This window comes from Stenotrophomonas sp. YJH_SMC_40 (assembly GCF_059368615.1).
Window position 1 is genome coordinate 1 of the sequence record NZ_JCAFRX010000008.1, and the last position, 112,662, is coordinate 112,662.

A 112,662-nucleotide genomic window follows, 5' to 3' on the forward strand; every position below is an offset into this window, starting at 1 on the left:
CGGCGACCGAGCTTACATGGGTGAGGGCGCTTTGCTTGCGAAGCACTGCTTCGCAAGCGCCCGAACGCACAGCCGCCAGCGGCTGGGCCGGGCCCCGGAGGGGGACTTGCAGCGCCCCCCGCAACCGGACCCACCCCGCCAACCCACAGGAACCCAGCTTTTGACGTTGCTGTTGAGGTTGCCGGCCAGCGGCCGGCACTACCGCAGGTGCAGGGTGCAATCCTGCAAAACAAGCACCACCCTACGCCAGCGTCGGTTGTGCATTCGGCCCCCGCGCACTACGATCCTGCGGTTCGCGCGCGCAGGCGCGCACCCGTATTCCTGCTGAGCGCCCCGTGCGCCGCATCTGCCAACCCGAGGTATCCATGGTCATCAAACCGCGCGTCCGCGGCTTCATCTGCGTCACCACCCACCCGACCGGCTGCGAAGCCGCGGTCAAGCAGCAGATCGACTACATCCGCGCGCGTCCGCCGATCCAGAACGGCCCCAAGCGCGTGCTGGTGATCGGCGCCTCCACCGGCTACGGCCTGGCCGCGCGCATCACCGCTGCCTTCGGCAGCGGCGCCGCGACCCTGGGCATCTTCTTCGAGCGCCCGGGTACCGAATCCAAGCCGGGCACCGCGGGCTGGTACAACTCGGCCGCGTTCCACAAGTACGCCGACGAAGCCGGCCTGTACGCCAAGAGCATCAACGGCGATGCCTTCTCCGATGAAGTGAAGGCGAAGACCATCGAAATGATCAAGGCCGATCTCGGCCAGGTCGACCAGGTCGTCTACAGCTTGGCGGCGCCGCGTCGCAAGCACCCCAAGACCGGTGAAGTCATCAGCTCCACGCTGAAGCCGATCGGCGAGCCGATCACCCTGCGCGGCCTGGATACCGACAAGGAAGTAATCACGGAAACCACCCTGCAGCCGGCTACCCCGGAAGAGATCGCTGGCACCGTCGCGGTGATGGGTGGCGAAGACTGGCAGATGTGGATCGACGCGCTGGCCGACGCCGGCGTGCTGGCCAACGGCTGCACCACCACGGCCTTCACCTACGTGGGCGAAGAGATCACCCAGGCGATCTACTGGAACGGCTCGATCGGCGCCGCCAAGAAGGACCTGGACACCAAGGTGCTGGGCCTGCGCGAAAAGCTGGCGAAAATCGGCGGCGACGCGCGCGTGTCGGTGCTGAAGGCCGTGGTTACACAGGCCAGCTCGGCCATTCCGACCATGCCGCTCTACCTGTCGCTGCTGTTCAAGGTGATGAAGGAAAAGGGCACCCACGAAGGCTGCATCGAGCAGCTGGACGTGCTGTACGACATCCTCTACGGCGGCAAGGCCGACGGCGTGGCGATCGATCGCCTGCGCCACGATCTGGTCGATGGCGATGGCCATACCGTCGCGCTGGTCGACGAGGAAGGCCGCCTGCGTGCCGACTACAAGGAAATGGCGGCAGACGTGCAGGGCAAGGTGGTCGCGCTGTGGCCGCAGGTCACCAATGAGAACCTGTACGAGATCAGCGACCTGGCCGGCTACAAGGCCGACTTCCTGCGCCTGTTCGGTTTTGGCGTGGAGGGTGTCGACTACGAGGCCGACGTCAATCCGGACGTGAAGATCGACAATCTGGTCGACATGACCTGATCAATGAAAAGGCCGGCGAAAGCCGGCCTTCTCTTTTGGTGGGGCCGGCCGCTGGCCGGCAACCCTGGGGACCAAGGACGCCGGCCAGCGGCCGGCACTACCGCGGTCACCCGAACTCGAACCCCATCTCCGGCAGCGCCGGGCCGACGAAGTCGCCCTGCACGTAATCCACGCCGGCACTGAACAGCAGGGTCATCGAATTGGCGTCGCTGACGAACTCGGCGATGGTGCGGATGCCGGCCTCCTGCGCGCGTGCGGTGATCTGGCTGATGCGGTCGATGTTCTCGCGGGTGGCCGCCAGATCGCTGGTGAAACCGCGGTCCAGCTTGAGGAACTGCGGCTGGAAGTGGGCGAGCAGCTGGAACGAGTCCAATCCCGAACCGAACTGCTCCAGCCCGATGCGGCAGCCCAGTGGCGCCACTTCGGCAAGGAACTGCTGCGCACTGCGCAGGTGGGTGAACACCTTCGCTTCCGGCGCATGCAGCCACAGCCGTTCGCCGGGCACGCCCTGCGCCTGCAGCTCGCGCCGCAGGGTGGCGATCATCTCTGGGTCGTCGAACGATTCCGGCGTCACCTTCACCAGTACCTGGGTGGCGTGGCCCTGGCGTGCGCGCTGACCCAGTACGGCGATGGCCTGCGAAACCACCCAGCGGTTGATCTCCGCCAGCAGGCCGTACTCCTCGGCGATGCCCAGGAACGCGGTCGGGCTCAGCAGTTCGCCGTTGTGCTCCAGGCGCAGGTAGGCCTCGTACAGCTCCAGCGGCTCGCCCTGCAGGTTCAGCACCGGCTGGTAGTGCAGCTGGAAGCCGTCGCCGGCCAGTGCTTCACGGATACGGGTGACCCAGCGCAGCACGCGTTCTTCCTCGACGCGGTCGGCCGCAGCCGGGTCGAAGATGCGGCAGGTATTGCCCAGTTCGGCGGCGGCATGCGTGCACTCGCTGGCGCGTGCGAGCACCTGGCCGATGCTGGCGATCTTCTCGCCCACCTGCACGCCACCGATGCTGACCGTCACCGTAGCCGAGCGCGCGCCGATGCTGAACACATGCGCTGCATACGCTTCGCGGATGCGCTCGGCCAGTGCCACGGTCTGCGCGTAGGGCCCGGCCTGCAGCACGGCGAAATTGTGTTCGCCGAAGCGGGCCAGCTGCGCGTCCTCGCCAACGACCTCGGCCAGCAGGCCGGCAAGGGCGCCGATCAGCGCGTCGGCCGAGGCCAGGCCGATGTCCGGGAGCAGGCGCGCGTAGTGGTCCGGCTCGATCAGCAGCAGGCCGAACTGGCCTTCGCTGCGCCCGGCCTGTGCCACTGCGCTTTCCAGCTGCAGCATGAAGGTCGGGCGGTTGAGCAGGCCCGTGACCTGATCGCGCTGGCGCAGGTCCTCGACCTCGCGGGCCAGCTCCGGATCGAACTCCATGCGGCGGCGAAGCACCACCTGCAGGCAGGATTCGCCTTCGTAGGTGGCAGCGGTGAATTCCATGGTTGCCGCGAACGTACTGCCATCCTCGTGGCGGGCATCGAGCTGGTACTGCGGCGGCGGCGCCTCGCCACGGCTCAGGCCCTTCAGCAGCTGCTTGAAGCCTTCCACATGCTGCGCGGCGACCATGTCCAGCAGCGAGATGCCTTCGATGTCGTCGAACTGCTCGTAGCCGAACATTTCCAGGTAGGCATCGTTGGCACGGATGTGCATGCCTTCGTGCACGTAGGCGATGGGATCGCGCGAAGAGGCGATCAGCGCATCGCAGCGGCGCTCGGTCTCGCGCATCTGCGCCTCGATGCGGCGCAGGCCGCGACGGGCCTGCAGGTCCACCCATTGGTCGCGGACCACGGCCAACAGATGCTCGGAGCGCTGGCGCAGGGCGAGGGCACGGATGCCGTGGCTGCTGGCCTGCACCAGCTCGTCCTCGTCGATGCGATCGGCCAGCAGCACCAGCGGAATGTCCTTGCCGCTGGCGGCGATGTGCTGGGCCACCAGCGGCAGCGGGATGCCCTGCGAGGGGGACGCCAGCACCAGGTCGATGGCCTGGCTGGACAGCACCTGGGACAGCTCGGCCGCATCCTGTGGACGCCAAGGGCGCACCGCGATGCCGCTGTTGCGCAGCGTGCTGACAATGGCTTCGGCATTCTCGCCGCTGTCATCGACGATCAGCAGGCGGATGGTGATGTCGTTCGCGTTCTGCATGCACTGCTCCCCAATCTGCGAATCTAGATACACGATGCGCGGCGAACCGTCCATGCGCGCGCCCCTTGCACGCATCGAACGGCGATCTGGTTCACACCACGCCACCGGCCGCGTGGCCGCTGGCCCAGGCCCACTGGAAGTTGTAGCCGCCCAGCCAGCCGGTCACATCCAGCACCTCGCCGACGAAATGCAGGCCGGGTACGCGCTTGGATTCCATCGTCGAGGACGACACCTCAGCGGTATCCACGCCGCCCAGGGTGACTTCGGCGGTGCGATAGCCCTCGGTGCCGCTGGCCACCAGCGGGAACGCGCCCAGCAGCTGCGCGGCCTGGCGCAGCACCGGCTCGTCCAGCTGGCGCACGGGCCGGTCGGGCAGCCAGTGCTCGCACAGGCGCTGCGCCAGCCGCTTCGGCAGTACCTCGGCCAGCACCGTGCGCAGCTCGGCGGCCGGGCGCTCGCGCTTCATCTGGCGCAGCCACTCGCCGGCATCCTGGCCGGGCAGCAGGTCCAGCTCCAGCGCATCGCCGGGTTGCCAGAACGAGGAGATCTGCAGGATCGCCGGGCCGCTCACGCCGCGATGGGTCAGCAGCATGAAGTTCTGGAAGCTCTTGCCGTTGCAGCGCGCCTCGATCGGCAGGGCGACACCACTCAGATCAGCCAGCCGTTCCTGGTGCTTGCCGCTGAGTGTCAGCGGCACCAGCCCGGCGCGGGTCGGCAGCACCTGATGGCCGAACTGGCGGGCAATCTCGTAGCCAAAGCCGGTGGCGCCCATGCTCGGAATCGACAGGCCGCCGGTGGCCACCACCAGCGAGGCGCTGTGGAACAGGCCATGGGTGGTGTGCACGCGGAAACCGTCGCTGCCGTGCTCGATGCGCTGCACGCTGCACCCGGTGCGGATCTGCGCGCCGGCCGCCTGGCATTCGTCCACCAGCATCTTCACGATCTGCTTGGACGAGATGTCGCAGAACAGCTGGCCCAGCTCCTTTTCGTGATAGGCGATGCCGTGCTTGCTGACCAGCTCGATGAAGTGCCAGGGCGTGTAGCGCGCCAGCGCCGATTTGCAGAAGTGCGGGTTGGCCGACAGGAAGTTGGCCGGGGTGGTGCCGGTGTTGGTGAAGTTGCAGCGGCCACCGCCGGACATCAGGATCTTCTTGCCGACCTTGTTGGCATGGTCGATCACCTGCACCTGGCGGCCGCGCTGGCCAGCCGTGATCGCGGTCATCAGCCCGGCCGCGCCGGCGCCGATGACCACCACGTCGCAACGGATCGTGCTCATGCCTTGGCGCGCTTGCGCCAGTTCGGGACCACGTCGAGCTGCATCTGATCGTTGAGCAGCTGCACTTCACCGTCCTGGATCAGCACGCTCCAGCGCATCGCGCGCTGGATCTGCTGGCCCCACAGTTCGACGAAGGCACCATCGAGGTCAACCACCGACAGGTTGTCGAAGCGCGCCAGGCCCTTGCCCTGCTTGCCCCACCAGATCTCCGAGGCGTTGCCGCCGTAATTGACCACCTGCACCTGTCGGCTGCGGTTGCTGGCCTTGCGGATGCGGGATTCGTCGGGATGGCCCAGGTCGATCCATTGCAGGATGTCGCCGGTGTAGTCGTGTTCCCACAGGTCCGGCTCATCGTCGGTACTCAGGCCGCGGCCGAATTCCAGGCGGTCGCCGGCGTTCAGCGCGAAGGCGAGCAGGCGCACCATCAGTCGTTCGTCGGTCTCGGACGGGTGCTGGGCCAAGGTCAGGTTGTGGGTCGCGTAGTAGCCGCGATCCATGTCGCTGATCTGCAGTTCGGCCTTGCGGATGGTGGCGGTAAGAGCCATGGGGGATCCGTGGACTAAAGACGTCAATGATAGAGGTTTGCTCCAAGGGTGTCCGTTGCCGGGCTGTCTGCGCAGCGTCAACGGTGGCACTCTTGGCGCTCTTTCCCGTGGCCGGAATGGACGCCATGACCCTGCCCAGCCACCTGCAGCTGCCCCCCGGCCACTGGCCCAGCCTGCTCGATGGCCTGTGCGCGCGTTTCCCGCGCATCGGTCGCGCGCAATGGCAGGACCGCTTCGCCCGAGGCCGTGTGCAGGATGCGCAGGGCAGGGCACTGGCGCCGGACATGCCCTGGCAGGTGGGGCTGGAAATCCAGTACTTCCGCGAGGTTGCCGACGAGCCGGTGATTCCCTTCGCCGAGACCATCCTGCATCTGGATGCGCACCTGCTGGTGGCCGACAAGCCGCACTTCCTGCCGGTAACGCCGGCCGGTGGGTATGTGCGCGAAACCCTGCTGTCGCGCCTGGTCGCACGCACCGGCAACACCGAACTGGCGCCGTTGCACCGCTTGGATCGGCTGACCGCCGGCCTGGTGCTGTTCTCGACCCAGGCGGCCACGCGCGATGCCTATCAGCGGCTGTTCCGCGAGCGGCGCATCGAGAAGACCTATGAGGCGCTGGCACCGGCGCTGCCCGGGCTGGCGTTTCCGTTGCAGCGGGACAGCCGTCTGGTGCCGGGGGAGCCGTTCTTCCGCATGGCCGAAGTGCCGGGCGAGCCCAATGCGCGCAGCCTGATCGAGCCGATCGAGGCCGAAGGGCCGGTCTGGCGCTACCGGCTGAAGCCGGAAACCGGTCGCAAGCACCAGCTGCGCGTGCATATGGCCGCGCTGGGCGCACCGATCGAGGGCGACGACCTTTACCCGCAGCTGCAGTCGCGGCCGGAGGGCAGCGCCGAGCCTGCACTGCAGCTGCTGGCACAGGTGCTGGCCTTCGATGATCCGCTGACCGGGGAACCGCGGCGGTTCAGCAGCCAGCGCCGCCTGTGCCGAATGGAGCAGGGCGGCTAGCGCGGGTCAGCGAGCCGGGCGTCGGGCCAGCCAGCGGTCCAGCTCGGCCGCGAACAGCTGCCGGTCGCGCGGGCCCAGCGGTGGCGGGCCCCCGGTCTGCACCCCGGCGCCGCGCAGTTCTTCCATGAAATTGCGCATCGACAGCCGCTCGGCCATGTTGTTCGGGGTGTACAGCTGGCCGCGCGGGTTCAGCGCCACGGCCTTCTTCTCCAGCACCAGCGCGGCCAGCGGGATGTCCTGGGTGACGACCAGGTCTCCGGCGGCGACCCGTTCGACGATGGCGCTGTCGGCCACGTCCAGGCCCTGGGGCACCTGGATCGAGCGCAGCCAGCGTGAGGGCGGGGTCCGGATCCACTGGTTGGCAACCAAGGTCAGCTCGATCCCAACGCGTTCAGCGGCACGGAACAGGATGTCGCGAATGACGGTGGGGCAGGCGTCCGCGTCCACCCAGATACGGGGGAGGGCGGGTTCAGCTTGGGTTTCAGCTTCAGTCATTTACCCAGTGTAGGGTAGGAAAATCCTGAATGGGGACTCGGGGTTAGCCTCGATCGGCTGCCAGCCCTTGTCACGTCTAGCGGGCGGGGCCAGCCGATGAACGTCCGGGCTATCGCTTTTTGCAGAAAACACGCGTATCGTTCGTCCCACTGTGTTTGCTAGGGTCACCGTGAATCGTGGCCTGGTGCAGTTGATCTCACGATCCGCTCATCGATCCGCTTTACCAACGCCTGCAACTCAGTCTCGGCCCCGATACCCGGTGGCTGCGATTTTTTCAACATGTGTTTCAGGAGTTAGTCAAATGTCTGATCGTCAGACCGGCACCGTCAAGTGGTTCAACGACGCCAAGGGCTTCGGCTTCATCACCCCGGAAAGCGGCCCGGACCTGTTTGTGCACTTCCGTGCCATCCAGGGCACCGGCTTCAAGACCCTGCAGGAAGGCCAGAAGGTTACCTTCATCGCCGTCCAGGGTCAGAAGGGTATGCAGGCTGACCAGGTGCAGGCGGTCTAATCCGTCTGCTACCGTTTGGTAGCCAGAACGCCGGAAGCGAAAGCTTCCGGCGTTTTTTATTGCCTGCCGTTTTGTAGAGTCGAGCTTGCTCGACTGATTTCAACGACAGTCGCGCAAGCTCGACTCTACAAGCGGCATGCACTCTGCGCGGTAGGATGAAATTCCTCCCCAAGGATCACCCCCATGCGTATCGTCCATCACCTGGAAAACTCCCGTTCCCTGCGTGTGCTGTGGATGCTGGAGGAGCTGGGGCTGGACTACGAACTGCGCCGTTATCCGCGTGACCCGAAGACGCTGCTGGCACCGCCGGAACTGCGCAACGTGCATCCGCTGGGCAAGTCGCCGGTACTGCAGGATGGCGAGCTGGTACTGGCCGAGTCCGGCGCGATCCTCGACTACCTCGCGGACCGCTACGACACCCAGCGCCAGCTGTCGCCGTCGCCGATGCCGGCCGATGGTGCCGAGCGCATCGCCTACCGCTACTGGCTGCACTACGCCGAAGGTTCGGCGATGCCGCCGCTGCTGCTGACTCTGGTGATGGGCCGCATCCGCAACGCGTCGATGCCGTTCTTCGCCCGCCCGATCGCGCGCAGCATTGCCGACAAGGCCGAGCACGGCTTCATCGGCCCGCAGCGACGACTGCACCTGGACTGGATGGAGCGCCGTCTGGCCGAAAGCCCGTGGTTCGCTGGCGAGCGCTTCAGTGCGGCCGACATCCAGATGAGCTTCCCGATCCAGGCGGCCGCCGCGCGCGGCGGTGGCCTCGACGACAAGCCGGCGCTGCGTGGCTTCCTCAAGCGTATCGGCGAGCGCCCGGCCTACCAGCGTGCCGAGGCCCACGGCGGTCATCTGCAGGCGCTCAGCGGCAATTGAGGCGGGCGGCGGTCATCCCCATCTTCAGCACCATGGATACCGACAGCCCCCGTTTCGACAACCGCCTGCTGCACACCCTGCCGGGCGACCCCGAATCCGGCCCGCGCCGCCGCGAAGTGCTGGGCGCGGCCTGGTCGCCGGTGATGCCGACTCCAGTGACGGCGCCTACGCTGCTGGCTTGGGCGCCGGACGTCGCCGCGATGCTCGGCTTCGATACCGCTGAAGTCGAAAGCGAAGGCTTCGCGCGGGTGTTCGGCGGCAATGCGCTGTACGCCGGCATGCAGCCGTGGGCGGCCAATTACGGTGGCCATCAGTTCGGCCACTGGGCGGGCCAGCTCGGCGACGGCCGCGCGATCTCGCTGGGCGAACTGGTCGCACCGGATGGCCGTCATTGGGAACTGCAGCTGAAGGGTGCCGGTCCCACGCCGTATTCGCGGGGTGCTGATGGCCGCGCAGTGCTGCGCTCATCCATCCGTGAATTCCTGTGCAGCGAAGCGATGCATCACCTGAGCGTACCGACCACGCGCGCGCTGTCGCTGGTCGGCACCGGCGAAGACGTGGTACGCGACATGTTCTACGACGGCCACCCGCGTGCCGAGCCCGGCGCCATCGTGTGCCGGGTATCGCCCTCGTTCCTGCGCTTTGGTTCATTCGAACTGCCAGCGTCACGCGGCGAAACTGCCTTGTTGCGGCAGCTGGTCGACGCGTGCATCGCCCGCGACTTTCCGGAGCTCGAAGGGCAGGGTGAGGCGCTGTACGGCGACTGGTTCGCGCAGATCGCGGTGCGCACTGCCGAGATGATCGCGCACTGGATGCGCGTCGGTTTCGTGCATGGCGTGATGAACACCGACAACCTGTCCGTGCTCGGCCTCACGCTCGATTACGGTCCTTACGGCTGGGTCGAGGACTTCGACCCGGACTGGACGCCGAACACCACCGACGCGCAGGGCCGCCGTTATCGTTTCGGTACCCAGCCGCAGGTGGCGTACTGGAACCTGAGCCGGTTGGCGCAGGCGCTGTCGCCGTTGTTTGCCGATGTGGCGCAGCTGCAGGCCGGTCTGGCGGCCTACCAGTCCACCTTCGTGGCCTGCACCCGACGCGATGCCGCAGCCAAGCTGGGCCTGGCCGCCGCCGACGATGACGACCTGGGGCTCTACCAGCGCTGGCAGCAGCTGATGCAGGACGGCGGCATGGATATGACCCTGGCCTGGCGTGCGCTGATGCGGGTTGATCCAGCGGCGCCAGGCGTGGGCGTGCTGGATGCGGTGTACTACGACGAGTCGCGCCAGCAGGCGGTGCAGGCGCCGTTGCAGCAGTGGCTGCAGGACTACGCGGCGCGGTTGCAGGCCGATCCACTTTCGGCCAGTGAGCGCGCGGCGAAGATGGCCAAAGCCAATCCGCTGTATGTGCTGCGCAACTGGCTGGCCCAGGAGGCGATCGACCGCGCAGAGCAGGGTGACCTCGGCGGTGTTCACGCACTGCAGGACGTGCTGCGCGATCCATACACCGAGCGTGCGGGGCTGGAACACTTCGCCGGCAAGCGCCCGGCGTGGGCAGACAACCGCGCTGGCTGCTCGATGCTGTCCTGCAGTTCCTGAGGGTGGGTTTCGGCAGGGCTGCGCCCTGCACCTGCAGAGGCCACCGCGCAAGCAACGGCCAAAGCCAAAGCGGCTCTGGATTGCTGATGGTCTGGCGGGACGGTGTGGGGCTGCAGGACACGCCGTAAACCCGTCCATGGGGGCTCGATGGCGCCATCCATGGCGCCAACGGTCCTGCAGCCCCACACCGCCCCACCTCCGACAGATTCCCGCGGCTGTGGGTAGGTGTCGACCTTGGTCGACACGGTAGATCCACGCCATGCGTGGATGCTCTTCGTTCAATTCTCGAAATGTTCGATTTCGATAGAGATTCATCCACGCATGGCGTGGATCTACGACAGATCGCAGGAAACTGTCGAAGGCGGGGTGGGTCCGGTTGCGGGAGTGTCCGCGGCATGGGCCCGAGGCATGCCTCGGGCGGGTTGGGCAGGACGCCCAACCCCGGTCTTGCCGTGTGCGCAGGACAGCGCACACGAGCAAGCCGCGGCCAAGCCCCCATGGATGGGTCTACGGCGTCTCCCGCAACCGGACCCACCCCGCCATCCCACAGGAAACCCGCTGTTGCCTTTGCTGTTGCTGTTGCCGTTGAGGTTGCCGGCCAGCGGCCGGCACTACCGCAGGCGCTGGGCGCAGCCCGGCCGAACACCCCCAACAGGCAGGCGGCGCCCGGAACAGGTACCCTATGCCGCCATCAGATAGCCAATGTGACATGACCGACGCCCTCGTCGCTCCGCAGTGGGCCTCCCGACTGCGCGACATCGCCGACTTCCCCAAGCCCGGCATCCTCTTCAAGGACATCATGCCGCTGCTCGCCCATGGCGAGGACTTCCGCGGTGCCATCACCGCGATGGCCGACCGTTGGCGCGACCAGAAGCTGGACGCGGTGATCGGTATCGAATCGCGTGGCTTCATCCTCGGCGCCGCGATGGCGCTGGAACTGGGCGTGGGCTTCGTGCCGGTGCGCAAGCCGGGCAAGCTGCCGGGACAGGTGCTGCGCGAGGAATACACGCTGGAATACCGCAGTGACTGCATCGAAGTGCACGCCGACGCGCTGCCGGCCGGGGCCCGCGTGGCGATCATCGACGACGTGCTGGCCACCGGCGGCACGCTGGTCGCTGCGCTGTCGCTGGTGCGCCGCCTGGGCGTTGACGTGGTCGGTGCCGGCGTACTGGTCGAACTGGACGGCCTGGGTGGTCGCGCCCGCTGGGAATCGGATCTGCCGCTGCACACCGAACTGGTGTTCTGATCGAAGGGCAGGTGCCAACCAAGGTTGGCATCTACCAGAGCGAATGGCCGGGAACCGGTAGTTGCCAACCTTGGTTGGCAGCGCTTTTCGCGATTGACGCCACGGATGGGCCAACCAAGGTTGGCCACTACCAGGTCAGATCATTGCCAACCGTGGTTGGCAACGCTGCTTCAATCACATCATCCGCACGCGGAAACGACGGCCCTTGATCTTGCCGGCTTCCAGTTTCGCCACGGCCTTGTTGGCCTGCTGGCGCGCGATCGCCACGTAGGAGCGGGTCGGGAAGATCGCGATCTTGCCGATGAACTTGCTCGACAGGCCGGCATCACCGGTCAGCGCACCGAGGATGTCGCCTGGGCGCAGCTTGTCGGTCTTGCCACCGTCGATCCGCAGCGTGCGCATCGCGGCCTGCGGCAGTTCGGCCGGGCGCGAGGTTGCCAGCGGCGTCTTCTGCCAGTCCAGCGGCTGCCCCATCTGCGCTTCGATGGCTTCGGCGCGGGTCTTCTCGCGGCCGGCCACCAGGCTGATCGCCAGGCCACTGGCACCGGCACGGCCGGTACGGCCGACGCGGTGCTGGTAGCTTTCCACGTCGGTCGGAAGCTCGTAATTGATCACTGCCGCCAGCTCTTCCACGTCCAAGCCACGTGCGGCCACGTCGCTGGCCACCAGTACGTTGCAGCTGCGGTTGGCCAGCAGCAACAACACTTCCTCGCGGTCGCGCTGCTCCATGTCGCCATGCAGGGCCAGTGCGGAGAAGCCGAACTGCTGTAGCGAGTTGGCCACTTCGTCCACATCCTTGCGGGTGTTGCAGAACACCACCGCCGATTCCGGCGTGTACTTCAGCAACAGGCCGGCCAGCGCCTTCTGGCGATGCGCCGGTTCCACCTCGCAGAACAGGTGGCGGATGGCTGGTGCCTGGTCGGCGCCTTCCACGGTCACTTCCACCGCATCGCGCAGCAGGTCACGCGCCATGGCGCGGATGCTGTCGGGGAAGGTGGCCGAGAACAGCAGGCTCTGGCGGTCCCTGTGGGTGCGGCCGGCGATCTCGCGGATCGGCTCCTCGAAGCCCATGTCGAGCATGCGGTCGGCCTCGTCCAGCACCAGCGTGCGCACCGCGCCAAGATTCAGCGCGCGCTTGCGTGCCAGCTCCTGCACGCGGCCGGGCGTGCCGACCACCACGTGCGGGTCATGGCCTTCCAGCGAGGCCAGCTGCGGGCCCAGCGGCACGCCGCCGACCAGCAGCAACAGCTTCAGGTTGGGGATGCCGGTGGCCAGCTTGCGGATCTGCTTGCCGACCTGGTCGGCCAGTTCGCGGGTCGGGCACAGCACCAGCGCCTGCACGCGGATCAGGCTGGGGTCGATGGCCTGCAGCAGGCCCAGGCCGAAGGCGGCGGTCTTGCCGCTGCCGGTCGGCGCCTGTGCGATCACATCGCGGCCATCCAGGATGGCCGGCAGGCTCTGCGCCTGCACGGGGGTGAGGGTGGTATAGCCGAGGGCATCCAGGCCGGGCTGCAGGGCCGGGCTCAGCGGCAGGGTCGAGAAGTCAGTCATGGCACATTGTACCTGCCTGCACGGCCGGTCCCGCCCAGTGGGGTGGGGACGGATCCCTTTCCGCAAGAAAGGGCTTTGACCCCGTCGGAGTCGTCATCCACGGATGGCGTGAATACACCGGGGGGCATCCACGCATGGCGTGGATCTACTGGCAGGTGCCGACCCTGGTCGGCACGCTCCTGATCAGCCCAGCACCGCCAGCACACCCTGGTGGATTGCCAGGCCACCGAACAGCAGCCAAGCGAACAGGATCAGCGCCAGCAGCAGCGGCTTCAGGCCTGCCTGGCGCAGCGCCGAGACGTGGGTGGTCAGGCCCAGCGCGGCCATCGCCATCGCCAACAGCACCGTGTCCAGCTGCACCAGCCCGGCCTGCAGGCCGGCCGGCAGCAGATGCAGCGAGTTGAAACCGGCCACGGCCACGAAACCGAACGCGAACCACGGCACCACGATGCGCGCCTTGCTGCCATCGGCGCTGGCCTTGCCGCCACGGGCCAGCCACAGTGACAGCGCGATCAGGAACGGCGCCAGCAGCATCACCCGGACCATCTTGGTGATCACCGCCGTGTCAGCTGCCGCTTCGTTGACCGCACGGCCGGCCGCCACCACCTGTGCCACTTCGTGCACCGTGGCACCGGTAAACAGGCCGTACTGCCGCGCGTCCATTGCCAGCCAGCCGTGCGACTGCACCAGTGCATACAGCGCCGGGTACAGGAACATCGCCAGCGTGCCGAACACCACCACCGTCGAGACCGCGACGGTGACATGCGCAGCGCGGCCACGCACCACCGGCTCGGCGGCCATCACCGCTGCCGCACCGCAGATCGCGCTGCCAGCGCCGATCAGCATGGCTGCCTCGCGCTCCATCTTGAACACGCGCACGCCCAGCCAGCAAGCCAGGCCGAAGGTGCTGGCAACCACCAGCACGTCCATCAGCACGCCAGTGACGCCGACATGGCCGATGTCCTGGAAGGTCAGGCGCAACCCGTACAGCACGATGCCGGCGCGCAGCAGCCAGTGCTTGGAAAAGCCGACACCGGCCGCGCTGCCCGGTGCCAGCCGCGGGTAGAAGGTGTTGCCGACCACGATGCCGGCGACGATCGCCACGGTCAGCGCGCTCAAGCCGTGCGCCTGGAGCCACGGAAGCTCGGCCAGATACAGCGACGCCGCCGCGATCAGGCCTACCAGCACAAGGCCGGGCAGACGCGGCTGCCAGCGTTGGCGCAGGGCGGGCAGGGACCAGGGGGAGAGAGCAGGGGCATTCATGGCAGGGGCAGGGCTGGAGTGATGGGGCAAGCGTGCGCCCGGGACGATGACCTGTAAAACGAATAATATGGGTGAAACCTACCCATCAAGAAGGTAAGTGCCATGCGCCTGACCTTGCGCCAGCTACAGGTTTTCGTCGCCATCGCCGACCATGGCAGCACCACCGCTGCCGGCCAGGCCATTGCGCTCTCGCAGTCGGCCAGCAGCGCCGCCCTGCAGGAGCTGGAGGCGCACTTCGGCACCCCGCTGTTCGACCGCATCGGCCGCCGCCTGGCGCTGAACGGGCACGGCCGCGCACTGCTGGAGCCGGCGCGCACCTTGCTGGTCAACGCCGCCGACCTGGAGCGTCAGCTGGCCGCCGGCGGCGACCCGTCGCAGGGGGCACCGCTGCGGCTGGTGCTGGCTGCCAGTACCACCATCGGCAATTACCTGCTGCCGCCACGCATCGCCGAACTGCTGCGGCAGGCGCCGCAGGCCGAGGTCGACCTGCGCATCGACAACAGTGCCGGCGTGGTCGCTGCCGTGCAGCGCCTGGACGTGGACGCCGGCTTGATCGAAGGCCCGTGCCACGAACGCGGCCTGCAGGTGACCGCCTGGCAGCAGGACCCGCTGGTGATCGTGGCTGCCGCCGATGCCCCCGCCCGCTGGTCGCTGGACGAACTGCGCCGCGCACGCTGGCTGCTGCGCGAGCCGGGTTCCGGCACCCGTGAAGCCGTCGAACAGGCGCTGCTGCCGCATCTGCGCGGTTTCGCCCAGACCCTGCAACTGGGCAATACCGAAGCAATCAAGCAGGCCGCCATCGCCGGCCTGGGGCTGGCCTGCCTGTCACGCCATGCGCTGGAAGAGCCGCTGGCGCTGGGCCGGCTGCGCGTGCTCGAAACCCCGCTGCCGGCCCTGCAGCGCACGCTGTGGCTGGTACGGCATCCCGGCAAGCAGTGGCTGCCGGGGTTGCAGGCGTTGCTGGGGGACGTGGAGTAGCAGGGATCGGTCTTGCACTGCGCGAATTCCACGAAGGGGTCAGAGCCCGTTGCGCAGCAACGGGATCCGACCCCGACAGATCGACAGGCCTTGCAGCGCTCATCCACGCATGGCCTGGATCTGCCGTGTCGACCAGGGTCGACACCCACCAGCGCAGAATGCCGCCCCGCCATCCCACAGGAAACCAGCTTTTGACGTTGCCGTTGACGTTGCCGGCCAGCGGCCGGCACTACTGCGGGTGCCGGGTGCAACCCGGCCGACGCCCCCAACCCGTACAATATCCGGATGCCTCTGATTACTCTGCAGAACGTCGACTTCAGCGTCGGCGGCCCGTTGTTGCTGGAAAAGGCCGAACTGTCGATCGAGCCGGGCGAACGCATCGCCCTGATCGGCCGCAACGGCGCCGGCAAATCCACCCTGCTCAAGCTGCTGTCCGGCGACCACAAGCCCGATGACGGCGAAGTCCGCGTGCAGCAGGGCGTGCGTGTCACCCGCCTGGAGCAGGAAGTGCCGCACGGCGCGGCCGGCTCGGTGTTCGACGTCGTCGCCGACGGCCTTGGCGAGCTGGGCCAGTGGCTGGCCGAATTCCACCACCTCAGCCATGCCGAAGTCTTCGATGGCGAAGCCCTCGGCAACGTGCAGGCCAAGATCGATGCCGCCAACGGCTGGGGCCTGGACCAGCGCGTCAGCGAAACCCTGACCAAGCTCGACCTGGATGGCGAGGCCGAGTTCGGCCGCCTGTCCGGCGGCATGAAGCGCCGCGTGCTGCTCGCCCGCGCGCTGGTGTCCAGCCCCGATGTGCTGCTGCTGGACGAACCGACCAACCACCTGGACATCGAAGCCATCGACTGGCTCGAAGCGTTCCTGAAGGGCTGGAGCGGCAGCGTGGTGTTCGTCACCCATGACCGTCGCTTCCTGCGTGCCCTGGCCACCCGCATCGTCGAGATCGACCGCGGCCAGGTCACCAGCTGGCCAGGCGACTGGGCCAACTACGAGCGCCGCCGCGAGGAACGCCTCAATGCGCAGGCGCAGGAGAACGCCCGCTTCGACAAGCTGCTGGCGCAGGAAGAAGTCTGGATCCGGCAGGGCATCAAGGCCCGTCGCACCCGCGATGAAGGCCGCGTGCGCCGCCTGAAGGCGATGCGCGTGGAGCGTTCGCAGCGCCGCGACCTCAGCGGCAACGTCAAGATGGAAGCCGCACAGGGCGTCAGTTCCGGCAAGAAGGTCATCGACGTCAAGGACATTTCGTTCGCCTTCGGCGAGCGCACCATGGTCCGCGATTTCACCACCACCATCATGCGCGGCGACCGCATCGGTCTGATCGGTCCCAACGGCAGCGGCAAGACCACGCTGCTCAAGCTGCTGCTGGGCGAACTGCAGCCGGCCAAGGGCGAAGTCAACGCCGGCACCAACCTGCAGATCGCGTATTTCGACCAGTACCGCGCGGTGCTGCGCGAAGACTGGAGCGCGATCGAGAACGTCGCCGAAGGCCGCGATTTCCTCGAGTTCAACGGCAAGCGCAAGCATGTGCATGCCTATCTGCAGGACTTCATGTTCACCCCGGAACGCGCGCGTGCGCCGATTACCCGCCTGTCCGGTGGCGAGCGCAACCGCCTGCTGCTGGCCAAGCTGTTCGCGCAGCCGTCCAACCTGCTGGTGATGGACGAACCGACCAACGACCTGGACGTGGAAACCCTGGAGCTGCTGGAAGAGCTGCTGGGCGAATACACCGGCACCCTGCTGCTGGTCAGCCACGACCGTGACTTCATCGACAACGTGGTCACCTCCACGCTGGTGATGGAAGGCGATGGCGTGATCGGTGAGTACGTCGGCGGCTACAGCGACTGGCAGCGCTATGCGGCCAGCGTGGCGACGCCTGCCGCGGCTCCGGCAGCCAAACCGGCGGCCGCCGCACCGGCTGCAGCTGCGGCACCTGCCGCACCCAAGCGCAAGCTGGCCTACAAGGAAGCGCGCGAACTGGAGCAGCTGCCGAAGACCATCGAGAAGCTGGAAGGCGATGTCGAAGGCCTGACCTCGGCGATGAACGACCCGTCGTTCTACACCCGCAGCAGCGCCGAAGTGACCGCGCACACCCAGCAGCTGGCCAAGGTGCAGGCCGAGCTGGATGCCGCTTACGCGCGCTGGGAAGAGCTGGAAGGCTGAGTATCGGTCGGCGCCAGCAGTGCGCCGATTGATTGATCGAGTCGAGAATCAGTAGATCCACGTCATGCGTGGATGGTGGCATCAGTGCGGACCAAGGTCCGCACCCACCGAAGCCGGTTACACCTCCGTACGGACCAACGGTCCGCACGTACCAATCAACGATCCGCACCCACCGGGGGCCTGCGGTCATTTGACCCCGTGCAGATCCCGCAGCTGGCTCGGCCGGCTGCCGAAATACGCCGCCAGATCGGCGATGTCCTGATCACTCAGGTCCTTCGCCTGTGGCGTCATCAACATGTGCTGGCGGTCACCGGCGCGGTAGGCCTGCAGCGCATGCGCCAGGTAGTCACCGTACTGCCCACCCAGCTTCGGATAGGTCGGATCGATCGGCGCATTGCCATCGGCCCCGTGGCAGTCGATGCAGCTCTGGTTGGTGGCCTTGCCCTTCACCTTGGCGCGGGCTTCACCGGCGGCCTCGCGACCTGCAGGCAGGCCAGCCGAAGAAGAAGAGCCGTGTTCGCCACTGGCATGGCCCGGATCGGCGGCGGATTTCTCGCTGTTTTCCACCTGCGACTGTGAACAGGCCGCCAGCAGCAGGGCAACGGACAGGGCGATGGCGTGACGCAGCGGATGCGCGGCTTTCGACATGGGCGGGCCTTACTTGACGGTGGACAGGTAAACAGAGAGATCGGCGATCTCCTGTTCGCTGAAACTCATCGACTGCGCCTGCATCGTCGGATGCCGGCGCTTGCCCTGGCGGTACTCGGTCAGGGCCTGGGCCAGGTACTGCTGGGTCTGGCCGCCGATCTTCGGCACCCGGTAGCTGGGGTAGGCGTTCTTGTAGCCGGTTATGCCGTGGCACCCCTGGCAGGTGTAGGCCAGCACGCGGCCATTGTCGAAGTTGCCGGTGGGCGCGGCAGGCGCCGGCGCGGCGGCAGGAGCCGGGGCCGGAGCGGGTGTGGCAGGAGCAGGAGCGGGCTGTGCGGCGGCCCCAAGGGGCAGGAGGACGGCCAGAGCGAGACAAGCGGCGAGCGGCTGCGGGCGCATGGTGTCGTTTCCGGGGATTCGGGTCTGGTCGTTCCGGCGTGGGGTACGGAACGCCCCGAGTATAGCCCCAGGTTTCATCTAGCTGAAATGGGGTCGGGCCGACCAGCGGCGTGAAGACACCATGACCTTTGGGATATGGTGTTGCCGTGAAGTGGTGCATTACTTTGCTACCACACCTGTCCACGCATCCTCCAGGGACCTGACGATGTCGCACCCAACCTTCCTGTCCGGCCGTCGCAGCGGAATCTGCGCTGCCGCACTGCTGATCTCCACCTCCCTGCTGCTGGGCGGTTGCGCCGCAGGGCCCAATTCCGAAGCCAAGGCCGCCGAGACCAAGGAGGAGAAGAAGGTCGATACGGTCCCGGTCGAAGTGGCCGTGGCCAGCCATCGCGCGGTCGCGGCCAGTTACACAGGCACCGCCGCGCTGGAACCACGCGCCGAGTCGCAGGTGGTGGCCAAGACCTCCGGTGTGGCGCTGGCGGTGCTGGTCGAGGAAGGCCAGCGGGTCACCGCCGGCCAGCCGCTGGTGCGCCTGGACCCGGACCGCGCACGCTTGGCCGTAGCCCAGAGCGAAGCGCAGATGCGCAAGCTGGAAAACAACTACCAGCGTGCACAGAAACTGGTTGGTCAGCAGATGGTCAGTGCTGCCGATGTCGACCAGCTGCGCTTTGATCTGGAAAACGTCCGTGCGCAGTACCGTCTGGCGACGCTGGAGCTGTCCTACACCACCGTCGTGGCGCCGATTTCCGGTGTGATCGCATCGCGCTCGATCAAGACCGGCAACTTCGTGCAGATCAACACCCCGATCTTCCGCATCGTCGACAACTCGCGCCTGGAAGCCACCCTCAACGTGCCCGAACGCGAGCTGGCCACGCTGCGTGCCGGCCAGCCGGTGACGTTGGCCGCCGATGCGCTGCCGGGCCAGAGCTTCACCGGCACCGTCGATCGCATTGCGCCGGTGGTGGATTCGGGCAGCGGCACGTTTCGCGTGGTCAGCGCCTTCGATGGCGCCGCGCACGCGCTGCAGCCCGGCATGTTCGGGCGCATCCGCATCGATTACGACCAGCGTGCCGATGCGCTCGTGGTGCCGCGCCTGGCGCTGCTCGACGATGGTGAGCCGGCGGTGTTCCGGGTGCGCGAAGGCAAGGTCGCACGCGTTCCGGTCAAGCTGGGTTACGCCGAGGGCCCGTGGGTGGAGATCCGTGATGGCCTGGCGGCCGGTGATCAGGTGGTCACCGCCGGCAAGGTCGCGCTGCGCGACGGTACCGCGGTGCAGGTGATCGCCGATCCGAAGGCAAAGGCGAAGACGGTCGCAGCGGCCGCCAAGCCGGCAGACAAGGCCGGGAGCAAGCAATGACCGCCCCGGGCCACGACCACGGTGCCTCGCCGGCGAGCGATGGCGCCGCCGCCGGCATGCGCGGCGGCCTGGTGGAATTCGCCACCCGCCGCCGCGTGACCATCGCCATGTGCACGGTCACCCTGCTGCTGTTCGGCCTGATCGCGCTGGGCAACCTCAAGGTCAACCTGTTGCCCGACCTGAGCTACCCGACGCTGACCGTGCGCACCGAGTACACCGGTTCGGCGCCGACCGAAATCGAAACCCTGATCACCCAGCCGGTCGAAGAGGCCGTCGGCGTGGTCAAGAACCTGCGCAAGCTGAAGTCGGTTTCGCGAACCGGCCAGAGCGACGTGGTGCTGGAGTTCGCCTGGGGCACCAACATGGACCAGGCCAGCCTGGAGGTGCGTGACAAGATGGAAGCGCTGAACCTGCCACTGGAGGCCAAGGCCCCGGTGCTGCTGCGCTTCAATCCGTCCACCGAGCCGATCATGCGCCTGGTGCTGTCGAACAAGGTGGCGCCGACCAGCGATGCCGATGCGGTCCGCGAGCTGACCGGCCTGCGCCGCTATGCCGATGAAGACCTGAAGAAGAAGCTGGAGCCGGTGGCCGGCGTGGCAGCGGTCAAGGTCGGTGGCGGCCTGGAAGATGAGATCCAGGTCGACATCGACCAGCAGAAGCTGGCCCAGCTGAACCTGCCGATCGACACCGTCATCAAGCGCCTGAAGGACGAGAACATCAACATCTCCGGCGGTCGCCTGGAGGAGGGGTCGCAGCGCTTCCTGGTGCGCACCGTCAACCAGTTCGCCGACCTGGAGGAGATCCGCAACCTGCTGGTCACCACCCAGGGCTCGAACGGAAGTGCAGCCGACTCGGCATTGCAGCAGATGTTCAACATCGCCGCGTCGACCGGTTCGGCGGCAGCCATCGCGGCGGCTTCGGCGGCGCAGAGCGCATCGTCCGGTGGTGGCTCCAGCGTGGTCGCCAACGGTGTGCCGGTGCGCCTGAAGGACGTGGCCACCGTGCGCCAGGGCTACAAGGAGCGCGAAGCGGTGATCCGCCTGGGCGGCAAGGAATCGGTTGAACTGGCCATCTACAAGGAAGGCGACGCCAATACCGTGTCCACCGCCGAAGCGCTGCGCAAGCGCCTGGAGCAGATCAAGGGCACGTTCCCGTCCGATGTCGAGATGACCACCATCGAGGACCAGTCGCGCTTCATCGAGCACGCCATCGCCGACGTCAAGAAGGATGCGGTGATCGGTGGCCTGCTGGCGATCCTGATCATCTTCCTGTTCCTGCGCGATGGCTGGAGCACGTTCGTGATCAGCCTGTCGCTGCCGGTCTCGATCATCGCCACGTTCTTCTTCATGGGCCAGCTCGGCTTGAGCTTGAACGTGATGTCGCTGGGCGGCCTGGCACTGGCCACCGGCCTGGTGGTGGACGACTCGATCGTGGTGCTGGAGAGCATTGCCAAGGCCCGCGAGCGTGGCCTGGGCATCCTGCAGGCAGCGATCGTCGGTACCCGCGAAGTGAGCATGGCGGTGGTCGCCTCGACCCTGACCACCATCGCCGTGTTCCTGCCGCTGGTGTTCGTCGATGGCATCGCCGGCCAGCTGTTCCGCGACCAGGCATTGACCGTGGCGATCGCCATCGCGATCTCGCTGCTGGTGTCGATGACGCTGATTCCGATGCTGAGCTCGCTGAAGGGTCGGCCGCCGCTGGCATTCCCGGAAGAGGCGCCGAACGAACCGTGGCAGCCGCAGAACCGCTGGCAGAAGCCGGTGGCGCTGGGCCGTCGTGGTGCCGTCGCAACCGCGCGCTGGAGCTTCTATGCGCTGGCCTGGCTGGTCGTACGTGCGTGGCGGGGCGTCGTGGCAGTGGTTGGCCCGGTGATGCGCAAGGCCAGCGATCTGGCAATGAAGCCCTACGCCGGTGCCGAGCGCGGCTATCTGCGCCTGTTGCCGAGCGCGCTGGCCCATCCGGGCAAGGTGCTCGGCGTGGCCACGATCATCTTCGTGGCGACCATGGCGCTGGTGCCGATGCTCGGTGCCGACCTGATCCCGCAGCTGGCGCAGGACCGTTTCGAGATGACGGTGAAGCTGCCGGCCGGCACACCGCTGAAGCAGACCGATGCGCTGGTGCGTGAGCTGCAGCTGGCCCACGGCAACGGCGAGGGCGTGGCCTCGCTGTACGGTGTCAGTGGCAGCGGCACCCGCCTGGATGCCAGCCCGACCGAGAGCGGCGAGAACATCGGCAAGCTGACCGTGGTGATGGAAGGCGGTGGCAATGCACGCACTGAAGCCGAGATCACCGAGCGCCTGCGCGACAGCATGGGCCAGCATCCGGGGGCACAGGTCGACTTCGCGCGGCCGGCGTTGTTCAGCTTCTCCACGCCGCTGGAAATCGAGCTGCGCGGGCAGGACATGGCGACATTGGAAGTAGCTGGCCAGCGCCTGGCGGCGATGCTGCGTGGCAATGCGCACTACGCCGACGTGAAGTCCACGGTGGAAGAGGGCTTCCCGGAAATCCAGATCCGCTTCGACCAGGAACGTGCCGGTGCGCTGGGCCTGACCACCCGCCAGATCGCCGACGTGGTGGTGAAGAAGGTGCGCGGCGACGTGGCCACCCGCTACAGCTTCCGCGACCGCAAGATCGACGTGCTGGTGCGTGCTCAGGAAGGCGACCGCGCCAGCGTGGAGAGCATCCGCCGGTTGATCGTCAATCCGGGCAGCACCCGGCCGGTCACGCTGGATGCGGTGGCCGACGTGGTTGCCACCACCGGCCCCAGCGAGATCCATCGCGCCGACCAGACCCGCGTTGCGGTGGTCTCGGCCAACCTGCGCGACATCGACCTCGGCGCGGCCATGCGCGAAGTGCAGCAGATGGTGGCCGAACAGCCGCTCGGCGCGGGTGTCGGCCTGCACATCGGTGGCCAGGGCGAGGAACTGGCGCAGGCGGCGAAGTCGCTGATCTTCGCCTTCGGCCTGGCGATCTTCCTGGTCTACCTGGTGATGGCCTCGCAGTTCGAATCGCTGCTGCATCCGTTCGTGATCCTGTTCACCATCCCGCTGGCGCTGGTCGGCGCGATCCTGGCACTGATGCTGACCGGCAAGCCCATCTCGGTGGTGGTGTTCATCGGCCTGATCCTGCTGGTCGGCCTGGTCACCAAGAACGCGATCATCCTGATCGACAAGGTCAACCAGCTGCGCGAGGCCGGCGTGGCCAAGCACGAGGCGCTGGTGGAAGGTGCACGCTCGCGCCTGCGGCCGATCATCATGACCACGCTGTGCACGCTGTTCGGCTTCCTGCCGCTGGCGGTGGCGATGGGCGAGGGCGCCGAAGTACGCGCGCCGATGGCGATCACCGTGATCGGTGGCCTGCTGGTGTCGACCCTGCTGACCCTGCTGGTGATCCCGGTGGTCTACGACCTGATGGACCGCCGTGGTGACGCCTACTACCGCGAGCGTGGCCGCAAGCACGCCGGCGAGATCGAGCCGGGCGCAGCAGGCAGCGCGGCGGGTGCGGAGGAGCCGGCATGAGTGTTGCCGAGTTCTCCATCCGCCGCCCGGTCACCACCATCATGTGCTTCGTGTCACTGGTGGTGATCGGCCTGATCGCCTCGTTCCGGTTGCCGCTGGAAGCGTTGCCGGACATTTCCGCGCCCTTCCTGTTCGTGCAGATTCCGTACACCGGTTCAACCCCGGAGGAAGTGGAGCGGACCATCATCCGCCCGGTGGAGGAATCGCTGGCGACGATGACCGGCATCAAGCGCATGCGCTCGTCGGCCACCTCCGAGGCGGCGCTGATCTTCATCGAGTTCAGCGACTGGGACCGCGACATCGCCATCGCCGCCTCCGATGCACGCGAACGCATCGACGCGATCCGCAGCGATCTGCCCGACGACCTGCAGCGCTACAACGTGTTCAAGTGGTCCAGCAGCGACCAGCCGGTGCTGAAGGTGCGCCTGGCCAGCACCACCGACCTGACCACGGCTTACGACATGCTCGACCGCGAGTTCAAGCGGCGCATCGAGCGTATCCCCGGCGTGGCCCGCGTCGACATCACCGGCGCGCCGCCGAACGAGGTGGAGATCGCCATTGATCCGAACCGGCTCAACGCGCATGGGCTGAGCATCAACGAGCTGAGTGACCGCCTGCGCACGCTGAACTTCTCGATCTCGGCTGGGCAGATCGACGACAACGGCCAGCGCGTGCGCGTGCAGCCGGTGGGCGAGATCACCGACCTGCAGGAAATGCGCGACCTGGTGATCAACGCCAAGGGCCTGCGCCTGGGGGACATCGCCGACGTGCGCCTGAAGCCGGCGCGGATGAACTACGGGCGCCGCCTGGACGGCAACCCGGCGGTCGGGCTGGATATCTTCAAGGAGCGCAGTGCCAACCTGGTGGAGGTGTCGCGCGCGGCGCTGGCCGAGGTTGAAGCGATCCGTGCCGAAGCGTCGATGCGCGACGTGCAGATCAAGGTGATCGACAACCAGGGCAAGGCGGTGACCTCCTCGCTGCTGGAACTGGCCGAGGCCGGTGCGGTCGGCCTGATCCTGTCGATCACGGTGCTGTTCTTCTTCCTGCGCCATTGGCCGTCCACGCTGATGGTGACCCTGGCCATTCCGATCTGCTTCACCATCACCCTGGGTTTCATGTACTTCGTCGGGGTGACGCTGAACATCCTGACCATGATGGGCCTGCTGTTGGCGGTGGGCATGCTGGTCGACAACGCCGTGGTGGTGGTGGAGAGCATCTACCAGGAGCGCGAGCGCATGCCGGGACAGCCGCGCCTGGCCTCGATCATCGGCACCCGCAACGTGGCCATCGCGCTCAGTGCTGGCACCTTGTGCCACTGCATCGTGTTCGTGCCGAACCTGTTTGGCGAGACCAACAACATCAGCATCTTCATGGCGCAGATCGCGATCACCATCTCGGTCTCGCTGCTGGCCTCCTGGCTGGTCGCGGTCAGCCTGATCCCGATGCTGTCCGCGCGCATGGCCACGCCCAAGCTGGTGCACTCGCAGACCGGACTGATCGCGCGGCTGCAGCGCCGCTACGCCAGGCTGCTGGACTGGTCGCTGCACCATCGCGGCTGGAGCCTGCTCGGCATCGTGCTGGTGGTGCTGGTCAGCCTGGTGCCGATGAAGCTGACCAAGGTCGACATGTTCGGTGGGGATGGCGGCAAGGACATCTTCATCGGCTACATGTGGAAGGGCGCCTACACCTATCGGCAGATGTCCGAGGAGGTGGCGCGCGTGGAGAACTGGATCGACGCCAACCGCGAGCGCCTGCACGTCAAGCAGGTGTACTCCTGGTACAGCGAGCAGGAAGGCAGCTCGACCGTGGTCACCCTGGACGAGAAGTACGCCAAGGACATCAAGGCGCTGCAGGAAGAGCTGCGCAAGGGCCTGCCGAAGTCGGCCCGCACCGACTACTTCGTTGGCAACCAGGGCGGTGATGGCGGCGGTGGCGGCAACCAGGGCGTGCAGGTGCAGCTGGTGGGCGACTCCAGTTCGATGCTGCAGGAGATCGGCCAGGAAGTGGTGCCGCTGCTGGCCCAGCGTGCCGAGCTGCGCGACGTTCGCATCGACAACGGCGAGAAGGGCGGCGAGCTGAAGGTGCGCGTCGACCGCGAGCGCGCCGCGGCGTTCGGCTTCAATGCCGAGCAGGTCGCCAGCTTCGTCGGCCTGGCCCTGCGCGGTGCGCCGATGCGCGAGTTCCGCCGCGGCGACAATGAAGTACCGGTATGGGTGCGCTTCGCTGGCGCCGAGCAGAGCAGCCCGGAAGACCTGGCCGGCTTCAGCGTGCGCACCGGCGACGGTCGCAGCGTGCCACTGCTGAGCCTGGTCACCGTTGACGTCGGTTCATCGGCGACCCAGATCGGTCGTACCAACCGCCAGACCACGCTGACCATCAAGGCCAACCTGGCCGAGAAGGTCACCGCGCCCGATGGCCGCAAGGCGATGGAATCGGTGCTCAAGCCGATGAACTTCCCGGCCGGCTATGGCTTCACCTTCGATGGCGGCGACTACGGCAACGACGACGAAGCGATGCAGCAGATGGTGTTCAACCTGCTGATCGCGCTGGTGATGATCTACGTGGTGATGGCGGCGGTGTTCGAGTCGCTGCTGTTCCCGGCGGCGATCATGAGCGGCGTACTGTTCTCGATCTTCGGCGTGTTCTGGCTGTTCTGGATCACCGGTACCTCGTTCGGGATCATGTCCTTCATCGGCATCCTGGTGCTGATGGGCGTGGTGGTGAACAACGGCATCGTGATGATCGAGCACATCAACAACCTGCGGCGCGGCGGCATGGGACGCACGCAGGCGCTGGTGGAGGGCTCACGCGAGCGATTGCGCCCGATCATGATGACGATGGGCACGGCGATCCTGGCGATGGTGCCGATCTCGCTGACCAACACGCAGATGTTCGGCAACGGCCCGGAGTACGCGCCGATGGCGCGCGCGATTGCCGGCGGCCTGGCGTTCTCCACGGTGGTCAGCCTGTTGTTCCTGCCGACCATCTATGCGGTGCTGGATGACCTGCGCAATGTCGTGACGCGGTTGATCCGCCGCGCGCGTGGAGTGGAAATGGTAGAGCCGGGCGCTGCCCGGCTGTAATGCACATCAACGTGTTGTGGTGTGGGGGAGGCCGGTCGTAGTGGGGCGGCCTCCCCCTTTTTCTGCCGGGCATGGCGTGCCAACCAACGTTGGCACCTACCGGTAGCGCCGGGCCATGCCCGGTGGAACCATCAACCCGCCACCTTGCCCCACACCTTGAACGTGGTCAGCCACAGGCCGAGCATGCTGCCGATGTTGGTCAGCATGAACGTCAGCACCACGCGCGTGACCCGATTGCGGTACCAGCCCTTCAGGCTCTGCGCGTCGTCGCGCAGCTTCAGGAAGTCCTCGTACGCCGGCTTGCGCAGGCGCGCTTCCACCAGCGCCGAGAACGCGCCGGTCGGGATGCTCAGGCGGAACGGCTTGAACGGGGCCACCGCGATCGCGGTGAGGATGCTCAGCGGGTGACCGCCTGCCAGCAGGCAGCCCAGGCCCGCCAGGCCGCCGGTATACATCGCCCAGGTCGCCAGCAGTTCGGTGCCCACGCCCAGACCACCGCGGTAGAAGCCCACGCCGATGCCGGTCGCCACGATGGCCAGGATGCCCAGCGTGAACCACGGAATGTTGCGCTTCTTCGGCACCGCCTCCAGCTCGGCGCGCAGCGGTGCAGGTGCCTCGGTGTCGGTTTCCAGGTAACGCGCCAGGCCTGCCAGGTGACCCGCACCGACAACCGCCAGCACTTCACGCTGCTGCGGGTTGTGTTCTTCGCGCAGGCGCGTGGCCATGTAGCGGTCGCGCTCGCCGATGATGGTCTCGTACAGTGCCGGGCTCTCGCTGGCGAACTCGCCGAAGCTCGATTCCAGCATGTCGCCCTGCTTGAGCTTTTCGATCTCGTTCTCGCCCACTTCCTCGGACGAGAACAGGCCGGCGCCGAGACCGGCAACCAGCTTCAGCTTGCCGAAGAAGCCCAGCCGCTGCGAGGCGCGGCGGAAGGTCAGGCCGACCTCGCGGTCGATCAGGTGCACCGGCAGGTCGCGTTCGCGCGCCAGTTCCACCGCGCGCTTCAGTTCCGCGCCCGGCTCGATGTCCAGCTGTTCGGCCAGGCGGCGCTGGTAGGCGGACAGGGCCAGGTTGGCGGCGAACAGGGCGACGCGGCCCTTGCGGATCACCTCGACCAGGTCGAGCTTGGCCAGCGTGTCCGGGTCGCTCAGCGCCTGCAGGCGCTGCGGGTCCAGTTCAACGGCCACGGCGTCGAAGCGACCGCTGTCGATGGCTTTCTCCACCGCCTCGACGCTGGCGCGTGAGACATGGGCAGTGCCCAGCAGGGTGTAGCGCACGCCGTCGCGTTCAACAACGCATACCGGCTGGCCGGCGAACAGGTCGTCGCCGGTCTCGGGAAGGGTTTCGGTCATGGGTTCATTCATTGGAAGGTGCAGTGTCGGCGCCATCGCCGAGCGCGCGCTGCATCTGCACGGTATCCAGCCAGCGGCCATGCTTGCGGCCGAGGCCACGGAACACGCCGACCAGCTCGAAGCCGAAGCGTTCGTGCAGCTTGATTGAAGCGGTATTGGTCGGTTCGCCGATCACCGCCACCATCTGCCGGTAGCCACGCGCCACGCAGGCGTCGATCAACGCCTGCAGCAGGCCGGTGCCAACGCCCTTGCCCTGGAACGCAGCATCGACGTAGACCGAGTTTTCCACGGTCCACTGGTAGGCAACGCGGGTGCGGTAGGTGTTGGCGTAGGCATAGCCGGCCACCTGGCCATCGATCTCGGCGACCAGATAGGGGAAGCCGCGATCGACGATGTCGCGCATGCGGCGCAGCATCTCGGTCGCGTCCGGGATCTCGTACTCGTAGGTGTTGACGAAGTCGGTCACTTCCACCGCGTAGATCGCGGTGATCGCATTAATGTCGGCAGGGCCGGCATCACGGATGAGGACGGCCATGCGCGGGCTCCGGCTCAGTCGATGTAGCGCTTGAGCAGGTCGCCGTAGGCATCGATGCGGCGGTCGCGCAGGAACGGCCAGATGCGGCGCACATGCTCGCTGCGCTGCAGGTCGACATCGCACAGCAGAACCGTGGCATCGGTGCCGGCTTCGGCCAGGAATTCGCCCTGCGGGCCCAGCACGTGGCTGTTGCCCCAGAACTGGATGCCGGAGGCGCCCAGCGGTGAGGCCTCGTGGCCGACGCGGTTGCAGCTCAGCACCGGCAGGCCGTTGGCCACGGCGTGGCCGCGGTGGCTCAGCACCCAGGCGTCGCGCTGGCGGGTCTTCTCGTCCTGCACGTCGTCCGGGTCCCAGCCGATCGCGGTCGGGTAGAGCAGCAGTTCGGCACCGGCCAGCGCCATCAGGCGCGCCGCTTCCGGGTACCACTGGTCCCAGCACACCAGCACGCCAAGGCGACCCACCGAGGTATCGATCGGCTTGAAGCCGATGTCGCCCGGGGTGAAGTAGAACTTCTCGTAGAAGCCCGGATCGTCCGGAATATGCATCTTGCGGTACTTGCCCAGCAGCGTACCGTCCTTCTCGAACACCACGGCGGTGTTGTGGTACAGGCCGGCGGCGCGGCGTTCGAACAGCGAGCCGACCAGCACCACGCCGTGCTTCTTCGCCAGTGCGCCCAGGCGCTCGGTGCTGGGGCCCGGAATCGGCTCGGCCAGGTCGAATTCGTCCACCGATTCGTGCTGGCAGAAGTACGGACCGTTATGCAGTTCCTGCAGCAGCACCAGCTTGGCACCCTGCGCAGCCGCCTCGGCCACGCGTGCTTCGATCACCGCCAGGTTGGCGGCGGCATCACCGTGGTTGCGCTCCTGGATCAGGGCGACGGTAAGGGGGCTGCGCGAGTTCATGCGGGGCGTTCCTGCGGGGGAAAACCAGCATGTTAGCGCGGATGGACGGCGACGGCGTGTCGCGCGCTGAATGGGTGCGATCGGTAGTGCCGGCCGCGGGCCGGCAATCCCGTGGATCCATCAGGCAGTGCGGGGTTGCCGGCCAGCGGCCGGCACTACCGTCATGCCTTCAACAGCCCTTCCGGCAGCTGCATGGTGATGCAGTGCAGGCTGCCGTTCTGCCAGATCAGCGAGCGGCAGGGCACCTGCACGATCTCGCGGCCCGGGTGCGCCTGGGCCAGCACATCGCGGGCCAGGTCGTCGGCCGGGTCGCCATAGGCCGGCATCAGCACTGCACCATTGACGATCAGGTAGTTGGCGTACGACGCAGCCAGGCGGCGGCCTTCGTCGATCACCGGCTGTGCCCACGGCAGCGGGAACAGGCGGTACGGCTGCCCATCCTTGGTGCGCAGTGCGGCCAGCTCGTTGCCCATCGCCTGCAGTTCGGCGTAGTGCGAGTCGCTCTCGTCGTCACAGGCCTGGTAGACGATGCTGTCGGCCGAGGCGAAGCGGGCGAGGGTGTCGATGTGCGCGTCGGTGTCGTCGCCTTCCAGGTAGCCGTGGTCCAGCCACAGCACGCGGTCCTGCTGCAGCCAGTCGGCCAGGTCGGCGCTCAGGCTGGCGCGGTCGCGGTCCGGATGGCGCTCGTGCAGGCACTTCCAGGTGGTCAGCAGGGTGCCTTCGCCATCGGTCTCGATGCCGCCGCCTTCCAGCGCGAACGGGATGCTGCGCACCGGCGTGTCGTTGAACACGCCGGCCTGGTCCAGCACGCCCACCAGCTGGTCATCCAGGGTGGCGTCGAACTTGCCGCCCCAGCCGGTGAAGCGGAAATCCAGCAGCTGGAAACCGCCGTCGGCACGGCGCAGGGTGATCGGGCCGGAGTCGCGCAGCCAGGTATCGTCGTAGGCGGCCGTGGTGAAGTGGACCTTGTCCATGTCGATGCGGTTGGAGCGCAGCCGCATTTCGGCATAGGTCTCCACATCGTCGTCGGCCACGCAGATCAGCACCGGCTGGAAGCGGGTGATGGCCGCGACCAAGGCGATGTAGGTCTCTTCCACCTGGCCCAGGCGGTCGGCCCAGTCGGTGTCGGCGGTGGGCCAGGCAATCAGGACGCCGCTCTGGGCTTCCCACTCGGCAGGAAAACGAAGGGTCTGGTTCATGGTCTCGCTACACAGGCCCGCCCACGGCGGGTAAAGGGATCAACGGATCGGTGGTTTCGGGCCGATTTCGTTCGGGTCCGCCTGGTTGGCCACCACGTCGATCACCTTCTGCTTCTCGAAGTAGACGGTGAACTGCGGGTACACCCAGCGGTTGATGGTCGGCCATTGCCGCTTCTGCCCGCCACGCGGCTGCAGCTGTTCGCTCGGCGCGCCGAACTGCGCCTGTACCTGCTGCATGCTCTGGCCGCGCACGGGCAGGGCACCGGCCGGCTTCTCGCGGGCGCGGTCGACAAGCAGGGTATCGGCCAGCGCCGGCGTGGCGGCGGCCAGGGTGGCCATCACGGCCAGGGCGGACAGGTAACGCTTCATCTCGATCTACTCCCCAGTGGTCAAGAAAGGCGATTACAGCAAAATCAGCAGGAAAAAGCCGCATAAACAAAAAACCGCCCGAAGGCGGTTTCTTGCATCGGGTCGGCCCCGCGTAGGGCCAGCCGCAGCCGTGAAGGCTGTTGGGCTTAGCGCTGACGCGCCTTGAAACGCGGGTTCGACTTGCAGATGACGAAGATCTTGCCGCGACGACGGACGACCTTACAGTCGCGGTGACGGGCCTTCGCCGACTTCAGGGAGGACAGGACTTTCATGGCATACCTCGGCGTAAACAGTAGTTGTTCGGGTGGAGCGTGGCCGCGATATGCGAAAGACAATCGGCAGTTGACGCTCGTTCAAGCCCGCCATTCTACCGGGCTTTTCCTCGTGGTTTCAAGTGGTTGCACAAAAGATCCCGCTGGGGGCGTCTGGCAGGGGCTAGAATGGCCCCTTCACACGCTCTGGGAACCCCATGAATCCACTCGCTCCCGTCCTGACCATCGACGGCCCTTCCGGGGCCGGCAAGGGTACCATCAGCCGCATCATCGCGCGCCGGATGGGCTGGCATTACCTGGATTCGGGTGCGCTGTACCGCGCGGTGGGCGTGGCCGCGAGCTGGGCCGACATCGACACCTCCGACGCCTCGGCGCTGGTGCGCTGCACCTTCGACACCCATGTTCAGTTTGTTGAACAGGGCGAGTCGATGCGGGTCATGGTCAACGGCACCGATGCCACCGACGAGCTGCGCCTGGAGACCACCGGCGCGCTGGCTTCTGCCATCGCCGCCATTCCCGAGGTGCGCGCCGCGCTGAAGGAGCGCCAGCGCGCATTCAGGGAGCTGCCCGGCTTGGTTGCCGACGGCCGCGACATGGGCACGGTGATCTTCAAGGACGCCCCCTACAAGGTCTTCCTGACCGCCAGTGCCGAGGAGCGCGCCGAGCGCCGGCATAAGCAGTTGAAAGACAAGGGGGTTTCTGTTAACTTTGATGACCTCCTGCGCGAGATCATGGCCCGCGACGCCCGTGATGCTCAGCGTACCGTGGCGCCCCTGAAGCCGGCAGACGATGCTGTCCTCATCGACACCACAGGCATCGGCATCGATGATGTCGTTGCCAGAGTGATGGATCTGCTTCCGGTTCCGGCTGCCTGATCCGTTCGCGCGGGAGCACTGCCAGCAGCATCGGCGGTGGTCGCGCATAGCAGTGCTGTACCAGCTCCGTCGCGCAATGATGCGTGGCGGTTTTCCTACTACACACGACCTGCGTTTCCGGGGTCGACCAACAGGCGGGCGGTCGCCATTCCCCTGAAGGGGACGCCACCGACCCATGTGTCCAACAGAGTAAATCTAATGACCGAATCATTTGCCGAACTGTTTGAAGCCAGCCAGGCCAATCTGGCCAAGCTGAAGCCGGGCGCCATCGTCAGCGGTACCGTTGTTGAAGTCCGCGGCGACGTCGTGGTGATCAACGCTGGCCTGAAGTCCGAAGGCATCGTGCCGATCGAACAGTTCCGTAACGACGCTGGCGAAATCGACGTCGCCGAAGGCGACATCGTCAAGGTCGCCCTCGACTCGATCGAGAACGGCTTCGGCGAAACCGTCCTGTCGCGCGAGAAGGCCAAGCGCGCGATGGTGTGGGACGAGCTGGAAGAAGCGTTGGAAAAGAACGAAACCATCACCGGCCGCATCAGCGGCAAGGTCAAGGGTGGTTTCACCGTGGACATCAAGGATGTCCGCGCCTTCCTGCCGGGTTCCCTGGTCGATGTGCGCCCGGTGCGCGATCCGGCCTACCTGGAAGGCAAGGAACTCGAGTTCAAGCTCATCAAGCTGGACCGCAAGCGTAACAACGTCGTGGTCTCGCGCCGCGCTGTCGTCGAAAGCGAGCACTCGGAAGAGCGCGAGCAGCTGATGGACAAGCTGCAGGAAGGCGCGATCCTGAAGGGTGTCGTCAAGAACCTGACCGACTACGGCGCGTTCGTGGACCTGGGCGGTATCGACGGCCTGCTGCACATCACCGACATGGCATGGAAGCGCGTGCGCCATCCGTCCGAAGTCGTCAACGTCGGCGACGAGCTGGACGTGCGCGTGCTGAAGTTCGACCGCGAGCGCAACCGCGTTTCGCTGGGCCTGAAGCAGCTGGGCGAAGATCCGTGGGATAACATCGCCCGTCGTTACCCGGCCAACAGCCGCGTCTTCGGCAAGGTCTCCAACGTCACCGATTACGGCGCGTTCGTTGAGATCGAGCCGGGCGTCGAAGGCCTGGTGCACGTCTCCGAGATGGATTGGACCAACAAGAACGTCAACCCGTCCAAGGTTGTGCAGGTTGGTGACGAAGTCGAAGTGATGGTGCTGGACGTCGATGAAGAGCGTCGCCGTATCTCGCTGGGCATGAAGCAGGTTGCCGCCAATCCGTGGGAAACCTTCGCTGCCACCCACAAGAAGGGTGACAAGGTGTCGGGCCAGATCAAGTCGATCACCGACTTCGGCATCTTCATCGGCCTGGACGGCGGCATCGACGGCCTGGTCCACCTGTCCGACATCAGCTGGAACACCACCGGCGAAGACGTCGTTCGCAACTTCAAGAAGGGCGATACCCTGGACGCCGTCGTCCTGGCTGTCGATCCGGAGCGCGAGCGCATCTCCCTGGGCGTGAAGCAGCTGGAGCAGGATCCGTTCGGCCAGTACATGGCTGCCAATCCGAAGGGCTCCAAGGTCGAAGGCGTGGTGAAGGAAGTCGACGCCAAGGGCGCGATCATCGAGCTGGCTGACGGCATCGAGGGTTACGTTTCGGCTCGCGACATCGCCAACGAGCGCGTTGACGACGCCACCCAGCACCTGAAGGTCGGCGACAAGGTCGAAGCCAAGTTCGTGGGCATGGACCGCAAGGGCCGTACCCTGCAGCTGTCGATCAAGGCCAAGGATGACGCGGAAATGCGCGAAGTGCTGGAGGAATACCAGTCCTCTTCGGCTTCCAGCGGCACCACCCAGCTGGGCGCGCTGCTGCGTGCGCAGCTGAACGGCAACAAGTCCGAGTAATCGGCCTTACGCTGTTCGTTGTTTCCTGGACGGCCCGGGCATTGCCCGGGCCGTCTCAGGCTGAGATGCCCCTGATGTGAGCCGGTAATGACCAAATCCGAACTGATCGAAATCCTTGCGCGCCGCCAGGCGCACCTGAAGGCCGATGATGTCGATCTGGCGGTGAAGTCGTTGCTGGAAATGATGGGCGGATCGCTGTCCGCCGGGGATCGCATCGAGATCCGTGGTTTTGGCAGCTTCTCGCTGCACTATCGTCCGCCGCGCCTGGGTCGCAACCCGAAGACCGGCGAATCGGTTGCCCTGCCGGGCAAGCATGTCCCCCATTTCAAGCCGGGCAAGGAACTGCGCGAGCGGGTCAGCAGTGTGCTGCCGCTGGACGCCGATCCGGCCTGAGCCCTCCGTCGCGCCACCGCGTGCGAATCCAGCCGCGAGTCGGATAAGCTACGGACTCCTGCCACTGGAGCTGTCGCATGAAGGTTTTTCGTCTGCTGGTCCTGCTGGCGGTGCTGATCCTTGGATTGATCATTGGTGCGGTCAACATGACCGCGATGTCGATCAACCTACTGTTTACCCAGCTGCACACCTCGGTGGGCGTGGCCCTGATCGCCGCGCTGCTGGTCGGTGTCGTGGTCGGTGCCGGGCTGGTGCTGGTGAGCGTGGTCATTCCGCTCTACAGCCAGCTGCGCCGCGCCAACAAGTCCGCTGTCGCTTCGCCGGCACCGGTCGCTTCCCCCCAATCTTTTGATGGACGTTGATCGAAGATGGATTTCGTCACCGAGTGGTTCTGGTTCTTCCTGTTCGTTCCGCTGGCCGCACTGGCCGGGTGGGTGATCGGGCGGCGTGGTGGTCAACGCCACGGTGACAGCCAGGTCAGCCGCCTGTCGAGCACCTATTTCCGTGGCCTGAACTACCTGCTCAACGAGCAGCCGGACAAGGCCATCGAGCTGTTCCTGCACATCGCCGAGCTGGACAAGGAAACCTTCGAGACCCAGGTCGCGCTGGGCCATCTGTTCCGCCGCCGCGGTGAAGTCGACCGCGCCATCCGCCTGCACCAGGGGCTGGTCAACCGCCACGACCTGAGTGACGCGCAACGCGTGCAGGCCCTGCTGGCGCTGGGCGAGGACTACATGAAGTCCGGCCTGCTGGACCGTGCCGAGACCGTGTTCACCGAGCTGGCGCAGCTGGATCAGCGCGCACCGCAGGCGCTCAAGCACCTCATCGGCATCTACCAGGCCGAGCGCGACTGGGAAAAGGCGATCGACAACGCCACCCGTTTCGAGGACGTCACCGGCGAGCCGATGGGCAAGCTGATCGGGCAGTTCGAATGCGAACTGGCCGAGCGCTTCCGCGGCGCCGGCAAGCTGGAAGAGGCGAGGGCAGCGATTGCCCGGGCCTACCAGGCCGATGCGATGTCGGTGCGCGCCGGCATCATCGAAGGTCGCCTTGAGACCGATGCCGGCAACGCTGAAGCCGCCGTGCGTGCATTCGAGCGCGCCGCGCGCAACGACCCGGAGTACCTGCCGGAGCTGCTGCCGGCGTTGATGGAAAACTACCGCAAGGTAGGCGATCTGGCAGGCGCACGTGCGTTCCTGTCGGAAATGACCGAGCACTACCGTGGCATCGCCCCGGTGCTGGCCCTGACCCGGCTGATGGAAGAGCAGGAGGGCGTGGCTCCGGCCCGAGCCTACCTTGGCCGCCAGCTCAAGGATCGTCCGTCGGTGCGTGGCGAATCGGCGCTGATCGACCTGACCCTGGCCGAGGGCGCCGATTCCACGGCGACCCTGCATGACCTCAAGCACATCACCGACCAGCTGCTGGTGCGCAATCCCGCTTACCGCTGCACCCGTTGCGGGTTCGGTGCACGCACCCACCACTGGCAGTGCCCGAGCTGCAAGGAATGGGGCACGGTCAAGCCACTGCTGAACTACGCGGTGCTCTGATCCGTGCCGTGGCTCGTGATGGGCGCGCTGCTGGGGCTGGCCCTGCTGAGTGCGGGGTTGACCTGGGCGGCACGGGGTTATGCCCTGCGCCAGCAACTGCTGGACCAGCCCGGCGAGCGTCGCAGCCATAGCGTGGCAACGCCGCGCGGTGGTGGCATCGCCATCGTCATCAGCCTGCTGGTCACCGCCGGTGCAGCGATGTGGGTCTGGCCTGAATCGACACCGAGCCTGCTGGTGGCCAGCGTGGGCCTGGTACTGGTGGCGGGCATCGGCTGGTGGGACGACCACCGGCCGTTGCCGGCCATGCGCCGCCTGCTGGTGCACTTCATTGCCGCCGCGCTGCTGGCCGCCCTGGTCAAGGTGCATGGTGGAAGCTGGTTGCTGGCCGGGCTGGTGCTGGTATTCACCGCCTCGTTGATCAACATCTGGAACTTCATGGATGGCATCAACGGTATTGCCGCCAGCCAGGCCATTGTTGTTGCGCTGGGCCTGGCGCCGGTGCTGCCCTGGCCGTATTCGCTGGCCGCGGTGGCGCTGGGCCTGGCCTGCCTGGGCTTCCTGCCGTTCAATTTCCCGCGGGCCCGGATCTTCATGGGTGATGTCGGAAGTGGCGCGCTGGGCTATGCAGTCGCCGTCGTCCTGGCGATCGCTGCGGTGCGTACCGAGATCAACTGGATCCTGCTGCTGGTGCCGGCTTCGGCGTTCCTCGTGGACGCGGGCTTCACACTGGCGGCGCGCATCATCTCCGGACAACGCTGGATGGAACCCCATACCCAGCACGTCTACCAGCGGGCGGTGCAGGCAGGAGCCAGCCACGCCCAGGTGACAGGGATGTACTTTGCTTTGGGCCTGTTCAGTATTACAGTGCTTAATGTCTGCTCCAATTTGCAGCCGAGGTGGGAGGCTGTCCTGGCGGTCGCGTGGTTTCTCGCGCTGAGCGTCCTCTGGATCCTCCTGCGCAATGGATTGCGTCACCGACAAGGAAATACCTGACTTATGGCTTCACCCTGGCGGGACAGAATCCTCGGCCTGATGCCGCGTTCGGCCATCGTCTGCCACGACCTGTTCATGGTCTGGGCATGCTGGCAGCTGCTCCACGCCGGGCGGTACTCGATCCTCCCCAACGCGCCCTCACTTCCGCTCTGGAATGTCGACACCACCCTGGTGCTGCTGCTGCAGGGCCTGGTGTTCTGGCGCGTGGGCCTGTATCGCGGGCTGTGGCGTTTCGCCAGCGTCAGCGACCTGCTGAACATCTTCAAGGCCAGCTTCATCGGCCTGGTCGGCATCGTGCTGGTGCTGATGTGGAAGCGTTTCGACGGCGTGCCGATGTCGGTGCTGGTGATCTATCCGTTCGCGCTGTCGGCGCTGCTGGGCGCCCCGCGCCTGCTGTACCGGGCCTGGAAGGATTACCAGGCACTGCAGTCGGATTCGAGCGCGCGCCGCGTGCTGATCCTCGGTGCGGGGCAAGCCGCCGAGACGCTGGTCCGCGATCTGCGCCGCTCCGGCAACTTCGAACCGGTCGGCCTGCTGGACGACGCACCGCACCTGCGCGGCGCCAAGCTGCAGGGCCTGCCGATCCTGGGCAGCCTCGATGATGCCCCGGTGGTGGTCCGCGAGACTGCGGCCAAGTTGCTGGTGATCGCCATGCCCTCGCTGGATGCCGCAGGCATGCAGCGGGTGGTCGCCATCTGCGAAAGCACCGGCGTGCCGTTCCGCACCGTGCCCAAGCTGAGCGACATCCTGCAGGGGCAGTCGCTGCCCGGCCAACTGAAGGAAGTGGCGATCGAGGATCTGCTCGGCCGCAAGCCGATCACCCCGGACTGGAACCTGATCCGGGGCTGGTTGGGCGGTCGCACCGTGATGGTGACCGGTGCCGGTGGCTCGATCGGCTCGGAGCTGTGCCGCCAGTGCGCGCGCCACGGTGCCGGCCGCATCATCCTGCTGGAGATCAGCGAACTGCTGCTGCTGACCATCGAGGGTGAGCTGCGTCGCAGCTTCCCCGATATCGAGATCGAAGCGGTGCTGGGCGACTGTGGCGATCCTGCGGTGATCCGCCATGCGCTGTCGCTGCATCCGGTCGACACCGCGTTCCATGCCGCAGCGTACAAGCATGTACCGGTGCTGGAACGGCAGCTGCGCGAAGCCGTGCGTAACAACATCCTGGCGACCGAGAACGTGGCCCGCGCCTGCCTGGAAGCGCGCGTCGAGCATTTCGTGTTCATCTCCACCGACAAGGCGGTCGATCCGGTCAACGCGCTGGGTGCCAGCAAGCGCTATGCCGAGATGATCTGCCAGAGCCTCGACCAGAAGTCCACGCACACCCGTTTCGTTACCGTGCGCTTCGGCAACGTGCTGGCCTCGGCCGGCAGCGTGGTGCCGCTGTTCCGCGAGCAGATCCTGCGCGGTGGTCCGGTCACGGTCACCGATCCGGAAGTCACCCGCTACTTCATGACCATCCCCGAGGCCTGCCAGTTGATCCTGCAGGCCGCAGCCTCGGCCTCGCACGGTGCGATCTACACGCTCGACATGGGCGAGCCGGTGCCGATCCGGCTGCTGGCCGAGCAGATGATCCGTCTGGCGGGCAAGCAGCCGTACAAGGATGTGCAGATCATCTATACCGGCCTGCGTCCGGGCGAGAAGCTGCACGAGACGCTGTTCTATTCGGACGAGGACTACCGCGCAACCGCGCATCCGAAGGTCCTCGAGGCCGGCGTGCGCATGTTCTCGCGCGATCTGGTGCTGGGCAACGTCCCGCGCCTGCGCGAGGCGGTGTGCAGCTACGACACCGAAACCATCAAGGAAGTCCTGTTCGCGACGATGCCCGAGTTCTCGCCAATCGAACAGGATGCTTACATTTCATCCGCTAAAGTCGTGCCCTTTCCCGCACGCGAGGCCAACAGGCACCAATGAGCAAGCGAATTCGCAAGGCAGTTTTCCCCGTAGCGGGTTTGGGGACGCGTTTTTTGCCAGCAACCAAGACCGTGCCGAAGGAGATGCTGCCGATCATTGACCGGCCGCTGATCCAGTACGCCGTGGATGAAGCAATCGAGGCCGGCTGTGACACGCTGGTGTTCATCACCAACCGCTACAAGCACGCGGTCGCCGACTACTTCGACAAGGCCTACGAGCTGGAGCAGAAGCTCGAGCGCGCCGGCAAGCAGGAGCAGCTGGAACTGATCCGTCACGTGCTGCCCAATGGCGTGCGCGCGATCTTCGTGACCCAGGCCGAGGCGCTGGGCCTGGGTCATGCGGTGCTGTGTGCCAAGGCCGTGATCGGTGACGAGCCGTTCGCGGTGCTGCTGCCGGACGACCTGATCTGGAACCGCGGCGACAGCGCGCTGAAGCAGATGGCCGATCTCAACGAAGCCAGTGGCGCCAGCGTCATTGCCGTTGAAGATGTGCCGCACGACAAGACCGCCAGTTACGGCATCGTCGCGACCGAGGCCTTCGATGGCCGCAAGGGCCGTATTTCGCAGATCGTGGAGAAGCCGAAGCCGGAGGACGCGCCGAGCGACCTGGCCGTGGTCGGCCGCTACGTGCTGAGCCCGAAGATCTTCGAGCTGCTGGAGCAGACCGGCAGCGGTGCCGGCGGCGAGATCCAGCTGACCGATGCGATCGCGCAGCTGCTGAAGACCGAAGAGGTGGATGCCTACCGTTTCGAGGGCACTCGTTTCGACTGCGGTACGCACCTGGGGCTGGTGGAAGCGACGATCCGCTTCGCGCTGGACAACCCGAAGCTGGCAGGGCCGGCGCGGGAGAAGCTGACGGCGATGTTGGCGGAATAAGGTTTATCAAGCGCTCCGTTCGCGGCGCCTTGATTGATACGTGGTGGGCGGTACGGGTGGGCCTTTGCAGGACACGCCGTAAACCCATCCATGGGGGCTCGATGGCGCCATCCATCGCGCCAACGGTCCTGCAAAGGCCCACCCGTCCCGCCTGCCAGGTTTCCTGCGGGCGCGGACGGGAAGGGCGGAATCAAGGGCGGGAGCACAATCAAAAAAGGCAGCCTATGGCTGCCTTTTTTGATTGTTGGGGTCAGATCCCTTTGCGTAGCAAAGGGCTCTGACCCCAGCTTTTGACCTTGCTTTTGCTAAACCCTCCGCCGCGCGGAATGTTGGGTGGCGCGGGTGGGTGAGGCTGACCGGGACTGTCAGCGGCATGGGCCAGGCGCATGCGCCTGGCGGGTTGGGCAGGACGCCCAACCCCGGCCTTGCTGCGTGCGCAGGATTGCGCACGCTAGCAAGCCGCTGCCAAGCCCCCATGGGTGAGGGCGCTTTGCTTGCGAAGCACTGCTTCGCAAGCGCCCGAACGCACAGCCGCCAGCGGCTGGGCCGGTCTGGGGGTTCACGGCGTGTCCCGGGCAGCCTCACCCACCCGGGCCCCACAGCCAACCAACAATCAGCCGGCAACGCCTTGATCCTTACAGCGCCTCGAAAATACCCGCTGCGCCCATGCCGGTGCCGATGCACATCGTCACCATGCCGTACTTCTGCTGGCGACGACGCAGGCCGTGCAGCAGGGTGGCGGTACGGATCGCGCCGGTCGCACCCAGCGGGTGGCCCAGGGCAATCGCGCCACCCATCGGGTTCACCTTGCTCGGATCCAGGCCGCAATCGCGGATCACCGCCAGCGACTGCGCGGCGAACGCTTCGTTGAGCTCGATCCAATCCAGCTGGTCCTGGGTCAGGCCGGCCTGCTTCAGTGCCTTCGGGATCGCGGCGATCGGGCCGATGCCCATCACTTCCGGGCGCACGCCGGCCACCGAGAAACTGACGAAACGGGCAAGCGGGGTCAGGCCGTAGTCCTTGATCGCCTGTTCCGAGGCCAGCAGCACGGCACCGGCGCCGTCGCTCATCTGCGACGAGTTGCCGGCGGTGACGGTGCCGCCGAACTGGCCGTTGCGGAACACCGGGCGCAGCTTGGCCAGGCCTTCAGCCGAGGAATCCGGGCGCGGGCCTTCGTCGGTGTCGGCGATCTTGTTGCGGGTGATGATGCGCTGGCCGTCGGCCAGGTCCGGCAGGTGCGAGACGATCTCGTACGGGCTGATCTCGTCCTTGAACTCGCCGTTCTGGATCGCGGCCATGGCCTTCTGGTGCGAGGCGAGGGCGAAGGCGTCCTGGTCTTCGCGCGAGACCTTCCACTCTTCGGCGACCTTCTCGGCAGTGATGCCCATGCCGTAGGCGATGGCCACGTGGTCGTTGTCGAACACGCTCGGCGCCATGGCGATCTTGTTGCCCATCATCGGCACCATCGACATCGACTCGGTGCCACCAGCCAGCATCAGGTCGGCGTTGCCCAGGCGGATCGCGTCGGCGGCCTGCGCCACGGCCTGCAGGCCGGAGGAGCAGAAGCGGTTCACGGTCTGTGCGGCGATGGTGTTGGGCAGGCCGGCCAGCAGCACGCCGATGCGCGCCACGTTCATGCCCTGCTCGGCTTCCGGCATGGCGCAGCCGATGATCGCGTCATCGATGCGGTTGACGTCCACGCCCGGGGCCTGGGCGACGACGCTGCGCAGCACGTGCGCAAGCATGTCGTCGGGGCGGGTGTTGCGGAACATGCCCTTGGGCGCCTTGCCGACCGGGGTGCGGGTGGCGGCGACGATGTAGGCGTCCTGGATTTGCTTGGTCATTGCAGTGATCTCTCGAATTTTTTAGCCGGGGTGCCGACCAACGGTCGGCACCCACCAGAGGCAGAGGAGTGCCAACCAGGGGTCGGCACCCGCCATCAATCAGTTACGCAGCGGCTTGCCGGTCTTCAGCATGTGCGCGATGCGGGCCTGGGTCTTTTCCTGCTGGGCCAGTTCGACGAAGTGCTTGCGCTCCAGGGTCAGCAGCCACTCTTCGTCCACCAGGGTGCCGCGGTCGACCTTGCCGCCGCACAGCACGGTGGCGATGCGCTCGGCGATCTCGTAGTCGTACGGGCTGATGAAACGGCCTTCCAGCATGTTGACCAGCATCATCTTGAAGGTGGCGATGCCCACGTCACCGGCCACCTGGATGCGGCGTGCCGGCAGCGGCGGACGGTAGCCCGCTTCGGCCAGTGCACGGGCTTCGGCCTTGGCGATGTGCAGGGCCTCGTAGCTGTTGAACACCACCTTGTCGGTACTGCGCAGCAGGCCCAGTTCCTTGGCGTTGACCGCCGAGTTGGACACCTTGGCCATCGCCACGGTCTCGAAGGTCTTCTTCAGTTCGGCGAACACGTCACCGCCCGGGCCTGCGGCCTGCGAGGCACGCACGGCCAGTTCCTTCAGGCCGCCACCGGCTGGCAGCAGGCCGACACCGGCCTCGACCAGGCCGATGTAGCTTTCCAGGAAGGCCACGGTCTTGGCGCTGTGCATCTGGAACTCGCAGCCGCCGCCCAGGGCCAGGCCACGCACCGCTGCCACCACCGGCACCAGCGAGTACTTGATGCGCTGGCTGGTGCGCTGGAAGTTGGCGACCATTTCCTCGAACTGGTCGACCTTGCCGGCCTGCAGCAGGCCCAATGCACCGGCCAGGTCGGCACCGGCGGAGAAGGGCTCCTTCTGCTGCCAGATCACCAGGCCCTGGAAGTCCTTCTCGGCGCGGCTCACGCATTCCTGCAGGCCGTCCAGTACCTGGTCGGACACGGTGTTCATCTTGGTCTTGAAGCTGACCACGGCGATGCCATCACCGTCGTGCCACATGCGCAGGCCGTCGTTCTCGAACACGGTATCGCCCGGCGCGAACGTCTCGCCCAGCAGCGGATCCGGGAAACGCTGGCGCTGGTACACCGGCAGCGACGAGCGCGGCAGCTTGGCGTTGCGCGACGGGCTGTAGCTGCCCTCGGCGGCGTGCACGCCGTCGCGGCCGTCGAAGACCCAATCCGGCAGCGGGGCATTGCTCATGCTCTTGCCGGCGACGATGTCATCGGCGATCCACTGCGCGACCTGCTTCCAGCCGGCGGCCTGCCAGGTTTCGAACGGGCCCAGCGACCAGCCGTAGCCCCAGCGGATGGCCAGGTCGACATCGCGCGCGGTCTCGGCAATGTCGGCCAAGTGGTAGGCGCTGTAGTGGAACAGATCGCGGAAGGTCGCCCACAGGAACTGCGCCTGCGGGTGCTGGCTCTCGCGCAGCTTGGCGAACTTCTCGGCCGGGTTCCTGATCTTCAGGATCTCGACCACGTCCGGTGCGGCAGTGCGGTCGGCCGGGCGGTAGTCCTGCTTCTCCAGGTCCAGCACGACGATGTCCTTGCCGACCTTGCGGAAGATGCCGGCGCCGGTCTTCTGGCCCAACGCGCCCTTGGAAATCAGCGCGTCCAGCCACTTCGGCGACTTGAAGAATTCATGCCACGGGTCATTCGGCAGGGTGTCGCCCATGGTCTTGATGACGTGGGCCATGGTGTCCAGGCCGACCACGTCGGAGGTGCGGTAGGTGGCCGACTTCGGGCGACCGACCAGCGGGCCGGTCAGGCCGTCCACTTCATCGAAGCCCAGGCCGAACTGCTGGGTGTGGTGGATGGTGGACAGGATCGAGAACACGCCGATGCGGTTGCCGATGAAGTTCGGGGTGTCCTTGGCGTACACCACGCCCTTGCCCAGGGTGGTGACCAGGAATGCTTCCAGTCCTTCCAGCACGGCGGCATCGGTGGTGGTGGCCGGGATCAGCTCGGCCAGGTGCATGTAGCGCGGCGGGTTGAAGAAGTGCACGCCGCAGAAGCGGTGGCGCAGCTGCTCGGGCAGCACGTCGGCCAGCTTGTTGATGCCCAGGCCCGAGGTATTGGAGGCCAGCACCGCGTGGTCGGCCACGAACGGGGCGATCTTCTTGTACAGGTCCTGCTTCCAGTCCATGCGCTCGGCGATGGCCTCGATGATCAGGTCGCAGTCCTTCAGCTGCTCCAGGCCGGACTCGTAGTTGGCCGGAGTGATGGCTTCGGCCAGCGACTTGCTGGCCAGCGGCGCCGGGCTCAGCTTGCCCAGGTTGGCGATCGCCTTCAGCACGATGCCGTCGGCCGGACCTTCCTTGGCAGGCAGGTCGAACAGCACGGTGTCGACGCCAGCGTTGGTGAGGTGGGCGGCGATCTGGGCACCCATGACGCCGGCACCCAGCACGGCGGCGCGGCGGACTAGCAGGGAATTGGACATGGTGTAGGGCCTTTGTTGGTCAGCAGTTACTGGGTGGAATCAAAGGGAAGCGGGCAGGGCGCTGGCGCGTGCGGCGGCGCGGAACCCGGCTTCGGCGAAATGGATCAGTTCGTGGGCGGCATGGGCACGATGCGCCGCTTCGGTGACACCGGCGGGACGCTTGATCAGCCCGAAGTCGGCCATCGCATAGGTCAGCGAGCCGGCCAGGAAGTCGAGGCGCCAGTACAGCTCCTCCTTGCTCAGGTCCGGCACGCACTCGCCGATGGCCTTGCCGAACGCACGCAGCACGTGGCCGTAGTGGTCGGACAGGAACTTGCGCAGGTTGTCGTTCTTCTCGGCGTAGGCGCGGGCGATCACGCGCACGAAGGCGCCGCCGTTCTGGCGGTCCTGGGCCAGCGCCAGGGCCGGCTCGACGAAGGCAGCCAGCACCGGGCGCAGTTCACCCGGGTGCTCGGCGCGGGCGCGCTCGAGCTGCGACAGGCGGGCACCGGTCATCTCGTCCATGCGGCGGCGGAACACCTCGTTGACCAGGTTTTCCTTGGAGCCGAAGTGGTAGTTGACCGCGGCGATGTTGACGTCGGCCTGGCTGGTCACCTGGCGCAGCGAGGTGCCGGCGAAGCCGTGCTGGGCGAACAGCTCCTCGGCCGCGCCGAGGATCCGGTCCTTGGTCGAGAAGTGGGCGGGCTTGGCCATCGGTGGGCGGACCTTAATCAAACGATTGTTTGATACTAGGACCAGACGGTACCGTATGGCATTTTGCAGTGCAGCAAAATCGGCCGGTCCGGTCAGATTTCACTCAGGTCGGTGAATGGGGTAGTGCCGGCCGCTGGCCGGCAGCCCCGAGGTTGAATGGCGCCCAATGCCGGCCAGCGGCCGGCACTACCGTGCCGCCGCTTTATCTTTTACAATTCGCCTACGTTTATCAGGCTAAGCCCGCGTCCCGACGCGGGTTTTTTTCATGTTACCCTTCGGGCCATCAGCGGCCCGATTCCATTGGAGACATCCCATGGCGCTGGAGCGCACCCTTTCGATCATCAAGCCGGACGCCGTTGCCAAGAACGTCATCGGCGAAATCTACGCCCGCTTCGAGAAGGCCGGCCTGAAGGTCGTGGCCGCCAAGTACAAGCAGCTGTCGCGTCGTGAAGCCGAAGGCTTCTACGCCGTGCACCGCGAGCGTCCGTTCTTCAACGCGCTGGTCGAGTTCATGATCTCCGGCCCGGTGATGATCCAGGCCCTGGAAGGCGAGAACGCCGTCCTGGCCCACCGCGACCTGCTGGGCGCCACCAACCCGAAGGAAGCCGCGCCGGGCACCATCCGCGCCGACTTCGCCGAATCCATCGATGCCAACGCCGCCCACGGCTCGGACTCGGTCGAGAATGCCGCGATTGAAATCGCCTACTTCTTCGCCGCCACCGAAGTCGTTTCGCGCTGAGAGTAATGCCGTGAACGAGGTCGTACAGTCCCCCGCCATCCAGCCGCTGCCGAAGTCGGCACCCACGGCTGGCAAGCAGAACCTGCTCGACCTCGATCGCGCGGGCCTGGAGAAGTTTTTCGTCGAGGTTCTCGGCGAAAAGAAGTTCCGTGCCCATCAGGTGATGAAGTGGATCCACCATCGCTACGTCACCGACTTCGATGAAATGACCGACCTCGGCAAGGTCCTGCGCGCCAAGCTGCAGGCCCATGCCGAGGTGCTGGTTCCCAACATCGTGTTCGACAAGCCCTCCGCCGACGGCACCCACAAGTGGCTGCTGGCGATGGGCGTGGATGGCAAGAACGCCATCGAGACCGTGTACATCCCGGACAAGACCCGCGGCACGCTGTGCGTGTCCTCGCAGGTCGGTTGCGGCCTGAACTGCACGTTCTGCTCCACTGCTACCCAGGGCTTCAACCGCAACCTGACCACCGCCGAGATCATCGGCCAGGTGTGGGTTGCCGCGCGCCACCTGGGCAACGTGCCGCACCAGATGCGCCGCCTCACCAACGTGGTGATGATGGGCATGGGCGAGCCGCTGATGAATTTCGACAACGTCGTGCGCGCCATGAGCGTGATGCGCGACGACCTGGGCTACGGCCTGGCCAACAAGCGCGTGACCCTGTCGACCTCCGGCCTGGTGCCGCAGATCGACCGCCTGTCTGCCGAAAGCGACGTGTCGCTGGCGGTGTCGCTGCACGCACCGAACGACGCGCTGCGCGAGACCCTGGTGCCGCTTAACAAGAAGTACCCGATCGCCGAGCTGATGGCCTCGTGCGCACGCTACCTGCGCGCCAACAAGCGCCGCGAATCGGTCACCTTCGAATACACCCTGATGAAGGGCATCAACGACAAGCCCGAGCATGCCCGCGAGCTGGCCCGCCTGATGCGCCAGTTCGATAACGCGGTGCAGGCCAAGGATTCGGGCAAGGTCAACCTGATTCCGTTCAACCCGTTCCCGGGTACCCGCTACGAGCGTTCGGAAGAGGCGCACATCCGCGCCTTCCAGAAGATCCTGCTCGACAGCAACGTGCTGACCATGGTCCGCCGTACCCGTGGCGACGACATCGACGCCGCCTGTGGCCAGCTCAAGGGCCAGGTGATGGACCGCACCCGCCGCCAGGCGGAGTTCAACAAGACGCTGCAGGCGGGGAAGGGGAGCGATGCCGCGGCCTGACCGCCTCTGGCTGGTTCTGCTCGCAGGCACGCTGGCCCTCGCGGTCGGCGGCTGCAAATCCCATCCCAAGGCCAAGCTTGGCCCGAGCGAGGCGCCGGTCTACTCCGTCCGTGATCCGGAAGGGGTGCGGCAGCAGGTGCGCTGGCAGGAATTGCTGACCCTGGCCGGCCGCGACATCCAGGTCGGCAATCTCGATGCTGCCGAGCGCAAGGCGCGCGAAGCCCAGAAGCTGGTGCCGACGGCCCCCGACGGCCTGGTCCTGCTTGCGGGCATCGATGAGCGTCGCGGTCGCAGCCAGCAGGCCGGCGAGAACTTCCGCAAGGCTGCAGAGCTGGCGCCGCAGCGCGGCGACGTGCTCAACAACTACGGTGCCTGGCTCTGCCAGCAGGGCCAGACGGCCGAATCGCTGATCTGGTTCGATCGTGCCCAGCGGGCGCCGGGCAATCCCGCCGTGGCCGAAGCACAGGCCAACGCCGGTAGCTGTGCGCTGGATGCAGGCCAGTTCGAGCGTGCCGAGCGCGAACTGCGCGCGGCGCTGTCGGCGCTGCCGGGAAACCCGGTCGCGCTGGAGGCCATGGCCCAGCTCAGCTTCCGCCAGGGCCGCTACATGGAGGCCCGGGCCTTCGCCGAACGTAGGATTGCGGCTGCACCCGCAACGCGTTCCGTGTTACAACTTGCGTCTCAAATCGAAGCGCGGCTGGGTGATCGGGCGGCATCTGACCGCTATCTTCAGCGCATTCGACAGGAATTTCCGCAGGAAGCGGGCTCCTAACTCCAGGGTTGATGCATTGTGATTGATGACCAGACTGTGAGCGCTCTCGAGACTGCGGCCGGCTGCGGCACCCGCCTGCGCCAGGCCCGTGAAGCGGCCGGACTGACCCTTGAGGATGTCGGCTCGCGCCTGCGCATGCCGGTCCAGGTGGTCAGGTCGCTGGAGGAAGAGCAGTGGCAGAAGCTGGGCGCGCCCGTCTTCGTGCGCGGCCAGTTGCGCAGCTACGCGCGCCTGCTCGACGTCGATGTGAGCCAGCTGCTGGAGCAGGCCCAGGTGGGTCCTGTCGTGCCGCCCACCCTGGTCAGCCATACCCATACCCCGCGTGCGCGCCGCATTGCCGAGAATCTCGGCCGGCGCGTGCTGTACGTCGGCATCACCGCCGTGCTGGCCGTGCCGGTGTGGTTCGCCACCCGCGGCCATTTCGATGGCAGTGCCACGCCGTCGCCGAACACGGCCTCGCTGGACGCGATCCCGGCCGCTGTGCCGGTGGCCCCGTCCGCTGCGGGTGTCGAGCCGGCAGCCCCGGCTGAAGTCGCGAGTGCCCCGGCCAGCAAGCCGGCCGCAACCCCGTATGTCGCTTCGCTGTCCCCGGTGCCGCGTTCGGCACCCGCTGCGCCCGCAGCCGCCAATACGCTGGAGATGCAGTTCAGCGGCGACAGCTGGGTCGATATCGGTGGTCCGGACGGCGCCACGGTCGAAAAGGCGCTGATCAAGTCCGGCGAGAGCCGCAGCTTCACGCCGGGCCAGGTGACCCGGGTGACCCTGGGCAACGCCTCGGCGGTCCAGGTTCAGCAGAACGGCGCTATCGTCGATCTGACCCCCTACCAGCGAGCCAACGTGGCACGCTTTCAGGTATCCTCTGAAGGCTCCGTAGTCCCGGTTTCGCACTGAGGCGCGGTTTCACCACCTTCGATTAAACCCAATGGTCCCTCCCGATGGGCGGGGCGAGAGTACGCATGGCGATCGACGATCTGCTCGACGAGCACGAACAAAGTGAACGCGTCCGCAGCTGGCTGCGGAAGAATGGCGCCAGCATCCTCGGTGGCGTAGCCATCGCGATCGGTGCCATTGCCGGCTGGCAGTGGTACCAGAAGGATCAGGGCGGCAAGCTGGCCTCGGCCAACGTGGAATACCAGAAGGCCCTGGTCGGTCTTCAGCAGAACAAGCTCGACGACGCTGCCAAGGCAGTGAAGGCGCTCGAAGCGGGCCCGTCCAGCATCTATGGCGACCTCGCGGCGCTGCAGCTGGCCAAGGCCCAGGTCGACGCCGGCAAGAACGAAGAAGCGCTGGCCACCCTGCGCGCCGTGAAGGTCGAAAGCGACCTGCAGCGCGTGGTCGACCAGCGTGTGGCCCGCCTGCTGGTGGCCACCGGCAAGAGCGACGAGGCGATCAAGCTGCTGGGCAGCGCCACCGACAGCAGCAGCCTGGAAATCCATGGCGATGCGCTGATGGCGCAGGGCAAGCGCGATGACGCCCGCGCACAGTACGAGAAGGCGCTGAAGTCGCTGGACGTGGCAGCGCCGCAGCGGCGCCTGCTGGAAACCAAGGTTATGGATGCCGGCGGCACGGTCGCCGCCCCTGCGGAGTCGGTTTGATGAGTCAGAAGGTCATGATCACCCGCGTCGCCACCGTGCTCCTGATGGGCATGGCCCTGACCGGCTGCAGCACCATGAAGGGCTGGTTCGCCGGCAAGGACGCGGCAGCGAAGAAGGCCCAGGAGCCGGCTGAGCTGGTCAAGTTCGAGCCGAGCGTCAAGGTCAACAAGGCCTGGTCGGTCAACCTCGGCAAGGGCGAGCGCCGCATCGGCGTGCGCCAGGGCCCGGCCGTTGCCAATGGCCACGTGTTCGCTGCGGCGATCACCGGCGGCGTGCACGCCATCGACCTGCAGACCGGCAAGAAGGTCTGGACCTGGGAGCCGCAGAAGGAAAAGAAGAAGCCGAAGCTGCGCCTGTCCGGCGGCCCGGGTGTCGGTGAGAACCTGGTCGTGATCGGCACGCTCGATGGCCAGGTCATCGCCCTGGACATCAATGACGGCAGCGAGAAGTGGCGCGCCCGTGTTCCGGGTGAGGTCATTGCCGCGCCGGCCGTGGCCCAGGGCCTGGTGTTCGTGCGCAGCAACGACGGCCGCGTCACCGCGTTCGATGCCGGCAACGGCACGCAGAAGTGGTTCAACCCGAGCGAACTGCCGGCGCTGACCGTGCGCGGCAACGCGCCGGTGGTCACCGGTCCGGGCGTGCTGTTCATCGGCAAGGACGAAGGCGCGGTTGCCGCGCTGGCCATGCAGGATGGGCGTACCCTGTGGGAACAGAACCTTGGCAACGGCGAAGGCCGTACCGAACTGGACCGCATGGCCGATGTCGACGGTGCTCCGGTGCTGGAGGGCAACACCCTCTTCGTGAGCAGCTTCAAGAACCAGACCATGGCCATCGAAGGCCCGACCGGTCGCCCGCTGTGGGCGCGCGACCATGGCGGTGCAGGTGGCGTGGCGGTGTCGTCGGGCAATGTGTTCGTCACCGACAACAAGGGTGGCGTGTTCGGCCTGGACAAGGCGACCGGCGCTGCCATGTGGTCGCAGACCGAGCTGGCGCGTCGTTCGCTGACCGGCCCGGCGCTGCACGGTGATTACGTGGTCGTCGGCGACTACAAGGGATACGTGCACTGGTTGAAGACCTCCGATGGTGCGATGGCGGCACGGGCGAAGAGCGGCGGTGACGCCCTGCTGGCCCAGCCGGTCGTCGTCGACGGGGTGCTGCTGGTGCAGAACGTGGATGGCAAGCTGACCGCCTTCCGGTTGGCAAATTAAAAATTGGAGTAATCGCGATGCTGCCTTTGGTCGCCCTGGTTGGACGGCCGAATGTCGGCAAGTCGACTATTTTCAATGCGCTTACGCGCACCCGCGACGCGCTGGTCCATGACCAGCCCGGCGTCACCCGTGACCGCAACTACGGCGTCTGCCGCCTCGACGAGGACAACCATTTCCTCGTCGTGGATACCGGCGGTATTGCCGGGGAAGACGAAGGCCTGGCGGGTGCCACCACGCGCCAGGCCCGGGCTGCGGCGGCCGAAGCCGATCTGATCCTGTTCGTCGTCGACGCCCGCGAGGGCACCTCGGCGCTGGACGACGAGATCCTGGCCTGGCTGCGCAAGCTGTCGCGGCCGACGCTGCTGCTGATCAACAAGATCGACGGCACCGACGAGGACAGCGTGCGTTCGGAATTCGCCCGTTACGGCTTCGGCGAGATGCTGACCGTGTCGGCCGCGCACCGCCAGGGCCTGGACGACCTGCTTGACGAAGTGATCCAGCGCCTGCCGGAAGAAGGCAGCGGCGAAGAACTGGACAACGATCCGAACCGTATCCGCATCGCCTTCGTCGGACGTCCGAACGTGGGCAAGTCGACCCTGGTCAACCGCATCCTCGGCGAGGAGCGCATGATCGCCTCCGACGTGCCGGGCACCACCCGCGACTCGATCGCGGTGGACCTGGAGCGCGACGGCCGTGAGTACCGCCTGATCGACACCGCCGGCCTGCGCCGCCGTTCGCGCGTGGACGAGGTCGTCGAGAAGTTCTCGGTGGTCAAGACCATGCAGTCGATCGAGCAGTGCCAGGTCGCCGTGCTGATGCTGGACGCCACCGAAGGCGTGACCGACCAGGACGCCACCGTGCTCGGTGCCGTGCTCGACGCCGGCCGCGCGCTGGTGATCGCCATCAACAAGTGGGATGGCCTGACCGAGTACCAGCGCGAACAGGCTGAAACCATGCTGTCGCTGAAGCTGGGCTTCGTGCCTTGGGCCGAATCGGTGCGCATTTCGGCCAAGCACGGCTCGGGCCTGCGCGAGCTGTTCCGTGCGGTGCACCGCGCGCACGAATCGGCGAACAAGACCTTCACCACCAGCGAAGTGAACAAGGCGCTGGAAGTGGCGTACGAGACCAATCCGCCGCCGACCATCCGCGGCCACGTCTCCAAGCTGCGTTACGTGCACCCGGCCGGCGCCAACCCGCCGACCTTCATCGTGCACGGCACCCGCCTGAAGGAACTGCAGGAGTCGTACAAGCGCTACCTGGAGAACTTCTTCCGCAAGCGCTTCAAGCTGATCGGTACGCCGGTGAGCTTCATCTTCCGCGAGGGCACCAACCCGTACGAGGGCAAGAAGAACGTCCTCACCGAGCGGCAGGTCAAGGCCAAGCGGCGCTTGATGAAGCACGTCAAGGGCAAGTGATTCACGGGAAGGCGGCCGCAGGGCCGCCTTTCTTGTCTGTGGTAGTGCCGGCCGCTGGCCGGCAACCCGATGATGCCTGGTGTGTTCACGAGGTTGCCGGCCAGCGGCCGGCACTACCCCTACGTCTACAGTCCTCGATCATGGCGAACTGTTGCGACGAGCGCGGCAATGCGGCAACGCGCATGGGGCGCTGCGGGGCGCGGCCATCATCGATTCGGGCAGCTGCGCCTGCCCCGTGAGGCTTGCCCAGACCAGGGTGGTACCCAGAACCCCTGCCAGGTACGCCACCGACACCGCGCCGATCACCAGGCCTGCGGCATGCTCCAGCCACGGAAGCAATCGGCAACACCCCTGTGCCCAGCGTGGGTGGCTGCCAAGCCACGCCATCAGCAGGCCGAGCGACAGCGCGACGCCGCCCAGGCAGGCCACGTAAGCGGCCTTTGTATCCATGTCGGCAACGAGGCCGCTGACCAGGGCTGCAACCGCGAACTGCAGCGTCCAGTTGTTGATGCTGGCGAGCGCCAACAGGCATCCAGCCTCGGCGTGCGGCCAACGGGAGCGGGCCTTCAGGCCCCGGGGCATCTGCAGGGAAAGCGGAGAGAGGGAGGTCAGCCCAGCGTCGCGCAGGCACATGCCCGCCAGGCGCAGCAGCAGCAGGCAACCCGCGCACTCCATCGCCAGCGTCCACAGGCCGCGGTTTCCCAGCATGCCCGCCGCAACGAAGGCCGTGGCGCAGATAGTGCCCGTACCGATGGCGATACCGAACGATGCGGCCATGGCGGCGCGCGCGCCCGCGCCCATCGCGGTGCGCAGGATCTTCGCGTGATTCGACGCAGGCAGGAGCATGGCGAAGCCGTACAGCACCGCGACGATGAAGAACTGCTGCACGAAAACCTGCCACCAAACTACAGAAAGTGCCGAGTGTGGGCTGCGGCGGACGCGCCGTATTGAACGCTATTGCGACAGGCGCGAATTACCGGCATCAGCCCAGCCACAGCGACACGGCGATCCATAGCGCCAGCGCGATCATCAGGAGCCCTGCGGCCCGTTCCAGCCACGGCAGGGCACGCGCGAATCGACCCAGCACCCACGGGTGGCCAACCAGCGCGGCAACCAGCAGATCCCATAGCAGGACGATGCCGAACATCCACGCGCCATAGAAGAACTTCGTTGCGGCGCTGGCCTGCGGACCGTTGAGCATTGCCGCCAGCGTTGCGTAGAACAGCGCATTCTTCGGGTTCAGCAGCGCAGACAGGGCGCCCAGCCCGGCCGCCCTCCACCATCCGTGGGCACCACCCGCTCGCGATCCGTCGGCAGCTTCAGGTGCCTGCAACGTCGTCGAACCCGCATGGCGCAGGAACAGCGTGCCGAGGTACAGCAGGAACCCGCAGCCCGCCAACTGCACCGCGATGAACCCTGCGCTGCCTGGGCGCAGCATGGCCGTTCCGGTGAAAGCGGCTACGATGAAGACGCCATTGCCGACGGCGATGCCTGCGCAGGCGCCACTGGCAGTGCGCCATCCCGAGGTGATCGCGGTGCGTGCAACGAGAAAGAAGTCGGGGCCGGGTGAGAGCAGGGCGAGAAAATGTACGGTGGCGATGACCAGGAATTGTTCCATCGGGTCCGGCGGCGGCTGGCTGGGGCGCCAGTCTGGGGATGCGCCGCGCGATGGTATTGAACGTTATTGCAGGCTCAGCGCCGGTACTGGCCCGGGGTCGCACCGGCGTGGGCCTTGAAGACCCGCTGGAAATGGCTCTGGTCGGCAAAACCCAGCGCATGCGCGACCACGGCCAGTGCCTGCCCTTCGCACAGCCGCCGGCGGGCCTCCTGGATGCGCTGGTCGATCTGCCAGGCGTGCGGTGTCAGGCCCGTGGCGCGTCGGAAGGCGCGGATCAGCTGGTAGCGGCTCATGCCTGCCAGCGATGCCAGCTCCTGCAGGGCCGGGGTGTGTTCGAGCCGCTGGCGCAGAACGTCCATCACCGGCTGCAAGCGCTGCTGTAATGCGGCATCTTCAAGCGGGCCGGCGACCGCTACACCATCGTGTTCATCCAGATCGCCGACGAACGCGATCAGGGCCGCTTCCTTGACGCTGACCGGATCGTCGGAGAACAGCGTCTCGTTGAGCTGGCAGTACTGCTGGTAGCGCGGGCGATGGTTGGAAATCCGGATCGGTTCCTGCTGCCAGTCGGGTTCGGGCAGGTCGTCATACTCAGCGCGGACCTCGGCCATCCAGCGTGGGTCCAGATGCAGCATCTGGTAGCTCCAGAGCTGGCCGGGGAGGGGGTTGCAGGCGTGCACGCGGCCTGCGGGTACGCCGACCAGGCTGCCGGGCTGCAGCAGGCGCGGTCCCTCTGCGGCGCCGGTGAACACGCTGCTGCCAGCGTCCACCGCGCCGATCGAGAAGGTGTCATGGCTGTGCGGGCGGTGGCAGGCGCGGCTGTCGCACGCCCGTCGGCTTTCGACGAAGGGCATGCGCGGGTCACGCCAGAATTCGGTGGCAGAGCGCATGCAGTGGTTCCGGATGCAGGGGGCAACGCCCGCATGGTGCCATGTTCGGGGCAAGGCGCGTCGAGGGTGTCTGCGCGATAATGCGGCCATGAGCATCCAAGAGCTTTCCCCCGCGCAGGCGCGCGAGCGCCTGGCCCACGGCGCGGTGCTGATCGATGTGCGCGAGGCGCACGAGCGGGCCGGCGGCATGGCCGAGGGCGCGCGCGGCGTGGCAAAGGACGAGCTGCAGGCCGACCCGGCCGCGCATCTGCCAAAGCACGACCAGGAAATCCTGCTGATCTGCCAGAGCGGCAAGCGCTCGGCCGATGCCGCGCAGTTCCTGCTGGAGGCCGGCTACACCCACGTCGCTTCCGTGACGGGCGGTACCGTGGCCTGGCGCGAGCAGTCGCTGCCGCTGGTGCAGCCGGTGGCCAGCGCTGCCGACCGCGATTTCTACGACCGTTATTCGCGCCACCTGCTGCTGCCGCAGGTGGGCGAGGTCGGCCAACGCCGGCTGCAGCAGTCGCGCGTGATGGTGCTGGGCGCGGGTGGGCTGGGCGCGCCGGCCGGCTTCTACCTTGCTGCGGCTGGGGTGGGGCACCTGCGCTTCGCCGACCATGACCGCGTGGAGCGCAGCAACCTGCACCGGCAGATCGTGCATACCGAAGCCAGCGTGGGCCAGCTCAAGGTCGATTCCGCACGCGAGCGGCTGCTGGCGCTGAACCCGTCGATCGAGGTCGAGGCCGTTCCCGAGCGGGTCACCTCCGAGAACGTGGATGCGCTGTTGGACGGCGTGGACGTGGTGCTGGATGGCTCGGACAACTTCCCGCTGCGCTACCTGCTCAACGACGCCTGCATCAAGCACGCCAAGCCGCTGGTGTATGCCGCCATCGAGCGCTTTGATGGCCAGGTAAGCGTGTTTGACGCCGGCCGCCAGCGTGGCGTGGCGCCGTGCTACCGCTGCCTGTTCCCCGAGCCGCCGCCGCCGGAGTTCGCGCCGAACTGCTCCGAGGCCGGTGTGCTGGGCGTGCTGCCTGGCCTGGCCGGCGTGCTGCAAGCGACCGAGGTGCTGAAGCTGCTGCTGGGCATCGGTGAACCACTGGTCGGCCGCCTGCTGCGCTTCGATGCGCTGGGCATGCGCTTCCGCGAGACCGGCATCCGGCCGGACCCGCAGTGCCCGGTGTGCGCGCCGGGCGTGCCATTCCCGGGGTATATCGATTACGCCGCGTTCTGCCGGGGTGGGTGAGGCTGGCCGGGGATTCATCCACGCATGGCGTGGATCTGCTGTAGAGCCGAGCCTATGCTCGGCTGTTTCTGGCCTCGGCACGAAGAGCAGCCGAGCGTGGGCTCGGCTCTACAGATCACGGCACCTACCCAAGCATGTGCGTGGTTTCGGGATGATGCTGGGGGTCGCTCCCTACATCGTTCCATCTCCAAGACAATCCGGCGCAACATGCGTGCTATTGCCGTCATCGGCATTGCTCTATTGTTGAACCCGATTCTGGATCTTGGGGAACACACCGCATGGCGGTAGAAGCAGCGACCAGCGAGCTGGTCAAGGTCGTCGCCCTGTTGGGCGCGGCGGTGGTGATGGTGCCTTTGTTCCGTCGGGCCGGCCTGGGCTCGGTGCTGGGCTACTTCGCCGCTGGCCTGGCGATCGGACCGTTCGGGCTGGGCTGGTTCTCCGACCCGCAGGCGATCCTGCATACCGCCGAACTCGGCGTGGTGATGTTCCTGTTCGTGATCGGCCTGGAAATGCGGCCCTCGCACCTGTGGAGCCTGCGCAAGGAAATCTTCGGGCTGGGCACGCTGCAGATCGTCACCTGTGCGCTGGTGCTGACCAGCATCGCCAAGCTGTTCGGCCTGCCGTGGCAGGTGGCCTTCATCGGCGCCACCGGCTTTGTGCTCACATCCACCGCGGTGGTGATGCAGCTGCTGGCCGAGCGCGGTGACATCGCGCTGCCGTCGGGGCAGAAGATCGTCTCCATCCTGCTGTTCGAAGACCTGCTGATCGTGCCGCTGCTGGCGCTGGTGGCGTGGATGGGCCCGAGCGCCGGCAGTGCCGATGGCGAGGGTTCGCGCTGGCTGTCGGTGGCGATCGGTGTGGGTGCCATCGTCGGGCTGGTGCTGGTCGGCCGCTTCCTGCTCAATCCGTTGTTCCGCGTGCTGGCCGAATCGAAGGCGCGCGAGGTGATGACCGCCGCCGCGCTGCTGGTGGTGCTGGGCGCGGCGCTGCTGATGCAGCTGTCCGGCCTGTCGATGGCGATGGGCGCGTTCCTCGCGGGTGTGCTGCTGAGCGAGTCGACCTTCCGCCACCAGATCGAGGCGGACATCGAGCCGTTCCGCGGCATCCTGCTCGGCCTGTTCTTCCTCAGCGTGGGCATGGCGCTGGACCTGAGCGTGGTGGCTGCGCACTGGCAGCTGATCCTCGGCCTGGTGCTGGCGTTGATGGCGGCCAAGGCGCTGTGCATCTACGTGGTGGCGCGCGTGATGGGCAGTGACCACGCGCAGGCGCTGGATCGCGGCGTGCTGATGGCGCAGGGCGGCGAGTTCGCTTTCGTGCTGTTCTCTGCTGCCGCATCGGCCGGCGTGATCGACCTGGAGATCAATGCCAACTTCACCGCCGTGGTGGTGCTGTCGATGGCGCTGACCCCGCTGGTGGTGCTGGTCTACAAGCGCATCGCACCGAAGCCGACGGTGAACATGGACGGCGTGGACGAGGCCGATGGCCTGTCCGGCAGCGTGCTGCTGATCGGCTTCGGCCGCTTCGGCCAGGTTGCCAGCCAGTCGCTGCTGGCGCGCGACGTGGATGTGACCATCATCGACAACGATGTGGAGATGATCCAGAGCGCGGCGCGCTTTGGCTTCAAGATCTATTACGGCGACGGCACGCGTCTGGATGTGCTGCATGCCTCGGGCGCCGCGACCGCGCGTGCGATTGCGGTGTGCGTGGACAAGGCCGAGGCCGCCGACCGCATCGTTGAGCTGGTGGCGCATGAGTTCCCGCAGGCCAAGCTGATGGTGCGTTCGTTCGACCGCGAGCATTCGCTGCGGCTGATCCATGCCGGTGTCGATTTCCAGATCCGCGAGACCTTCGAATCGGCAGTGCTGTTCGGCCAGGCCGCGCTGGTGGAGCTGGGGGCGGATGAGGACGACGCGATCGAGATTGCCGAGCAGATCCGTCGCCGCGATGCCGAGCGTTTCGAGCTGGAGATTGCCGGTGGTGGTCTGAATGCCGGCGCCAAGATGGTGTTCGGCAACTCCGGCCAGGGCGTACCGACGCCGACGCCGTTCACCGCGCCGAAGCGGGCAAGCAAGACGTTGAACCCGCAGGACGTGCCGGAAGAGGAAGAGTAAAGCCCGGTCGTGCCGGCCGCTGGCCGGCAGATACGGAAACGTTCCGACGTCGTGGGGTTGCCGGCCAGCGGCTGGCACTACCCGTGTGGGGAATTGCCGAAGCCGGCGGTTGGTAGTGCCGGCCGCTGGCCGGCAAATGCGCAAACGTTCCGACGTCATGGGGTTGCCGGCCAGCGGCCGGCACTACCGTGTGGGGAATTGCCGAAGCCGGTGGTTGGTAGTGCCGGCCGTTGGCCGGCAGATACGGAAACGTTCCGACGTCAGGAGGTTGCCGGCCAGCGGCCGGCGCTACCGTGTGGGGAATTGCCGAAGCCGGTGGTTGGTAGTGCCGGCCGCTGGCCGGCAGATACGGAAACGTTCCGACGTCATGGGGTTGCCGGCCAGCGGCCGGCGCTAGCGTGTGGGGAATTGCCGAAGCCGGTGGTTGGTCGTGCCGGCCGCTGGCCGGCAGATACGGAAACGTTCCGACGTCATGGAGTTGCCGGCCAGCGGCCGGCACTACCGGTGCGCGGTGTCGGTGCGCGGCGGTGGGCGAGGGGGCCTGAATCGGGGACAATAGCGTCCCCGCCGCTCCACGCCTGCCCCCGATGACTGATTCCGCCGCCCCGCATCCTGCCCGCATCCTCGATGGCCGCCGCATCGCCGAGGACCTGCTCGACAGCCTGAAGGTGCGCGTCGACGCCCGCGTGGCCGCTGGCGGCAGCCGCCCGGGCCTGGCCGTGGTGCTGGTCGGTGGTGACCCGGCCTCGACCGTATACGTGCGCAACAAGCGCCGCGCCGCCGAGAAGGTCGGCATCGAGGCACACGATTACGACCTGCCGGCCGGTACGACCGAGGCCGAGCTGCTCGACCTGATCGACCAGCTCAACGCCGATCCGAAGATCAACGGCATCCTGATCCAGCTGCCGCTGCCGGGCATCCCCGACGCGCGCCGGCTGATCCAGCGCATCGACCCGCGCAAGGACGTGGACGGCTTCCACCCGGAAAACGTCGGCCACCTGGCCCTGCGCGAGTTTGGCCTGCGCCCGTGCACCCCGCGCGGCATCACCACGCTGCTGGGCCACACCGACCAGCCGGTGCGCGGCCGCAACGCCACCATCGTGGGTGTGAGCAACCACGTCGGCCGCCCGATGGGCCTGGAGCTGCTGATTGCCGGCTGCACCGTGACCAGTTGCCACAAGTTCACCCCCAAGGACGTGCTGGAACAAGCCGTGCGCAACGCCGACATCCTGGTGGTGGCGGTGGGCCGCCCGGGCATCGTGCCGGGCGAGTGGGTGAAGCCGGGCGCGGTGGTGATCGACGTCGGTATCAACCGGTTGGATGACGGCCGGCTGGTGGGTGATGTTGGATTTGAAGCGGCCGCCGAGCGGGCCAGCTGGATCACCCCGGTGCCGGGCGGCGTCGGCCCGATGACCGTGGCCACGTTGATGCAGAACACCCTGGAAGCGGCGGAAGCGCTGAGCTGACCTGCGATTGGGGAGAACTGCTGTTGGTGGGTGCCGACCGTTGGTCGGCACAATGCCGGGCAGGCCGATGACCCGCTCCTGGTAGGTGCCAACCTTGGTTGGCACGATCCGTCCGGCACCTGGACCCCAGGTGGGGTGAAGGCCTCTGGCTGTTTGTGCCAACCAAAGTTGGCACCTACCAAGGGCGCTCCAGGGCTGGCCTGAGTGATCCTCTTAAGGTGGGTGCCGACCGTTGGTCGGCACAATGCAGGAGACACAGGTGTCTGAAGGGTAGTGCGGACCAACGGTCCGCACCCACCAAAGGCAGGCCGATGACTCGCTCCTGGTAGGTGCCAACCAAGGTTGGCACCTACCAAAGGCAGTATGCCGCCGGCCCGGATGGCCCCGCTGAACCAATCACCGCCCGCGCGACACTGCGTCGCATCTACCCCCTGCCACGCGGCGCGAAAAAGGGGTAAAATGTCGCGCTTCCCCACATCTCGGGTATGCCGATGCTGCGCATCCAGGCTGAAGCACTGACTTACGACGACGTCTCGCTCGTCCCCGCCCACTCGACCATCCTGCCCAAGGACGTCAACCTCGAAACGCGGTTGACTCGCGACCTGAAGCTCAAGCTTCCGATCCTGTCCGCCGCGATGGATACCGTCACCGAAGCCCGCCTGGCCATCGCCATGGCACAGCTCGGCGGCATGGGCATCATCCACAAGAATCTCAGCCTGGAACAGCAGGCCGCGGAAGTGGCCAAGGTCAAGAAGTTCGAGGCCGGTGTCATCCGCGACCCGATCACCGTCGGCCCGGAAACCACCATCCGCGACGTGCTGGCCCTGACCCAGGCGCACAACATCTCCGGCGTGCCGGTGGTGGGCAGCGACGGCCTGCTGGCCGGCATCGTGACCCACCGCGACATGCGCTTCGAGACCGAGCTGGACGATCCGGTCCGCCACATCATGACCAAGAAGGATCGCCTGATCACGGTCAAGGAAGGCGCCGCCAGCGACGAAGTGCTGCAGCTGCTGCACCGCAACCGCATCGAGAAGGTGCTGGTGGTCAATGATTCGTTCGAACTGCGTGGCTTGATCACCGTCAAGGACATCCAGAAGAACACCGACTTCCCGAACGCTGCCAAGGATCTGTCGACCCGCCTGCTGGTCGGCGCGGCCGTCGGCGTGGGTGGCGATACCGATCGCCGTGTGGAAGCGCTGGTCGCCGCCGGCGTGGACGTGATCGTGGTTGATACCGCGCACGGCCACTCGCAGGGCGTGCTGGACCGCGTCAGCTGGGTCAAGAAGAACTTCCCGCACGTGCAGGTCATCGGTGGCAACATCTGCACCGGCGAAGCCGCACTGGCGCTGCTGGACAGCGGCGCGGACGCAGTCAAGGTCGGCATCGGCCCTGGCTCGATCTGCACCACCCGCGTCGTCGCCGGCGTCGGCGTGCCGCAGGTGACCGCCATTGATCTGGTAGCCGAAGCGCTGCAGGACCGCATCCCGCTGATCGCTGATGGTGGCATCCGCTACTCGGGCGACATCGGCAAGGCGCTGGCCGCCGGTGCCTCGACCATCATGGTCGGCGGCCTGCTGGCCGGTACCGAGGAATCGCCGGGCGAGACCGAGCTGTACCAGGGCCGTTCGTACAAGAGCTACCGCGGCATGGGTTCGCTGGCCGCCATGGAGAAGGGGTCCAAGGACCGCTACTTCCAGGACGCCGCCACCGCCGACAAGCTGGTGCCGGAAGGCATCGAAGGCCGCGTGCCGTACCGCGGCCCGGTGGGCGGCATCATCCACCAGCTGATGGGCGGCCTGCGCGCCACCATGGGCTACGTGGGCTGCGCCACCATCGAAGACATGCGCAGCAAGCCCAAGTTCGTGAAGATCAGCGGCGCCGGCCAGCGTGAGAGCCACGTCCACGACGTGACGATCACCAAAGAGCCGCCGAACTACCGCGCCTGACGCGGGCCGAGCAAAGAGGAACGGGGAAGCACTTCCCGTTCCTCTTTCTCCATCTGCCGCCGTAAATCTGATTTCGTTTTCCCTACTGCATTGCCGGGGCGCCATGACCAACATCCATAACGACAAGATCCTCATCCTCGATTTCGGCGCGCAGTACACGCAGCTGATCGCCCGCCGCATCCGCGAGCTGGGTGTCTACTGCGAAATCTGGGCCTGGGACCACAACCCGGCCGAGATCGCCGCGTTTGGCGCCAAGGGCATCATCCTGTCCGGTGGCCCGGAATCGACCACGCTGCCGGGTGCGCCGGCCGCGCCGCAGGAAGTGTTCGACAGCGGCCTGCCGATCTTCGGCATCTGCTACGGCATGCAGACCCTGGCCGCGCAGCTGGGCGGTGCCACCGAAGCCGCTGACCAGCGCGAATTCGGCCACGCCGAAGTGAACGTGATCAACCCCGATGCGCTGTTCAAGGGCCTGAGCGACCACGGCGGCGAGCCGAAGCTGAATGTCTGGATGAGCCACGGCGACCACGTCTCCGTTGCACCGCCGGGCTTCACCATCACCGCCACCACCGACCGCATTCCGGTGGCCGCCATGGCCAACGAAGAAAAGCGCTGGTACGGCGTGCAGTTCCACCCGGAAGTGACCCACACCCTGCAGGGCCAGGCGCTGCTGCGCCGCTTCGTGGTGGACGTGTGCGGCTGCCAGACCCTGTGGACCGCCGCCAACATCATCGACGACCAGATCGCCCGCGTGCGCGAACAGGTGGGCGATGACGAAGTGATCCTGGGCCTGTCCGGCGGCGTCGATTCGTCCGTGGTGGCCGCACTGCTGCACAAGGCCATCGGCGAAAAGCTGACCTGCGTGTTCGTGGATACCGGCCTGCTGCGCTGGCAGGAAGGCGACCAGGTGATGGCGATGTTCGCCGAGCACATGGGCGTAAAGGTGGTGCGCGTGAATGCCGCCGACCGTTACTTCGCCGCGCTGGAAGGCGTGAGCGACCCGGAAGCCAAGCGCAAGATCATCGGCAACCTGTTCGTTGAGATCTTCGACGAAGAGTCGAACAAGCTGAAGAACGCCAAGTGGCTGGCGCAGGGCACCATCTACCCGGACGTGATCGAGTCGGCCGGCAGCAAGACCGGCAAGGCGCATGTGATCAAGAGCCACCACAACGTGGGCGGCCTGCCGGAGCACATGAAGCTGGGCCTGGTGGAGCCGCTGCGCGAGCTGTTCAAGGACGAAGTGCGCCGCCTGGGCGTTGAGCTGGGCCTGCCGCGCACCATGGTCTACCGCCACCCGTTCCCGGGCCCGGGCCTGGGTGTGCGCATTCTGGGCGAAGTGAAGCGCGAATACGCCGAGCTGCTGGCCAAGGCCGATGCCATCTTCATTGATGAGCTGCGCAAGGCGGACCTGTACGACAAGACCAGCCAGGCGTTTGCCGTGTTCCTGCCGGTGAAGTCGGTGGGCGTGGTGGGCGACGCGCGGGCTTATGAGTGGGTGATTGCGCTGCGGGCCGTGGAGACGATCGACTTCATGACGGCGCATTGGGCGCATCTGCCGTATGAGTTCCTGGGGACGGTGAGCAATCGGATCATCAATGAGTTGCGGGGGGTTTCAAGGGTTGTCTATGACATCTCGGGGAAGCCGCCGGCGACTATTGAGTGGGAATAAGTTGAAAGAACGAGGGCGCCGAGAGGCGCCCTTGTTGTTTGTGGTGTCCACTATCCGTCCGGCGAACGGCAGCTGGTAGGCAGCGGAGGGCTGGACTCGAAATTGTCTCCAATTCAAACGTGAGGCGCCGCCGCTCAGGCGGATAGTTGTGATATACCGTCGAGGTATTGGGCGCGTTCATTGGAAGGGGGGGGTATGGACGAAACGGTAATTTGGAGAAACATATCAATCGGGGCTCCTGATGCGGAGGCGGACACAGACCTCCTTGACGCTTGCTTTGTCGATACGGGAACACTGGAGTCGATACAGTCGACAGAGAGTCATGCATCCATTGTTCTCGGTAGGACAGGTCAAGGTAAGAGCGCCGTCCTTCTCCGCCTGATGGCTGTCGAGAAGAATTCCGTTCAAATCAGACCTCTGGAGCTTGCGTTTCGCTTTGTTGAGAACTCGACAGTAATCCGGTTTTTTGAAGATGCTGGTGTGAATCTCAACCTGTTCTATCGCCTGCTCTGGCGACACGTCCTAGTAACCGAATTGATACGAAAGAAGTTTGTCATTCGTGATCAGAACGCTCTGGATCGTTGGCTTACCGCAATATCTTCGAAGTTCAAGAGAGATACTGCGAAGAGTGCAGCCATTGAGTATCTGCGCAGGTGGGGTCAAAGCTTCTGGCAAGAGACGGAGGTGCGCCTTGTCGAAATCACGGAGAAGATCGAAAGCGAACTGACGGCTTCGCTCGAGGGAAGTGCTCTCGCTGCAAAGATGCGCGGCGCCGCAGGTGAGAAGCTCTCCGAAACTGAGAGAGCTGAGGTCGTCAGTCGAGGCGCCTCTGTGGTCAACAAAATCCAGATCGCTGACTTAAATCGAGTCATGCAGATCCTGGCAGAAGAGGCGTTCAAAGATGAGCAGAACAAGCACTTCATCGTGATTGACTCGCTAGACGAAGACTGGGTTTCAAGTGCCGCGAAACTCAGGCTTATTCGCGCGCTAATCGAGGAGGTGAGAACCTTCAGGAGTGAACTTCGAAACGCAAAAGTCGTGGTTGCTCTCAGGCAAGATCTGATCGAGCGCGTCTTTGACGAGACGAGGGATGGTGGGTTTCAGGAAGAAAAGTACGAAAGCTACTATGCAAGGCTGAAGTGGGATCGAGATGACCTCGAGTCTGTCGTCAGAATGCGAATAAACGAAATATTCCGTCGTAAGTACACTTCTAAGAAGCTCAGTATTGAGGACATATTTCCCAGAGCTAGAGGTGGCGACTCTCCCATGGATTACATGCTGGAAAGGACGCTCCATCGACCAAGGGATATCATTGCCTTTACGAACGAGTGCTTGCGCATTGCAGAAAAACGTCCGAGGATCTCATGGGCGGCGATCGGGGACGCTGAGGCAACCTACTCTAGAAAGCGCAGGAATGCCTTAGTTGACGAGTGGTTGAGCTCATTGCCATCAATTAATATCTCATTGGAGCTTCTCCAGGGCGTCAATGAGACCTTTACTCGATCGTCAATTACTGATGAACGGCTGGAGCCTGTTGTCACGCAGCTGGCCACATCTGACAAAGAAGACGAGACTATCCGGCTGTGCAGGAAGGCCTTTGAGCCGAAGTCATCAGTCACAATGGCGCAGCTTCTCTCATCTATAATTCGATCGCTTTATCATGTGGGCGCAATTGGAATCAAGTACTCACCTGAGAGTCCTTTTTTGTGGTCCTTCAGAGACGATCCCGACATCTCAATGGGGGATGCAAAGCGTGTTGTGTCAATAAAAGTTCACAAGATGTTATGGAAGGCCTTGGACATCCGCACTGGTAACGTATTCAAGAGAAAATGAAGCGGGTCACATGATGGTATGCGCAGAAGCATCTACATTGGTAATATTGACGCGGTCACGGGAAAGCTCTTATTACAAGGGCAAAGGCAAGTCGTGAAGTTCGGCGGATCCGCTCAGGACCAAATATGGCCCTTGTGCTAGTTGCTTTCCGCTTCTGTGCGGAAGTTGGTGCCATGGCTGAATAGCCTCACTATGCTCGTGGCAGTGTGGGGTTCCGACTCCGATCAGGTCGCCAAGTTACCCAGGTCGGTTGTTTCGACTGGCTGCTCGATTCGATTGGCTTGATAGAAGGGCTCGGCAGCCCTAGGATCTAGCTTTATTGCGCTGAATTAGTTTGAGCTGAATCGATTCGCGGCTATTGCTGGTGCTAAGAATTAAGAGGGGGAGCATGCTGTATCATTTCGTATTCCGAGAGATAACGAGTGATGATCTCGATACTCACTGTCATTTTATGCCTGAAGAACATGAGTTTGAGATGCATATGGACGCGCTCGCTCATGATATCGAATGGCTAGAGGGTGTCACTGTGGTTCGTCGGGATGGCTCCCATGGAATTTCAGTAGAGGCAGACACGGCGCGTGACCTGCTAAAGAAACAGCTGGTTCCGCTGCTCCAGAACCACTGGGCGTACTTGCGGATTGAGCTATGATCGCAGGGTGACGGCACAATCCAGCAATATAGGGGATAAGATGAAAGCAATTTATACGGGAAAAGGCGTTAAGACTGTTGATGGGTACAGCTTTCAAGTTAGTTTTCTAGGTCTCGATATTTCGTGCTTTGTTTCTAGGGGAGCTCTTCAAGATGTCGATCCAGACAATCGATTCAATTCTGAAGAGCAGCAGTTTCTGAGCAATCAGCAATACTTCGTTGAGATGGCGGAAAGGGCAATAATTGCGGCGATCCCGCCAAAGGTAACGGTCGCGTAAATCTCACTTGGTAGATCGTTCAGGATGACGCCGTTTCATGTCTCAGCTTATGTAGGCTTTAATCAGAAGTTGGGTGCTGCGGCAGTCGGTGGCTTCTGATGATTGGTTCAAGCGAAACTGCCTCGCTGGCGGACCTGGTTCTGGTACTTCTGGCCATTTGACGTCAGTTGTTCGCCCAAGATGGACATCCATCTGCCTTTGGGTTGAGATATGTTGAGGTAGTCAGTATTTTCCGAGTATGGTTATGAATAGACGTGTTGGCCGGGCCATGCCGGCCTAAGATCAGTGGTGTCAAGAGCAAGGCCCTCGATGCAGCACTTTTTTTGGTATTTAGGTTATTGAAGAATATCGATGCCCACTTCGATTACGCAATCCTCTGATTGGGTCGATGTAGTTGCAGCCCTCGGTACCGCCGCAGCAGCTGTTTTCGCTGCCTATGGCGCCTGGACCTCCCGAGAGAGTGCAAGAGCAGCCCGCGATGCGGTTAATGAGGCGAAACTGGCAAGGCAGCTTGAGCTGGAGCCGAAGCTTATCCTTGAGAAGGATTTTCTTGACTTGCAGTTTGTCTGGCCACATAAGGATACGCTCAATGGAGAAGCTGTCTATTTAGCCAGAAATCACTGGAAGGATAATTCGCCTTCTCCACCCGCGTTCAAGCTTCAGAATTTTGGCCAAAGCCCCGCGTTGGAAGTGACCATCGAATGGACTCTCGAAACTGAGAATTCATTCGATATTCCTTTGGGGCTCAAGGCCATTGGAGTGGAAGTAATACCCGCCATGCCACACGATGTAGGGGGTGGCCCGAAGAGTCAACTAAATTTCCGCAATCCGGACGGGAGCGGATGTGGAGTGCCGCTTTACTTGAAATGGACGACTGACCTGGCCAATTGCGCCCCAGGGCAGCCGCGCGAAGTTGAATTTCCAACAATGATACTCAGTTCGCTTTTTGCTAAGGCACTCGGGCATGGGTCGAAATCGATTGAAATAGTGCTAAATGCGAAATTGCATTTCTACTCAATAGATGGAAGTATTCATATTTCCCAGTTTCGGTGGAAAACGATCCCCTTCTGGCATGGTCAGATTAGTCCCGTCATGGCACACAGTCATTTCTTTGAGCTTCCTATGTATCCAAAGCCAGAAGGTCCTCGGGTTGCGTAATTGGCAATCCGATTGCTCATTTGAGCCGAATCCGCTTCCCGGTTTGGCTTAATTCAAGTGTTGAACATCCTTAGTGTAGTGGTGAGAAGCAGGCACTGGTTTCCTCTGCAAGCATTTGCGTGACCAAGAGTGGTTACTCCGGCCTAATCTCCCGGCAAGCCCACTCAACCAGTCCCCGGCAAGCCAGAAACAACCCATCAACCACCCCCTCATCCAAATGCCGCTCCGGCTCCGCTGCCACCCGGCAGCGGTCTGCCGCGTGCAACACCTCCAGCACCGTCAGCGCGCCCACCATCGCACGCTCGCTCTTCGCCAGGCTCACGCGGCGGCCGGGTGATACATCGTTCTCTGGCCAGGGCAGCCCGTCGGCTCCCTCACCCGCGCGAATGCGCGTGAGGATGCCGAGCAGGGAGTTCAGGTCGGGCAGGGGAGTGTCGTCGTTGATGGGCTCAACGACGGCGTACGAGGAGAAGGTGTCGGATTCGTTCATGGCGTCGGCTTCCGTGACTGTGCTTAACAGCGCCACCGCGAAGAGGTGGCGGACGGTGCGGGTTCCAAACCGGGACAGACAGTTGTCAATAACCGGCGGGTCCGAAGACCCCCACGCACCGCCCGCCATAAAGGCCGACGGATTGCCCGCCGGCACCGGTTAAGGGCGGTGCCGACGGGCAAGCGTAAACAACTATCTGTCTCGGGTTTGGACGCCCGCTGCCACCCGTTGTCGGTGGCACGCCATGGTGTTTACGCAGCCGCTTCGAATGCCAATAGAAATTCGCGAAGGAATCGCGGAATCCGAAAGCGAAGAACTATTGTTGCATGCACCATTCGTGCAGCACGCGACGCCAGCAGACGCATTCGCGCAGCTGCTCTGCTGATGGCGAAACAAAGTGGCGCAATCGCCCGTGCCACAAGCGAATAGCGCGACAGCCTTCTTTGCAACAGTTCTTAATCCGCCTCGCCAAACAACGGCACGCGATCAGCCGCACAGCACGAGAAGCGGTTCAAACCCGACACCGCTAACAAGCCTTCCGGCTTCAACCAACGCGATCCTCAACCGCATTCCCTACCAGCAACTCAATCATCGCCCTTGCCGCCGCCGACTGCCGCCGATGCGGCGCATAGATCACCGAGAACGGCCTCGACCGCCCGCGCAGCTGCGGCAGCACCTCCACCAGCTGCCCACGCTGCAACCGCTCGCGCACGATGAACTCATAGCTCTGGCAGATGCCGATGCCCTGTTCGGCCAGCGACACCACGCCCAGTACATCGTCGGAAGTCTCGATGGACGAACGCGGCAGCCAGTCCACGTCGCGCCCGCCGTCGCGGAAGATCCAGGGCGCCAGCCGCCCGGTGCGCGGCATCACGAAGGGCAGGCACAGGTGCTGCTGCAGGTCGTCCAGCGTCTGTGGCGTGCCGCAGCGCTGCAGGTACTGCGGCGAGGCCACCAGCAGCAGCGGGGCGTCTTCCAGCTTCCGCCCCACCAGCCCGCTGTCCGGCAGCTGGCCCAGGCGGATGGCCAGGTCGAAGCCTTCGGCCACCAGGTCCACGTTGCGGTTGGTGATGTTCAGTTCCACCTGCACCTGCGGGTACTGCTGCGCAAAGCGCGCCAGCACGGGCGGTAGCCGGTAGTGGCCATAGGTGGTGGGCACGCTCAGGCGCACGCGGCCAGCCAGCGCACCGTCCTGGGCCAGTACGTCGCGCTCGGCGTCGTCCAGCAGGCCGAAAGCGGTGCGCACCTGTTCGAGATAGAGCCGCCCGGCGTCGGTCAGGCCCACGCGGCGGGTGGTCCGCTGCAGCAGCTGCCGGCCCAGCCGCGCTTCCAGACGGGTGACTGCGCGGCTCAGCACCGAGGGCGTGGTGGACAGCGCCACGGCGCCGGCCGTGAACGAGCCGTGCTCGACCACCGCCAGGAACACCTCCACATCGCCCAGGTAGTCGAACTTGCGGCTCATTTGGCTCTCCGGGGAACAGATGTTTTGCGATGGAGCCAATTTATCGCCGCTGGGGCGATGAATAAAGTGGCCGCCATTCCCTGATTAGGAGCTCCCCATGAACCTGATGACCCGGCTGGCCGCAGCGCTGGCCCTGACCCTGGCCGCCAGCGGCGCGCATGCCGCCAACGTGCTGGTGGTGCTGTCCGACGAAAACCACCTGGACCTGAAGGACGGCAAGGTTCTGTCCACCGGCTTCTATCTCAACGAGCTGATGCAGCCGGTCAAGCTGCTGCTGGACGCGGGCCATGAAGTGACCTTCGCCACGCCGCAGGGGAGGGCGCCGACGGTGGATGCGTCCTCGGTGACGCCGGCGTACTTCGGCAACGATGCCGTGCAGCTGACGCTGCACAAGGACTTGCTGGAGAAGCTGGCGCTGACCTCACCGACGGCCTCGCCGGTGGTCAGCCTGGCGCGCGTGGAGCAGCAGGGTTACGCGCGCTTCGATGCGGTCTACATTCCCGGTGGCCACGCGCCGATGCAGGACCTGCTGAAGAGCCACGCGCTGGGTCGGCTGCTGGCCGACTTCCACCAGCGCAACAAGACCACCGCGCTGGTCTGCCATGGGCCGATCGCGCTGCTGTCCACGCTGCCGGATGCCGATGGTTTCGTGGCGACGCTGGAAGCGGGTGCGATGCCGGCCATGCCGAAGTGGATCTACAGCGGCTACCAGATGACGGTGATCAGCAACCAGGAAGAAGAGCAGGCCAAGCCGCTGCTGGGCGGTGGTGAGATGAAGTTCTACCCGCAGACCGCGTTGCAGCGGGCGGGTGCGACGTTCAGCAGCAATGCCAGGCCGTGGACCGGGCATGTGGTGGTGGACCGCGAGCTGATTACCGGGCAGAACCCGGCTTCGGCGCTGGAGGTAGGGCAGCGGTTGGTGGAGCGGTTGAAGTAAGGGGGCTACGAAGCAGGGTGCCGGCCTTGTGGGCCGAGGGGGCCAGCGCCTCGGCCTGTCTGTGGAGGTGCCAGCGTGGTCGGCAGAGCGGGCATCAGCCCTTCGCGAGCGCTGCCCCTGACAGATCTTCAATCTGGGAAAGCGCGTGACGCGTCGCGGCCCAATCGCCGGCGTGCCTGATTGCTACGCCTCCGGCCGCTGTCCAGGCATCACAGTTCTCTTTGAAATCATCGATCAGAACATCGCCCGGCTGGTGCATGAAGAGCGGCTTGTGCCTCCCGCCAAGCACAGGCAGCACCAGGCAGGTCGCTGACAGGTGTTCGCGAACCCACAGCCGCTTCTGGATGGCAGCGAGCGGATAGTTTGATTTCGGGCAGGCCGTGAGAATCACCGGGTTCAAGTGGTGGATGCTGTGGAAAAACTCCACTGCACCTTGCATCGGCGGAAGGTCGCGGAAGAATGACGGGTGGTTGTTGATGTGCCCCCACATTTCATCGTCGGCAAGCACGCGGTGGTCCAGGCCAAACACGGCGGGGAATGCCGCGTCGAAGTCGGCCATGACACCATCAAGGTCTACGTAGATGGTGCGTCTGGATGCACTCGATCCATCTATGTGTTGGTTGGCGAGCGGGTCCATCACCGGCATGGTCTTCACATCATCAGCGTTCATTTGCGCGTTCTCCTTTCAAGAGTGGGCTTTCTTCTTCATCGGTTCCCCAGTAGCGGGGCAAAGTGCTTGGCAATTGCGACAGACATGGCAGCAATCGCGATGCCGCTGGCGTCGGTCCAGGGCGAAAGAGTGATGGCCTGCAACCCCACCAATGCGGAACGCCAGAGTGCCTCTTGAGTCCATCAGGCGCTGCTGCAGCGGGACGGTGCACCGCGCCGTAACAACACAATACGGGCACCACCAACCAGAATTGAAACTGAGATGGGCATCGCCTCACGGCGATGCCGCCCGGCAGATGCCGTAATCGGCACGCTTGAAATGCGGTATATATCGCGGCGATTCTTCAAAGGCATGCCGAGTGGCTGCTCTGGCCGTTGGCCAAGACGAATGGCCCCAGCCACTGGTTCATTTCGCCAACCAAGGAGCAATCTGGCGCGCTGGTGATTGGATAATCCCAACGCGCTACGGAAAGGCCGAACGGGGATATGCCTGTGGCGCTCGTTCCAGACTGATCCAGGAACGTCACTGAACATGCATGTCCAGGCGCACTCAATATATCACGCCGACCAGCGCCAGCGGCTTGAACCCGCTCGATCTCCAGCAGTTTGATTGGGCAGGGCAAGGCCGGCATGGCACCATGATGGGCTGGCCTCGTCCTTCCGGCCGGGGCCGTTTTCCCAGGGAAGCCCACCAACACGACATGCGAACGTCCATCCTCTTCACCTTCTCCGCCCTGTGCCTTGGCCTGCTGTCCGGCTGTGCCAGTGGCCCGGAGGAGCACGCCTCAAGCCGCGAGATCACCAGTGCGTTCGTGGCCGACGACGGCCAGCTGTACCTGTTGCCGCGCTATGACGAGCCGATGCGCTTCAATGCCGCGCCGTTCCGCGAGTACCGCGCGCTGATGGACAGCCCGCTGCGCGAGGCGGTGGCCTGCGCGCAGATGTACTTCCATGAGGATTGGCGCGACCCGGCTAACAAGTCCAAGGTGCACGGCAGCTATGCGCTGCTGCTGCGGCCGGAGCAGGTGACGGCGGAACAGGCCGCGCAGTTCAAGCTGGAGCGGATTGAGGTACTCCCGCGTGAGGCCAAGGCCGTGGAGGAGCGGTCGCGCTACTACCTGCCGATGGACCGGACCCGCTACGCGCTGGCGTTTGACCGCGCCTGCAATCTTTCAAGGAAGGGCGGCAGCTATTACAGCGCGCTGTTCGAGGGCGAAGGCGAGCGGGTGCAGTTGCCGGATGCTGCGGCGCTGGCGGAGAAGGGGAAGCTGGCACAGCCGATCAATGCGCGGGCGCAGCGGATCCTGCCGGAGAGGGAGGACAAGCCGGGTGTGGGTTCGGCGGCGGGCAAGGTGCTCGGCGCGGCGTTGATCCCTGTGGCGGTTCCGGTGTTTGTGTTGAGCCTGCCGTTCCTGGGGCCGGATCACTGGAAGTGAAAGGGCGTTGGGGGAGAGCCATCCACGCGTGACGTGGATCTACTTGGGTATCGCCTGAAAGTTCATCCTGGAGATCTGTGTGCCCAGCACGCTGGAAACTGTTTTGAAGACTGTAGGTTTCATTGTCCTCGCGGCCCTTCCGTTGGTGATCCTCTGGTTCACCCTTCGGCGGATGTCAGCAACTGCTCGCTCGTACGTGAAATCGGGGCGGCATTTGCATGCCCCGCGCAGGATTTCCGGCAGGTCCATGACCTTGGTGATGGTGGATGGAAAAGAGGATCGCGAGCACTATTTCTTTGATACAGAATCCTTCTACCTGCGGCGTGGGCCGGTGCCCACGGCGGTTCCGCTTTCGCAGATCACCTCAGTCACACGAACGTCCGACGTCATCTATTCACGCTATGTCTGGCGGGTGTGCTTCAGCAAAGCGTCGGGCAGAAAGTGCGTGACGTTCACCAACAACCTGACGCTGTTCAACCGCGATTTCCTGCTGTTCCTGGAGGCGGTGCGGAAGGCCAATCCGCTGGCGACCGTTGATCGGGCCGGTCTGTTCTTTTGATTGTGCGGCGATAGCAGTGGCACCGATTGGCAAACAGAGGGGCCAGGAGGGCGGGTTGTTGTGAATTATTTCGAACGTGTTTCACCCACTCAGCCCATGCTGGCGGCGCGGATCTGGATATCCTGCTGCACGCGCTGATCTTCCAGCTGCTGCTCAAGCTGGTTGGCGATGGCGCGCTGCTGCGCTTCGCGGCTGACGGCGTCGAACTGCTGCATGGATTCTTCAACCGTGGTCTGCGCAGCCAGTTCGGTCGGCATCGCTGCGCGCTGGTGGCCGGGATCGCTGGGCTCGCCTTGGACCACAAACAGGGTGTGACCGGCCGGTTTGTCTGCGGTGGCGTTGCTCAGCAGTACGTGGTCGACGCGGTCCAGGTCGTTGTCCTTGGCCAGTACCAGCAGGCTGGCGGTCATGCGCTCGCTGGCTTCGTCGAAGGTGCGACCGTGTTTGGCGTCCAGCGCCGCTACGCCTTCGCGCACCTGTTGGTAGAGCGCATGATCGGGATGCTCGGGCTGGGTAGGCAGCAGGGGCGCGGGCGGCGCTTCGGGTTCCTGGATCGTTGCGCTTGAGGGTGATGCCGCCGGTGCCTCCACGGGTGGTGGCGTGTAGGGAGGCTCGTGCTGCGAGACTTGGGTCGCCGCGTCTGTCATCAGCGCGGGCGTAGCTGGCTCGGCTGCTGCGAGGGCGACTGGAACGTCTGACTCCGGCTGGATCGGCGCCGACTTCGCTTCGGCTTCGTGGAGGCGGGCAGTAGCCGGCACGGCTTCAGCCACTTCGGTCTGGATTGGCGGGGCCGGGGAGTGTGGGTCAGTTGCAACGGGCTCCTGCGCGGGAGCCGGGTACCCGATATCCGGCGTCGGTAGCGCACTCACTTCTGGCTGCGCGGGAGATCGCTCAGCGGAGGGAATCCTGGGTGACGGCACAGGAGCTGCCGGCATCGTGTGCGCAGGAGGGTTTGCCTCGGCATGCGCTTGTCGCTCGCTTGACTCATCCCGCGCAGGTTGCGTTGCAGAGGCAGCGATCGGCTCCTGTTGGGATACTTCGCGGCGAGCCGGTTCCCGCACGGGTTCCGCAGGATTCGATGGCGTCGGCACTGCAGGCGTAGGAGCGCGATGCTCCTGTAACAAGGGTGATGTGTTGGGCGCCAGTGCAGCATGCTCAACGGTGCGCGTATCGATCACGGCTTGTGGCGTCAGGCGTTCTTCGGCGTGCTCGCCGCGAACCTCAGCCACAGCAGCGGCGGCCACCTGCTGCACCTGCGGTGCAGCGACGCCAAGTCGATTGGCTTCCTGCATGGCCTGGTCGCGGGCATCGCGCTCGTTGGCGGTCAATGCCTCGATACTGCGTTCGTGGGCGCTGGGTACGGGCGCCTCCATCTGTTGGATGGCCCGGATCTGCGGGTAGGTACTGTTCAACTCGTCGCGGATGTTGCCCTCGGCCAGCGAATCGTAGATCCAACCGTCATGCAGCCACTCACCATCGCCCTGATGCTGATAGGTGCGTCCGTCGGAGGCGAGTACGTGATCGGGATGCTCACGGGCCCAGATCACTTCATCAGGAATAGCTCCGTACTGGGACCAGCCCTGTGCGGTGTAGGCCTCCTCATACTGCTTGGCAAAGGCCGCCGAGCTGCGGGCGGCATTGAAGGCCATGATGCCCTGTGCAGCTTCATCAAGCTGGGCAGCCTTGGTGGCGTCGGCTACTTCGACCGTGGTGTTTTTGATGCCGTGCTCGAGGACCTGATGGACGACCTCGCGCCGCCATTCGCCGGTCTCCGGGTTGCGCTCCCAGGAGCGCGGAAGGGCGCTGGGTGTATCGCTGGCGTCGCCGGCAATGCTGAAGGGATTGATCGGTTGATCAGGCTCGGACAGCCGCAGCCCGACGGCCCGGCTTGAGGCCTGGTAGTTCAGTTGCTGGGTCAATTCGGCGTCGGCCGTGAGCAGCGTGGTCGCGCCGTAGATCGGGCGATCGGCCAGGGTACCGACGGTGCCTACGATCTCCCGCTCGCTGTGTGTCCAGCCATTCTCGGGATGCGCCGGGTCAAACGTCCAGACCCTACCGGTGCTGTCGGCCTGATTGTTGATCTGGTACTTCTCGATCCAATCGACGATCTCACTGCCACCCCAGGCGCCTAACCCGCCACCGATGATGCCGGTAACAATGGCGCCGGGGCCGGACTCGATGCCCAGCAGCGTACCGACCTTGGCGCCCACTGCCGCGCCGGTCCAACCGCCGACGCTGCGTGCACCGAAGTCCAACAGCGCAGCTTCTGCGCCCGTCCGGTTGTCGCGTGCGTACAGATCGGCGATCTTTGTTCCTTCTGAGGCAGCTTCAACAACCGTCGCAGCGGCACCACCGATGACGGCGCCCCGCACCATGTTTGGGCGCACGCGGATGGTGTGGTCGACGCTGCGTGCTTCCTGGATGTTGGGCGTAATGCCTTCAACAACCTTGAGCGTTGCGCGCTCATCGAGAACGGCTGCCGCTGTTGGTGGGCTGACCTTGTCGTTGAGGGGCAGGGTGTCCGTAAGCTCGGCGTGCCAGCGGCCTTGTGCGCGCCAGCCATCGCGCAATGATTGGGTGATTCGGGGGTCTTTCAGCCGAGCCTCGCGTTCGGCTTCCAGCGCTGCGCCCGGTAGACGGGTATCGCTATGGCTGTCGTAGACCTGAGCGCCTTCGCGTCCGTAGAGTCGAATCTGGATGCCGGTCTCGGCCTGGACCTTGTCCAGATTTCCGGGCAGGGCATCGTAAACGTGCTTGCGCACGTCTTCGGGGACGTAGCGGCCGAAGCCTTCGTCGTCCAGCTTGTCAGTAAACCTTCGGTCGACACCAAGCTCGCTTTCCAACCGATGTGCGACAACTCCCCGAATCTCCACTTCGTAGCCCTTGGCCTGGAGATTCTTGATCAAGGCAACGGCGCTATCGCCATTACCCAAGGTGGTATCGAGGATAAGGTTCTTGCGGCCGTCGATCGCCGCAGAACGGAGTTCCTTGGCCCACTGGCTAGCGTCCGCGTGGGTATACCCGGACCAAGTGTAGGGGTACTGTTGACGCAGGCGTTCAACGTGCCGATGTTCATCGCGCAGTTCGTCTGGATCGATCGTAATGACATCTTTGTGCAGTTCTGCCCTCACCTCACGCTCTAGACTACCCTTGCCAGCGCCAGGCTGCCCGGAGAGTATGATCGCTTTGGGATTGTTATATGACGTTCGACCATCTATGCCGCTTTTTGGAATGATCTCTTTCCATAATATTTCTTGATGCAAATCTGACGAAAGGCGATCATCGACGGAGGCCATCACAGTCTCCTGAAGTTGACTTTAAAGTACTCCCATAAATCGTCAATTTCGGCCATGCCGATGTTGCGGGACCTAGCGAACGACATCAGTCGCTCCTTCTCATGGGCCTGAGCCATCGCCTTTGGGTCTGCCGATTTCTCGGCAGCCGCAAGTTCGGCGCGAGCTTCCATAACGAAAGTTCCCAGCCTTCCATCCAAAGCAGAGATCGCGTCATCGAAAGGCATCAGTGGAATTTGGCGTGATCGCTCAACTGATCGATTGAGGACTTCCTGCAATCGTTCGATATGCTCCGGATAGTCCTTGAGCATTTCGCGGAGCTTGGCTGGAACTGGAGGAGTGGATTGAAGCATAGTCGACACCTATTCAGTGGTCTTGCACGTTTTCATGAGTATCTGTACTTGCAATGGTGAGTTCAATGCCATCTGTAGCTGCCGAGTATCGAAAGGAGTCGTTAGATGCCTCCTGCATGAAGATCGAAGTGCTTTCTGAGTTCGTCGAGCCTGAGCAAGCCTATCCCGCCGGACCCAGCGAAGAACATGAGCTCCACCTTCCCTTGAGCCTGGGCGATAGCTTCGGGGTTGCCTGACGCATCTGCGGTTGCCAGTTCAGCTCGCGCCTCGGAGATAAAGCCACTAAGGTGGTCCTCTAGTAGCCAGACTGCGGCCTCAAAGGGTGGGATGGACCGGATTCTTCTGTCCATTACCGAATTGAGAACCTTCTGCAGTTGTTCGATATGGCCCGGGTAGTCTTTGAGAATTTCCCGGAGTTTGGCTGGAACGGGTGGGGAAGAATGGGCCACTACTTTCACCTTTCCGGGCAATCCATGCGGATTCGAGAGTATCCGCACATGCCTCGGCGGGTCCAATGTCATTTGCGACACCGATTGGGTGGGTTGCCTGCTGCATTGATCGAGGAGCGGGATTTTTTGGAGGGACGAGGGGCGTTGATGGAAACGCGTACACGCGTGGTCTGGATCCACGAAGCTACACTGGCTGCCTACCCCCGATGGAAGCTCACCCATGTTCAGTGGAAAGGTCGCGGTGGTCACCGGCTCCACCAGTGGCATAGGCCTTGGCATTGCCACAGCCCTGGCGCGGCAAGGTGCCGATATCGTGCTGAACGGCTTCGGCGATGCGGCGGAAATCGAACGCATCCGTTCCAAACTGGAAGCCGAGTTCGGCGTGCGCGTGGCGCATGACGGCGCCGACCTTTCCCATGGCGAGGCGGTGCGCGGGATGATCGATCGCGCCGTCGCGACGATGGGGCGCATCGACATCCTGGTAAACAACGCGGGCATCCAGCACACCGCGTCGATCGAGGAATTCCCGGTCGAAAAGTGGGATGCGATTCTGGCGCTGAATCTCTCGGCGGTGTTCCATGCGACGGCGGCGGCCTTGCCCCACATGAAGCAGCAGGGCGCCGGCCGCATCATCAACATTGCGTCGGTGCACGGGTTGGTGGGCTCGGTGAACAAGTCGGCCTACGTGGCGGCCAAGCATGGCGTGGTGGGCTTCACCAAGGTGACCGCGCTGGAGAATGCGGGTACGGGCATTACCGCCAATGCGATCTGCCCGGGCTGGGTGCGGACGGCGCTGGTCGAGCAGCAGATCACCGCGTTGGCCGAGCGCGAAGGCACGGATCAGGAGACCGCCGCGCGTGAGCTGCTGGCTGAGAAGCAGCCGTCGTTGCAGTTCGTGACGCCCGAGCAGCTGGGCGAGATGGTGGTGTTCCTGGCCTCGGATGCCGCTGCACAGATCACCGGCACGGCGCTGCCGGTGGATGGGGGCTGGACGGCGCGCTAGCTGGCTGGCTGTGCTTTACGCTGCAGCATGGGCAATGCCACCAGCGTGGCGAGAATGGTGAACAGCACCAGCGACGAGCCCACCGTGCCGAAGCCCAGGCCGCCCTTTTCCAGCGGCTTGGTGAGCAGATCGCCGAAGGTGGCGCCGAACGGGCGGGTGAGCACGAAGGCGATCCAGAACAGGATGACCCGGTTGATGCCCGTGATGCGGCTGGCCAGTGCGGTGAGCGCGATGAGGCTGCCGATCAGCAGTGCGCCGCCGGTGAAGCCCAGCCCGGAATCGTCGGCGAGGAAATCACCCAGCGCGGTGCCGAGGGTGTTGGAGAACAGCACGGCGGTCCAGTAGAAGCCTTCGGCGCGGCGCGATGCGATGTTGCTGACCGAGATCGACTTTTCCGACACCCGCCAAGCCAGCAGCACCAGCGCCAGGCAGCCGGCCAGCAGACTGGCGCCGGTGGCGTAGCCCAGGCCGAGCGTGCGGTCGATCAGGTCGGACATGGTGGTGCCGGCGGTGCTGGTGGCCAGCACTACCGACCAGAACAGCACCGGGTGGAAGCGCCGCGCCGACAACTGCATGCCCAGCAGGCCGGCAAAGATCGCCAGCAGAATGGCCGAGCTGGCCACGTAGCCGAGGTTGAGCGTCATCGACAGCAGGTCACCCGCGGTCTCGCCGAGCGTGGTGGCGGCGATCTTCATCACCCAGAAGCCGAGGGTGACCGCCGCCACTTTGCTGTGCAGGGAATCTGCGTCTGAAGCACTCATCGAACGTCGCCTGGGAAGCCTGCGGGTGATGCTGTGGCGGCGGGCGTCAGAGCGCGGTCGGAACCGGGTTCGGCGAGAGTGAGCGTGGGGGCGGCGTTCAGCCGGTGCTGGCGGGGGCCGGCAGGCGTGCCAGCAGGGCGTCCCAGTCGGCCACGAAGCAGCCGTTGTGCCCACGGTTGCACTCGGTGATCCACGCGTCCAGCGATTCGCTCTGTGCGCGATAGCCGCTGACATCGCCCAGGACGGCGAAGTGCAGGCGGTAGTTCACCAGCATCTGCAGCCATTGCCCGGCCATGCCGGAGCGCAGCTCGAAGAAGTCTGCCGATAGGCGCTGCACCGGCACGGCGATCCACTCGGCCTGGTGCCCAAGGGCATCGCCGACCAGGTCGCGCAGGGCGTTGCCATCCAGAAGCGGGCCTGTATCGGCGCTGCGCAGGACGCGGGTGCTGCCGATCTGTTCGACATGTGTGTGCATCGTGCGCTCTGAAGTTCGTATCGTCTGCCCAGTATGGCCATGGGAGAGGCCAACAGTAAGCAGATGCAGCATGAATCTGGCGAACGAACGCGCTAGGCTGCGCCGGGCGCCCGCACGAGGCGGGTTCACGATACCGGGAAAGGGCATGGCAGGGTGGAAAGGACGTTCGTTGTTGATGGCGGTGCTGGTGTGTCCGGGTCTGCCGGCCGCGGCCGCCGAGCTGTGCACGGCCAGTGCCTACGTTGACGAGCAGGGCAACATCGTGGTGCTCGGCGCACCCGCTGCGGCACCGGCCACGGGCCAGCGCTATCTGATGCTGGACGGGCGACGTGGCGCCACCGGCGATGCCAACGCACCGGTGAGCTGCAGCGGCGACGTGGTCAGCTTCAGGACGCCTGCGGGAGCCACGCAGCGCTGGCGGCGACTGCCGACCCGCGATACCGATGCAACGTTCATCAGCGCGGGAACCAAGCTGGTTGGGCAGTTGATCGAGCCGGCAGGGCCGGCCGACCCGACGCGGCCGCTGGTGGTGTTGGTGCACGGCTCGGAACGCACGATGGCGGTGGCGGCGATCTACCAGCGCATGCTGGTGGCCCAGGGCATTTCGGTGTTCGCCTACCAGAAGCGTGGCACCGGCGATTCGGAAGGCGAGTACACCCAGAACTTCGAGCTGCTGGCTGACGATGCAGCGGCGGCGCTTGCCAAGGCGCGCGAACTGGCGAGGGGCCGATTCGGCCGCGCCGGCTACTTCGGTGGCAGCCAGGGTGGGTGGATCGCGCCGCTGGCGGCGACGCGCTCGCAGGCGGATTTCGTGGCGATCGGTTTCGGCCTGGTGGTGTCGCCGATCGAGGAGGACCGCGAGCAGCTGTTCGACGAGGCACGCCGCATGCAGCTGGATGCAACGGCGATGAAGCAGGTCGGCCAGCTTTCAGACGCGACTGCGCAGTTGATGCGCACGCATTTCAATGAAGGGTTCGAGGCGCTGGCGAAGGTGCGTACGCAGATCGGTGCCGCACCGTGGGCAAAGAACATCAACGGCGAATACAGCGGCGACATGCTGCGCATGAGTGACGCCGACCTGCGCCGGATCGGCCGCGCGCGCTTCGACAACCTGGAGCTGATCTGGGACTACGACGCCGAGGCCGCGCTGCGCCGCCTGAAGGTGCCGTTGCTGTGGGTGCTGGCCGAGCAGGACCGCGCCGCGCCGATTGCCGCCACGCGTTCGATCCTGTCGCGCCTGCGCGCGTCGGGGCAACCGATAGACACCTACCTGTTCCCGGATACCGACCACGGCATGGTCGAGTTCCGCATCGATGCCGAGGGCAATCGCGTGTCGACGCGGATCACCGACGGCTACCTGCGCCTGCTGGCCGATTGGATCAAGCAGGATGTGCACGGGGGCTATGGGCGCGCGCGCAGAGAGAGCGAATAGCGGGTAGGGTGTACGCCTGCAGAGCGCCACGGTGAATGAAGGAAGGGAATGGAAGATAGGCCCGAGCCGCTTGCTTCATTGCACACATGGATGGCGGTGGCCCCTTGGCGCCGCTGGCTGGTTGCCGGCGTGCTGTTGGTGACCGGGTTGGGTGCGTTCTTCGCCGGTTGGTTCGGCTTGGCAATGCTGCTGGGCGACAACGAGGATGGCGCTGCGATGGCGTTGAATGCCGCCTTCGTGCTGCTGCTGTCGTTGGTACTGCTGCCGGCGCTGCACTATGGCTTCCTGCGCGGCTTCCGAAGTAGCGCGCAGGGGCGCGATCGGTTGGCCTTCCGGTTCGGAGCGGAGGATGCAGCGCCGGTACCGGCCATCAAGTGGCCATGGTCCTGGCGGCTGCGGCATGCGGTGCTGTACGTGCTGGGTATTGCGACGTTGCTGCTCGTCTTCCTGCCGCACGACAACCAGGCGGCTTTCAGTGCCTTCATCGGCCGTTACAGTGCGGGCCGCGCGTCTGCGGGCAGTTTGACCATGCTGGTATTCGCGTGGCTGCCGCTGCTCACGCTGATGGGGGTGTGCATGCTGCTGCTTCGCCGCCAGTTCCGGCTCCGCGATGCCGGGTTGCTGGACGTGGTGGGCAAGCGGCTGCTTTCAGCGGAGAGCCACTGGCTGTTTTCGTTTGCGGCCGCGTTTGCCGCGACGGCGTTCCTGTGCCGCTTGATTGGCAGCGTGGCGCTGTAGGCGCGTGGGTGGCCACGCGCCAGCACCGCGTCAACTCGGCTTCGCGAACACATCCAACCCCTTGCCGGTTTCCAGCAGCGACTTCAGGCTCGACAGCACGATCGGCCAGCCCTGGCGGATGCCGGTATCCATGCCGCTGTCCGGTTCCAGCTCCTCATGGGTAACCGTCAGCCGCACCATGTCCTGATAGGGCACGATGTCGAAGGTGACGCGGCTGTAGGCATCCGGGTTGTCGGCCTGCGAGGCGGCGGCCCAGGTGATGACCAGCCGCGAGGGCGGGGTGCTTTCCACCACCTCGCCGACCAGCTCGACCGAGCGCGTTTCGTTGGCGCGCACGTGCTGCCAGAGCGAGCCGGGTTTCCAGTCCGAGACGTTCTCGTGGCCCCAGTAGCGGCGGGCGATCTCGGGGCGGGTGATGGCCTCGAACACCTTCTGTGGCGTGGACGCGATGTAGATCACGTGGATGAAGCGGGTTGACTCTGCAGACATCGTCATTCTCCTTCCAGTTCGCGTTTCAGGTCATGCAGCAGGCTCAGGCGCTGCTGCTCGAACTTGCGTACCCAGCGCTCGTAGACTTCATGCAGCGGCACCGGGTTGATGAAGTGCAGCTTCTCGCGGCCCCGACGCACCGTGCTGATGAGGTTGGCGTCTTCCAGCAGGCCCAGGTGCTGGGTGACCGATTGCCGGGCCATGTCCAGGTGCTCGCACAGCTGGCCCAGGGTCTGGCCGTTGTCCTCGCAGAGCAGATCCAGCAGCGTGCGGCGCGTGGGATCGGCCAGCGCCTTGAACACCTTGTCTGCGTCGCGCACGTTGTCTACCGCCATGGGGATGTCTTCAATTCCAGTTGTCGATCCTGACGTCGTGTGGGTTGGGCTGGCCCTTGCCAGTTTCCAGCAGTGCCTTCAGGCTCATCAGGAACACCGCCCACTTGGTGCTGCAGTGGGAGGTGAACTCGACACGTTCCTTCCAGCCTTCGTGGGTGAACAGCACGATGCAGTAGTCGCCTTCCTGCTTCAGTGCGAAGCGCGCGTGGGTGCCGATCCATTCGGCGGGGCCGGCCAGGAACTTCCAGAGCACCAACTCGCATGGAATGAGCTGTTCCAGCTGCATTTCCATGGCGCCGATTTCCTGGCCGTTGTTGGTGAAACGGACCTTGACCGTGCCGCCGGTCTCGCGGTCGCCCCGGGTGTCTTCGGCCCACCAGGCGGCGACGCCTTCGGGGGTGGCCAGGGCCTGGTACACCTGGCTTGCAGGGGCCTTGATGCCGACCCTGTGTGCGATATCCACCATTGCAGGTTCCTCGCGATGGGCCGGCAGGCGCCGCCCTTGGGATGGACTATATGCAGGTAACTGCCTGCATGTCAAATCCGACCCAGGGACTTCCGACCCTGGTAGTGCCGGCCGCTGGCCGGCATCCTCGTGACAGCTGATTGACGCGTTGACAGGAGTACGTGCATGACTGAAACAGGAGAGGACACCTTGACCATCCGCCGCGCCAGTGCGGCAGATGCCCCTGCGGTGCTGGCGCTGTTCGATGAGGTGATTGAATGGTTCGTGTCCATTGGCAATCTGCAGCAATGGGGCAGCGAGCCGTGGTCCACGGTGCCGCGCCGGGTCACCCAGGTGACCGATGCGTGCGCGCTGCCTGGCGCATGGGTGGCGCAGAACGAGCAGGGTGAGGCGCGTGCGTTCCTGGCGCTGGGCGAGTCGATGCCCTATGTGCCGGCGCCCGATGGGCCGGAGCTGTACGTGCGGGTATTGGTGGCCTCGCGTGATGCGCGCGTGCGCGGCATTGGCCGTCGCCTGATGGCGTTTGCCGATGAGCAGGCGCGCGCTGCCGGCCTCGACCATCTGCGCGTGGACTGCTATGGCGGAGGCAGCGGTGATCTGGTGCGCTTCTACGAGTCCTGCGGCTACACGCGAATTGCGCCGTTCAACGTGGACGGCTGGCCAGGCATGCTGCTGGGCCGCCAGCTCTGACGCCGCTGCGTCATTCGGTCGCAGCATGCATGCAGGAATCGGTACATCGGTTCGGCGCTAGAGTGGGGTCACCCCCTCCAGGAAGGAGCAGCGCATGTACTACAGCAGTGGCAACTACGAAGCCTTTGCGCGCCCGCGCAAGCCCGCCGGTGTCGATGGCAAGCGCGCATGGTTCGTCGGTTCAGGGCTGGCCTCGCTGGCCGGCGCCGCGTTCCTGGTGCGCGATGGGCGCATGGCCGGTGAACGCATCACCATTCTTGAACAGCAGCAGATTCCTGGCGGTGCGCTGGATGGCCTGAAGGTGCCGGAAAAGGGTTTCGTGATCCGTGGTGGCCGCGAGATGGAAGATCATTTCGAGTGCCTGTGGGACCTGTTCCGCTCGATACCGTCGCTGGAGATCGAAGATGCCAGCGTGCTGGACGAGTTCTACTGGTTGAACAAGGACGACCCGAACTATTCGCTGCAGCGCGCCACCATCAATCGCGGCGAGGATGCACACACCGATGGCCTGTTCACGCTGACCGAGCAGGCACAGAGGGACATCATCGCGCTGTTCCTGGCCACCCGTCAGGAGATGGAGAACAAGCGCATCAACGAAGTACTGGGCCGTGATTTCCTGGACAGCAACTTCTGGCTGTACTGGCGAACCATGTTCGCGTTCGAAGAGTGGCATTCGGCGCTGGAGATGAAGCTGTACCTGCATCGCTTCATCCACCATATCGGCGGCCTGCCGGATTTCTCGGCGCTGAAGTTCACGAAGTACAACCAGTACGAATCGCTGGTGCTGCCGCTGGTGAAGTGGTTGCAGGACCAGGGCGTGGTGTTCCAGTACGGTACCGAGGTGACCGACGTCGACTTTGATCTGCAGCCGGACCGCAACCAGGCCACGCGCATCCATTGGATGCATGACGGTGTAGCCGGTGGCGTGGATCTCGGCGCGGATGATCTGCTGTTCATGACCATCGGTTCGCTGACCGAGAACTCGGATAATGGCGACCACCACACTGCGGCACGCCTGAACGAAGGCCCGGCGCCTGCCTGGGACCTGTGGCGCCGCATTGCCGCGAAGGATGACGCGTTCGGGCGTCCGGATGTGTTCGGCGCGCACATTCCAGAAACCAAGTGGGAATCGGCAACGGTGACCACGCTGGATGCGCGCATTCCGGCCTACATCCAGAAGATCGCCAAGCGCGATCCCTTCAGCGGCAAAGTGGTGACCGGCGGCATCGTCAGCGTGCGCGACTCGCGCTGGCTGATGAGCTGGACGGTGAATCGCCAGCCACATTTCAAGAACCAGCCCAAGGACCAGATCGTGGTCTGGGTGTATTCATTGTTCGTGGATACGCCCGGCGACTACGTGAAGAAGCCGATGCAGGACTGCACCGGCGAGGAGATCACCCGCGAGTGGCTGTATCACCTGGGCGTGCCGGTGGAAGAGATCGATGAGCTGGCAGCGACCGGCGCGAAGACAGTGCCGGTGATGATGCCGTACATCACGGCGTTCTTCATGCCACGCCAGGCAGGTGACCGCCCGGACGTGGTGCCGGAAGGTGCGGTGAACTTCGCTTTCATCGGCCAGTTCGCCGAATCGAAGCAGCGCGACTGCATCTTCACCACCGAGTACTCGGTGCGCACGCCGATGGAGGCGGTGTACACCTTGCTGGGGATCGAGCGTGGCGTGCCGGAGGTGTTCAATTCCACGTATGACGTGCGCTCGCTGCTGGCCGCGACCGGGCGCCTGCGTGATGGCAAGGAACTGGACATTCCCGGGCCAGCGTTCCTGCGCAACCTGCTGATGAACAAGCTGGACAAGACCCAGATCGGTGGTCTGCTGCGCGAGTTCAAGCTGGTGCAGGGGGACTGAGCGGGGCGTGGGTAGCGCCGGGCCATGCCCGGCGAGCCCGGCAGCGGGTAGTTGACAGCGTTTCAACCTACTAGTAGGTTGGCGACATGAAAGAGTCGCTCTCGCCCAAGGCCCAGGAGATCCTGACCCATGCCCGTTCGCTGCTGGAGGCCGGTGGCTACAACGGTTTCAGCTACGCCGACGTGTCCGCGCGGGTGAACATCAGCAAGGCCAGCATCCATCACCACTTCCCCAGCAAGGCGGACCTGGTGCGCACGGTGGTTGAACTGTACCGGGCCGAGGCGCGCGAAGGCCTGGCGCTGCTGGACCGGCAGCTGGACGACCCGCTGCAGGAGCTCAACGCCTATGTGGAGTACTGGTCCAGCTGCATTGCAGGGGGGACGTCGTCGTTCTGCATCTGCGCGATGCTGGCAGCGGAGGCGCCGATGATCCCTGCGGAGATTGCCGATGAAGTGCGCGGGCATTTCGAGGATCTAAGCGGGTGGCTGACGGTGACGCTGGAGAAGGGCGCGGCGCTGGGCCAGTTGCGCCTGCAGGGTTCCCCTGCGGACGAGGCCAGGGCGTTCATGTCCTCGGTGCACGGCGCGATGCTGGCCGCGCGCGGTTTTGGTGACGCGGCGACCTTCGCGGCACTGGCACGGTTGGCGATCGCGCGGGTGAGTGCGGCGCTCTGAGAGATGTGTGGTGGGCCTGCGGCGACGCGGGCCTTCTTTTTGAGTCCAATGCCTACCTACTAGTAGGTTCATTCTATCCCTGGAGATGTCCCATGTCCCACCCTCTGTCCACGCTTGGCGTGATCCATACCGCTGTCAGCCTGATCCCGGTGTTGAGTGGCCTGTATGCCTTCATTCGCCATCGCGCAATCGATCCCGCCACGCGCGCGGGCAAGCTGTACCTGGTGGGGCTGGTGCTGTCGGTGGCCACCTCGTTCACCGTGTCCAGCACGGGCGGGATCAACCCCGGCCACGCATTCGGGGTGATCGTGCTGCTGGTGGCATTCGGCGGCGTGCTGGCCGCGCGGCTGCGCTGGCTGGGGCGCGCAGCACCTTATGCATCGACGTTTGCGCTGTCTTTCAGCTTCCTGCTGTCGTTGGTGCCCGGCGTCAACGAAACGCTGACCCGCGTGCCGGCAGCGCATCCGATTGCTGCCGCGCCGATGGCCCCGGTGGTGTTGCACACGCTGCTGGTCTGCCTGGTGGTGTTCGTGATCGGCGTGGCCGCGCAGTGCTGGAGGCTGCGAAACCGTGCCTTGGCAGGACGATCCTGAGACGCCGCCGGTCACTCCGGCGCGGCAAGTGCGCCCAGCAGTGCCACCGGTTCGATCAGTGCAGCCGAGCGCGCCGGGTCAAGTTGAATGTGCCGGCTGCAGAAGCCGAACGATCGGCCTGCGGCACGCTCGGGGACGCGTGCGCTCGCGTCCGGTGTCTCAATCTCCAGCACCTCATCCACGGCCAGCGCCAGCGTTGCGGTACCGGCATTGATCAACAGCATGGCCGGGCTGTCACCGTCGAATGCCGCTTGGCCGCTCATGCGGCGCAGGTCGACCACGGGTAATGGCTGCCCACGGACTTCCAGGGTCGGCCTGCCGTTGCGGTCTGCAGGGCCGAATGCCTCCAGGCCGCGAATTTCGACGGCAGCCTGGATGTCGATCGCGAACAGGGCGGTGCCTGCACGCACGATGACGATCTCGAACAGGTCGGCGGGCGATGCGCGTGTTTTCGTTGCAGGTGGGGCGGGTACTGGCATGCGATGGGCGTGGCGAAGACAGCGGGAAGGAGGATCCTGATGATGACGCCCGAACGTAACGCACGGCCGCGTCGGCAGGCGCACGCAAGGCGACGGTTCAGTGTGTATCAGGCGGGGGCGCGTGGCGGCTCGACGGTGCCGATGCGTGGGAAATGCGGACGCAGCAGGCCAACGAGCTGATCCATGCCTGGAACGGAATGGCCAAATTCGTCCCATCGCGCATTGACCAGCCCGGACACGACGATCTGCCCGGTCTCGATGCGGGTCATCGCCCAGTAGGGTACGGCGCGTGCGCCGATTGCCATGTCCAGTACCGGGGCGACGGCGGCGTGCGAACGACTGTCGTGGATGCGGCGCCTGACCGCCTCCAGGCCGTCGGGCGGGCCTTCGATGTACTGGAAAAACCGCTGCCCGTCGACGAGCAGCGCTCCGGTGACGTCCACCCGGCGATTGAACGCGGCAGAGTCCGAGACGATCTGGCGGAGGGTTTCATCGGAAAGCCCAGCCGACATGTGGCTGGAGTAAGCAAATGCGTGGAGCATGGAAGGGGCTTCGTGTGACGCCCATCACTATACGTGGGTCTCCACCGTCCGCCGTGAGCCTTTTCTCACGTGGCGCTGGAGAGCGCTGAGCTGGATCAGCAGCCCACCAGCCGATCCGCGCCAACACCGCCGCGATGCTGGCTGCGGTACTCGGTAGGGCTCGCATCGACCTGGCCCCGGAAGTGCCGACGGAACGATTCCTGCGAACCAAATCCAGCCTGCTCGGCAATCCACTGCAGCGGCCGATCGGTGGTTTCCAGCAGCTCGCGGGCGTAGGCGACGCGCTCGCGGATCAGCCAGTCGATCGGCGACAGGCCGGTGGCCTCCAGGAACTGCCGCTGCAGGGTGCGTTGGCTGAGGGCCGCCTGCTCGGCGAGGCTGCCCAGTGAGTGTGGCTCGCGCAGGTTGCGGCGCATCCATTCCATCAGCCTTGCCAGGCGCGTGGGCTCGCCATGGGGAATGGCGCGGCTGACACGCTGGCTGCGTTCGGCATCACGCCATGGCGCCAGTACCAGTCGCTCGGCCACCAGGTTGGCCACGCGCGCGCCGTAATCTTTGCGCACCATGTGCAACATCATGTCCATGCCGGTGGCCGAGCCGGCCGAGGTGATGATGCTGCCGGTATCCACGTACAGCGCATCCTCCCGCACATCGATGTGTGGGAACTCGCGTGCCAGCGCTTCGGTGAGGCGCCAGTGGGTGGTGGCCTGGCGGCCATCGAGCAGCCCGGCCCAGGCCAGCACGAAGGCACCGGAGCAGATCGAGGCGATGCGCGCGCCGCGTGCGTGGGCACGGACCAGTGCATCGAGCAGTGCCTGCGGTGGGCGCTCGCTGGGCTCGCGCCAACCGGGAATGACGATGATGTCGGCGTCATCAACTGTGCTGAGGTCGTAGGGAAGCTGCACCTGCGTTCCGCCAAGCATGCGCAGCGCACCGGGTTCACCCGCGCACAGCTGGGTGCGATACCAGGCCACGCCGAGTTCCGGCCGCACCGGCGCGAACAGGCCAACCGCACAGCCGAACTCGAACAGCCCTTGGCCGTGGCAGGCAACGATGGCGACGAGCGGTGCGCTGGGATCGGCGGGTGGGCTGGGCATGGCTTGATGCTACGGGTGCAGATGCGGGGCGTTGCGTGGTGCGAGGGCATGAGGTGATGCCTGTGGAGCATGTGCACGGGGGCATTCGTCTGGCCTGGGGCACCCGACGGGGTAGAGTCGACTGTTAGTCGACCATCGCGCGCAGCGCGGGCTTCCAGGCGGTATCGCCAACAGCAGTCGACTAACAGTCGACTCTACCCCGTCGTTTGTCGCCCATCACCCACCACCTGCCACCCGCCGCTCGCCGTCCCATGGGCGTGGTGCGCAGGGCTGCCTAACGTCATTACCAGCAGTCATGTGGGTGGCCGGATGTTACGGCTGGGTGACGCGATCGCGCCTGTCGCGGTGGGCGGACAGGCCCTTGAATGGAAGCGTGTTTCCGGCCCACCCCCACGAGCCCCCATGCCTGCCGCCCACACCCCTGTCCTGAGCACTCTCGCTGTTCTGATCACAGCCATCCTCGCCGCTTCGCCCAGCCATGCGGCTGAAGCCGATGCGGATCCTGCTGCCGCCGCTGCGACGGCCAACGTGGCCGCGTCCACGCTGGATGCGGTGGTGGTGACCGGCTCGCGCACCAGTACGCGTACGGTGAAGAACAGTTCCACGCCGATCGACGTGATCTCCGCCGAAGACCTCACCGCCACCGGCCAGGCCAACCTGCTGGAAGCACTGCAGCGCGCACTGCCGTCGCTCAGCCAGATTGGTGGCTACCAGAGCGACCAGGAGAGCCTGATCCGTGGCTACCAGCTGCGCAACCTGTCGCCCGGCTACACGCTGGTGCTGGTGAACGGCAAGCGCCGCAATGCCAGTGCCTATGTGAGCGGTGCCAATGGGGGCGGCTTCCCAGGCCATGCGTGGGCGGACCTGGCGTTGATTCCGGTGTCGGCCATCGACCATGTGGAAGTGCTGCGTGATGGTGCGTCGGCCATCTATGGCTCCGATGCGATTACCGGTGTGGTCAACGTGATCCTGAAGTCGCAGGCGCACGGTGGCGAGCTCGCCGTGGAAAGCGGGCAGAGCATTGATGGCGATGGCTCGCGAACCAGCGTGCGTGCCAACGTTGGCCTGCCGTGGGGTGCCGATGGCTTCGTCAACCTCTCCGGCGAGACCACCCGCCAGCATCATGCGATCCGTACCCGCCGTTACATCGATGGCTACCTGAGCTACCCGGCGGTGGATGGTAGCGGCAATCTGGTGGCGCTGCGGCCGAATAATCGATTGCCGGCCGGGGCATCGCCGAACCCGGCCGAAGCCAGCCGCAATGCCGAGGCCAACACCATCCTCAGCTCCCCGTCGTATGCGCTGAAGGCTTTCGCGGTGAACGTGGGCCATGGCCTGGGCGAGAGCGCGCAGTTCTACGCCAATGCCACCGCCAGCGATCGCACCGCGCAGGCGATCCAGAACTTCCGCCTGCCGGCGACCATCTTCACCACCTACAAGGCTCCAGGCGTGCTGAACGTGTTTCCCGATGGCTTCCTGCCGGTGCTGGAAACCAAGGAGAAGCAGTACACCGGCACCGCGGGCGTGAAAGGCCAGATCGCAGGCTGGGACTACGACGCCAGCCTGACCGGCAACCGCAGCACGGTGCGTACCTATACGCGCAACTCGGTGAACTACTCGCTGCCGTACCCCGGTTCACCCACTGACTTCTATGACGGCAAGCTGGACTACCAGCAGGGCATCGCCAACCTGGACCTGCGCCGCGGCTTCGAGGTGGCGGCGTTTGCGTCGCCGCTGGAGGTGAGCGCGGGCGCCGAGTACCAGCACGAACAATACGAGCGTGGGGCAGGGCAGTGGGAGTCGTACACCGGCTTTGGTGCTGCGGCCTTCGTCGGCTATTCCACTGCGGACGCGGTGAAGGCGACGCGCAACAGCAAGGCGGTGTACGTGGGTGCGGCCACCAACATCACCTCGCGCTGGTATCTGGATGCGGCGGCGCGCTGGGAAGACCATTCCGACTTCGGCAGTGTCTCCACCGGCCGCCTGACCACGCGCTTCGACTTCACCGACGCGTTGGGTGTACGCGCGACGGTCAGTAATGGTTTCCATGCGCCCAGCCTCGGCGCGCAGTACTACCAGGCCACCGGCAGCTGCCCGTGCGGTACCACGCTGGTGGCGCAGGTGTCTTCGCCGGCGGCGGTTGCGCTGGGTGCTACGCCGCTGAAGCCCGAGAAAGCCACCAACTACAGCCTGGGCGTGACCTGGGACCCGAGCCCGGCGTTCCACCTGGCCGTGGATGCCTACCAGATCGACATCCGTGGCCAGCTCGGCCAGTCCAGCCAGATCGGCTACAACGCGCAGGATCCTGCACGCGTCACCGACAACAGCGGCACGGTGCTGAGCGCGGCGCAGAAGAACACCATCGATGCTCTGCTGGGTTCGGCCGGCATCAGCATCCTGCCGGGTGATGCGTTCTATGCCAGCTACTTCACCAACGTGGGCAATACCCGCACACGCGGTGTCGAGCTGACCCTGGAGGCCAACCAGGAAACCGCGTGGGGCAAGCTGCGCTGGAGCTATGCGGCCAACGTGGGGCGCACCACCATCCAGAAGATCAGCGACATTCCGGCGGCGCTGCAGGGGCTGCCGAACATCAACCTGTTGACCAAGAGCAGCGAGTACGCGCTGCGCTTCCGTACACCCAGCTACACGCAGGTGGCGGGGTTGGGCTGGCAGAACGGGCGCTGGCGCTCGAACGTCGACTTCACCTACTACGGCCCGATCAAGCGCCTGAACAGCGGCGTGGAGTACAAGCAGCCGCCGGTGCTGGTGACCAATCTCTCCGGTGCCGTGGAACTGGGCGCAGGCTGGAGTGCGGCGCTGGGCATCAACAACGTGTTCGACAAGCGCACGCGCAAGGTGCCGGAGTACGCGCGCAGTGCCACCGATGTGGCGAGCATCGAGACGACCTGGGACAACGGCGACGTGTTGAGCAACGTCGGCGCGTACTGGTACGGGCGGGTCAGTTACCGGTTTTGAGGTTCACGCCAAAGGCGGCCGGACGTGGTTCGGCATCATCGAGGAGCATTTCATGTCTTCTGCATTGAAGGTGGTGGCAGTGGTGGGGTCACCGACCAGCTCGGCGACGTCGCGCACGTTGCTGCTGGTGCGGCACTTGTTGGCGTCGTTGCAGCAGCGGGTGCATGCCAGCGTGGAGCTGGTGGAGCTGGCGCCGATCGCGCGTTCGCTGGGGCAGTCGCTGTCGCGCGATGAAGCGGAGCCAGCCGTAGAGCAGGCACTGCAGGCAATCGAGGCGGCCGGTCTGCTGGTGGTGGCGGCGCCGGTGTATCGCGGTTCCTATCCCGGGCTGTTCAAGCACCTGGTCGATTTCATCGGTCTGGAAGCGCTGGTGGATACGCCGGTGCTGCTGGCGGCGACCGGTGGCAGCGAGCGCCATGCGTTGGTGATCGACCACCAGTTGCGGCCGTTGTTCAGTTTCCTGCAGGCGCACACGCTGCCGATCGGGGTGTATGCCACGCCTGCCGACTTCGATGGCGAGCAGATCAACAGTGCAGCCTTGCAGGCGCGCATCACACTGGCGGCCGAGCGCGCGGCATGGCATCTGGCTTCGCAGGCGCTGGCGGTACCGGCGCCGCTGCGAAGGATCGCCTGACGGCATAACCGGCGGCGCTTTGCTTATGGCCAAGGCGCATCTGCGTGGCCGGATCTGACCGCCGATTGTCGCCTGGCATCGCCGTGCCGACCGCCGTCATCTCTAGCATCGATATCGAAGCGGCATCGCATTGCCGCCCCCCGATGAGGACGACCCCGTGAGTCTGGACGCAACCGACAAGCCCATCCTGTTCCTGCTCGACCGTGAGTTCGAGGACGGACAGATTCCCGGCCAGCGCTTCTTCTGCCGGCACAGCCTGTTGCTGGAAGGTGCGCTGTCGAGCATCGACGGCCTGGACGCGCAGCTGGACGTGCGCCGCATCGGTTTCGCACGGCCGCGCCGGGAGGTGATCGCCGAAATCGGCGAGCAGGACCAGTCGCTGCCGAAGCTGGTGCTGCCGCAGGGCGTGCGCAGTGACCTCGCGAGTGGCGTGCACCAGGACCGCCAGTACATCTCCGGTGCCGAACCGATCCTGGCCGCGCTGAACGGGTTGCTCGGCATCCCCGTGGCCCATCCCTGAGCGAGGACGCGACCATGAGCTATCAGATCAGCGTGTTGGACAAGAGTCCGGTGGCCGAAGGTGCTACGCCCGAACAGGCGCTGCGCAACAGCCTGCAGCTGGCGCAGCGCGCCGAACAGCTGGGCTATCACCGCTACTGGTTTGCCGAGCATCACGCCGCGCCGACGTTGGCCAGCCCCGCACCGGAAGTGCTGGCGGCCTGGGTGCTGGCGCAGACCCGGCGCATCCGCATCGGCAGTGGCGGGGTGATGCTGCGCCACTACGCGCCGTACAAGGTGGCGGAGAACTTCAACCTGCTGGCGGCGTTGGCGCCAGGGCGCGTGGATCTGGGCGTGGGCAAGGCGCCCGGCGGCCTGCCGGCATCTACCGCTGCATTGGCAGCGGGGCGGCCGGCGTTCGCCGACTTCGACCAGCAACTGCGCGATCTGGAGGGCTATCTGTCCGGCGCCGAAGCCGATGTGCTGGCGCGGCCGATTCCGCAGCAGGCGCCGGAGCGCTTCCTGCTCGGTGCCAGCCCGCAGAGTGCACGGCAGGCGGCCGAGCTGGGCTGGCGTTTCGTCTACGCCGCGCACTTCGACGGCGACCCGAAGCACATCGAGGCCGCGTTCCACGCCTACCGCAGCGTCTCCTCGCAGCCACCGCTGCTGGCTACGGTGGCCTTCGCCGCGCCGACTGCCGAAGCCGCAGCGCGTCATATCGGTGCGCTACGCGTCTACAAGCTGCACCTTGGTCCCGGGCAGGCGGTGAACCTGCCCAGCCCCGAAGCGGCTGCCGAGTACGCACGCCAGGTGGGCGTGGCCGACTTCCGCATCGAGGAAACACGCCCGAGCGTGTTGTCCGGCGATGCGCCGCACGTGCGCGGCGAACTGGACGCGCTGCACCGGCGCTTCGGCGTGGGTGAATTCATCCTCGATGCGCCGGTGGCCGACCTCGACGCACGCCTGACATCCCTTGAACTGCTGTCGCCCGCGCCGCGCGCGGCGGTGGCCTGACCTGCAGGAGCGATTCCCATGAGCACCACCCCGCGCCACATTCCGTTCGGCATCATGCTGCAGGGCCCCGGCAGCCACATGCATGCCTGGAAGCACCCGTCCAACCCGGCCGATGCCAGCGTCAACCTGCAGTTCTACATCGACATCGCGCGCACTGCCGAGGACAACGGCATCGCGTTCGGCTTCGTGGCCGACGGCCTGTACATCAACGAGAAGTCGATCCCGCACTTCCTCAACCGCTTCGAGCCGATCTCGTTGCTGTCGGCGCTGGCCACGGCAACGAAGAAGATCGGCCTGGCCGGCACGCTGTCGACCTCGTACAGCGACCCGTTCACTGTCGCCCGCCAGTTCGCCTCGCTGGATCTGCTCAGTGGCGGTCGTGCTGGCTGGAACGTGGTGACCTCACCGTTGGAAGGTTCGGGTCGCAACTATGGCCGGCCGCACCCGGAGCATGCGCTGCGCTACCAGATCGCCGACGAGTACCTGGAGGTGGTGCAGGGGCTGTGGGATTCGTGGGATGACGACGCCTTCGTGCGCGAGCGCGACAGCGGCACGTTCTTTGCGCCGGAGAAGTTCCGCCGGCTCGACCACAAAGGCCGCTTCTTCCAGGTGGAAGGCCCGCTCAACATCCAGCGCTCGCCACAGGGCCAGCCGGTGATTTTCCAAGCGGGTTCTTCCGATGATGGCATCGCGCTGGCCGGCAAGTACGCCGATGCGGTGTTCACCCATTCGCCATCGCTGGAGGAGACCCGCGCGTTCACCCAGAAGGTGAAGAACTCGGCGATCGCCCATGGCCGCAGCGGCAATGACGTGAAGATCTTCCCGGGCATCGGCCCCATCGTCGGCCGCACCGCCGAGGAGGCCGAGGCCAAGTATCAGGCGATCGCCGCGCTGGCCACGCTGGAGGATGCGCTGGCCTATCTCGGCCGCTTCTTCGACCACCATGACTTCAGCCAGTACGACCCGGATGCACCGTTCCCGGAGCTGGGCGACATCGGCAGCAATTCGTTCCGTTCCACCACCGACCGAATCAAGCAGGATGCGCGTGAGAAGGGGCTGAGCCTGCGCCAGGTGGCGCTTGAAGCGGTGAGCCCGCGACCAAACTTCATCGGCACGCCGGAGCACGTGGCCGATGAGCTGATCCGTTGGTTCGACGCCGGTGCCAGCGACGGCTTCATTCTCGGCTTTGCCGCACAGCGCGAAGGCCTGGATGATTTCGTGACCCAGGTGCTGCCGATCCTGCAGGCCCGTGGCTACCACCAGCGTGAACTGGAAGGGCAGACCCTGCGTGAGTATCTGGGCCTGCCGTACAAGGCCAGCCGCCATTCGACCGATGCCGAACCGGCGCGGAAGGCGGGGTAGGGCGATGAGCGGAGAGAATTCGGTAGCGCCCGGCCATGCCCGGCGAGACCCCGCGTCAATCGGCGTGCTGCCTGAAATCGCAGCACGCGCCGAGGCGGCCATTGCGATCCGTCATGACCTGCACCGGCACCCGGAGCTGGCCTTCGAGGAGCACCGCACCAGCGCCCGAGTGGCCGAACTGCTGCAGCAGTGGGGCTATGAGGTGACCACCGGGCTCGGTGGCACCGGCGTGGTCGGTACGCTGCAGCGCGGACAGGGCAGTCGTCGCCTCGGCCTGCGCGCCGACATCGATGCATTGCCGATCCACGAGGCGTCCGGGCTGGCCTATGCCAGCCAGAACGAAGGGCTGATGCATGCCTGCGGCCACGATGGGCATACCGCCATCCTGCTGTCCGCCGCGCACTACCTGGCCCATCACGGTGATATCGACGGCACCCTGCAGCTGGTGTTCCAGCCTGCAGAGGAGACGGGTTCGGGGGCGTCGAAGATGATTGCCGATGGCCTGTTCGAGCGCTTCCCGGTGGATGCGATTTACGGGCTGCATAACTGGCCGGGTGTGCCGGTGGGTCACTTCGGCTTCGTCGATGGCCCCGCGATGGCGTCGGTGGACTGGGCGCGGCTGAAGGTGATCGGCAAGGGCGGACACGGTGCCGAGCCGCAGGGCAGCGTGGATCCGATCCTGGTCGCCGCGCACATCATCACTGCGCTGCAGAGCGTGGTGGCGCGCAATGTCGATCCGCGGCAGATGGGCGTGGTCACTGTCGGCTCGATCCACGGCGGCCAGGCCGCCAATGTGATTCCGGACGTGGTCGAGCTGAAACTGACGGTGCGCGCCTACCTGCCGGAGGTACGCGACACCCTGCGGCGCCGGGTCACCGGGATTGCCGAGCAGACCGCTGCCGCGTTCGGTGCGCGCGCCGAGATCGAGTTCCCGCGCGGTTTCCCCAGCGTGATCAACCACCCGCAGCAGACTGCCTACATCCGCGAGGTGGCGCTGCAGGGCTTCGGCAGTGAACACGTAGTGCCCGAATTCGCGCCGCGCACCGCCAGCGAGGATTTCGCCTTCCTGCTGCAGGCGCGGCCGGGCAGTTTCGTGTTCGTCGGCAACGGCGACAGCGCGCCGCTGCACAGCCCGCGCTACGTGTTCAACGACGCCGCAATCGCACCCGCCGCCAGCCTGTGGGCACGGTTGGCCGAAGACTATCTGGTGAAGGACGTGGCATGAGCAGCAACGAACGCTTCTTCTACACCTCGGTGGATGATCCGCTGGCACGGCCTCTGTTCGATGGCCTGGAACAGGAGTACGACAGCCGCTACGCCGACGTGCGCCGACGCATCGGCGGCAGCGCCCGCGAGGAACTGCAGCGCTACCCGGTGCAGGCATTTGCCGCGCCGGTAGGGGCCTTCGTACTGTTGCTGCGCGACGGTCTGGCAATCTCCGGCGGCGCGTTCATGCCGCACCGTGATCCCGACACCGCCGAGTTCAAGCGTATCTGGACGCTGCCCGGGCTGCGCCGGCAGGGCATCGCCCGGCGCGTGCTGCAGGAACTGGAAGAGCAGGCGGCGCGCCAGGGCTATCGGCGCGTGTTCCTGACCACCGGCTTCCGCCAGCCTGAAGCGGTTGGCCTGTACCTCAGCCATGGTTACACCGCGCTGTTCGATCTGGATGCGGATCCCGAAACCATTGCGCACCTGCCGTTCGAAAAGCACCTGCGGGCAGCGACGCCTGTCGTTGCGCCTGCGCAGGCCCAGCTGCAAGGAGCCCACGCGTGAGCACGCCTTCGACCGCGCTGGATGGCATTGCAACCCGGCCCGCGCCAGCGCCCGCGTTGAAGATCGTGCCGGCCCGGCATCCGCTGCAGGTGTTCGGCACAGTACTGGCACTGGCGCTGATCCTGATCGGGCTGCAGTCCGTACTGGGTAATCCGCGCTGGGGCTGGGGCACCTTCGCTGAGTGGTTCTTCGCACGCCCGGTGCTCGAGGGCCTGGGCCGCACGCTGCTGCTGACCGCGCTCGGTACCGGTCTCGGTTTCGCACTGGGCACCTTGCTTGCGCTGGCCCGCGTCTCTGGTTCGCCGCTGCTGTCGGCGGTGTCGTGGGGCTACGTGTGGTTGTTCCGCTCGATCCCGCTGCTGGTGCTGTTGCTGCTGCTGAACAACCTGGGCTACCTGTACAGCACCATCGAGCTGGGCGTGCCGTTCACCGGCATCAGCCTGTTCTCGTACCCGACCACGCAGCTGATCGGTGTGTTCACCGCCGCGGTGCTGGGCCTGACCCTGAACCAGGCCGCGTTCTCGGCCGAGGTGATCCGCGGTGGCATCCTCTCGGTCGACCACGGCCAGTACGAGGCCGCGGCCGCACTCGGCCTGCCGCGCGGTCGCCAGGTGCGCCGCATCATCCTGCCGCAGGCGATGCGTTCGATCCTGCCGGCCGCGTTCAACGATGTGATCGGCCTGGCCAAGAGCACCTCGGTGGTCTACGTGCTGGCGCTGCCTGAGCTGTTCTACACCGTGCAGGTGATCTACCGCCGCAACCTGGAAGTGGTGCCGCTGCTGATGGTGGCCACGGTCTGGTACCTGGTGATCCTGACCGTGTTGTCGCTGCTGCAGCGGCGCGTGGAACAGCGCTTCGCGCGCGGCCAACTGCAGCGCGAGCGCTCGGTGTCGCGGGTGTCGTCACCGGTGCGGACATCCAGTGATGCCGCACCGCACGTAGTCAATCGCCCGCGCATCGCCGCGCAGGTTGAAGCGGGCGAGGGCGCTGCGGTGTCGCTGCATGGTGTGGGCAAGGTGTTCGGCGAGCAGCCGGTGCTGGAAGACGTGAACCTGGAGCTGCGCGCTGGAAGCGTGACGGTTCTGATCGGCCCGTCCGGCGCCGGCAAATCCACGCTGCTGCGGCTGATCAACCACCTGGAACGCGCCGACAGCGGCTATGTGACCGTGGGCGGCCAGCTGATCGGCTACCGCCGCGATGGCGACACCCTGTACGAACTGCCCGAGCGCGAGATCCGTCGCCGTCGTGCCGAAGTGGGCATGGTGTTCCAGGGCTTCAACCTGTTCCCGCACCTGACCGCATTGGAGAACATCATCGAGGCGCCAATCGCGGTGCGCGGTGTGCCGCGCGCGCAGGCCGAGCAGCAGGCGCGCACGCTGCTGGAGCGGGTCGGCCTGGCCGACAAGGCCGATGCCTTCCCGCGCCAGTTGTCCGGTGGCCAGCAGCAGCGCATCGCGATTGCCCGCGCGCTGGCGCTGCAGCCGAAGGTGCTGCTGTTCGACGAACCCACGTCGGCGCTGGATCCGGAACTGGTGGCCGAGGTGCTGAGCGTGATCGAAGAACTGGCCCGTTCGGGTACCACGCTGGTGATCGTCACCCATGAGCTGAGCTTCGCCCGCCGCGTGGCCGACCACGTGGTGATGATGGACCAGGGCCGGGTGATCGAGCAGGGCACGCCCGAGGCCCTGTTCGAGCGCCCGCGCCAGCAACGCACCGCCGATTTCCTGGCCAAGACCCTGTAACCCTCAAGGAATGCCATGAGCCCTGCAGCACCCCGTCGCCCCTCACGCAGCACCTTGTTGATCGCAGGCGTGCTGGTCATCGGCATCGCCGGCATCGTCTACTCGCGCGTGCGCCAGGCCCCGGATGCCGGCGCCGTGGCCGCGACCAGCCTGGCCCGCGCGAACACCGCCATCCTGAAGGGCACGCTCGACCCGAAGGCGCAGGCCCTGATTCCGGCTGGCTACCGCTTCGTCACGCCGGGGGCGTTCACCGTGGCGACTCATCCGGGGCAGCTGCCGCTGGCCGACTACGGCGCCGACAGCAAGGACGTGGTCGGCATCGAGCCGGACATCGCGCGCCTGATCGCCGATGCGCTGGGCCTGAAGCTGGTGATCGTGCCGGTGGCGTGGGCCGACTGGCCGCTGGGGCTGGAATCGGGCAAGTACGATGCGGTGCTGTCGAACGTGACGGTCACCGAGGAGCGAAAGAAGAAGTTCGATTTCTCCAGCTACCGTTACGACCTGCTGGGCATCTACACGCGCACTGATGGGCCGATCCAGAAGATCGAAAAGCCGGCCGACGTTGCCGGGCTGAAGGTGGTGGTCGGTGCCAGCACCAACCAGGACCAGATCCTGCGGCAGTGGGACCAGCAGAACATCGCTGCCGGCTTGAAGCCGGTGGAGTACCAGTACTTCGATGACGCGGTAGTCGGCCGGTTGGCGGTGATCACCGGGCGGGCCGATGTCTCGTTCGAGCCCAATGCCACCGGCGCGTACTCGGCACGCGACGGCAAGGTGCGGCGCGTGGGCCTGTTCCCCGGCGGCTGGCCGAACGCCGCGGCGATCTCGGCGACCACGCGCAAGGGGAGCGGCCTGGCCGACGCGGTGACGCAGGCGCTGAACACGCAGATTGCCAGTGGTACCTATGCGCAGGCGCTGAAGCGATGGAACGTGGCCGAGGAAGCTGTGCCGCAGTCGCAGACCAACCCGCCGGGATTGCCGACGCTGCAATGACACCGGGCGTGGCCCGGCGGGCCCCTGTAGACTGGCGCATGGTGATCGGCGACATGCAGTCGAGCAAGCTCGCCTCTACCAGCGCGCCTCCAGTGTTCTGAACGGCTTTGCCAGCCGCACACCCTCGGCATCGAAGTCGGAAACGCTATGCCCATCCACACGCACCGTCTTCGGCATGGTGCGCGCCGGCCACCAGACTTTCACTGCCGTCCCGCTGCGCAACCCCTTGCCCAGCGTGACCGTCAGTGTGCCGTCGCGCTGCCGCGCCTGCATCTGCAACGTGCCATACGCGGTCGGCAGCCGCTCCACCGCCAACCCATCGCCCGCCACCCACGACGGCGGCGTGCCCGGCAGCAATGACAATGCATCATCGTCTTCGCGCATCAGCATGCCGAACAGCGTGCGGCCGTACTCGGCACCAATCCAGGTATGCGGCATGTCGCCCAGGTAGCGGGGGAAACGCAGCCGCGAGTGCACGACCTCGGCCAGTACCTGCCACTCAAGCGGGCGCCGATCATGCAGCAGTCCCTGCAGCAGCTCATCGGCAACCTGCGGTTGGCCCAGGTGCACATAGCTCAGCACGTTGCGGATCTCATACGGCGTATAGGCGTACAGCGCATCGGGCTGGCTGCGCTTGCGCACATCCTCCAGATAACGCGCGAAGGTGGTCCGCAGTGCCTCGGCGGGCAGCACGCTCTGCGCACCGGTGGGGTCCAGTGCGATCGATACGCCGGTTGGATCGCCATCGCCCAGGTCGGCCGAGGAGGGAATGAAGTCGATGCCCTTCCACGCCATCGTCGCCCGGATAGAGGCGTGCAGCGCGTCGTAGAGCAGCGTGTACTGTTCGCGCGCCCAACGGGCGGTTTCATGGTCGCCCAGCGACTCGGCCAGCCACGCGCCGTCGTGCCAGCCCTTCAGTCCCCAGTAGTCATCCCAGTAGCTGTGGGTGGGCGACGGATATCCCTCATGGCTGATCGACGGCGCAAGGATGCCCGCGAAGCGCTCCGGCGCCGGCTGGTCGGCCTTGTAGCCGGGCACCAGCGTGCGCTCGCGTAGTTCCTGCAGGAACTGCAGCGCGGCCTTCACCTTGGGCAGGTAGGCACGCACCGATTCCGGTCCACCATCCAAGCGCGCGACATCGGCCACCAACGCGACGTACTGTCCTTGGCTGTCGTACTCGATGTCCGATCCAAAGCCGGTGTTGACACTGCCATCGTCGTTGAGGATCGGCGAGACCAGGCCGTTGGCATGCACGCCGTGTTCGCTGTACCAGGCCAGGTAGTCGCGCGCGACGCGTGCTTCGCCCATGCGCAGCAGCACCGCCGAGGTGGCCATGCCGTCGCGGATGAAGGAGCGGTTGTAGTTGCGGGGCCCGGGCTGCATGGCCGGGCCGGTCTGGTTGATCAGCATGTAGGCGGCCTGCGCGCGCAGCATGTCCACCAGCGAAGGATCGGGCAGGCGCAGGCCGACCTGGCCCAGCCGTGCCTGCCAGTCCGCGGACGCCTGCGTGGCCAGTGAATCGAACGCCGCATTGGCATCGCGGGGCAGCGTGGCCAGATCGAGCGCGGGCGCCTCGGGCAGTGCGCCCTTGCTATCGGCGGCGGCAGTACCCAGCGGGAACGCGACCACGATGGCATCGCTGGCGCCCGGTGCCAGTGATACACGGTAGTTGAGCGCGGTGGCGGCAAGACCCTGGTCATCACGCGCCTGTTGCGTGGAGGGCAGCTGGCCGGCAGCGAGGGTCGCGGTGATTTCCGTTGCGCCCTCCCTGCCAAACGGCGCCGCGCCGGACGCAGCCACCGGCGTGAGCGACTGCAGCAGCGTGCGTCCATTGATGCGCACGGCCTGTCCATCGATCGCCACATCGCGGATGGGTGACAGCCCGCCGTTCTGCCACGGTGGATTCATCTGCATCGGGCGCACGACCAGGCTGAGCGTGCCGTCGATCCTGGTGCCGCCGGTGTTGTGCAGGCGATGACGCAGGAAGGTCACCGGCTGGCCGTTGCGCTCGATGGCGAACACTTCACTGCGCAGCTCCAGGCCGGGTTGCGGTGACCAGGTAGCGGAGGGCATCGGCTTCCAGCCGTCCCGCAATGCATGCTGCACGTTCTGCCCGGCCGCACCCGCAGTGCTCCCATCGGCGCTGCGCCAGATCGGCTGCACCAGCGGCGCCCCTTTGAAGGCTTCCAGGTTGCCGTACTCGTCGAAGATCGATTTCTGTCGCCCGGCATGCACGCCGACGGCGGTCCAGTAAGTCTGCTGCATCTGCAGCGAGGCCGGGAACAACGCGCGCTGCGCACCACTGGCGGCAATCTGGTACTGCTTCATCGGTGTCATCACGGCTTTCGGGCCGAGCAGGCGCAGGCGTGCCACCTTTGGTGCAGATCCATCCACGCTCAGGCGGAATGCACGCACGGCCTGTGCGGCATTGGCGGCCAGCCAGCTCTGGCGGTGGCTGGCCGCCTGCGCATCGTGCGCGAGGTCCTGCCACCGGCCCTGTGCATCCTGAACCTGCAATCGGGCAGGGCCGCGGCTGCCATCAGCCCAGTCGATCACCAGACCAGCCGTCGATCGAGCCTGCGGCAGCGTGATCTCTAACGCATGGGATCCATTTGTCCCGGCCGGAATCGGGACGGTGCCGCCGCCTTGCCAGAGCGCCGCCGCCTGCGTTGCATCCACACCGCTGACGCGTGCGCTGAGCGTGCTGTCCAGCGGCTCCATCTCGAAGATCGACACGCCCCAGTCGGAAGTGCGCTGCGGACTGGCCAGCCGCAGATAGCGCGCCTGCCGCGGCGCGAAGTACAGCGTTTCCACATCGCCCAGTGAATCGGCCATCGTGTACGCGGTCTGCCACTGCGTGCCATCCAGTGAGGTCTGCAGCGAATAGCCTTCCGGATTGGAGACATCCCAGGTGAGGCGCGCGCCGGCCAGCAGGGTGGGTGCGCCCAGGTCGATCTGGAACCAGTGGCCGGGGCTGAAGGCGCCGCCGGTCACGGTCTTCGGGTCGCCGTCGATCAGGTGGCCGATCGCCATCGCCGGTACCTGTTGCGATGAACTGCTGGCCTGCCATTGGCTGCGCGGGGTGAGGGTCTGTGCCTGTGCGCTGGAGACCAGGGCGGCCAACAGCAGGGCCGCGGCAAGGCGCAACGGGAAAAGCGGGGTGGAGACCTTGGAGCGTTCGGCGCGCAACGTCATTACTGGCAGCCTCGCAGGATCGACCGGAATCGGGCGAGCGCTACGCTAGCAAGGGATGTAATCGGTTACATGACGCACTGCAATAGGTTGCGGATGATGGCCGGTCGCCTCGATCGCCGGTTTGAGTCACGATCACCATCAATGGGGTTGACGGATGTGGCTCTGGACGGCCGTCGACCAGGCCATACGCTATTGGTAGCGACCTCGAATCTGGAATGGATTGATGATGGAATTCAGTTTTACGCTGATGTACCGAGTGCCCGATATCGGGGAAGATCTCAGTGCATTTGAGCGATGTCTCGCAGAGTCGGGATGTGACGATGGGCTGCTGGGTAGTGGTTTGCCGGGTATCTTGGCGTTGCGATTCCAGAGAGAGGGAACGGTCGCAAACGATGTCGCGCGTGATACATGCGTGCAGGTCCAAAATGCGCTCCCGGAAGCCGAGTTGATAACCGTGCACTTCGATGTCAGCAATGCTGCCAGTATCTCTACTTGCGGTGCCTCCAGAGCTGGGCTTGTTTGACTTCCATGGAACACTTTTGAGAAGCAGCCGAGCATGGCTCGGCTCTACATAGTATCCGGCAGGTCAAGCGCCCCCCTGTTACAGCTCCACCGTCTCCCACCATCGCGTACCCGCCTGCGGCGCCTGCATGTCCAGCGCTTCGCCCATCATCGGCGTGGCCACCGGCACGTTCTTCGCGGCCGCCAATGCGGTGATGCGTTCGAACGGCTGCTGCCATGCGTGCAGGGCCAGATCGAAGGTGCCGTTATGGATCGGCAGCAGCCACTTGCCGTGCAGGTCCAGGTGCGCCTGCAGCGTCTGTTCCGGCTGCATGTGCACGAACGCCCAGCGCGGATCGTAGGCACCGGTCTCGATCATGGTCAGGTCGAACGGACCGTATTTTTCGCCGATGGCCTTGAAGCCATCGAAGTAGCCGGTGTCACCGCTGAAGAAAATGCGGAAATCATCGTCCTGGATCACCCATGACGCCCACAGGCTGCGATCACTGTCGCCCAGTCCGCGGCCGGAGAAATGCTGGCCGGGGGTGGCGGTCAGGCGCAGGCCGTTGGCCTCGGTCGATTGCCACCAGTCCAGCTGTTCGACCTTGCTGGCGTCCACGCCCCAGGCGATCAGCTGGTCGCCGACGCCGAGCGGTGCAATGAAGCGCGCGGTCTTGCCGGCCAGCTGCATCACCGCTGCGTGGTCGAGGTGGTCGTAGTGGTTGTGCGAGAGGATCACGCCGGCGATCGGCGGCAGATCGTCGATGCTGATCGGCGGCGCATGGAAGCGGGCCGGGCCCATCCACTGCACCGGCGAGGCGCGCTCGGAGAACACCGGGTCGGTCAGCCAGTACTGGCCGCGCAGCTTCAGCAGGATCGTAGAGTGCCCCAGCCGGAACAGGCTGCGGTCCGGCGCGGCGTCCAGTGTGGCGCGGTCCAGCGGCTGCACTGGAATCGGGTGCGCGGGCACGGTGCCCTTGGGTTTGTTGAAGAGGAACGTCCACCAGATCTCCAGGCCGTCGCGCAGGCCCATCGCTGGACGGGGCAGGGCATTGCGGAACTTGCCATCACGGTACTGCGGCGACTCGGGGAAGTCGGGGAGGGACCAGGACTTGCAGAAGGTGTAGGCGGTCACGGCAAGGATTCCAAGCAGGAGGATAAGGAGCAGGCGCTTCATGGGTGACGTCCGCTGAGTACACTGCACAGTGTAGTTTCGGGTTTTCCAAAAGTACACTACCAAGTGTAAAATGGAGGCATCCGTTCAGTTATCCGGTTCCCGCCATGCCCCGTGTCCCGCAACGCCTGACAGACCGCAAACGCGAAGCCATCGTGCGCGCGGCGGTGGAGGAGTTCCGTGCCTCGGGCTACGAGGCGACCAGCATGGACCGCATTGCCGAGGCGGCCGGGGTCTCCAAGCGCACCGTCTACAACCACTTCCCGAGCAAGGAAGCGCTGTTCTCGATGATCCTGGAGGAGCTGTGGGAGCGAAGCGTTGCCAGCGACACATTGCCGTACCGCGCCGACCAGCCGCTGCAGGCGCAGTTGCTGCAGTTGCTGGGGCAGAAGCTGGAATTGCTCAGTGATGCCAACTTCATCGATCTGGCGCGGGTGGCGATGGCCGAGATCATCCACTCACCGGAGCGTGCGCAGGCCATCGTCTGCCGCATGGGCGAGAAGGAAAGTGGCGAGAGTGCGTGGATCCGCGCGGCCATCGCTGACGGCCGGCTGCGCGAGGTCGATCCGGAGTTCGCCGGCCACCAGCTGCACGGGCTGGTGAAGAGCTTTGCGTTCTGGCCACAGGTGACGATGGGGCAGGCGCCGTTGAACGCAGAGGAGCGTGCACGCGTGGCCGAATCGGCGGTGGCGATGTTCCTCGGTTTCTACGCGGTCTAGCTGGCGGCGAAGCGGAGGAACTCGTCGGCCGGCAGCGCCGCCGAGTACAGATAGCCTTGGCCGACATCCACGCCCAGGGCCCGCAGCTTCTGCTCCTGCGCCAGGGTTTCGGTACCTTCGGCCACCACGATCGCGCCGCAGCGGTGCGCAACCTCGACGATGAAGCGCACGATCGACTGCGACTTGGCGTCGGACAGTGTGGCGATCAGCGCCTGTTCGATCTTGACCTCGGCGATGGCCAGCTGCGAGAGCAGGATCAGGGTTGAATAGCCAGCGCCGAAATCATCCAGCGACAGGGTGACCTCTGCCGCCAGCAGCTGTGCGATGTTGGCATCTACCACGTCGCGCTCGACGATCTCGGTCCATTCGACGATCTCCAGGCGCAACATCACGCCAGGCACATCGTGCAGCTGCAGCAGTTCCTGCAGGCGCAGGCCGAAGTCGGGCAGGCGCAGTGACTCGGCCGAAACGTTCACTGCGATCTTCAGTTGCGTGCCATCGCGTCGGCACTGCTGCAGGAAGTGGATGGCCGACTGCAGCGTGGCCCATTCCAGTTCAGCCAATCGCCCCTGCCGGCGCAGCAGGGAGATCACCCGCATCGGCGCGATCGGCCGGCCCTCGCCGTCGCGCATGCGCAGCAGTGCTTCGGCGCCGACCAGTTGGCGATCCTGCAGGCGATGCTTGGGCTGGTAGCACAGCGGTGCGTCGCCCTGCTGCAGCCAACGTTCGAGAGCGACTTCGATCAGGGCGTCGATCTCGCTGTCGCGCTGGATCGGGTCGTCGAAGAACACGACGCCGGATTCGATCGCACTCAGTGCAACGGTGATCGCACGGAACGGAAGATGTCCTTCGTCGGCATCTACGGGGGGCTTCAATTCGACTACCGCACAGCGGAACAGCGGCCGGAAACCGGGCCAATCGCGGCCGACCTGCTCGGCCAGGTTGCTGGCCAGCTCGGTGATCTGCGGTTGCGTGCGCAGTTCGGACAAGGCCAGGTCGCGCACCAGGATCGCCAGCGCGGCATCGCCGAACTGGTAGATCTCCAGTTGCGTGGCCGGCAGCGAGGGCAGCAGCCGATGTACTTCTTCGGTGCTGTCGCGCTGCCAGATACCGTTGTCCTGCAGCGGACCATAGCGCAGGCGCAGATCGCGCAGGTTGCCCATCTCGGCCACGATCAGGCAGGCCTTGCCGATGCCGTCGTTGTCGCGCCAGTAATGCTGCAGGCGTTCGCCGAGCGCACGCATGTTGGGCAGGCCACTGATCGGATCGATGCGCAGCCAGGCCTGTTCGCGCTGGCGTTGTGCATCGATCTGCGCATCGTTGTAGACCAGTGCGAACACCGCGCCGAGCATCAGCAGTGAGAGTGGCAGTGCCAGCAGGCGCTGGATTGCCAACTCCTCCACGGGCAGCTGATGGGCGCCGATGATTGCTACCCCCAGTGCCAGGCCCAACGCAGTGACGACGATACGAACGCCCCAGGCCTGCAGGATCAGGCGCAGCGAGAGTTCATTGAGCATGCGTGGGTGCAGGCGCCTGCGCAGCCAGACGCCGGCCAGCATCTGCAGCGTGGCCTCGAGGCCGGCAGGCAGGAAATACTGGGTGCCGGCGAACTGGTAGCGGGCCAGCAGGCTGGCGCCCAGGCAGGCCAGGCCACCGCGCCAGCCGCCGAGCAGGCCGCTGACCAGCAGGATGTCGAAACCCAGGTGGAGCTTGACCACGCCCTGGCTGTAGCGGGCCACGAACCAGGAATTGAACAGGTAGATCAGGCCCAGCGCCACGCCCACGTACAGGCGGCGGCCTTCAATGGCGTGGCCGGCGCGGCGGGTGGCGATCAGCAGCACGCCGATCATGCCGATCACCGCCGTGGCCTGCAGCAGGTACAGCGGCAGGCTGGGCAGGGCGCTGTCCAGGACCTGGGCCGAGACCCGTGAAAGCGCATCCATAGCAGGTTCCCGCCTGTGACCGACGGCCGGTGACGAGCAGCGTAGTCGCAGCAGCGCGCAGGTTCAATTGCAGCGGTCGTTTCCGGGAAGGAGGTGTTCGGCCATGAAATCCACGAACGCGCGTACACGCGGCTGCTGATGGCGATGGCTTGGCCAGAGGGCCCAGAAGGTGCTTCGCTCAGTGCTCCATGGGTCCAGGACGCTGACGAGCGAACCGCGGTCCAGCGCATCACGCGTGGCGAAGTCGGGCAGGCACGCAATGCCATGGCCATCGATGGCCATGTGCAGGATCGTCTCAAGATGATTAGCGGTCATTGCGGCAGTCAGCCGGGTTTCAGCGCCTCCCTCACGTGCGGGCAGTGGCCAGCGTTCGATCAGGCCGGTGCCGGGAAAGCGATGGAGAAGGCATGCGTGGCCGCTCAGCTCGTCCGGGTGCTGCGGCGTGCCGCGCTGGGCGAAGTACGCAGGGGCGCCCACGCACAGCAGGCGGGTACTGCCGAGGTTGCGGCCGTGCAGCCGGGAGTCGGCGGGGCTGCCTGTGCGGACGACGGCATCGAAGCCTTCCTCGATGACATCGACCAGGCGGTCGCTGAAGTGCAGGTCGAGTTCGATGGCGGGGAAGCGCTGCGCAAACGCCGAAAGCACCGGCAGCATCAGACCGCTGGCGAGTGGAAGACTGACCTTCAGGCGACCGCTGGGCGCGGCCTGGGCATCGGTCAGTTCGCGTTCTGCCGCAGCGACCTCGATCATGATGCGGCGGCAGCGTTCAAGGAACTGCTCGCCTTCGGCAGTCAGGCTGACGCTGCGGGTATTGCGATTCAGCAGGCGGGCACCCAGGCGCTCTTCCAGCCGGGCGATGGTCTTGCTTGCGGCCGAAGGGGTGATGCCACGCTGTCGTGCTGCGGCCGCGAAGCTGCGTGCCTCGGCGACCAGAACGAAGAGGCTGAGACCGGCAAAGCTGTCCATGACGTGACCATTGATGACGTTTGTGTCATTAAAGCATGGAGCGAATGACGGATTCTTACGCAATAGCGTCGTCGATAGCATCAATGCGGTGGCGCTTGGCCACGCCCGAGTTTCATCGACATGTCTGTTGCCTCTGCTGAGACGGCCGGATCATCACGCTTTGGCGTGGTGCTGGCAGGGTGTCTGACGGCGCTCACCATTCCCTTGAGCATTGCCAGCCCCGCCGTGGGCATTCCCGCCATCCGGGACGCGCTGGGCGGTTCCCCTGCGGCGTTGTCCTGGATCATCAACGCCTATCTGTTGACCTACGGCTGCACCACGCTGGTGGCCGGTGGACTGGCCGATCTGCATGGCAGGCGCCGGATCTGGATTCTGGGCGGCGCGTTGTTTGCACTCGTCACCGGCCTGATTCCCTTGATGCCCGATGTGGTGTGGATCAATGTCCTGAGACTGCTTCAGGGGATGGCGGCGTCGGCAGCGTTTGCCGGCGCGATGGCGTCGCTGGCGCAAGTGTTCGACGGCCAGGCGCGGGCAAGGGTGTTCAGCCTGATCGGCACCACCTTTGGTGCAGGGGCCGCAGGCGGTCCGCTGCTGGCGGGCGGGTTGATCGATGCGCTGGGCTGGGAATGGGTGTTCTTCCTGCCTGCGTTGCTGGCGGCCCTGACCGTACCGCTGGTCGCCCTGTCATCCGCCGAATCGAGAAACGCCGGTTCGCCACGCTTGGATTGGCTGGGGGCCATCACCTTCATGCTGGCGCTGGGCTCACTCACCTACGCCATGATCGTGCTGCCGGAACGTGGCCTGCTGCATCCGCAGACGCTGGTACTGCTGGCGCTCTCGGTGGTGCTGCTGGGCGTGTTCATTGCCGTTGAGCGCTCCCATCGAACACCGCTGCTGGATCTCGGGCTGTTCCGCAACCGGCGTTTTGTTGGCGTGCAGATTCTGGCCGCTGCCCCTGCGTTCTCCTACGTCGTCCTTCTGGTTGTGCTGCCGGCTGGCTTCATCGGTGTTGAAGGACTGCGACCCACCGAGGCTGGACTGGCGATGGCAGCGCTGTCTGCACCCTTGCTGGTTGTTCCCCTGGTTGCCGGCTACCTGCTGCGCTGGATTCCGGCGCGGACGCTGTGCTGTGCGGGCCTGCTGATCGGTGCGCTTGGGCTGGCATGGCTGGCGCAGGTGTTCCAGTTCCCGTCGGTGCGCTGGATGCCGATGCTGGTCATCGGAATCGGCATCGGCCTTCCCTGGGGGATCATGGATGGCCTCGCGGTCAGCGTGGTCGGCAAGGAGCAGGCCGGCATGGCCGCTGGCATCTTCAATGCGATGCGACTGGCAGGCGATTCCATTGCCCTCGCGCTTGTCGGCATCATGCTCTCGGCCCGGATTGGCGGGAACATGATGCTGGAGGCCGGCGTCGTGGCCCGTGCCGCCGTGTACAGGCTGTCCATGGGCGACCTTGGCGGAGCGGTGGAGGCATTGCCCGGCGTTTCGAGAACGGCGCTTGCCCAGGCATACATGGAGGCCGTCCGTGGCCAGCTGTTTGTCCTGGCGATGGCGACCGTGCTGACCGCCATCGTGCTTGGGTACCTGTTGCGCGAAGAGGTCGAGCCTGGCCTGAGCAGGGGTAGTCAGTAGCGCGGGTCGGCGATGGCCGGCAGCACCAGTTCGCGCACGAAGCCGGACGGTGACAACTGCAGCAGCGCGCGCACCATCGCAACGACGTCGTGCACCGGCACCAGCTCGCCGTCGCCGCGCGCTGCGGCCTCTGCCACCGGAACCGACAGCGCATCGTCGGTGTTGAGGTAGCCCAGCTGCAGGCTGGTCACCGCCAGGCGGCGATCGCGGAAACCCTCGCGCAGTGCATCGGCGATGCCGTTGAGTGCGAACTTGGATGCACCGAACGCCACTTCCGGGCGGCCGCTGCGCGGCAGTGCCGAGGTCGAGCCGGTCAGCACCAGCTGCGGGCGTGGCGCACCCAGCACCCGCGGCAGCAGGCGCTGCAGCAGCACCAGGGTCGCGGTGATGTTGACGTCGACCAGCTGGGTGAGCGCGGCATCGCTCTCGTCGAGGAAGGCGTACTCGTCGCTGAAGGCGGTCTCTTCCCAGATGCCCAGGTTGTGGATCAGCACATCCAGATCGGCCGGTGCCTGCGCTGCGATGTGATTGGCAGCCAGGGTGGGTTGGGACAGATCGGCCTCGATCCACTGCAGGGTGACACCCTCGGGGCATTCAAGGTCGCGCGGACGGCTGCGCGAAACGCCGATGACGGTGTCGCCCGCACTGCACAGGCCTTCCACGAACGCCCGACCCAGGCCCCTGCTGGCGCCGATGACCATCAATTTCATGTTGCTTCCTTGTTGTACTGCGGCGGCCTCAGTCGGCCGCCAGAATGGTGTCCCAGTCGGCGAACGCGCGCAGGCCGCTGCGCTCGGCGGTAATGATCGAGGCGGTGTTGTCGAGCTGGCAACGGTACTGAGGCTGCAGCCCGGCCGCCTGCGCGGACACGGCCATGGCGTGTACCAGCTGGCGTGCGTGCCCGCGACCGCGGGCCTCGGGCAGGGTCAGCACGCCCATGTCGGCCAGGGCTGGATCCAGGCTCCACGGGTACATGCTTCCCGCGGCAACCAGCCGCTCGCCATCGAAGGCGCCGAACACCTGCCAGTGGTCCAGCTCGACCCAGGCGGCATCGAGATCCTCTTCGCTGGCGTTGGCCTGGAACACCTCGAACGCGGCTGCGTCGGCCGGGTCGAGACGGCGGATATGTAGTGGTGCAGGGCGCGCGGCCAGGGCCGCAAGTTCTGCGGCAGGGAAGTAGAAGACACGATCCGCACCATGCGTGCGCTGGCCGAGCTGCTGCAGGCGCTGTTGCAGCTGTGCCAGCGTCCAGTGCGGTTGCGCGTGCAGGTGCAGGCGAGCCGCCAGGGCAGGGCGCAACAGTGCGCGAGCGGGGCCCACGACCGGCTGCAGCAGCATGCCGTCCTCGCCCTCATCGAAATCATCGCTGCACGCCAACTGCAGCTGTGGATCGTCCCGCAGCGTGCGCTGCCCGGAGAACACGCCGCGCCAGGTCGCATCGATCAACGGGGCAAACACATCATCCATGACCGGTGTCTCGCTCAGTGCCGGGGCAGGTCCACCTGCAGGCCGGCGGCCTTCCATTCGGGGTAACCGGCGGCGAGCCGCTGCGCGGTCAGTCCGGCCTCGCGCAGCATCGCCACCGCATCGTTGGACAGCACGCAGTAGGGACCGCGGCAGTACGCGACAATGTGGACGGCACGCGGCAGTTCGTCCATCCGTGCACGCAGTTCCGTAACGGGAATGTTCAGCGCGCCTGGCAGGTGGCCCAGATCGAATTCCTCGCGCGGCCGCACATCCAGCAGCACCACGCTGCTGCGTTGTTCCAGCAGCTGCTCCACGGTCAGTCCTTCCAGCGCATCGCGGCGCTGCAGGCTGTCGTGGATCACGCCGTGCATTTCGCTGCGCTGGTGATCGGCATAGTCGCGCAGTGCGGCCAGCAGGTTGCCCAGCGGGCCATCACCGCTGCGATAGAGGATGCGCTTGCCGTCACGGCGGGTCTGTACCAGGCCGGCACGGCGCAGCTGCTGCAGATGCTGGGAGGTATTGGCCACCGACAGCCCGGTCAGTTCAGCCAGGCGTTCCACGGCGCGCTCGCCCTGGGCGATGTGCTCCAGCAGGGCCAGGCGATGGGCATGGCCGAGCGTGCGGGCGATCTCGGCCAAGGCCTCAAGCGGTGAGGGTGGTGGCTCTGTTGCAGCGTTCATGCGCGGCACGCTAGCATCGCTCTATCATTCAAGCAAATAATTGAAGGTGTGCGATATGTCTGGCCAGACGACATTCGTGATGGATGCGGTGGTAGTCGGCGTGGGAGCGACCGCAGTAATGGACCTGTGGGCGGTGGTGCAGCGGCGGCTGTTCGGCATTCCCTCGTTGGATTTTGCGATGGTCGGGCGTTGGCTGGGGCACCTGCCGCGCGGGCGCTTCCGCCACGACGGCATCGGTCGCGCGGCAGCGGTCGGTGGCGAGCGCGCGCTGGGCTGGACCGCGCATTACGTGATCGGGGTGGTCTTCGCCGCGTTGTTGCTGGCCGTGGCAGGAAGCGATTGGGCGCAGGCACCCACCCTGTGGCCGGCACTGGCCTTCGGCATCCTCAGCGTTGCCGCGCCGTTCTTCATCCTTCAGCCGGGCATGGGTGCCGGCATTGCCGCTTCGAAGACCCCGGCGCCGGGCAAGGCTCGCCTGCGCAGCCTGGTGGCGCACAGCGTGTTCGGCGTGGGCATGTACCTTTCCGCGCTGCTGTTGGCCGCGGTTCGTGCAGCATGAGCGAGAATCGGCGGGGTCACCGGCAACAGGAACACCCCGGCATGGAAGCACCCAATCCCTTGACTGATGGCCTGCCGCTGCCGCTACCGTGGGCATGGCAGGAAGCGTTGGCCGATGCGCGCGTCGAGCGGCAGTCGATCGGCGTGTCGCGCGCGGATGTAGCCCGTGTGCAGCGACCAGGCCAGCCCGATGCCTTCGTGAAGTCGGAAGTGATCGACGCCTTCAGTGAGCTCGGTGATGAGATCGCGCGCCTGCGCTGGCTGCAGGAACAGGGACAACCGGCACCAACGGTAATTGCCACCGCCGAAGAAGCGGGCCGGCGCTGGTTGCTGATGAGCGCGCTGCCCGGCCGCGACCTGGCTTCGTCGCCGGAACTCGCGCCGCAGCAGCTGGTGGAACTGCTGGCCGACGCGCTGCGCGGGCTGCATGCGTTGCCGCTGGCAGCCTGCCCGTTTGACCAGCGACTGCACTTGCGACTGCAAGCCGCGCAGGCACGGGTCGAGGCGGGGTTGGTGGATGCCGATGACTTCGATGACGAACGCCTGGGCCAGAGTCCGCAGCAGGTCTTCGCTGAACTGTGCAGTACCCGGCCCGATCATGAAGACCTGGTGGTCAGCCATGGCGATGCCTGCCTGCCGAACCTGATGGTGGTCGAGGGGCGTTTCAGCGGTTTCATCGACTGTGGGCGACTGGGTGTTGCCGACCGCTACCAGGACCTGGCGCTGGCCGCGCGCAGCCTGGTCCACAACTTCGGCGACACGCGTTGGGTGGCGCCGTTGTTCCAGCGCTACGGCGCGGTGGCCGACGAGCGCCGGCTCGCGTTCTACCGGCTGCTCGACGAGTTCTTCTGAGCCCGCGCGTGGCTGGCGATGGCCGCGCAGATCAGGCCACCCACCACGCTCAGGTGCTCCAGCGCGAAGAACAGGGCCAGCTGCTGTTCCGCGCCGTGCTTGGTCCAGAAGGTATGCACGACGACGATGGTCAGCAGCATGAACACTGCCAGCACGCCGCTGCCCAGCCAGAGCAGGCGATCAAGCAGCAGGCACAGTGCGCCGCCCAGCAGCACCACCGCGCTGGCGAGGTTGAACAGCACAGGCGGCTGCAGCCCGGCGGCCTGCATTTCGGCCACGCTGTTGTCCCACGCCAGCAGCTTGGCCAGGCCCGAGGACAGGAACACCACGGCCAGCAGCAGCCGGGCGAGGAACCACAGCACGCGGCTGTCGAGCAGGGTGGCGATCATCCGTGGCATGCAGGAACTCCGGGTTGAGCGTTGGGCGGGCCGGGCAGCATCGGGCCTCAACAGCGGTTGAGGTCAAGGCTGGCT

Annotated in this window: 100 protein-coding genes; 58 read left to right on the forward strand and 42 right to left on the reverse strand. The window is 65.6% G+C overall.

The window, feature by feature from the left end:
* Positions 1-365: 365 nt before the first annotated feature.
* Positions 366-1,625, forward strand: coding sequence for an enoyl-ACP reductase FabV (fabV, locus tag AC5P6X_RS15510; protein ID WP_012479931.1), 1,260 nt, complete (start codon positions 366-368; stop codon positions 1,623-1,625).
* Positions 1,626-1,731: 106 nt separating this feature from the next.
* On the opposite strand, the gene AC5P6X_RS15515 is transcribed toward fabV, so the two are convergent.
* The 3 genes from AC5P6X_RS15515 to AC5P6X_RS15525 all read right to left on the reverse strand — a co-directional run bounded on the left by AC5P6X_RS15515 (position 1,732) and on the right by AC5P6X_RS15525 (position 5,622).
* Positions 1,732-3,801, reverse strand: a complete 2,070-nt coding sequence (locus AC5P6X_RS15515; RefSeq protein ID WP_005413024.1) for an EAL domain-containing response regulator — start codon at positions 3,799-3,801, stop codon at positions 1,732-1,734.
* Positions 3,802-3,892: 91 nt separating this feature from the next.
* A complete protein-coding gene (locus AC5P6X_RS15520) occupies positions 3,893-5,077 on the reverse strand; it encodes a BaiN/RdsA family NAD(P)/FAD-dependent oxidoreductase (RefSeq protein WP_049449849.1) in 1,185 nt (394 codons plus the stop codon).
* Positions 5,074-5,622, reverse strand: a complete 549-nt coding sequence (locus tag AC5P6X_RS15525) for a YaeQ family protein (RefSeq protein ID WP_005409263.1) — start codon at positions 5,620-5,622, stop codon at positions 5,074-5,076. Before AC5P6X_RS15525 ends, AC5P6X_RS15520 begins: the two co-directional genes overlap by 4 nt.
* A gap of 125 nt (positions 5,623-5,747) precedes the next feature.
* On the opposite strand from AC5P6X_RS15525, the gene AC5P6X_RS15530 reads away from it, so the two are divergent.
* Entirely contained in the window at positions 5,748-6,626 is an 879-nt protein-coding gene (locus AC5P6X_RS15530; RefSeq protein ID WP_088436122.1) for a pseudouridine synthase, read from the forward strand.
* A gap of 6 nt (positions 6,627-6,632) precedes the next feature.
* On the opposite strand, the gene AC5P6X_RS15535 is transcribed toward AC5P6X_RS15530, so the two are convergent.
* Entirely contained in the window at positions 6,633-7,121 is a 489-nt protein-coding gene (locus AC5P6X_RS15535) for a YaiI/YqxD family protein (RefSeq protein WP_059034065.1), read from the reverse strand.
* Positions 7,122-7,422: 301 nt separating this feature from the next.
* On the opposite strand from AC5P6X_RS15535, the gene AC5P6X_RS15540 reads away from it, so the two are divergent.
* The 4 genes from AC5P6X_RS15540 to AC5P6X_RS15555 all read left to right on the forward strand — a co-directional run bounded on the left by AC5P6X_RS15540 (position 7,423) and on the right by AC5P6X_RS15555 (position 11,349).
* Complete coding sequence (locus AC5P6X_RS15540) at positions 7,423-7,632, forward strand: cold-shock protein (protein ID WP_004153307.1); 210 nt, start codon at positions 7,423-7,425, stop codon at positions 7,630-7,632.
* 183 nt (positions 7,633-7,815) lie between these two features.
* Positions 7,816-8,505 (forward strand): glutathione S-transferase family protein, encoded by a 690-nt coding sequence (locus tag AC5P6X_RS15545; protein WP_149500938.1) that lies wholly within the window; start codon positions 7,816-7,818, stop codon positions 8,503-8,505.
* A gap of 32 nt (positions 8,506-8,537) precedes the next feature.
* Positions 8,538-10,103, forward strand: a complete 1,566-nt coding sequence (locus AC5P6X_RS15550) for a protein adenylyltransferase SelO (RefSeq protein WP_149500939.1) — start codon at positions 8,538-8,540, stop codon at positions 10,101-10,103.
* A 709-nt stretch (positions 10,104-10,812) separates the two neighbouring features.
* Complete coding sequence (locus AC5P6X_RS15555) at positions 10,813-11,349, forward strand: adenine phosphoribosyltransferase (protein ID WP_005413028.1); 537 nt, start codon at positions 10,813-10,815, stop codon at positions 11,347-11,349.
* Positions 11,350-11,523: 174 nt separating this feature from the next.
* Here the strand turns inward: AC5P6X_RS15555 and dbpA are convergent, their stop codons facing one another.
* Together dbpA and AC5P6X_RS15565 are read right to left on the reverse strand one after the other, a co-directional pair.
* Complete coding sequence (gene dbpA, locus AC5P6X_RS15560) at positions 11,524-12,900, reverse strand: ATP-dependent RNA helicase DbpA (RefSeq protein WP_495215521.1); 1,377 nt, start codon at positions 12,898-12,900, stop codon at positions 11,524-11,526.
* A 183-nt stretch (positions 12,901-13,083) separates the two neighbouring features.
* Positions 13,084-14,163, reverse strand: coding sequence for a YeiH family protein (locus tag AC5P6X_RS15565; protein WP_012479937.1), 1,080 nt, complete (start codon positions 14,161-14,163; stop codon positions 13,084-13,086).
* 102 nt (positions 14,164-14,265) lie between these two features.
* Here AC5P6X_RS15565 and AC5P6X_RS15570 point away from each other — a divergent pair, with 102 nt between their 5' ends.
* On the forward strand, positions 14,266-15,141 hold the full coding sequence (locus AC5P6X_RS15570; protein ID WP_049448320.1) for a LysR family transcriptional regulator: 876 nt from the start codon (positions 14,266-14,268) through the stop codon (positions 15,139-15,141).
* 285 nt (positions 15,142-15,426) lie between these two features.
* Positions 15,427-17,304 carry an ATP-binding cassette domain-containing protein gene (locus AC5P6X_RS15575; RefSeq protein WP_049397764.1) on the forward strand — a complete coding sequence of 626 codons (1,878 nt, stop codon included), beginning with the start codon at positions 15,427-15,429 and terminating at the stop codon, positions 17,302-17,304.
* A 186-nt stretch (positions 17,305-17,490) separates the two neighbouring features.
* Here the strand turns inward: AC5P6X_RS15575 and AC5P6X_RS15580 are convergent, their stop codons facing one another.
* Positions 17,491-17,952: a c-type cytochrome gene (locus AC5P6X_RS15580; protein WP_005409273.1), complete on the reverse strand. Its 462-nt coding sequence runs from the start codon at positions 17,950-17,952 to the stop codon at positions 17,491-17,493.
* Between the two features lie 9 nt (positions 17,953-17,961).
* Positions 17,962-18,351 (reverse strand): c-type cytochrome, encoded by a 390-nt coding sequence (locus AC5P6X_RS15585; RefSeq protein ID WP_005413034.1) that lies wholly within the window; start codon positions 18,349-18,351, stop codon positions 17,962-17,964.
* 205 nt (positions 18,352-18,556) lie between these two features.
* On the opposite strand from AC5P6X_RS15585, the gene AC5P6X_RS15590 reads away from it, so the two are divergent.
* The 3 genes from AC5P6X_RS15590 to AC5P6X_RS15600 are packed head-to-tail and all read left to right on the forward strand — an operon-like array spanning position 18,557 to position 26,309.
* A complete protein-coding gene (locus AC5P6X_RS15590) occupies positions 18,557-19,708 on the forward strand; it encodes an efflux RND transporter periplasmic adaptor subunit (protein ID WP_149500941.1) in 1,152 nt (383 codons plus the stop codon).
* Positions 19,705-23,226, forward strand: a complete 3,522-nt coding sequence (locus AC5P6X_RS15595; protein WP_059034076.1) for an efflux RND transporter permease subunit — start codon at positions 19,705-19,707, stop codon at positions 23,224-23,226. Before AC5P6X_RS15590 ends, AC5P6X_RS15595 begins: the two co-directional genes overlap by 4 nt.
* Positions 23,223-26,309: an efflux RND transporter permease subunit gene (locus AC5P6X_RS15600; RefSeq protein WP_099605908.1), complete on the forward strand. Its 3,087-nt coding sequence runs from the start codon at positions 23,223-23,225 to the stop codon at positions 26,307-26,309. Before AC5P6X_RS15595 ends, AC5P6X_RS15600 begins: the two co-directional genes overlap by 4 nt.
* 131 nt (positions 26,310-26,440) lie before the next feature.
* On the opposite strand, the gene AC5P6X_RS15605 is transcribed toward AC5P6X_RS15600, so the two are convergent.
* The 6 genes from AC5P6X_RS15605 to ykgO all read right to left on the reverse strand — a co-directional run bounded on the left by AC5P6X_RS15605 (position 26,441) and on the right by ykgO (position 30,938).
* A complete protein-coding gene (locus AC5P6X_RS15605) occupies positions 26,441-27,661 on the reverse strand; it encodes a TraB/GumN family protein (RefSeq protein WP_099605907.1) in 1,221 nt (406 codons plus the stop codon).
* A gap of 4 nt (positions 27,662-27,665) precedes the next feature.
* A complete protein-coding gene (locus AC5P6X_RS15610) occupies positions 27,666-28,196 on the reverse strand; it encodes a GNAT family N-acetyltransferase (protein ID WP_099605906.1) in 531 nt (176 codons plus the stop codon).
* A 14-nt stretch (positions 28,197-28,210) separates the two neighbouring features.
* Positions 28,211-29,098 carry a carbon-nitrogen hydrolase gene (locus AC5P6X_RS15615; RefSeq protein ID WP_005409280.1) on the reverse strand — a complete coding sequence of 296 codons (888 nt, stop codon included), beginning with the start codon at positions 29,096-29,098 and terminating at the stop codon, positions 28,211-28,213.
* Positions 29,099-29,259: 161 nt separating this feature from the next.
* The gene (locus AC5P6X_RS15620; RefSeq protein WP_329757245.1) at positions 29,260-30,297 is read right to left on the reverse strand and encodes an agmatine deiminase family protein; all 1,038 of its coding nucleotides are present in this window, start codon (positions 30,295-30,297) and stop codon (positions 29,260-29,262) included.
* Between the two features lie 39 nt (positions 30,298-30,336).
* Positions 30,337-30,636 carry a hypothetical protein gene (locus AC5P6X_RS15625; RefSeq protein ID WP_227837998.1) on the reverse strand — a complete coding sequence of 100 codons (300 nt, stop codon included), beginning with the start codon at positions 30,634-30,636 and terminating at the stop codon, positions 30,337-30,339.
* A 176-nt stretch (positions 30,637-30,812) separates the two neighbouring features.
* Positions 30,813-30,938 (reverse strand): type B 50S ribosomal protein L36, encoded by a 126-nt coding sequence (ykgO, locus tag AC5P6X_RS15630; RefSeq protein ID WP_005409283.1) that lies wholly within the window; start codon positions 30,936-30,938, stop codon positions 30,813-30,815.
* Positions 30,939-31,135: 197 nt separating this feature from the next.
* On the opposite strand from ykgO, the gene cmk reads away from it, so the two are divergent.
* From cmk to galU, 8 genes are all read left to right on the forward strand, one after another.
* On the forward strand, positions 31,136-31,813 hold the full coding sequence (gene cmk, locus AC5P6X_RS15635) for a (d)CMP kinase (RefSeq protein WP_005409284.1): 678 nt from the start codon (positions 31,136-31,138) through the stop codon (positions 31,811-31,813).
* 198 nt (positions 31,814-32,011) lie between these two features.
* Positions 32,012-33,697, forward strand: a complete 1,686-nt coding sequence (gene rpsA / locus AC5P6X_RS15640) for a 30S ribosomal protein S1 (RefSeq protein WP_057498113.1) — start codon at positions 32,012-32,014, stop codon at positions 33,695-33,697.
* An 87-nt stretch (positions 33,698-33,784) separates the two neighbouring features.
* Positions 33,785-34,090, forward strand: a complete 306-nt coding sequence (locus tag AC5P6X_RS15645) for an integration host factor subunit beta (RefSeq protein WP_005409286.1) — start codon at positions 33,785-33,787, stop codon at positions 34,088-34,090.
* Positions 34,091-34,167: 77 nt separating this feature from the next.
* The gene (locus AC5P6X_RS15650) at positions 34,168-34,452 is read left to right on the forward strand and encodes a lipopolysaccharide assembly protein LapA domain-containing protein (RefSeq protein WP_049448337.1); all 285 of its coding nucleotides are present in this window, start codon (positions 34,168-34,170) and stop codon (positions 34,450-34,452) included.
* Between the two features lie 6 nt (positions 34,453-34,458).
* On the forward strand, positions 34,459-35,637 hold the full coding sequence (gene lapB / locus AC5P6X_RS15655) for a lipopolysaccharide assembly protein LapB (protein ID WP_049448339.1): 1,179 nt from the start codon (positions 34,459-34,461) through the stop codon (positions 35,635-35,637).
* Between the two features lie 3 nt (positions 35,638-35,640).
* The gene (locus AC5P6X_RS15660) at positions 35,641-36,630 is read left to right on the forward strand and encodes an MraY family glycosyltransferase (protein WP_099605905.1); all 990 of its coding nucleotides are present in this window, start codon (positions 35,641-35,643) and stop codon (positions 36,628-36,630) included.
* Positions 36,631-36,633: 3 nt separating this feature from the next.
* Entirely contained in the window at positions 36,634-38,547 is a 1,914-nt protein-coding gene (locus AC5P6X_RS15665; protein WP_171039714.1) for a polysaccharide biosynthesis protein, read from the forward strand.
* Positions 38,544-39,422, forward strand: coding sequence for a UTP--glucose-1-phosphate uridylyltransferase GalU (gene galU, locus AC5P6X_RS15670; protein WP_005409291.1), 879 nt, complete (start codon positions 38,544-38,546; stop codon positions 39,420-39,422). The genes AC5P6X_RS15665 and galU overlap by 4 nt, the downstream gene beginning before the upstream one ends.
* Before the next feature lie 635 nt (positions 39,423-40,057).
* On the opposite strand, the gene AC5P6X_RS15675 is transcribed toward galU, so the two are convergent.
* The 3 genes from AC5P6X_RS15675 to AC5P6X_RS15685 form a co-directional block, all read right to left on the reverse strand.
* Complete coding sequence (locus tag AC5P6X_RS15675; protein WP_099605904.1) at positions 40,058-41,266, reverse strand: acetyl-CoA C-acyltransferase; 1,209 nt, start codon at positions 41,264-41,266, stop codon at positions 40,058-40,060.
* 99 nt (positions 41,267-41,365) lie between these two features.
* A complete protein-coding gene (locus tag AC5P6X_RS15680; protein WP_329757248.1) occupies positions 41,366-43,738 on the reverse strand; it encodes a 3-hydroxyacyl-CoA dehydrogenase/enoyl-CoA hydratase family protein in 2,373 nt (790 codons plus the stop codon).
* Positions 43,739-43,777: 39 nt separating this feature from the next.
* Positions 43,778-44,431: a TetR/AcrR family transcriptional regulator gene (locus AC5P6X_RS15685; RefSeq protein WP_005409294.1), complete on the reverse strand. Its 654-nt coding sequence runs from the start codon at positions 44,429-44,431 to the stop codon at positions 43,778-43,780.
* A 313-nt stretch (positions 44,432-44,744) separates the two neighbouring features.
* On the opposite strand from AC5P6X_RS15685, the gene ndk reads away from it, so the two are divergent.
* The 7 genes from ndk to der all read left to right on the forward strand — a co-directional run bounded on the left by ndk (position 44,745) and on the right by der (position 51,376).
* Positions 44,745-45,170, forward strand: coding sequence for a nucleoside-diphosphate kinase (ndk, locus tag AC5P6X_RS15690; RefSeq protein ID WP_005409295.1), 426 nt, complete (start codon positions 44,745-44,747; stop codon positions 45,168-45,170).
* A gap of 10 nt (positions 45,171-45,180) precedes the next feature.
* Complete coding sequence (gene rlmN, locus AC5P6X_RS15695) at positions 45,181-46,386, forward strand: dual-specificity RNA methyltransferase RlmN (protein ID WP_005409296.1); 1,206 nt, start codon at positions 45,181-45,183, stop codon at positions 46,384-46,386.
* Positions 46,373-47,158 carry a tetratricopeptide repeat protein gene (locus tag AC5P6X_RS15700; RefSeq protein ID WP_329757249.1) on the forward strand — a complete coding sequence of 262 codons (786 nt, stop codon included), beginning with the start codon at positions 46,373-46,375 and terminating at the stop codon, positions 47,156-47,158. The genes rlmN and AC5P6X_RS15700 overlap by 14 nt, the downstream gene beginning before the upstream one ends.
* 18 nt (positions 47,159-47,176) lie before the next feature.
* Positions 47,177-48,049, forward strand: a complete 873-nt coding sequence (locus tag AC5P6X_RS15705; RefSeq protein WP_005409298.1) for a RodZ domain-containing protein — start codon at positions 47,177-47,179, stop codon at positions 48,047-48,049.
* Positions 48,050-48,114: 65 nt separating this feature from the next.
* On the forward strand, positions 48,115-48,753 hold the full coding sequence (locus tag AC5P6X_RS15710; RefSeq protein WP_005409299.1) for a YfgM family protein: 639 nt from the start codon (positions 48,115-48,117) through the stop codon (positions 48,751-48,753).
* Positions 48,753-49,961, forward strand: a complete 1,209-nt coding sequence (gene bamB / locus AC5P6X_RS15715) for an outer membrane protein assembly factor BamB (RefSeq protein WP_005409300.1) — start codon at positions 48,753-48,755, stop codon at positions 49,959-49,961. The genes AC5P6X_RS15710 and bamB overlap by 1 nt, the downstream gene beginning before the upstream one ends.
* Positions 49,962-49,978: 17 nt before the next feature.
* Positions 49,979-51,376 (forward strand): ribosome biogenesis GTPase Der, encoded by a 1,398-nt coding sequence (gene der, locus AC5P6X_RS15720; protein ID WP_012479950.1) that lies wholly within the window; start codon positions 49,979-49,981, stop codon positions 51,374-51,376.
* 138 nt (positions 51,377-51,514) lie between these two features.
* Here the strand turns inward: der and AC5P6X_RS15725 are convergent, their stop codons facing one another.
* From AC5P6X_RS15725 to AC5P6X_RS15735, 3 genes are all read right to left on the reverse strand, one after another.
* On the reverse strand, positions 51,515-52,264 hold the full coding sequence (locus AC5P6X_RS15725) for a lysine transporter LysE (RefSeq protein WP_329755268.1): 750 nt from the start codon (positions 52,262-52,264) through the stop codon (positions 51,515-51,517).
* 94 nt (positions 52,265-52,358) lie between these two features.
* Positions 52,359-52,994, reverse strand: coding sequence for a LysE family translocator (locus AC5P6X_RS15730; RefSeq protein ID WP_099561358.1), 636 nt, complete (start codon positions 52,992-52,994; stop codon positions 52,359-52,361).
* Between the two features lie 74 nt (positions 52,995-53,068).
* Positions 53,069-53,884: a helix-turn-helix domain-containing protein gene (locus tag AC5P6X_RS15735; protein WP_123958486.1), complete on the reverse strand. Its 816-nt coding sequence runs from the start codon at positions 53,882-53,884 to the stop codon at positions 53,069-53,071.
* Positions 53,885-53,972: 88 nt separating this feature from the next.
* Between AC5P6X_RS15735 and moeB the strand changes: the two genes are divergently transcribed.
* The 9 genes from moeB to AC5P6X_RS15780 all read left to right on the forward strand — a co-directional run bounded on the left by moeB (position 53,973) and on the right by AC5P6X_RS15780 (position 66,221).
* Positions 53,973-55,109: a molybdopterin-synthase adenylyltransferase MoeB gene (moeB, locus tag AC5P6X_RS15740; protein WP_329757251.1), complete on the forward strand. Its 1,137-nt coding sequence runs from the start codon at positions 53,973-53,975 to the stop codon at positions 55,107-55,109.
* 278 nt (positions 55,110-55,387) lie between these two features.
* A complete protein-coding gene (locus tag AC5P6X_RS15745; protein WP_329757253.1) occupies positions 55,388-57,220 on the forward strand; it encodes a monovalent cation:proton antiporter-2 (CPA2) family protein in 1,833 nt (610 codons plus the stop codon).
* A gap of 587 nt (positions 57,221-57,807) precedes the next feature.
* Positions 57,808-58,686 carry a bifunctional methylenetetrahydrofolate dehydrogenase/methenyltetrahydrofolate cyclohydrolase FolD gene (gene folD / locus AC5P6X_RS15750; protein ID WP_058982467.1) on the forward strand — a complete coding sequence of 293 codons (879 nt, stop codon included), beginning with the start codon at positions 57,808-57,810 and terminating at the stop codon, positions 58,684-58,686.
* Positions 58,687-59,177: 491 nt separating this feature from the next.
* Positions 59,178-60,635: an IMP dehydrogenase gene (gene guaB, locus AC5P6X_RS15755; RefSeq protein ID WP_075676539.1), complete on the forward strand. Its 1,458-nt coding sequence runs from the start codon at positions 59,178-59,180 to the stop codon at positions 60,633-60,635.
* Positions 60,636-60,738: 103 nt separating this feature from the next.
* Entirely contained in the window at positions 60,739-62,304 is a 1,566-nt protein-coding gene (gene guaA, locus AC5P6X_RS15760) for a glutamine-hydrolyzing GMP synthase (protein WP_005413109.1), read from the forward strand.
* A 195-nt stretch (positions 62,305-62,499) separates the two neighbouring features.
* Positions 62,500-64,137 (forward strand): P-loop ATPase, Sll1717 family, encoded by a 1,638-nt coding sequence (locus AC5P6X_RS15765; RefSeq protein WP_329756720.1) that lies wholly within the window; start codon positions 62,500-62,502, stop codon positions 64,135-64,137.
* Between the two features lie 388 nt (positions 64,138-64,525).
* Positions 64,526-64,786 carry a hypothetical protein gene (locus tag AC5P6X_RS15770; protein ID WP_329756722.1) on the forward strand — a complete coding sequence of 87 codons (261 nt, stop codon included), beginning with the start codon at positions 64,526-64,528 and terminating at the stop codon, positions 64,784-64,786.
* 7 nt (positions 64,787-64,793) lie between these two features.
* Entirely contained in the window at positions 64,794-65,063 is a 270-nt protein-coding gene (locus AC5P6X_RS15775) for a hypothetical protein (protein WP_329756723.1), read from the forward strand.
* A gap of 351 nt (positions 65,064-65,414) precedes the next feature.
* Entirely contained in the window at positions 65,415-66,221 is an 807-nt protein-coding gene (locus AC5P6X_RS15780) for a hypothetical protein (protein WP_329756725.1), read from the forward strand.
* 133 nt (positions 66,222-66,354) lie between these two features.
* On the opposite strand, the gene AC5P6X_RS15785 is transcribed toward AC5P6X_RS15780, so the two are convergent.
* Both AC5P6X_RS15785 and AC5P6X_RS15790 read right to left on the reverse strand, forming a co-directional pair.
* Complete coding sequence (locus AC5P6X_RS15785; protein ID WP_329756727.1) at positions 66,355-66,711, reverse strand: hypothetical protein; 357 nt, start codon at positions 66,709-66,711, stop codon at positions 66,355-66,357.
* 544 nt (positions 66,712-67,255) lie between these two features.
* Positions 67,256-68,173, reverse strand: coding sequence for a LysR family transcriptional regulator (locus tag AC5P6X_RS15790; RefSeq protein ID WP_329756729.1), 918 nt, complete (start codon positions 68,171-68,173; stop codon positions 67,256-67,258).
* A gap of 97 nt (positions 68,174-68,270) precedes the next feature.
* On the opposite strand from AC5P6X_RS15790, the gene AC5P6X_RS15795 reads away from it, so the two are divergent.
* Positions 68,271-69,110, forward strand: a complete 840-nt coding sequence (locus tag AC5P6X_RS15795; RefSeq protein ID WP_329756730.1) for a type 1 glutamine amidotransferase domain-containing protein — start codon at positions 68,271-68,273, stop codon at positions 69,108-69,110.
* Positions 69,111-69,204: 94 nt separating this feature from the next.
* Here the strand turns inward: AC5P6X_RS15795 and AC5P6X_RS15800 are convergent, their stop codons facing one another.
* The gene (locus AC5P6X_RS15800) at positions 69,205-69,780 is read right to left on the reverse strand and encodes a 5' nucleotidase, NT5C type (protein WP_165710387.1); all 576 of its coding nucleotides are present in this window, start codon (positions 69,778-69,780) and stop codon (positions 69,205-69,207) included.
* 700 nt (positions 69,781-70,480) lie between these two features.
* On the opposite strand from AC5P6X_RS15800, the gene AC5P6X_RS15805 reads away from it, so the two are divergent.
* Both AC5P6X_RS15805 and AC5P6X_RS15810 read left to right on the forward strand, forming a co-directional pair.
* A complete protein-coding gene (locus AC5P6X_RS15805) occupies positions 70,481-71,215 on the forward strand; it encodes a hypothetical protein (RefSeq protein ID WP_057501460.1) in 735 nt (244 codons plus the stop codon).
* Positions 71,216-71,294: 79 nt separating this feature from the next.
* Complete coding sequence (locus AC5P6X_RS15810) at positions 71,295-71,774, forward strand: hypothetical protein (RefSeq protein WP_234411858.1); 480 nt, start codon at positions 71,295-71,297, stop codon at positions 71,772-71,774.
* Between the two features lie 89 nt (positions 71,775-71,863).
* Here the strand turns inward: AC5P6X_RS15810 and AC5P6X_RS15815 are convergent, their stop codons facing one another.
* The 3 genes from AC5P6X_RS15815 to AC5P6X_RS15825 form a co-directional block, all read right to left on the reverse strand.
* Positions 71,864-75,070, reverse strand: a complete 3,207-nt coding sequence (locus AC5P6X_RS15815; protein ID WP_108270137.1) for a zeta toxin family protein — start codon at positions 75,068-75,070, stop codon at positions 71,864-71,866.
* A complete protein-coding gene (locus AC5P6X_RS15820; RefSeq protein WP_088435962.1) occupies positions 75,070-75,378 on the reverse strand; it encodes a hypothetical protein in 309 nt (102 codons plus the stop codon). The genes AC5P6X_RS15815 and AC5P6X_RS15820 overlap by 1 nt, the downstream gene beginning before the upstream one ends.
* A 143-nt stretch (positions 75,379-75,521) precedes the next feature.
* Positions 75,522-75,869, reverse strand: a complete 348-nt coding sequence (locus AC5P6X_RS15825) for a hypothetical protein (RefSeq protein ID WP_239522877.1) — start codon at positions 75,867-75,869, stop codon at positions 75,522-75,524.
* A gap of 220 nt (positions 75,870-76,089) precedes the next feature.
* Here AC5P6X_RS15825 and AC5P6X_RS15830 point away from each other — a divergent pair, with 220 nt between their 5' ends.
* Positions 76,090-76,872: a 3-hydroxybutyrate dehydrogenase gene (locus AC5P6X_RS15830; protein WP_329756735.1), complete on the forward strand. Its 783-nt coding sequence runs from the start codon at positions 76,090-76,092 to the stop codon at positions 76,870-76,872.
* On the opposite strand, the gene AC5P6X_RS15835 is transcribed toward AC5P6X_RS15830, so the two are convergent.
* Positions 76,869-77,633: a COG4705 family protein gene (locus AC5P6X_RS15835; RefSeq protein ID WP_123958497.1), complete on the reverse strand. Its 765-nt coding sequence runs from the start codon at positions 77,631-77,633 to the stop codon at positions 76,869-76,871. The two genes, AC5P6X_RS15830 and AC5P6X_RS15835, sit on opposite strands and share 4 nt — an antisense overlap.
* A 97-nt stretch (positions 77,634-77,730) precedes the next feature.
* Positions 77,731-78,108 carry a DUF4180 domain-containing protein gene (locus AC5P6X_RS15840; protein ID WP_049403163.1) on the reverse strand — a complete coding sequence of 126 codons (378 nt, stop codon included), beginning with the start codon at positions 78,106-78,108 and terminating at the stop codon, positions 77,731-77,733.
* Positions 78,109-78,253: 145 nt separating this feature from the next.
* Between AC5P6X_RS15840 and AC5P6X_RS15845 the strand changes: the two genes are divergently transcribed.
* Complete coding sequence (locus AC5P6X_RS15845; RefSeq protein ID WP_329756737.1) at positions 78,254-79,540, forward strand: alpha/beta hydrolase family protein; 1,287 nt, start codon at positions 78,254-78,256, stop codon at positions 79,538-79,540.
* Between the two features lie 183 nt (positions 79,541-79,723).
* Positions 79,724-80,278, forward strand: coding sequence for a hypothetical protein (locus AC5P6X_RS15850; protein ID WP_227860341.1), 555 nt, complete (start codon positions 79,724-79,726; stop codon positions 80,276-80,278).
* 30 nt (positions 80,279-80,308) lie between these two features.
* Here the strand turns inward: AC5P6X_RS15850 and AC5P6X_RS15855 are convergent, their stop codons facing one another.
* Genes AC5P6X_RS15855 through AC5P6X_RS15865 form a run of 3 tightly spaced genes read right to left on the reverse strand, consistent with a single transcriptional unit; the run spans position 80,309 to position 81,568 of the window.
* Positions 80,309-80,767 carry an SRPBCC family protein gene (locus tag AC5P6X_RS15855; RefSeq protein WP_108270132.1) on the reverse strand — a complete coding sequence of 153 codons (459 nt, stop codon included), beginning with the start codon at positions 80,765-80,767 and terminating at the stop codon, positions 80,309-80,311.
* Between the two features lie 2 nt (positions 80,768-80,769).
* Positions 80,770-81,102, reverse strand: coding sequence for an ArsR/SmtB family transcription factor (locus tag AC5P6X_RS15860; protein ID WP_005409330.1), 333 nt, complete (start codon positions 81,100-81,102; stop codon positions 80,770-80,772).
* Between the two features lie 10 nt (positions 81,103-81,112).
* On the reverse strand, positions 81,113-81,568 hold the full coding sequence (locus tag AC5P6X_RS15865; RefSeq protein ID WP_108270131.1) for an SRPBCC family protein: 456 nt from the start codon (positions 81,566-81,568) through the stop codon (positions 81,113-81,115).
* A gap of 165 nt (positions 81,569-81,733) precedes the next feature.
* Between AC5P6X_RS15865 and AC5P6X_RS15870 the strand changes: the two genes are divergently transcribed.
* The 4 genes from AC5P6X_RS15870 (at position 81,734) to AC5P6X_RS15885 (ending at position 85,389) form a co-directional block, all read left to right on the forward strand.
* Positions 81,734-82,258, forward strand: a complete 525-nt coding sequence (locus AC5P6X_RS15870; protein ID WP_088435956.1) for a GNAT family N-acetyltransferase — start codon at positions 81,734-81,736, stop codon at positions 82,256-82,258.
* 94 nt (positions 82,259-82,352) lie between these two features.
* On the forward strand, positions 82,353-84,122 hold the full coding sequence (locus tag AC5P6X_RS15875; RefSeq protein WP_495215522.1) for an oleate hydratase: 1,770 nt from the start codon (positions 82,353-82,355) through the stop codon (positions 84,120-84,122).
* Between the two features lie 86 nt (positions 84,123-84,208).
* Positions 84,209-84,796 carry a TetR/AcrR family transcriptional regulator gene (locus AC5P6X_RS15880; protein ID WP_024958136.1) on the forward strand — a complete coding sequence of 196 codons (588 nt, stop codon included), beginning with the start codon at positions 84,209-84,211 and terminating at the stop codon, positions 84,794-84,796.
* A gap of 92 nt (positions 84,797-84,888) precedes the next feature.
* Complete coding sequence (locus AC5P6X_RS15885; RefSeq protein WP_005413048.1) at positions 84,889-85,389, forward strand: hypothetical protein; 501 nt, start codon at positions 84,889-84,891, stop codon at positions 85,387-85,389.
* Between the two features lie 11 nt (positions 85,390-85,400).
* Here AC5P6X_RS15885 and AC5P6X_RS15890 read toward each other — a convergent pair whose 3' ends face one another.
* The 3 genes from AC5P6X_RS15890 to ftrA form a co-directional block, all read right to left on the reverse strand.
* Positions 85,401-85,952 carry a chemotaxis protein CheW gene (locus AC5P6X_RS15890; RefSeq protein ID WP_495215524.1) on the reverse strand — a complete coding sequence of 184 codons (552 nt, stop codon included), beginning with the start codon at positions 85,950-85,952 and terminating at the stop codon, positions 85,401-85,403.
* Positions 85,953-85,975: 23 nt separating this feature from the next.
* Positions 85,976-86,410, reverse strand: coding sequence for a BLUF domain-containing protein (locus tag AC5P6X_RS15895; protein ID WP_032965809.1), 435 nt, complete (start codon positions 86,408-86,410; stop codon positions 85,976-85,978).
* A 95-nt stretch (positions 86,411-86,505) separates the two neighbouring features.
* Complete coding sequence (ftrA, locus tag AC5P6X_RS15900) at positions 86,506-87,507, reverse strand: transcriptional regulator FtrA (protein ID WP_187757326.1); 1,002 nt, start codon at positions 87,505-87,507, stop codon at positions 86,506-86,508.
* 402 nt (positions 87,508-87,909) lie between these two features.
* Between ftrA and AC5P6X_RS15905 the strand changes: the two genes are divergently transcribed.
* The 9 genes from AC5P6X_RS15905 to AC5P6X_RS15945 all read left to right on the forward strand — a co-directional run bounded on the left by AC5P6X_RS15905 (position 87,910) and on the right by AC5P6X_RS15945 (position 98,502).
* Positions 87,910-90,486, forward strand: coding sequence for a TonB-dependent receptor plug domain-containing protein (locus AC5P6X_RS15905; RefSeq protein WP_329756744.1), 2,577 nt, complete (start codon positions 87,910-87,912; stop codon positions 90,484-90,486).
* 52 nt (positions 90,487-90,538) lie between these two features.
* On the forward strand, positions 90,539-91,120 hold the full coding sequence (gene msuE / locus AC5P6X_RS15910; RefSeq protein WP_329756746.1) for an FMN reductase: 582 nt from the start codon (positions 90,539-90,541) through the stop codon (positions 91,118-91,120).
* A 157-nt stretch (positions 91,121-91,277) separates the two neighbouring features.
* Positions 91,278-91,640, forward strand: coding sequence for a DUF3088 family protein (locus AC5P6X_RS15915; protein WP_005409341.1), 363 nt, complete (start codon positions 91,278-91,280; stop codon positions 91,638-91,640).
* A 14-nt stretch (positions 91,641-91,654) separates the two neighbouring features.
* On the forward strand, positions 91,655-92,632 hold the full coding sequence (locus AC5P6X_RS15920) for an MsnO8 family LLM class oxidoreductase (protein WP_329756748.1): 978 nt from the start codon (positions 91,655-91,657) through the stop codon (positions 92,630-92,632).
* 18 nt (positions 92,633-92,650) lie between these two features.
* Positions 92,651-93,994 (forward strand): LLM class flavin-dependent oxidoreductase, encoded by a 1,344-nt coding sequence (locus tag AC5P6X_RS15925; RefSeq protein ID WP_329756750.1) that lies wholly within the window; start codon positions 92,651-92,653, stop codon positions 93,992-93,994.
* A 4-nt stretch (positions 93,995-93,998) separates the two neighbouring features.
* Positions 93,999-95,219, forward strand: coding sequence for a M20 aminoacylase family protein (locus AC5P6X_RS15930; protein ID WP_329756752.1), 1,221 nt, complete (start codon positions 93,999-94,001; stop codon positions 95,217-95,219).
* Positions 95,216-95,767, forward strand: coding sequence for a GNAT family N-acetyltransferase (locus AC5P6X_RS15935; RefSeq protein ID WP_169448700.1), 552 nt, complete (start codon positions 95,216-95,218; stop codon positions 95,765-95,767). Before AC5P6X_RS15930 ends, AC5P6X_RS15935 begins: the two co-directional genes overlap by 4 nt.
* The gene (locus tag AC5P6X_RS15940) at positions 95,764-97,509 is read left to right on the forward strand and encodes an amino acid ABC transporter permease/ATP-binding protein (protein WP_329756755.1); all 1,746 of its coding nucleotides are present in this window, start codon (positions 95,764-95,766) and stop codon (positions 97,507-97,509) included. Before AC5P6X_RS15935 ends, AC5P6X_RS15940 begins: the two co-directional genes overlap by 4 nt.
* A gap of 15 nt (positions 97,510-97,524) precedes the next feature.
* Complete coding sequence (locus AC5P6X_RS15945; RefSeq protein ID WP_329756756.1) at positions 97,525-98,502, forward strand: ABC transporter substrate-binding protein; 978 nt, start codon at positions 97,525-97,527, stop codon at positions 98,500-98,502.
* A gap of 75 nt (positions 98,503-98,577) precedes the next feature.
* Here the strand turns inward: AC5P6X_RS15945 and AC5P6X_RS15950 are convergent, their stop codons facing one another.
* Both AC5P6X_RS15950 and AC5P6X_RS15955 read right to left on the reverse strand, forming a co-directional pair.
* Positions 98,578-101,697 (reverse strand): galactose-binding domain-containing protein, encoded by a 3,120-nt coding sequence (locus AC5P6X_RS15950; RefSeq protein ID WP_495215525.1) that lies wholly within the window; start codon positions 101,695-101,697, stop codon positions 98,578-98,580.
* A gap of 601 nt (positions 101,698-102,298) precedes the next feature.
* A complete protein-coding gene (locus AC5P6X_RS15955; RefSeq protein WP_329756759.1) occupies positions 102,299-103,375 on the reverse strand; it encodes an MBL fold metallo-hydrolase in 1,077 nt (358 codons plus the stop codon).
* 104 nt (positions 103,376-103,479) lie between these two features.
* Between AC5P6X_RS15955 and AC5P6X_RS15960 the strand changes: the two genes are divergently transcribed.
* Positions 103,480-104,091, forward strand: a complete 612-nt coding sequence (locus tag AC5P6X_RS15960) for a TetR/AcrR family transcriptional regulator (RefSeq protein ID WP_088436180.1) — start codon at positions 103,480-103,482, stop codon at positions 104,089-104,091.
* Here AC5P6X_RS15960 and AC5P6X_RS15965 read toward each other — a convergent pair.
* A complete protein-coding gene (locus tag AC5P6X_RS15965; protein WP_329756760.1) occupies positions 104,088-106,034 on the reverse strand; it encodes an EAL domain-containing protein in 1,947 nt (648 codons plus the stop codon). The genes AC5P6X_RS15960 and AC5P6X_RS15965 overlap by 4 nt on opposite strands.
* A gap of 63 nt (positions 106,035-106,097) precedes the next feature.
* Positions 106,098-107,081 (reverse strand): LysR substrate-binding domain-containing protein, encoded by a 984-nt coding sequence (locus tag AC5P6X_RS15970; RefSeq protein ID WP_425531784.1) that lies wholly within the window; start codon positions 107,079-107,081, stop codon positions 106,098-106,100.
* A 39-nt stretch (positions 107,082-107,120) separates the two neighbouring features.
* Here AC5P6X_RS15970 and AC5P6X_RS15975 point away from each other — a divergent pair, with 39 nt between their 5' ends.
* On the forward strand, positions 107,121-108,632 hold the full coding sequence (locus tag AC5P6X_RS15975; RefSeq protein ID WP_495215526.1) for an MFS transporter: 1,512 nt from the start codon (positions 107,121-107,123) through the stop codon (positions 108,630-108,632).
* Here AC5P6X_RS15975 and AC5P6X_RS15980 read toward each other — a convergent pair.
* From AC5P6X_RS15980 to AC5P6X_RS15990, 3 genes are read right to left on the reverse strand one after another with little or no spacing between them, the layout of a single operon-like run.
* On the reverse strand, positions 108,626-109,342 hold the full coding sequence (locus AC5P6X_RS15980; RefSeq protein WP_005413133.1) for an SDR family NAD(P)-dependent oxidoreductase: 717 nt from the start codon (positions 109,340-109,342) through the stop codon (positions 108,626-108,628). The two genes, AC5P6X_RS15975 and AC5P6X_RS15980, sit on opposite strands and share 7 nt — an antisense overlap.
* A 28-nt stretch (positions 109,343-109,370) precedes the next feature.
* A complete protein-coding gene (locus AC5P6X_RS15985; protein WP_099529525.1) occupies positions 109,371-110,099 on the reverse strand; it encodes a GNAT family N-acetyltransferase in 729 nt (242 codons plus the stop codon).
* Between the two features lie 14 nt (positions 110,100-110,113).
* Positions 110,114-110,779 (reverse strand): ArsR/SmtB family transcription factor, encoded by a 666-nt coding sequence (locus tag AC5P6X_RS15990; RefSeq protein WP_005409356.1) that lies wholly within the window; start codon positions 110,777-110,779, stop codon positions 110,114-110,116.
* A gap of 55 nt (positions 110,780-110,834) precedes the next feature.
* On the opposite strand from AC5P6X_RS15990, the gene AC5P6X_RS15995 reads away from it, so the two are divergent.
* A complete protein-coding gene (locus AC5P6X_RS15995; protein ID WP_329756765.1) occupies positions 110,835-111,338 on the forward strand; it encodes a DUF2938 domain-containing protein in 504 nt (167 codons plus the stop codon).
* Between the two features lie 41 nt (positions 111,339-111,379).
* Positions 111,380-112,189: an APH(3')-II family aminoglycoside O-phosphotransferase gene (locus AC5P6X_RS16000; protein ID WP_329756767.1), complete on the forward strand. Its 810-nt coding sequence runs from the start codon at positions 111,380-111,382 to the stop codon at positions 112,187-112,189.
* On the opposite strand, the gene AC5P6X_RS16005 is transcribed toward AC5P6X_RS16000, so the two are convergent.
* Positions 112,162-112,587, reverse strand: a complete 426-nt coding sequence (locus AC5P6X_RS16005; protein ID WP_108270052.1) for a DoxX family protein — start codon at positions 112,585-112,587, stop codon at positions 112,162-112,164. The two genes, AC5P6X_RS16000 and AC5P6X_RS16005, sit on opposite strands and share 28 nt — an antisense overlap.
* Between the last annotated feature and the right edge of the window lie 75 nt (positions 112,588-112,662).

What these genes read in the sequence shown, in the direction of transcription:
- fabV (WP_012479931.1), top strand. Translation starts at nt 366, where the DNA reads ATGGTCATCAAACCGCGCGTCCGCGGCTTCATCTGCGTCACCACCCAC.
- AC5P6X_RS15515 (WP_005413024.1), bottom strand. Translation starts at nt 3,801, where the DNA reads ATGCAGAACGCGAACGACATCACCATCCGCCTGCTGATCGTCGATGAC.
- AC5P6X_RS15520 (WP_049449849.1), bottom strand. Translation starts at nt 5,077, where the DNA reads ATGAGCACGATCCGTTGCGACGTGGTGGTCATCGGCGCCGGCGCGGCC.
- AC5P6X_RS15525 (WP_005409263.1), bottom strand. Translation starts at nt 5,622, where the DNA reads ATGGCTCTTACCGCCACCATCCGCAAGGCCGAACTGCAGATCAGCGAC.
- AC5P6X_RS15530 (WP_088436122.1), top strand. Translation starts at nt 5,748, where the DNA reads ATGACCCTGCCCAGCCACCTGCAGCTGCCCCCCGGCCACTGGCCCAGC.
- AC5P6X_RS15535 (WP_059034065.1), bottom strand. Translation starts at nt 7,121, where the DNA reads ATGACTGAAGCTGAAACCCAAGCTGAACCCGCCCTCCCCCGTATCTGG.
- AC5P6X_RS15540 (WP_004153307.1), top strand. Translation starts at nt 7,423, where the DNA reads ATGTCTGATCGTCAGACCGGCACCGTCAAGTGGTTCAACGACGCCAAG.
- AC5P6X_RS15545 (WP_149500938.1), top strand. Translation starts at nt 7,816, where the DNA reads ATGCGTATCGTCCATCACCTGGAAAACTCCCGTTCCCTGCGTGTGCTG.
- AC5P6X_RS15550 (WP_149500939.1), top strand. Translation starts at nt 8,538, where the DNA reads ATGGATACCGACAGCCCCCGTTTCGACAACCGCCTGCTGCACACCCTG.
- AC5P6X_RS15555 (WP_005413028.1), top strand. Translation starts at nt 10,813, where the DNA reads ATGACCGACGCCCTCGTCGCTCCGCAGTGGGCCTCCCGACTGCGCGAC.
- dbpA (WP_495215521.1), bottom strand. Translation starts at nt 12,900, where the DNA reads ATGACTGACTTCTCGACCCTGCCGCTGAGCCCGGCCCTGCAGCCCGGC.
- AC5P6X_RS15565 (WP_012479937.1), bottom strand. Translation starts at nt 14,163, where the DNA reads ATGAATGCCCCTGCTCTCTCCCCCTGGTCCCTGCCCGCCCTGCGCCAA.
- AC5P6X_RS15570 (WP_049448320.1), top strand. Translation starts at nt 14,266, where the DNA reads ATGCGCCTGACCTTGCGCCAGCTACAGGTTTTCGTCGCCATCGCCGAC.
- AC5P6X_RS15575 (WP_049397764.1), top strand. Translation starts at nt 15,427, where the DNA reads ATGCCTCTGATTACTCTGCAGAACGTCGACTTCAGCGTCGGCGGCCCG.
- AC5P6X_RS15580 (WP_005409273.1), bottom strand. Translation starts at nt 17,952, where the DNA reads ATGTCGAAAGCCGCGCATCCGCTGCGTCACGCCATCGCCCTGTCCGTT.
- AC5P6X_RS15585 (WP_005413034.1), bottom strand. Translation starts at nt 18,351, where the DNA reads ATGCGCCCGCAGCCGCTCGCCGCTTGTCTCGCTCTGGCCGTCCTCCTG.
- AC5P6X_RS15590 (WP_149500941.1), top strand. Translation starts at nt 18,557, where the DNA reads ATGTCGCACCCAACCTTCCTGTCCGGCCGTCGCAGCGGAATCTGCGCT.
- AC5P6X_RS15595 (WP_059034076.1), top strand. Translation starts at nt 19,705, where the DNA reads ATGACCGCCCCGGGCCACGACCACGGTGCCTCGCCGGCGAGCGATGGC.
- AC5P6X_RS15600 (WP_099605908.1), top strand. Translation starts at nt 23,223, where the DNA reads ATGAGTGTTGCCGAGTTCTCCATCCGCCGCCCGGTCACCACCATCATG.
- AC5P6X_RS15605 (WP_099605907.1), bottom strand. Translation starts at nt 27,661, where the DNA reads ATGACCGAAACCCTTCCCGAGACCGGCGACGACCTGTTCGCCGGCCAG.
- AC5P6X_RS15610 (WP_099605906.1), bottom strand. Translation starts at nt 28,196, where the DNA reads ATGGCCGTCCTCATCCGTGATGCCGGCCCTGCCGACATTAATGCGATC.
- AC5P6X_RS15615 (WP_005409280.1), bottom strand. Translation starts at nt 29,098, where the DNA reads ATGAACTCGCGCAGCCCCCTTACCGTCGCCCTGATCCAGGAGCGCAAC.
- AC5P6X_RS15620 (WP_329757245.1), bottom strand. Translation starts at nt 30,297, where the DNA reads ATGAACCAGACCCTTCGTTTTCCTGCCGAGTGGGAAGCCCAGAGCGGC.
- AC5P6X_RS15625 (WP_227837998.1), bottom strand. Translation starts at nt 30,636, where the DNA reads ATGGCCACCCTGGCCGCCGCCACGCCGGCGCTGGCCGATACCCTGCTT.
- ykgO (WP_005409283.1), bottom strand. Translation starts at nt 30,938, where the DNA reads ATGAAAGTCCTGTCCTCCCTGAAGTCGGCGAAGGCCCGTCACCGCGAC.
- cmk (WP_005409284.1), top strand. Translation starts at nt 31,136, where the DNA reads ATGAATCCACTCGCTCCCGTCCTGACCATCGACGGCCCTTCCGGGGCC.
- rpsA (WP_057498113.1), top strand. Translation starts at nt 32,012, where the DNA reads ATGACCGAATCATTTGCCGAACTGTTTGAAGCCAGCCAGGCCAATCTG.
- AC5P6X_RS15645 (WP_005409286.1), top strand. Translation starts at nt 33,785, where the DNA reads ATGACCAAATCCGAACTGATCGAAATCCTTGCGCGCCGCCAGGCGCAC.
- AC5P6X_RS15650 (WP_049448337.1), top strand. Translation starts at nt 34,168, where the DNA reads ATGAAGGTTTTTCGTCTGCTGGTCCTGCTGGCGGTGCTGATCCTTGGA.
- lapB (WP_049448339.1), top strand. Translation starts at nt 34,459, where the DNA reads ATGGATTTCGTCACCGAGTGGTTCTGGTTCTTCCTGTTCGTTCCGCTG.
- AC5P6X_RS15665 (WP_171039714.1), top strand. Translation starts at nt 36,634, where the DNA reads ATGGCTTCACCCTGGCGGGACAGAATCCTCGGCCTGATGCCGCGTTCG.
- galU (WP_005409291.1), top strand. Translation starts at nt 38,544, where the DNA reads ATGAGCAAGCGAATTCGCAAGGCAGTTTTCCCCGTAGCGGGTTTGGGG.
- AC5P6X_RS15675 (WP_099605904.1), bottom strand. Translation starts at nt 41,266, where the DNA reads ATGACCAAGCAAATCCAGGACGCCTACATCGTCGCCGCCACCCGCACC.
- AC5P6X_RS15680 (WP_329757248.1), bottom strand. Translation starts at nt 43,738, where the DNA reads ATGTCCAATTCCCTGCTAGTCCGCCGCGCCGCCGTGCTGGGTGCCGGC.
- AC5P6X_RS15685 (WP_005409294.1), bottom strand. Translation starts at nt 44,431, where the DNA reads ATGGCCAAGCCCGCCCACTTCTCGACCAAGGACCGGATCCTCGGCGCG.
- ndk (WP_005409295.1), top strand. Translation starts at nt 44,745, where the DNA reads ATGGCGCTGGAGCGCACCCTTTCGATCATCAAGCCGGACGCCGTTGCC.
- AC5P6X_RS15700 (WP_329757249.1), top strand. Translation starts at nt 46,373, where the DNA reads ATGCCGCGGCCTGACCGCCTCTGGCTGGTTCTGCTCGCAGGCACGCTG.
- AC5P6X_RS15710 (WP_005409299.1), top strand. Translation starts at nt 48,115, where the DNA reads ATGGCGATCGACGATCTGCTCGACGAGCACGAACAAAGTGAACGCGTC.
- bamB (WP_005409300.1), top strand. Translation starts at nt 48,753, where the DNA reads ATGAGTCAGAAGGTCATGATCACCCGCGTCGCCACCGTGCTCCTGATG.
- der (WP_012479950.1), top strand. Translation starts at nt 49,979, where the DNA reads ATGCTGCCTTTGGTCGCCCTGGTTGGACGGCCGAATGTCGGCAAGTCG.
- AC5P6X_RS15730 (WP_099561358.1), bottom strand. Translation starts at nt 52,994, where the DNA reads ATGGAACAATTCCTGGTCATCGCCACCGTACATTTTCTCGCCCTGCTC.
- AC5P6X_RS15735 (WP_123958486.1), bottom strand. Translation starts at nt 53,884, where the DNA reads ATGCGCTCTGCCACCGAATTCTGGCGTGACCCGCGCATGCCCTTCGTC.
- moeB (WP_329757251.1), top strand. Translation starts at nt 53,973, where the DNA reads ATGAGCATCCAAGAGCTTTCCCCCGCGCAGGCGCGCGAGCGCCTGGCC.
- AC5P6X_RS15745 (WP_329757253.1), top strand. Translation starts at nt 55,388, where the DNA reads ATGGCGGTAGAAGCAGCGACCAGCGAGCTGGTCAAGGTCGTCGCCCTG.
- folD (WP_058982467.1), top strand. Translation starts at nt 57,808, where the DNA reads ATGACTGATTCCGCCGCCCCGCATCCTGCCCGCATCCTCGATGGCCGC.
- guaB (WP_075676539.1), top strand. Translation starts at nt 59,178, where the DNA reads ATGCTGCGCATCCAGGCTGAAGCACTGACTTACGACGACGTCTCGCTC.
- guaA (WP_005413109.1), top strand. Translation starts at nt 60,739, where the DNA reads ATGACCAACATCCATAACGACAAGATCCTCATCCTCGATTTCGGCGCG.
- AC5P6X_RS15765 (WP_329756720.1), top strand. Translation starts at nt 62,500, where the DNA reads ATGGACGAAACGGTAATTTGGAGAAACATATCAATCGGGGCTCCTGAT.
- AC5P6X_RS15770 (WP_329756722.1), top strand. Translation starts at nt 64,526, where the DNA reads ATGCTGTATCATTTCGTATTCCGAGAGATAACGAGTGATGATCTCGAT.
- AC5P6X_RS15780 (WP_329756725.1), top strand. Translation starts at nt 65,415, where the DNA reads ATGCCCACTTCGATTACGCAATCCTCTGATTGGGTCGATGTAGTTGCA.
- AC5P6X_RS15785 (WP_329756727.1), bottom strand. Translation starts at nt 66,711, where the DNA reads ATGAACGAATCCGACACCTTCTCCTCGTACGCCGTCGTTGAGCCCATC.
- AC5P6X_RS15790 (WP_329756729.1), bottom strand. Translation starts at nt 68,173, where the DNA reads ATGAGCCGCAAGTTCGACTACCTGGGCGATGTGGAGGTGTTCCTGGCG.
- AC5P6X_RS15795 (WP_329756730.1), top strand. Translation starts at nt 68,271, where the DNA reads ATGAACCTGATGACCCGGCTGGCCGCAGCGCTGGCCCTGACCCTGGCC.
- AC5P6X_RS15800 (WP_165710387.1), bottom strand. Translation starts at nt 69,780, where the DNA reads ATGAACGCTGATGATGTGAAGACCATGCCGGTGATGGACCCGCTCGCC.
- AC5P6X_RS15805 (WP_057501460.1), top strand. Translation starts at nt 70,481, where the DNA reads ATGCGAACGTCCATCCTCTTCACCTTCTCCGCCCTGTGCCTTGGCCTG.
- AC5P6X_RS15815 (WP_108270137.1), bottom strand. Translation starts at nt 75,070, where the DNA reads ATGGCCTCCGTCGATGATCGCCTTTCGTCAGATTTGCATCAAGAAATA.
- AC5P6X_RS15820 (WP_088435962.1), bottom strand. Translation starts at nt 75,378, where the DNA reads ATGCTCAAGGACTATCCGGAGCATATCGAACGATTGCAGGAAGTCCTC.
- AC5P6X_RS15830 (WP_329756735.1), top strand. Translation starts at nt 76,090, where the DNA reads ATGTTCAGTGGAAAGGTCGCGGTGGTCACCGGCTCCACCAGTGGCATA.
- AC5P6X_RS15835 (WP_123958497.1), bottom strand. Translation starts at nt 77,633, where the DNA reads ATGAGTGCTTCAGACGCAGATTCCCTGCACAGCAAAGTGGCGGCGGTC.
- AC5P6X_RS15840 (WP_049403163.1), bottom strand. Translation starts at nt 78,108, where the DNA reads ATGCACACACATGTCGAACAGATCGGCAGCACCCGCGTCCTGCGCAGC.
- AC5P6X_RS15845 (WP_329756737.1), top strand. Translation starts at nt 78,254, where the DNA reads ATGGCAGGGTGGAAAGGACGTTCGTTGTTGATGGCGGTGCTGGTGTGT.
- AC5P6X_RS15850 (WP_227860341.1), top strand. Translation starts at nt 79,724, where the DNA reads ATGCTGCTGGGCGACAACGAGGATGGCGCTGCGATGGCGTTGAATGCC.
- AC5P6X_RS15855 (WP_108270132.1), bottom strand. Translation starts at nt 80,767, where the DNA reads ATGTCTGCAGAGTCAACCCGCTTCATCCACGTGATCTACATCGCGTCC.
- AC5P6X_RS15860 (WP_005409330.1), bottom strand. Translation starts at nt 81,102, where the DNA reads ATGGCGGTAGACAACGTGCGCGACGCAGACAAGGTGTTCAAGGCGCTG.
- AC5P6X_RS15865 (WP_108270131.1), bottom strand. Translation starts at nt 81,568, where the DNA reads ATGGTGGATATCGCACACAGGGTCGGCATCAAGGCCCCTGCAAGCCAG.
- AC5P6X_RS15870 (WP_088435956.1), top strand. Translation starts at nt 81,734, where the DNA reads ATGACTGAAACAGGAGAGGACACCTTGACCATCCGCCGCGCCAGTGCG.
- AC5P6X_RS15875 (WP_495215522.1), top strand. Translation starts at nt 82,353, where the DNA reads ATGTACTACAGCAGTGGCAACTACGAAGCCTTTGCGCGCCCGCGCAAG.
- AC5P6X_RS15880 (WP_024958136.1), top strand. Translation starts at nt 84,209, where the DNA reads ATGAAAGAGTCGCTCTCGCCCAAGGCCCAGGAGATCCTGACCCATGCC.
- AC5P6X_RS15885 (WP_005413048.1), top strand. Translation starts at nt 84,889, where the DNA reads ATGTCCCACCCTCTGTCCACGCTTGGCGTGATCCATACCGCTGTCAGC.
- AC5P6X_RS15895 (WP_032965809.1), bottom strand. Translation starts at nt 86,410, where the DNA reads ATGCTCCACGCATTTGCTTACTCCAGCCACATGTCGGCTGGGCTTTCC.
- ftrA (WP_187757326.1), bottom strand. Translation starts at nt 87,507, where the DNA reads ATGCCCAGCCCACCCGCCGATCCCAGCGCACCGCTCGTCGCCATCGTT.
- AC5P6X_RS15905 (WP_329756744.1), top strand. Translation starts at nt 87,910, where the DNA reads ATGCCTGCCGCCCACACCCCTGTCCTGAGCACTCTCGCTGTTCTGATC.
- msuE (WP_329756746.1), top strand. Translation starts at nt 90,539, where the DNA reads ATGTCTTCTGCATTGAAGGTGGTGGCAGTGGTGGGGTCACCGACCAGC.
- AC5P6X_RS15920 (WP_329756748.1), top strand. Translation starts at nt 91,655, where the DNA reads ATGAGCTATCAGATCAGCGTGTTGGACAAGAGTCCGGTGGCCGAAGGT.
- AC5P6X_RS15925 (WP_329756750.1), top strand. Translation starts at nt 92,651, where the DNA reads ATGAGCACCACCCCGCGCCACATTCCGTTCGGCATCATGCTGCAGGGC.
- AC5P6X_RS15930 (WP_329756752.1), top strand. Translation starts at nt 93,999, where the DNA reads ATGAGCGGAGAGAATTCGGTAGCGCCCGGCCATGCCCGGCGAGACCCC.
- AC5P6X_RS15935 (WP_169448700.1), top strand. Translation starts at nt 95,216, where the DNA reads ATGAGCAGCAACGAACGCTTCTTCTACACCTCGGTGGATGATCCGCTG.
- AC5P6X_RS15945 (WP_329756756.1), top strand. Translation starts at nt 97,525, where the DNA reads ATGAGCCCTGCAGCACCCCGTCGCCCCTCACGCAGCACCTTGTTGATC.
- AC5P6X_RS15950 (WP_495215525.1), bottom strand. Translation starts at nt 101,697, where the DNA reads ATGACGTTGCGCGCCGAACGCTCCAAGGTCTCCACCCCGCTTTTCCCG.
- AC5P6X_RS15955 (WP_329756759.1), bottom strand. Translation starts at nt 103,375, where the DNA reads ATGAAGCGCCTGCTCCTTATCCTCCTGCTTGGAATCCTTGCCGTGACC.
- AC5P6X_RS15960 (WP_088436180.1), top strand. Translation starts at nt 103,480, where the DNA reads ATGCCCCGTGTCCCGCAACGCCTGACAGACCGCAAACGCGAAGCCATC.
- AC5P6X_RS15965 (WP_329756760.1), bottom strand. Translation starts at nt 106,034, where the DNA reads ATGGATGCGCTTTCACGGGTCTCGGCCCAGGTCCTGGACAGCGCCCTG.
- AC5P6X_RS15970 (WP_425531784.1), bottom strand. Translation starts at nt 107,081, where the DNA reads ATGCTATCGACGACGCTATTGCGTAAGAATCCGTCATTCGCTCCATGC.
- AC5P6X_RS15975 (WP_495215526.1), top strand. Translation starts at nt 107,121, where the DNA reads ATGTCTGTTGCCTCTGCTGAGACGGCCGGATCATCACGCTTTGGCGTG.
- AC5P6X_RS15980 (WP_005413133.1), bottom strand. Translation starts at nt 109,342, where the DNA reads ATGAAATTGATGGTCATCGGCGCCAGCAGGGGCCTGGGTCGGGCGTTC.
- AC5P6X_RS15985 (WP_099529525.1), bottom strand. Translation starts at nt 110,099, where the DNA reads ATGGATGATGTGTTTGCCCCGTTGATCGATGCGACCTGGCGCGGCGTG.
- AC5P6X_RS15990 (WP_005409356.1), bottom strand. Translation starts at nt 110,779, where the DNA reads ATGAACGCTGCAACAGAGCCACCACCCTCACCGCTTGAGGCCTTGGCC.
- AC5P6X_RS15995 (WP_329756765.1), top strand. Translation starts at nt 110,835, where the DNA reads ATGTCTGGCCAGACGACATTCGTGATGGATGCGGTGGTAGTCGGCGTG.
- AC5P6X_RS16000 (WP_329756767.1), top strand. Translation starts at nt 111,380, where the DNA reads ATGGAAGCACCCAATCCCTTGACTGATGGCCTGCCGCTGCCGCTACCG.
- AC5P6X_RS16005 (WP_108270052.1), bottom strand. Translation starts at nt 112,587, where the DNA reads ATGCCACGGATGATCGCCACCCTGCTCGACAGCCGCGTGCTGTGGTTC.